The organism is Aquipseudomonas guryensis (assembly GCF_014164785.1).
Classification (GTDB): Bacteria; Pseudomonadota; Gammaproteobacteria; order Pseudomonadales; family Pseudomonadaceae; genus Aquipseudomonas; species Aquipseudomonas guryensis.
Genome location: NZ_JACJFN010000004.1, coordinates 1 through 112,079, shown reverse-complemented (window position 1 = coordinate 112,079; position 112,079 = coordinate 1). Strand labels below are relative to the sequence as shown.

The 112,079-nt window shown below is 63.9% G+C and carries 107 protein-coding genes and 2 riboswitches (1 of these 109 running past the window's edge); of the genes, 64 read left to right on the top strand and 43 right to left on the bottom strand.

Annotated features, from left to right (window positions below; translation table 11 throughout):
* The 4 genes from ccoG to H3H45_RS15675 form a co-directional block, all read left to right on the top strand.
* Nucleotides 1–212, top strand: the final stretch of a protein-coding gene (gene ccoG / locus H3H45_RS15690) for a cytochrome c oxidase accessory protein CcoG (RefSeq protein ID WP_182834659.1). The gene continues 1,204 nt to the left of window position 1, outside the view; the window shows 212 of its 1,416 coding nt (coding positions 1,205–1,416); its start codon lies off the left edge, out of view; its stop codon occupies nt 210–212.
* Nucleotides 213–274: 62 nt separating this feature from the next.
* Nucleotides 275–1,684: a GntR family transcriptional regulator MpaR gene (gene mapR / locus H3H45_RS15685; protein ID WP_182835001.1), complete on the top strand. Its 1,410-nt coding sequence runs from the start codon at nt 275–277 to the stop codon at nt 1,682–1,684.
* A gap of 120 nt (nt 1,685–1,804) precedes the next feature.
* Entirely contained in the window at nt 1,805–2,431 is a 627-nt protein-coding gene (locus H3H45_RS15680; RefSeq protein WP_182834658.1) for a hypothetical protein, read from the top strand.
* A 7-nt stretch (nt 2,432–2,438) separates the two neighbouring features.
* Nucleotides 2,439–3,068 (top strand): LysE family translocator, encoded by a 630-nt coding sequence (locus H3H45_RS15675; RefSeq protein ID WP_182834657.1) that lies wholly within the window; start codon nt 2,439–2,441, stop codon nt 3,066–3,068.
* Nucleotides 3,069–3,125: 57 nt separating this feature from the next.
* On the opposite strand, the gene H3H45_RS15670 is transcribed toward H3H45_RS15675, so the two are convergent.
* The 6 genes from H3H45_RS15670 to H3H45_RS15645 form a co-directional block, all read right to left on the bottom strand.
* On the bottom strand, nt 3,126–3,620 hold the full coding sequence (locus tag H3H45_RS15670; RefSeq protein WP_182834656.1) for a hypothetical protein: 495 nt from the start codon (nt 3,618–3,620) through the stop codon (nt 3,126–3,128).
* Between the two features lie 101 nt (nt 3,621–3,721).
* On the bottom strand, nt 3,722–5,500 hold the full coding sequence (locus H3H45_RS15665) for an ABC transporter ATP-binding protein (RefSeq protein WP_328822379.1): 1,779 nt from the start codon (nt 5,498–5,500) through the stop codon (nt 3,722–3,724).
* Nucleotides 5,493–6,101, bottom strand: a complete 609-nt coding sequence (locus H3H45_RS15660; RefSeq protein WP_182835000.1) for a DsbA family protein — start codon at nt 6,099–6,101, stop codon at nt 5,493–5,495. Before H3H45_RS15660 ends, H3H45_RS15665 begins: the two co-directional genes overlap by 8 nt.
* A gap of 180 nt (nt 6,102–6,281) precedes the next feature.
* On the bottom strand, nt 6,282–7,217 hold the full coding sequence (gene trhO / locus H3H45_RS15655) for an oxygen-dependent tRNA uridine(34) hydroxylase TrhO (protein WP_182834654.1): 936 nt from the start codon (nt 7,215–7,217) through the stop codon (nt 6,282–6,284).
* Nucleotides 7,218–7,588: 371 nt separating this feature from the next.
* Nucleotides 7,589–7,894, bottom strand: a complete 306-nt coding sequence (locus H3H45_RS15650) for a BolA family protein (protein ID WP_182834653.1) — start codon at nt 7,892–7,894, stop codon at nt 7,589–7,591.
* A gap of 10 nt (nt 7,895–7,904) precedes the next feature.
* Entirely contained in the window at nt 7,905–8,402 is a 498-nt protein-coding gene (locus H3H45_RS15645) for a DUF2059 domain-containing protein (RefSeq protein WP_182834652.1), read from the bottom strand.
* Between the two features lie 219 nt (nt 8,403–8,621).
* Here H3H45_RS15645 and H3H45_RS15640 point away from each other — a divergent pair, with 219 nt between their 5' ends.
* The 4 genes from H3H45_RS15640 to H3H45_RS15625 all read left to right on the top strand — a co-directional run bounded on the left by H3H45_RS15640 (nt 8,622) and on the right by H3H45_RS15625 (nt 12,266).
* Nucleotides 8,622–9,635 (top strand): DUF2804 domain-containing protein, encoded by a 1,014-nt coding sequence (locus tag H3H45_RS15640; protein WP_182834651.1) that lies wholly within the window; start codon nt 8,622–8,624, stop codon nt 9,633–9,635.
* Between the two features lie 219 nt (nt 9,636–9,854).
* Nucleotides 9,855–11,249, top strand: coding sequence for a class II fumarate hydratase (locus H3H45_RS15635; RefSeq protein WP_182834650.1), 1,395 nt, complete (start codon nt 9,855–9,857; stop codon nt 11,247–11,249).
* Nucleotides 11,242–11,862, top strand: a complete 621-nt coding sequence (locus tag H3H45_RS15630) for an NAD(P)H-dependent oxidoreductase (protein WP_182834649.1) — start codon at nt 11,242–11,244, stop codon at nt 11,860–11,862. The genes H3H45_RS15635 and H3H45_RS15630 overlap by 8 nt, the downstream gene beginning before the upstream one ends.
* A 194-nt stretch (nt 11,863–12,056) precedes the next feature.
* Nucleotides 12,057–12,266: a DUF6316 family protein gene (locus H3H45_RS15625; protein ID WP_182834648.1), complete on the top strand. Its 210-nt coding sequence runs from the start codon at nt 12,057–12,059 to the stop codon at nt 12,264–12,266.
* A gap of 18 nt (nt 12,267–12,284) precedes the next feature.
* On the opposite strand, the gene pap is transcribed toward H3H45_RS15625, so the two are convergent.
* A complete protein-coding gene (gene pap / locus H3H45_RS15620) occupies nt 12,285–13,772 on the bottom strand; it encodes a polyphosphate:AMP phosphotransferase (protein WP_182834647.1) in 1,488 nt (495 codons plus the stop codon).
* An 85-nt stretch (nt 13,773–13,857) separates the two neighbouring features.
* Here pap and mnmC point away from each other — a divergent pair, with 85 nt between their 5' ends.
* The 7 genes from mnmC to H3H45_RS15585 all read left to right on the top strand — a co-directional run bounded on the left by mnmC (nt 13,858) and on the right by H3H45_RS15585 (nt 21,509).
* Nucleotides 13,858–15,822: a bifunctional tRNA (5-methylaminomethyl-2-thiouridine)(34)-methyltransferase MnmD/FAD-dependent 5-carboxymethylaminomethyl-2-thiouridine(34) oxidoreductase MnmC gene (gene mnmC, locus H3H45_RS15615; protein WP_182834646.1), complete on the top strand. Its 1,965-nt coding sequence runs from the start codon at nt 13,858–13,860 to the stop codon at nt 15,820–15,822.
* 223 nt (nt 15,823–16,045) lie between these two features.
* On the top strand, nt 16,046–16,312 hold the full coding sequence (locus H3H45_RS15610) for a metal-sensing transcriptional repressor (protein ID WP_173204804.1): 267 nt from the start codon (nt 16,046–16,048) through the stop codon (nt 16,310–16,312).
* Nucleotides 16,313–16,331: 19 nt separating this feature from the next.
* Complete coding sequence (locus H3H45_RS15605) at nt 16,332–16,874, top strand: rhodanese-like domain-containing protein (RefSeq protein WP_182834645.1); 543 nt, start codon at nt 16,332–16,334, stop codon at nt 16,872–16,874.
* Nucleotides 16,874–17,629 (top strand): sulfite exporter TauE/SafE family protein, encoded by a 756-nt coding sequence (locus H3H45_RS15600; RefSeq protein ID WP_182834644.1) that lies wholly within the window; start codon nt 16,874–16,876, stop codon nt 17,627–17,629. Before H3H45_RS15605 ends, H3H45_RS15600 begins: the two co-directional genes overlap by 1 nt.
* A 1-nt stretch (nt 17,630) precedes the next feature.
* Nucleotides 17,631–18,323, top strand: coding sequence for an MBL fold metallo-hydrolase (locus H3H45_RS15595; RefSeq protein WP_182834643.1), 693 nt, complete (start codon nt 17,631–17,633; stop codon nt 18,321–18,323).
* A gap of 109 nt (nt 18,324–18,432) precedes the next feature.
* Nucleotides 18,433–21,186, top strand: coding sequence for a hybrid sensor histidine kinase/response regulator (locus H3H45_RS15590; RefSeq protein ID WP_182834642.1), 2,754 nt, complete (start codon nt 18,433–18,435; stop codon nt 21,184–21,186).
* A gap of 86 nt (nt 21,187–21,272) precedes the next feature.
* Nucleotides 21,273–21,509, top strand: coding sequence for a YheU family protein (locus H3H45_RS15585; RefSeq protein ID WP_182834641.1), 237 nt, complete (start codon nt 21,273–21,275; stop codon nt 21,507–21,509).
* A 79-nt stretch (nt 21,510–21,588) separates the two neighbouring features.
* Here the strand turns inward: H3H45_RS15585 and H3H45_RS15580 are convergent, their stop codons facing one another.
* From H3H45_RS15580 to H3H45_RS15570, 3 genes are all read right to left on the bottom strand, one after another.
* Nucleotides 21,589–21,921, bottom strand: coding sequence for a YnfA family protein (locus H3H45_RS15580; protein ID WP_182834640.1), 333 nt, complete (start codon nt 21,919–21,921; stop codon nt 21,589–21,591).
* A gap of 52 nt (nt 21,922–21,973) precedes the next feature.
* Nucleotides 21,974–22,402: a hypothetical protein gene (locus tag H3H45_RS15575; protein ID WP_182834639.1), complete on the bottom strand. Its 429-nt coding sequence runs from the start codon at nt 22,400–22,402 to the stop codon at nt 21,974–21,976.
* Between the two features lie 267 nt (nt 22,403–22,669).
* Nucleotides 22,670–23,803 carry an MFS transporter gene (locus tag H3H45_RS15570; protein WP_220494317.1) on the bottom strand — a complete coding sequence of 378 codons (1,134 nt, stop codon included), beginning with the start codon at nt 23,801–23,803 and terminating at the stop codon, nt 22,670–22,672.
* A 245-nt stretch (nt 23,804–24,048) separates the two neighbouring features.
* On the opposite strand from H3H45_RS15570, the gene H3H45_RS15565 reads away from it, so the two are divergent.
* Nucleotides 24,049–25,695 (top strand): GGDEF domain-containing protein, encoded by a 1,647-nt coding sequence (locus H3H45_RS15565; protein WP_220494316.1) that lies wholly within the window; start codon nt 24,049–24,051, stop codon nt 25,693–25,695.
* A gap of 269 nt (nt 25,696–25,964) precedes the next feature.
* Nucleotides 25,965–28,016, top strand: a complete 2,052-nt coding sequence (locus tag H3H45_RS15560; RefSeq protein WP_407926703.1) for a hypothetical protein — start codon at nt 25,965–25,967, stop codon at nt 28,014–28,016.
* Nucleotides 28,017–28,097: 81 nt separating this feature from the next.
* Here the strand turns inward: H3H45_RS15560 and H3H45_RS15555 are convergent, their stop codons facing one another.
* The 4 genes from H3H45_RS15555 to H3H45_RS15540 form a co-directional block, all read right to left on the bottom strand.
* Nucleotides 28,098–30,110, bottom strand: a complete 2,013-nt coding sequence (locus tag H3H45_RS15555) for a polysaccharide biosynthesis protein (protein ID WP_328822377.1) — start codon at nt 30,108–30,110, stop codon at nt 28,098–28,100.
* A 98-nt stretch (nt 30,111–30,208) separates the two neighbouring features.
* A complete protein-coding gene (locus tag H3H45_RS15550; RefSeq protein WP_182834636.1) occupies nt 30,209–30,997 on the bottom strand; it encodes a hydroxypyruvate isomerase family protein in 789 nt (262 codons plus the stop codon).
* On the bottom strand, nt 30,994–31,884 hold the full coding sequence (locus H3H45_RS15545) for an NAD(P)-dependent oxidoreductase (RefSeq protein WP_182834635.1): 891 nt from the start codon (nt 31,882–31,884) through the stop codon (nt 30,994–30,996). The genes H3H45_RS15550 and H3H45_RS15545 overlap by 4 nt, the downstream gene beginning before the upstream one ends.
* 143 nt (nt 31,885–32,027) lie before the next feature.
* Nucleotides 32,028–32,345, bottom strand: coding sequence for a DUF2288 domain-containing protein (locus H3H45_RS15540; RefSeq protein ID WP_182834634.1), 318 nt, complete (start codon nt 32,343–32,345; stop codon nt 32,028–32,030).
* A gap of 323 nt (nt 32,346–32,668) precedes the next feature.
* On the opposite strand from H3H45_RS15540, the gene H3H45_RS15535 reads away from it, so the two are divergent.
* The 7 genes from H3H45_RS15535 (at nt 32,669) to H3H45_RS15505 (ending at nt 39,511) form a co-directional block, all read left to right on the top strand.
* On the top strand, nt 32,669–33,790 hold the full coding sequence (locus H3H45_RS15535) for a branched-chain amino acid ABC transporter substrate-binding protein (protein ID WP_182834633.1): 1,122 nt from the start codon (nt 32,669–32,671) through the stop codon (nt 33,788–33,790).
* A gap of 117 nt (nt 33,791–33,907) precedes the next feature.
* The gene (gene livH / locus H3H45_RS15530) at nt 33,908–34,831 is read left to right on the top strand and encodes a high-affinity branched-chain amino acid ABC transporter permease LivH (protein ID WP_182834632.1); all 924 of its coding nucleotides are present in this window, start codon (nt 33,908–33,910) and stop codon (nt 34,829–34,831) included.
* Nucleotides 34,831–36,087 (top strand): high-affinity branched-chain amino acid ABC transporter permease LivM, encoded by a 1,257-nt coding sequence (locus H3H45_RS15525; RefSeq protein WP_182834997.1) that lies wholly within the window; start codon nt 34,831–34,833, stop codon nt 36,085–36,087. The genes livH and H3H45_RS15525 overlap by 1 nt, the downstream gene beginning before the upstream one ends.
* Nucleotides 36,084–36,851, top strand: a complete 768-nt coding sequence (gene livG, locus H3H45_RS15520; RefSeq protein ID WP_182834631.1) for a high-affinity branched-chain amino acid ABC transporter ATP-binding protein LivG — start codon at nt 36,084–36,086, stop codon at nt 36,849–36,851. Before H3H45_RS15525 ends, livG begins: the two co-directional genes overlap by 4 nt.
* Complete coding sequence (locus H3H45_RS15515) at nt 36,851–37,552, top strand: ABC transporter ATP-binding protein (protein ID WP_182834630.1); 702 nt, start codon at nt 36,851–36,853, stop codon at nt 37,550–37,552. The genes livG and H3H45_RS15515 overlap by 1 nt, the downstream gene beginning before the upstream one ends.
* A gap of 260 nt (nt 37,553–37,812) precedes the next feature.
* Entirely contained in the window at nt 37,813–39,033 is a 1,221-nt protein-coding gene (gene sstT, locus H3H45_RS15510; protein ID WP_182834629.1) for a serine/threonine transporter SstT, read from the top strand.
* A 130-nt stretch (nt 39,034–39,163) separates the two neighbouring features.
* On the top strand, nt 39,164–39,511 hold the full coding sequence (locus H3H45_RS15505) for a hypothetical protein (RefSeq protein WP_182834628.1): 348 nt from the start codon (nt 39,164–39,166) through the stop codon (nt 39,509–39,511).
* 145 nt (nt 39,512–39,656) lie between these two features.
* Here the strand turns inward: H3H45_RS15505 and H3H45_RS15500 are convergent, their stop codons facing one another.
* The 10 genes from H3H45_RS15500 to H3H45_RS15455 form a co-directional block, all read right to left on the bottom strand.
* Complete coding sequence (locus H3H45_RS15500) at nt 39,657–40,016, bottom strand: DUF5629 family protein (RefSeq protein WP_235983758.1); 360 nt, start codon at nt 40,014–40,016, stop codon at nt 39,657–39,659.
* Between the two features lie 17 nt (nt 40,017–40,033).
* Complete coding sequence (locus H3H45_RS15495; protein ID WP_182834627.1) at nt 40,034–41,407, bottom strand: sensor histidine kinase; 1,374 nt, start codon at nt 41,405–41,407, stop codon at nt 40,034–40,036.
* Nucleotides 41,404–42,066: a response regulator gene (locus tag H3H45_RS15490; RefSeq protein WP_182834626.1), complete on the bottom strand. Its 663-nt coding sequence runs from the start codon at nt 42,064–42,066 to the stop codon at nt 41,404–41,406. The genes H3H45_RS15495 and H3H45_RS15490 overlap by 4 nt, the downstream gene beginning before the upstream one ends.
* A 9-nt stretch (nt 42,067–42,075) precedes the next feature.
* Entirely contained in the window at nt 42,076–42,720 is a 645-nt protein-coding gene (locus H3H45_RS15485) for a tetratricopeptide repeat protein (RefSeq protein ID WP_182834625.1), read from the bottom strand.
* Complete coding sequence (locus H3H45_RS15480) at nt 42,717–43,514, bottom strand: SDR family oxidoreductase (RefSeq protein ID WP_182834624.1); 798 nt, start codon at nt 43,512–43,514, stop codon at nt 42,717–42,719. Before H3H45_RS15480 ends, H3H45_RS15485 begins: the two co-directional genes overlap by 4 nt.
* Nucleotides 43,501–44,175 (bottom strand): TenA family transcriptional regulator, encoded by a 675-nt coding sequence (locus H3H45_RS15475; protein ID WP_182834623.1) that lies wholly within the window; start codon nt 44,173–44,175, stop codon nt 43,501–43,503. Before H3H45_RS15475 ends, H3H45_RS15480 begins: the two co-directional genes overlap by 14 nt.
* A gap of 8 nt (nt 44,176–44,183) precedes the next feature.
* The gene (locus tag H3H45_RS15470; RefSeq protein ID WP_182834622.1) at nt 44,184–45,653 is read right to left on the bottom strand and encodes an AMP-binding protein; all 1,470 of its coding nucleotides are present in this window, start codon (nt 45,651–45,653) and stop codon (nt 44,184–44,186) included.
* Entirely contained in the window at nt 45,643–46,317 is a 675-nt protein-coding gene (locus H3H45_RS15465) for a thermostable hemolysin (RefSeq protein WP_182834621.1), read from the bottom strand. Before H3H45_RS15465 ends, H3H45_RS15470 begins: the two co-directional genes overlap by 11 nt.
* 151 nt (nt 46,318–46,468) lie before the next feature.
* Complete coding sequence (locus H3H45_RS15460; protein WP_182834620.1) at nt 46,469–47,119, bottom strand: YceH family protein; 651 nt, start codon at nt 47,117–47,119, stop codon at nt 46,469–46,471.
* Nucleotides 47,120–47,185: 66 nt separating this feature from the next.
* On the bottom strand, nt 47,186–48,256 hold the full coding sequence (locus H3H45_RS15455) for a diguanylate cyclase (protein ID WP_182834619.1): 1,071 nt from the start codon (nt 48,254–48,256) through the stop codon (nt 47,186–47,188).
* A 135-nt stretch (nt 48,257–48,391) separates the two neighbouring features.
* Here H3H45_RS15455 and H3H45_RS15450 point away from each other — a divergent pair, with 135 nt between their 5' ends.
* Nucleotides 48,392–49,057, top strand: coding sequence for a COG3650 family protein (locus H3H45_RS15450; protein ID WP_182834618.1), 666 nt, complete (start codon nt 48,392–48,394; stop codon nt 49,055–49,057).
* A gap of 71 nt (nt 49,058–49,128) precedes the next feature.
* Here H3H45_RS15450 and H3H45_RS15445 read toward each other — a convergent pair whose 3' ends face one another.
* A complete protein-coding gene (locus tag H3H45_RS15445) occupies nt 49,129–50,259 on the bottom strand; it encodes a PQQ-dependent sugar dehydrogenase (RefSeq protein WP_182834617.1) in 1,131 nt (376 codons plus the stop codon).
* Between the two features lie 101 nt (nt 50,260–50,360).
* On the opposite strand from H3H45_RS15445, the gene H3H45_RS15440 reads away from it, so the two are divergent.
* Nucleotides 50,361–51,083 (top strand): rRNA pseudouridine synthase, encoded by a 723-nt coding sequence (locus tag H3H45_RS15440; RefSeq protein WP_182834616.1) that lies wholly within the window; start codon nt 50,361–50,363, stop codon nt 51,081–51,083.
* Nucleotides 51,084–51,101: 18 nt separating this feature from the next.
* Here the strand turns inward: H3H45_RS15440 and H3H45_RS15435 are convergent, their stop codons facing one another.
* The gene (locus H3H45_RS15435) at nt 51,102–51,827 is read right to left on the bottom strand and encodes a substrate-binding periplasmic protein (RefSeq protein WP_235983755.1); all 726 of its coding nucleotides are present in this window, start codon (nt 51,825–51,827) and stop codon (nt 51,102–51,104) included.
* A 149-nt stretch (nt 51,828–51,976) separates the two neighbouring features.
* Here H3H45_RS15435 and H3H45_RS15430 point away from each other — a divergent pair, with 149 nt between their 5' ends.
* A complete protein-coding gene (locus H3H45_RS15430) occupies nt 51,977–52,954 on the top strand; it encodes a zinc-dependent alcohol dehydrogenase family protein (protein ID WP_182834615.1) in 978 nt (325 codons plus the stop codon).
* Between the two features lie 46 nt (nt 52,955–53,000).
* Here the strand turns inward: H3H45_RS15430 and H3H45_RS15425 are convergent, their stop codons facing one another.
* Complete coding sequence (locus tag H3H45_RS15425) at nt 53,001–54,338, bottom strand: DEAD/DEAH box helicase (RefSeq protein WP_182834614.1); 1,338 nt, start codon at nt 54,336–54,338, stop codon at nt 53,001–53,003.
* A gap of 243 nt (nt 54,339–54,581) precedes the next feature.
* Here H3H45_RS15425 and H3H45_RS15420 point away from each other — a divergent pair, with 243 nt between their 5' ends.
* The 3 genes from H3H45_RS15420 (at nt 54,582) to H3H45_RS15410 (ending at nt 56,411) form a co-directional block, all read left to right on the top strand.
* Nucleotides 54,582–55,235 carry a 7-cyano-7-deazaguanine/7-aminomethyl-7-deazaguanine transporter gene (locus tag H3H45_RS15420; protein WP_182834613.1) on the top strand — a complete coding sequence of 218 codons (654 nt, stop codon included), beginning with the start codon at nt 54,582–54,584 and terminating at the stop codon, nt 55,233–55,235.
* Between the two features lie 114 nt (nt 55,236–55,349).
* Complete coding sequence (locus H3H45_RS15415) at nt 55,350–55,763, top strand: anti-virulence regulator CigR family protein (protein ID WP_182834612.1); 414 nt, start codon at nt 55,350–55,352, stop codon at nt 55,761–55,763.
* 84 nt (nt 55,764–55,847) lie between these two features.
* Nucleotides 55,848–56,411 carry a dihydrofolate reductase family protein gene (locus H3H45_RS15410; RefSeq protein ID WP_182834611.1) on the top strand — a complete coding sequence of 188 codons (564 nt, stop codon included), beginning with the start codon at nt 55,848–55,850 and terminating at the stop codon, nt 56,409–56,411.
* 316 nt (nt 56,412–56,727) lie between these two features.
* Here H3H45_RS15410 and rarD read toward each other — a convergent pair whose 3' ends face one another.
* The 3 genes from rarD to H3H45_RS15395 all read right to left on the bottom strand — a co-directional run bounded on the left by rarD (nt 56,728) and on the right by H3H45_RS15395 (nt 58,879).
* A complete protein-coding gene (gene rarD / locus H3H45_RS15405; RefSeq protein ID WP_182834610.1) occupies nt 56,728–57,624 on the bottom strand; it encodes an EamA family transporter RarD in 897 nt (298 codons plus the stop codon).
* A 187-nt stretch (nt 57,625–57,811) separates the two neighbouring features.
* A complete protein-coding gene (locus H3H45_RS15400) occupies nt 57,812–58,411 on the bottom strand; it encodes an FMN-dependent NADH-azoreductase (protein ID WP_182834609.1) in 600 nt (199 codons plus the stop codon).
* Between the two features lie 153 nt (nt 58,412–58,564).
* A complete protein-coding gene (locus tag H3H45_RS15395) occupies nt 58,565–58,879 on the bottom strand; it encodes a 3-phosphoglycerate kinase (protein ID WP_182834608.1) in 315 nt (104 codons plus the stop codon).
* Nucleotides 58,880–58,927: 48 nt separating this feature from the next.
* Between H3H45_RS15395 and H3H45_RS15390 the strand changes: the two genes are divergently transcribed.
* The 3 genes from H3H45_RS15390 to H3H45_RS15380 are packed head-to-tail and all read left to right on the top strand — an operon-like array spanning nt 58,928 to nt 61,239.
* On the top strand, nt 58,928–59,854 hold the full coding sequence (locus H3H45_RS15390; protein ID WP_182834607.1) for a LysR family transcriptional regulator: 927 nt from the start codon (nt 58,928–58,930) through the stop codon (nt 59,852–59,854).
* A gap of 10 nt (nt 59,855–59,864) precedes the next feature.
* Nucleotides 59,865–60,656, top strand: a complete 792-nt coding sequence (locus H3H45_RS15385) for an alpha/beta fold hydrolase (protein WP_182834606.1) — start codon at nt 59,865–59,867, stop codon at nt 60,654–60,656.
* Nucleotides 60,657–60,672: 16 nt separating this feature from the next.
* The gene (locus tag H3H45_RS15380; protein WP_182834605.1) at nt 60,673–61,239 is read left to right on the top strand and encodes a peptidylprolyl isomerase; all 567 of its coding nucleotides are present in this window, start codon (nt 60,673–60,675) and stop codon (nt 61,237–61,239) included.
* A gap of 270 nt (nt 61,240–61,509) precedes the next feature.
* Here the strand turns inward: H3H45_RS15380 and fadD1 are convergent, their stop codons facing one another.
* Together fadD1 and fadD2 are read right to left on the bottom strand one after the other, a co-directional pair.
* On the bottom strand, nt 61,510–63,201 hold the full coding sequence (fadD1, locus tag H3H45_RS15375) for a long-chain-fatty-acid--CoA ligase FadD1 (protein WP_182834604.1): 1,692 nt from the start codon (nt 63,199–63,201) through the stop codon (nt 61,510–61,512).
* Between the two features lie 239 nt (nt 63,202–63,440).
* Nucleotides 63,441–65,129, bottom strand: a complete 1,689-nt coding sequence (gene fadD2 / locus H3H45_RS15370) for a long-chain-fatty-acid--CoA ligase FadD2 (RefSeq protein ID WP_182834603.1) — start codon at nt 65,127–65,129, stop codon at nt 63,441–63,443.
* A 250-nt stretch (nt 65,130–65,379) separates the two neighbouring features.
* Here fadD2 and H3H45_RS15365 point away from each other — a divergent pair, with 250 nt between their 5' ends.
* The 3 genes from H3H45_RS15365 to H3H45_RS15355 all read left to right on the top strand — a co-directional run bounded on the left by H3H45_RS15365 (nt 65,380) and on the right by H3H45_RS15355 (nt 67,605).
* Nucleotides 65,380–66,111, top strand: a complete 732-nt coding sequence (locus tag H3H45_RS15365; protein ID WP_182834602.1) for a substrate-binding periplasmic protein — start codon at nt 65,380–65,382, stop codon at nt 66,109–66,111.
* Between the two features lie 67 nt (nt 66,112–66,178).
* On the top strand, nt 66,179–67,138 hold the full coding sequence (locus H3H45_RS15360; RefSeq protein ID WP_182834601.1) for an alpha/beta hydrolase: 960 nt from the start codon (nt 66,179–66,181) through the stop codon (nt 67,136–67,138).
* The gene (locus tag H3H45_RS15355; protein ID WP_182834600.1) at nt 67,135–67,605 is read left to right on the top strand and encodes a MaoC family dehydratase; all 471 of its coding nucleotides are present in this window, start codon (nt 67,135–67,137) and stop codon (nt 67,603–67,605) included. The genes H3H45_RS15360 and H3H45_RS15355 overlap by 4 nt, the downstream gene beginning before the upstream one ends.
* A gap of 72 nt (nt 67,606–67,677) precedes the next feature.
* On the opposite strand, the gene H3H45_RS15350 is transcribed toward H3H45_RS15355, so the two are convergent.
* Complete coding sequence (locus H3H45_RS15350; RefSeq protein ID WP_182834599.1) at nt 67,678–68,679, bottom strand: AraC family transcriptional regulator; 1,002 nt, start codon at nt 68,677–68,679, stop codon at nt 67,678–67,680.
* Nucleotides 68,680–68,804: 125 nt separating this feature from the next.
* Here H3H45_RS15350 and H3H45_RS15345 point away from each other — a divergent pair, with 125 nt between their 5' ends.
* Both H3H45_RS15345 and H3H45_RS15340 read left to right on the top strand, forming a co-directional pair.
* Complete coding sequence (locus tag H3H45_RS15345; protein WP_182834598.1) at nt 68,805–69,122, top strand: Mpo1-like protein; 318 nt, start codon at nt 68,805–68,807, stop codon at nt 69,120–69,122.
* Nucleotides 69,123–69,370: 248 nt separating this feature from the next.
* Complete coding sequence (locus tag H3H45_RS15340; protein WP_182834597.1) at nt 69,371–70,747, top strand: adenylate/guanylate cyclase domain-containing protein; 1,377 nt, start codon at nt 69,371–69,373, stop codon at nt 70,745–70,747.
* A gap of 111 nt (nt 70,748–70,858) precedes the next feature.
* On the opposite strand, the gene H3H45_RS15335 is transcribed toward H3H45_RS15340, so the two are convergent.
* Complete coding sequence (locus H3H45_RS15335) at nt 70,859–71,365, bottom strand: hypothetical protein (RefSeq protein WP_182834596.1); 507 nt, start codon at nt 71,363–71,365, stop codon at nt 70,859–70,861.
* 315 nt (nt 71,366–71,680) lie between these two features.
* A riboswitch (guanidine-I (ykkC/yxkD leader) is annotated at nt 71,681–71,792 on the top strand.
* Between the two features lie 60 nt (nt 71,793–71,852).
* Between H3H45_RS15335 and H3H45_RS15330 the strand changes: the two genes are divergently transcribed.
* The 8 genes from H3H45_RS15330 to atzF all read left to right on the top strand — a co-directional run bounded on the left by H3H45_RS15330 (nt 71,853) and on the right by atzF (nt 83,298).
* Entirely contained in the window at nt 71,853–72,914 is a 1,062-nt protein-coding gene (locus H3H45_RS15330; RefSeq protein ID WP_182834595.1) for a putative urea ABC transporter substrate-binding protein, read from the top strand.
* Between the two features lie 223 nt (nt 72,915–73,137).
* Nucleotides 73,138–73,239, top strand: a riboswitch (guanidine-I (ykkC/yxkD leader).
* A gap of 71 nt (nt 73,240–73,310) precedes the next feature.
* Nucleotides 73,311–74,378, top strand: coding sequence for a putative urea ABC transporter substrate-binding protein (locus tag H3H45_RS15325; RefSeq protein ID WP_182834594.1), 1,068 nt, complete (start codon nt 73,311–73,313; stop codon nt 74,376–74,378).
* 160 nt (nt 74,379–74,538) lie between these two features.
* Nucleotides 74,539–75,354: an ABC transporter permease gene (locus H3H45_RS15320; RefSeq protein WP_182834593.1), complete on the top strand. Its 816-nt coding sequence runs from the start codon at nt 74,539–74,541 to the stop codon at nt 75,352–75,354.
* On the top strand, nt 75,351–76,145 hold the full coding sequence (locus tag H3H45_RS15315) for an ABC transporter ATP-binding protein (RefSeq protein ID WP_182834592.1): 795 nt from the start codon (nt 75,351–75,353) through the stop codon (nt 76,143–76,145). Before H3H45_RS15320 ends, H3H45_RS15315 begins: the two co-directional genes overlap by 4 nt.
* Before the next feature lie 10 nt (nt 76,146–76,155).
* Complete coding sequence (locus H3H45_RS15310) at nt 76,156–76,884, top strand: urea amidolyase associated protein UAAP1 (protein ID WP_182834591.1); 729 nt, start codon at nt 76,156–76,158, stop codon at nt 76,882–76,884.
* Nucleotides 76,885–76,895: 11 nt separating this feature from the next.
* Nucleotides 76,896–77,531: an urea amidolyase associated protein UAAP2 gene (locus tag H3H45_RS15305; protein ID WP_182834590.1), complete on the top strand. Its 636-nt coding sequence runs from the start codon at nt 76,896–76,898 to the stop codon at nt 77,529–77,531.
* Nucleotides 77,532–77,761: 230 nt separating this feature from the next.
* Nucleotides 77,762–81,403, top strand: coding sequence for an urea carboxylase (gene uca, locus H3H45_RS15300; RefSeq protein WP_182834589.1), 3,642 nt, complete (start codon nt 77,762–77,764; stop codon nt 81,401–81,403).
* Between the two features lie 89 nt (nt 81,404–81,492).
* Nucleotides 81,493–83,298, top strand: coding sequence for an allophanate hydrolase (atzF, locus tag H3H45_RS15295; RefSeq protein WP_182834588.1), 1,806 nt, complete (start codon nt 81,493–81,495; stop codon nt 83,296–83,298).
* A gap of 192 nt (nt 83,299–83,490) precedes the next feature.
* On the opposite strand, the gene H3H45_RS15290 is transcribed toward atzF, so the two are convergent.
* Nucleotides 83,491–84,051, bottom strand: a complete 561-nt coding sequence (locus tag H3H45_RS15290; protein ID WP_182834587.1) for a nitroreductase family protein — start codon at nt 84,049–84,051, stop codon at nt 83,491–83,493.
* A gap of 206 nt (nt 84,052–84,257) precedes the next feature.
* On the opposite strand from H3H45_RS15290, the gene H3H45_RS15285 reads away from it, so the two are divergent.
* On the top strand, nt 84,258–85,712 hold the full coding sequence (locus tag H3H45_RS15285) for a TrkH family potassium uptake protein (RefSeq protein WP_182834586.1): 1,455 nt from the start codon (nt 84,258–84,260) through the stop codon (nt 85,710–85,712).
* A 46-nt stretch (nt 85,713–85,758) separates the two neighbouring features.
* The gene (locus tag H3H45_RS15280) at nt 85,759–87,213 is read left to right on the top strand and encodes a TrkH family potassium uptake protein (RefSeq protein WP_182834585.1); all 1,455 of its coding nucleotides are present in this window, start codon (nt 85,759–85,761) and stop codon (nt 87,211–87,213) included.
* 177 nt (nt 87,214–87,390) lie between these two features.
* On the opposite strand, the gene H3H45_RS15275 is transcribed toward H3H45_RS15280, so the two are convergent.
* From H3H45_RS15275 to H3H45_RS15265, 3 genes are read right to left on the bottom strand one after another with little or no spacing between them, the layout of a single operon-like run.
* Nucleotides 87,391–88,251 carry an efflux RND transporter periplasmic adaptor subunit gene (locus H3H45_RS15275; RefSeq protein ID WP_182834584.1) on the bottom strand — a complete coding sequence of 287 codons (861 nt, stop codon included), beginning with the start codon at nt 88,249–88,251 and terminating at the stop codon, nt 87,391–87,393.
* Between the two features lie 10 nt (nt 88,252–88,261).
* The gene (locus tag H3H45_RS15270) at nt 88,262–88,468 is read right to left on the bottom strand and encodes a DUF1656 domain-containing protein (protein ID WP_182834583.1); all 207 of its coding nucleotides are present in this window, start codon (nt 88,466–88,468) and stop codon (nt 88,262–88,264) included.
* Nucleotides 88,455–90,416, bottom strand: coding sequence for an FUSC family protein (locus H3H45_RS15265; protein WP_407926702.1), 1,962 nt, complete (start codon nt 90,414–90,416; stop codon nt 88,455–88,457). Before H3H45_RS15265 ends, H3H45_RS15270 begins: the two co-directional genes overlap by 14 nt.
* Before the next feature lie 184 nt (nt 90,417–90,600).
* Here H3H45_RS15265 and H3H45_RS15260 point away from each other — a divergent pair, with 184 nt between their 5' ends.
* From H3H45_RS15260 to H3H45_RS15240, 5 genes are all read left to right on the top strand, one after another.
* Nucleotides 90,601–91,254 carry a TetR/AcrR family transcriptional regulator gene (locus H3H45_RS15260; RefSeq protein ID WP_182834581.1) on the top strand — a complete coding sequence of 218 codons (654 nt, stop codon included), beginning with the start codon at nt 90,601–90,603 and terminating at the stop codon, nt 91,252–91,254.
* Between the two features lies 1 nt (nt 91,255).
* The gene (locus H3H45_RS15255; protein ID WP_182834580.1) at nt 91,256–92,218 is read left to right on the top strand and encodes an HlyD family secretion protein; all 963 of its coding nucleotides are present in this window, start codon (nt 91,256–91,258) and stop codon (nt 92,216–92,218) included.
* Nucleotides 92,205–93,143 carry an ABC transporter ATP-binding protein gene (locus tag H3H45_RS15250; protein ID WP_220494315.1) on the top strand — a complete coding sequence of 313 codons (939 nt, stop codon included), beginning with the start codon at nt 92,205–92,207 and terminating at the stop codon, nt 93,141–93,143. The genes H3H45_RS15255 and H3H45_RS15250 overlap by 14 nt, the downstream gene beginning before the upstream one ends.
* Nucleotides 93,140–94,219, top strand: a complete 1,080-nt coding sequence (locus H3H45_RS15245; RefSeq protein WP_182834579.1) for an ABC transporter permease — start codon at nt 93,140–93,142, stop codon at nt 94,217–94,219. Before H3H45_RS15250 ends, H3H45_RS15245 begins: the two co-directional genes overlap by 4 nt.
* Before the next feature lie 76 nt (nt 94,220–94,295).
* Nucleotides 94,296–95,183, top strand: a complete 888-nt coding sequence (locus H3H45_RS15240; RefSeq protein ID WP_235983754.1) for a DUF6279 family lipoprotein — start codon at nt 94,296–94,298, stop codon at nt 95,181–95,183.
* Here H3H45_RS15240 and ung read toward each other — a convergent pair.
* On the bottom strand, nt 95,149–95,841 hold the full coding sequence (ung, locus tag H3H45_RS15235) for a uracil-DNA glycosylase (protein WP_182834578.1): 693 nt from the start codon (nt 95,839–95,841) through the stop codon (nt 95,149–95,151). The two genes, H3H45_RS15240 and ung, sit on opposite strands and share 35 nt — an antisense overlap.
* A gap of 225 nt (nt 95,842–96,066) precedes the next feature.
* Between ung and H3H45_RS15230 the strand changes: the two genes are divergently transcribed.
* Nucleotides 96,067–96,480 carry a PaaI family thioesterase gene (locus H3H45_RS15230; RefSeq protein ID WP_182834577.1) on the top strand — a complete coding sequence of 138 codons (414 nt, stop codon included), beginning with the start codon at nt 96,067–96,069 and terminating at the stop codon, nt 96,478–96,480.
* 7 nt (nt 96,481–96,487) lie between these two features.
* On the opposite strand, the gene H3H45_RS15225 is transcribed toward H3H45_RS15230, so the two are convergent.
* Complete coding sequence (locus H3H45_RS15225) at nt 96,488–97,051, bottom strand: MarR family winged helix-turn-helix transcriptional regulator (RefSeq protein WP_182834576.1); 564 nt, start codon at nt 97,049–97,051, stop codon at nt 96,488–96,490.
* A gap of 117 nt (nt 97,052–97,168) precedes the next feature.
* Here H3H45_RS15225 and H3H45_RS15220 point away from each other — a divergent pair, with 117 nt between their 5' ends.
* The 4 genes from H3H45_RS15220 to H3H45_RS20230 are packed head-to-tail and all read left to right on the top strand — an operon-like array spanning nt 97,169 to nt 98,692.
* Nucleotides 97,169–97,399 carry a glutaredoxin domain-containing protein gene (locus H3H45_RS15220; RefSeq protein WP_182834575.1) on the top strand — a complete coding sequence of 77 codons (231 nt, stop codon included), beginning with the start codon at nt 97,169–97,171 and terminating at the stop codon, nt 97,397–97,399.
* Nucleotides 97,400–97,409: 10 nt separating this feature from the next.
* The gene (locus H3H45_RS15215) at nt 97,410–98,147 is read left to right on the top strand and encodes a hypothetical protein (protein WP_182834574.1); all 738 of its coding nucleotides are present in this window, start codon (nt 97,410–97,412) and stop codon (nt 98,145–98,147) included.
* A gap of 1 nt (nt 98,148) precedes the next feature.
* Nucleotides 98,149–98,403 (top strand): DUF2024 family protein, encoded by a 255-nt coding sequence (locus tag H3H45_RS15210; protein ID WP_182834573.1) that lies wholly within the window; start codon nt 98,149–98,151, stop codon nt 98,401–98,403.
* A 10-nt stretch (nt 98,404–98,413) separates the two neighbouring features.
* Complete coding sequence (locus H3H45_RS20230; RefSeq protein ID WP_182834572.1) at nt 98,414–98,692, top strand: Rho-binding antiterminator; 279 nt, start codon at nt 98,414–98,416, stop codon at nt 98,690–98,692.
* Nucleotides 98,693–98,736: 44 nt separating this feature from the next.
* On the opposite strand, the gene H3H45_RS15200 is transcribed toward H3H45_RS20230, so the two are convergent.
* Nucleotides 98,737–99,618, bottom strand: a complete 882-nt coding sequence (locus tag H3H45_RS15200) for an AraC family transcriptional regulator (protein ID WP_182834571.1) — start codon at nt 99,616–99,618, stop codon at nt 98,737–98,739.
* 226 nt (nt 99,619–99,844) lie between these two features.
* Between H3H45_RS15200 and H3H45_RS15195 the strand changes: the two genes are divergently transcribed.
* The 5 genes from H3H45_RS15195 (at nt 99,845) to mmsB (ending at nt 105,722) form a co-directional block, all read left to right on the top strand.
* A complete protein-coding gene (locus tag H3H45_RS15195; protein ID WP_182834570.1) occupies nt 99,845–101,338 on the top strand; it encodes a CoA-acylating methylmalonate-semialdehyde dehydrogenase in 1,494 nt (497 codons plus the stop codon).
* A 75-nt stretch (nt 101,339–101,413) separates the two neighbouring features.
* Entirely contained in the window at nt 101,414–102,577 is a 1,164-nt protein-coding gene (locus tag H3H45_RS15190; RefSeq protein ID WP_182834569.1) for an acyl-CoA dehydrogenase family protein, read from the top strand.
* Nucleotides 102,578–102,745: 168 nt separating this feature from the next.
* Nucleotides 102,746–103,564, top strand: a complete 819-nt coding sequence (locus tag H3H45_RS15185) for an enoyl-CoA hydratase (RefSeq protein WP_182834568.1) — start codon at nt 102,746–102,748, stop codon at nt 103,562–103,564.
* Nucleotides 103,565–103,627: 63 nt separating this feature from the next.
* On the top strand, nt 103,628–104,731 hold the full coding sequence (locus H3H45_RS15180) for an enoyl-CoA hydratase/isomerase family protein (RefSeq protein ID WP_182834567.1): 1,104 nt from the start codon (nt 103,628–103,630) through the stop codon (nt 104,729–104,731).
* A gap of 106 nt (nt 104,732–104,837) precedes the next feature.
* Nucleotides 104,838–105,722 (top strand): 3-hydroxyisobutyrate dehydrogenase, encoded by an 885-nt coding sequence (gene mmsB, locus H3H45_RS15175; protein ID WP_182834566.1) that lies wholly within the window; start codon nt 104,838–104,840, stop codon nt 105,720–105,722.
* A 264-nt stretch (nt 105,723–105,986) separates the two neighbouring features.
* On the opposite strand, the gene H3H45_RS15170 is transcribed toward mmsB, so the two are convergent.
* Nucleotides 105,987–107,348, bottom strand: coding sequence for an HlyD family type I secretion periplasmic adaptor subunit (locus H3H45_RS15170; RefSeq protein WP_182834565.1), 1,362 nt, complete (start codon nt 107,346–107,348; stop codon nt 105,987–105,989).
* A complete protein-coding gene (locus tag H3H45_RS15165) occupies nt 107,338–109,491 on the bottom strand; it encodes a type I secretion system permease/ATPase (protein ID WP_182834564.1) in 2,154 nt (717 codons plus the stop codon). Before H3H45_RS15165 ends, H3H45_RS15170 begins: the two co-directional genes overlap by 11 nt.
* A 617-nt stretch (nt 109,492–110,108) precedes the next feature.
* Between H3H45_RS15165 and H3H45_RS15160 the strand changes: the two genes are divergently transcribed.
* A partial coding sequence (locus H3H45_RS15160; protein ID WP_182834563.1) for a retention module-containing protein occupies nt 110,109–112,079 on the top strand: 1,971 nt, incomplete at its 3' end.

Here is a 112,079-nt window from a genome sequence, read left to right as displayed (position 1 = left end):
CCCTGGTCGACAGCCCCGGCCTGCGCCTGGATGCCCCCCGGCAATTGCTACTGGCCCCGGGGGAAATCCTCGACGTACCGGTGACTCTGGTGCAGCTCGCCGAGCAGGCTAGTGCGACGACCCTGCCGATCCGCTTCGAGGTCAGCAACCTGGCCGACGCCCGTGAAAGCGCGCAGACCCAGAGCATGTTTATCGCCCCGGCCAGGCGTTGACGAGCATGCGCCGGCAACTCGCCGTAGACTGTGGCCCACCACTGGCCGCAGTCACGGACACGATGAAGCGCTACGAGAAATTCGCCGACCAGATAGCCGAGCTGATCCGTTCCGGGATGCTCGCGCCTGGCGAGAAGGTGCCCTCTGTGCGCCACGCCAGCCGCACCTATGGGGTCAGCCCGTCCACCGTGTTCCAGGCTTATTACCTGCTGGAAGACCGCGGGCTGATCCAGGCGCGAGCGCGCTCCGGCTATTTCGTCCGTGAACTGGCGCGGCATTCCCTGGCCGAGCCGGAGACCAGCGCGCAGGCGGCGCAGACCACCGAGGTCGATGTCAGCGAGCTGGTGTTCTCCGTGCTCGGCTCGCTGAAAGACCCGCACACCGTGCCCTTCGGCTCGGCCTTCCCCAGCCCGCAGCTGTTCCCCCTGCAACGCCTGGCGCGCTCCATGGCCCACGCCCTGCGCGACATGCCAGCGCATGCGGTGATCTCCGACATGACCAGCGGCAACCCCGACCTGCGCCGACAGATCGCCTTGCGCTACATGGTCGCCGGCGTGCGCCTGCCACTCGACGAACTGGTGATCACTAACGGCGCCCTGGAAGCGCTCAACCTGTGCCTGCAGACGGTAACCAGCCCCGGCGATCTGGTGGCTATCGAGGCGCCGGCCTTCTACGCCACCCTGCAGGTGCTGGAACGGCTCAAGCTCAAGGCCGTGGAGATCCCGGTCAACCCGCGCGAAGGCATCGACCTGGAGGTGCTGGCCGAGCGCTTGACTGATCTGCCGATCAAGGCCTGCTGGTTCATGAGCAGCCTGCAGAACCCGCTGGGCGCGAGCATGAGTGATGGCAAGAAGCAGGCGCTGTATGCACTGTTGCAGCAGCATCAGCTGCCGCTGATCGAGGACGACGTGTACGCCGAGCTGTACTACGGCGCGCAGCCGCCCAAGCCGGTGAAGAGTTTCGACACGGACGGCCTGGTGATGCACTGCGGCTCGTTCTCCAAGAGCCTGGCGCCGGGCTACCGGGTCGGCTGGGTGGCCGGCGGCCGTTATGCCGAGCAGATCAGCCGGCTCAAGCTGATGACCACCATCTCGCCTTCGGTGCCGGCCCAGGCGGCGATTGCCGACTACCTGCAACACGGCGGCTACGACCGCCACCTGCGCAAGCTGCGCCATGCCCTGGAAACCCAGCAAGGGGCGATGCTCGCCTCTGCTGCCCGGCACTTCCCGGCCGGTACGCGGGTAACGCGACCCAGCGGCGGCTACTTCCTCTGGTTCGAATTTCCCGAATCGGTCGATTCGCTGCAGCTGTTCCAGCTCGCCCTGGCCCAGGGCATCAGCCTGGCACCGGGGCCGATCTTTTCCGCCACCCGGCGTTTTCGCAACTGCGCGCGGCTCAACCACGGCCATCCCTGGGATGCGCAGAGCGAGCAGGCAATGGAACTCCTCGGACGAATTCTGGCCTCATTTTGAGCGCGCGAACTGATCAGCGCAGCAAGTGTGCCGATACGTGGTAAAGCTGACGTCGAAATAGTGGCACACTGACACTTGTTCAGCCGATACCACGACAAGAACCACAATAGAGTGAGCGCCATGAGCACTGACAGCGATACCAGCACCAACGAAATGCTCAGCGACCTGCAGCGTATCGAGCTGCTGGAGAAAACCGGCAAACTCAACCGCCTGCTGATCTACGGCTTGAGCGGCGGACTGGTGTTGGCACTGCTGGCCATCTTGCTGGTCGGTCTGCTCGGGGGCGGTAGCGAAGCGGAAGAAGCGGAAAAAGGCCCGACGCTGGCCAGCGTCAAGGCGCTGGAGGAGCGGCTGGCCAGCCTGGAACAGCAGGTCGCCCCGCTCAAGCAGCAAGTGCAGAACCAGCAAGCCCTGTTCAATCTGCTCAAAGGTGGGCTGCCGGCACCCACTGCCACGCCAGCGCCAGCTGCGACTGGGGCTGCGCCTGCCAGTACGGAGTCTGACAAGTCCGCTCAGGAAACCAAGCTGATGGTAGCCAGAACCCTGATCGGTCAGGAGCAGAGCTACCAGAAGACCATCACCGCCCTGAAAAGCGGTATGCGCGACCTGGCCGGGATGATTGCCGGCTCGCGCAGCTGGCTGGAAGACTATGAGTCAGACCTGAACAAGCCGCTGGCCGAAAGCCAGGCGCGGGCCAAGGCGCTGCAACAGTGGGCAAACGGCAAGCCTGCTTCCGCAACCGAATAAGGATGCCATGAGCCTTACTGCCGCCCTGCTCGCCTATCTGCTGGCCGCCAGCCTGCTGACCGTCACCCCGGGCGTAGATACCGCGCTGATCCTGCGCACCGCCGCGTTGGAAGGGCCGAAGCGTGCGGCCATGGCAGCGCTAGGCATCAACGCCGGCTGCCTACTCTGGGGCGCCGGTGTGGCGCTCGGCCTCGGCGCACTGCTGGCGGCCTCGGAGCTGGCCTTCAACATTCTAAAGTGGAGCGGTGCCGCCTACTTGCTGTGGCTGGGCCTGCAGATGCTGCTCAAACCGCGCAGCGAATTCCGCCTGGCCAGCAGCGCCGCGGAGGAGCGCCACGGCCAGCTCGGTTGGTTCATCAAGGGCCTGCTGGGTAACCTGCTGAATCCCAAGGTCGGCGTGTTCTACGTATCCTTCCTGCCGCAGTTCGTGCCGGCCGGCTACCCGGTGGGTAGTTTCAGCTTTGCGCTGGCCTGCATCCACGTGCTGCTCGGCCTGCTCTGGGCCGCCGCACTGATCCTCGCTACCCGACCGCTAGCCGCCTTTCTGCGCCGTGGCGGCCTGATTCAATGGCTGGATCGCGCCACCGGCTCGGTGCTGCTGGTGTTCGCTGCGGGCCTGGCGCTGGCCAAACGCTGAGCACACGCCCATCCGACCGGGTCTGGCCTGGCGGGGAAAGGCTCAAGCGGGCTCAGGCTAATGTTCGTGATCCGGACCACGCCCGATCCCCGGATCAACATCCACATCGAGGTCGTCATCGTGCCTGGTGCTGGCAGAGAAGGCATTGTTCAATCCCAGCGCAGCGGCAATAGCAGCGGGCGTACTGGCCACCACCGACATGGCCTTGGCCAGACCGCTGGTTAGATCAGAGCGCGCCGCAGCCGAAGTCGCCGCGCCATGCCCTTGGCCTTGACCTTTCCCCTGCCCCAGACCGCTGCCCGCACCCACGCCGCGGCCGACACCGTGATCCGCGCCAGCCAGGCCGTGCCCGGCCCCACTGTGCCCGCCACCCGCACCAGCACCGTGACCACCGCCAGGACCACCACCGTGACCGCCGCCGTTGCCACCACCACGACCGCCACCGTCACGGGCATACACCGAGTCGATCAATGGATTGGTTGCGGGTGGTGCAACCATCGAGAACGCCAGAGCACACGCCGAAAGCGCCAGAATCTTGTTCAGCTTCAACATGGCCGATCCTCCGCGAGTTCATTCATCGCCTGCCGGCAATAGTCTATTGCCAGTTACCCGGTTGACCCCGGCAAGCAGATGAACGTTCAACGGCAATCAGGTTAGTGCTGCAGATGCCCATAGAGCTTGGCATACAGCCCACCCTCGGCAATCAACTGCTGGTGGTCGCCGTCCTCGGCGATGCGACCGCCATCGAACACCAGCACCCGATCAGCCTGTTTAACCGCACTCAGGCGGTGGGCAATGATCAGCGTGGTGCGACCACTGAGGAAGCTGGTCAGGGCCTGATGCAGGGCATATTCGGTGGCCGCATCCAGAGCCGAAGTGGCTTCGTCGAGGATCACCACCTTGGGCTCGGCCAGCACCATGCGCGCCACAGCCAGGCGCTGGCGCTGGCCACCGGACAGGCGCACCCCGGAGCGGCCGACCATGCTGTCCAGACCCAGCGGCAGCGCGCGAATGGTCGCCGCCAGCTGGGCGATTTCCAGGGCCTGCCAGCAGGCTGCGTCGTCACGCTCGCGCCCCATACACAGGTTGGCGCGCACCGTGTCGTTGAACAAGGCCGGATGCTGCAGCACCACGGCGACGTTCTCGCGTACGGTTTCCAGGCCGATTTCCTCGAGACTGGCGCCACCGAAGCGGATGCTACCCGCCTGGGCCGAATAAAGACCCAGGAGCAATTGCACCAGGGTGCTCTTGCCACCACCACTGGCGCCGACAATCGCGACCTTTTCACCGGGCGCGATGCTCAGGTTGAGGTCATCCAGCACCGGCTCCTCGCGGTAGGCGAAACTCAGCCCGCGGACCTCGATACCCACCGTGTCGCGGCCCTTGAACGGATCGAAACGACCGGGATATTGCGGCTCGTCGGCACGCGCCAGCAGCTCGTTGATCCGCTGCAGCGCACCGCCGGCCGCGTAGTAGGCGTACTGCAGGCTGAGCAACTGCTCCACCGGGCCGATCATGAACCACAGGTAGCTGAACACGGCGAGCATCTGCCCGATCGACAGGTCGGACAGCAGCACGGTGAGCATGGCTGCGGCCCGGAACAGGTCGATGCCGAACTGGAACAACAGGCCGCTGCTGCGGCTGGCCGCATCGCTTTTCCACTGCGAGGCCACGGCGTAGTCGCGAACCTCTTTGGCGCGCAGGCCAAGACGGCCGAGGAAGAAACCCTGGCGATTGCCGGCACGCACTTCCTGGATGGCTTCGAGGGTTTCGCTGAGCGCCTGGGTGAAGCGCGATGTGCTGTCGTTCTCCAGCTTCTTCAGGTGCTTGACCTGTTTGCCCAGCTGCACCGTGGCGAAGATCACCAGCGGGTTGAACAGCAGGATCAGCAGCGCCAGTTGCCAGTGCATCCACAGCAGGATCGCAGCTGTGCCGGTTAGGGTCAGCAGCGCGACCAAGACGCGGCTGAGGGTTTCACCGATGAACTTGTCGAGGGTGTCCAGATCGGTCACCAGGTGCGCGCTGACCGTACCACCACCGAGGTTTTCGTACTCGCCGAGAGCGATGCGCTTGAGTCGCTCGATCAGGCGAATGCGCAGGCGATAGATCACATCCTTGGACAGCCGCGCGAACAGGCGCGCCTGCAGCACGTTGCTGGCCAGGGCGCCGAGGCGCAGCAACAGAGTCAGGCCGAGCATCAGGCCGATATAGCCGGCGGCGTTTTCCCAGGAGACCGGGAGGAACTGATCCATCACCTTGAGCGCGGCATCGCCATCGCCGAGCAGCACTTCATCGACCAGCAACGGCAGCAACAGGGGGATCGGTACGCTGCACAGGGTGGCGAAGACGGCGATCAGGTTGGCCAACAGCAAGCCCTTGCGATGGCGCAAGGCCAGTTGGCGGATCTCCGCCCAGGTCAGCCGATCAGCCACGCGCACCTCGTAGAAGCCAGCGTTCGAGCATGGGCGCCAGTTCGTCCAGCGGCTGATAGCCATTGGTCAGCAGCGCCAGTTGGCCGTCGCGCTCGGCCAGCAAGGTGGGGAAACCGGCAATGCCAAGGTCCTGCACCCAGGAAAAATCGGCAGCAGTCGCCGCGTACATCTGCTCGCTGTCAAACAGCTCGGCGAATTCGATGCGCGGGATACCGGCCTGTTCGGCCAGCTCCACCAGCAGCTGAGGGCGCGTCACATCGCGGCCTTCGGCGTAGAAGGCCTCCTGGATCAGCTGCAGCAGCGGCCACACGCTCTGCTCGTCCAGGCTGCGCGCCGCCACCAGGGCACGGCAGGGCGGCTCGGTGTTGTAGACCAGGCCATCGGGCAAGGCGTCATGGAAGTTGAACAGCTGGCCGGTACGCGCGTTGACTGCCTGCCAGTGCGCGAGGATGCGCACCTTGCTCACCGGGTCGAGCGCGGCGCGCTCCTGACGCAAGCCGCCCACCACAACATGCAGCGGCACTCCGCCGGCCGCCGCCTGCTGCGCCAACGCCGCAACCACCGGAGCGAAGCCCCAGCACCAGGAGCACAGGGGGTCCATCACGTAGAGCAGGCGGGGTGGGCGCACAGGCGGATCCTTAAGAATCAGTTTACGGGTTCTGGATTAGAGCCAGACAAGGCAAAAGTGGCCGAGAAAGCGCAGTTTACGCAGTGTAAATGAGCATTATGAGGCCACTTTTAACGCCGTATGGCCGACAGCCAGAAGATCGTAAGCTGATTCTTACTGGTCGAGGGCCTTGTAGTTGTAACCGATCGGGTGCGGCAGATTGCGCGCCTTGGCGATTTCGATCTGCTTCTGCCGTTCGCGGGCGCTGGTGCGGGTCTTCTCCGACAGCGTATCCCAGCAGTGCGGACAGCTGATGCCGGGGGCATAGTGCTCGGACTGGCGATCTTCCACGGAAATCGGCGTACGGCAGGCATGGCACTGGTCGTAATCGCCTTCGGACAGATCGTGGCGCACGGTAACCCGGTTGTCGAACACGAAACAGTCACCGCGCCATTTGGTCGCGTCCTGCGGCACTTCTTCGAGGTATTTGAGGATGCCGCCCTTGAGGTGGTAAACCTCCTCGAAACCTTCGCCAAGCATGTAGCTGGAAGCCTTCTCGCAGCGGATGCCGCCGGTGCAGAACATCGCCACTTTCTTGTGCTTGGTCGGATCGAAGTGCGCCTTGATGTACTCGGGAAACTCGCGGAACGACTTGGTCTTGGGGTCAATGGCGCCCTCGAAGGTGCCGATGGCCACTTCGTAGTCGTTGCGGGTGTCGATCAGCAGCACTTCGGGATCGCTGATCAGGGCATTCCAGTCCTGCGGCTCGACATAGGTACCGACCTTGCTGTTCGGATCCACGCCCGGCACGCCGAGGGTGACGATTTCCTTCTTCAGCTTGACCTTGGTGCGGTAGAACGGCTGTTCGTCGCAATAGGACTCTTTATGGTCGATATCGGCCAGGCGCGCATCCTGGGCGAACCAGGCGAGCAGGCCATCGACGCCTTCGCGGCTGCCGGACACGGTGCCATTGATGCCCTCTTCGGCCAGCAACAGGGTGCCTTTGATGCCGTTGTCGAGCAGGGTTTGCAGCAGGGGTTCGCGCAGCGCTTCGTAGTCCGGCAGGGAGACGAACTTGTACAGCGCCGCGACGACGATCTTTGCAGTCATCGGGACTTCTCTCCAGTGGTCGTCCTCGCAAAGGACGGACCGGGGTTTAAACGACTGCGCCGGCAAGGGCCGGCGCGGGGGCGATTCTAACGCAGGGCAAGGCCGCGGTGCAGCCTGGCTGGATCAACGGAAACAGAGCCAGACCTAAGAGCCTGTTTCGGGTCTTTTGAGCTAGAGCCAGGCAAGGCGCAACGACCAATGGTAGTAACAGCCGCAGGCTGGCCCGAAGGGTAAGCGCCAGCGAATCAATTGGGCGAGGGTGCGGAGTTTACGAGCTGTACATGAGCAACCCGAGCCCAATTGACCAGCCTGAGGCTGTTACTGCGTTGCAACGCAGCATGGCCGACGATCAAGAGATCCGAGACAGGTTCTCAATGGTCGTGCTGACTGCCGCCCTTACAGGTCGGCGATGCCGGGGCCACGCCCTGCGCCGCCCACTCCTCGGGGGTATAGGTGTGCAGGGCCAGGGCATGGAACTGGCCCATCAGCTCGCCCAGGCCGGCATACACCTTCTGGTGCCGCTTGACTGCGTTGAGACCAGCGAACAGCGGGCTGACGATGATTGCCTTGTAGTGGGTCTGCTGGCCACGGCTGTGCATGTGGCTCTCGTCCAGCACCTCGAGGTGTTCGGGTTGCAAGGCATCCAGGGCCTGCAGAATCTGCTCGCGCATGTTCATGGATCTGTCCTCAGGGCTTCTGGTCGCTCAGTTCAGCGCTCATTTCTTCCAGCAGCCGGTTCACTTCCGGCACTGCGGCCTGCAGGCGCGACTGGGAAATCTGTACTGACTGGGCCGCCAGCACCGGCATCTTTTCCAGCACCTTGCGCCCGATCGGGCTCTGGTAGAAAGCCATCAGTTCCTGCAACTCGGCTTCGCTGAAGGTGCTGGTGTAGAGCTTGATCATGTCCGGTTCCAGCTTGTCCCAGCCGATGGCACGGTTCAGCGCCGCATCGGCCTTGACCTGATAGCTCTCCAGCAGGGCCTTCTTTTCAGCCGGGGCCTGGGCCTGGGCAAAACGCTGGGCAAACATCTGCTGCACCTGGGCATACACGGGCACGGCCAACTTGTCGGCACGGGTCAGTTCAAGAAAGCGTTCGGCCTGGGCAGCATGGCTGGTGGCATCGGCGAATACCGGACCACTGACGGCCAGCAGCAAAGCAGAACATAGAAGGCGCAGACGTCTCATGGCATTTCCTGAATTGATAAAGGCAAAAAAGTGCGGGCGCACATTCTGCGCCCACCGCCTGCTCTGCTCAAGCCAGCGGCACCGTCCAGCGGTTGTCAAAAGGCCAGCACTTGCCCATCCTTGAGCCTTAGAGGCATGCTGCGCGGCACTTGCGCACCTGCCCCACTCTATATACGTCGCCGACACAGCCCGGCTACGACCTGCACATGGACGTGTCTGATGAACAGCTTCATCAATAGCATCACTTCCCCACCCTTACAGCCGCTGTGCGACAGCCAGGGCCGACTCAACCCACAGGCCGTGGGCTGGTCGTCACGCCCCGTGGTGCATTGCGCCCTGCCTGGCAACATTGGCCGGCGCAAGCGCTGGAACCACTGGTGCATCACCACCCCGCACTGGATGCTGGCGATGACCTTCGCCGACCTCGATTACCTGGGTTATGGCGCGGCCTACTTCCTCGACCTCGACAGCGGCAAGCTGGTCAGCCACACCCAGCTGCGCCTGCTCGGACGGGGCTGCACGCTCCCCGATACGCCACTGGAGAGCCATGAGTTCTGCGCCAACCGCCTGCACCTGCGCGCCGATGACCGTGGCTCGGCGGTACGCCTGACGGCCATGGCCGCGAATATCGGCGGCCAGCCCCTGCAGGCGGCTCTGGACATCCTGCGGCCCGCGCACCTGGACTCGGTCAACCTGATCTGCCCCATGGGCGGCCGCGCGTTCCACGCCACCTGCCGTCAACTGGGCCTGCCGGTCAGCGGTAGCGTCCAGCTGGGCGGGCGCCAGTATCACTGCGTACCGGGACAGAGCTTTGCCTCGCTGGATTTCGCCCGCGGCGTCTGGCCCCTGCGCAGCCACTGGACGCGCGCCGCCTTTGCCAGTGCCGGCGGCATCGCCGGCAACTTCGGCGCTGGCTGGAGCGACTACAGCGGGCTCTCGGAAAACGCCCTGTGGTTCGGTGGTGAGCTGCTGCACCTGGAGGAGCCGGTGCAGATCGAACAGAGCCCGCAAGGCCCGTTGGCGCCGTGGCGGCTGAGCAGTGCCAGTGACCAGGTCGAGCTGACCTTCAGCCCACGTCAGCAGCATCTGGCCTATCCGAAGATCGGCCCGTTCTACGCCGATACGCGCCAGTGGTTCGGTTGTTTCGATGGCGTCCTGCGCGGCCCGCGCGGTGAGAAGGTGCCGGTGGCGAATGCCTATGGCTGGGTCGGAGCAACCCACGCGCGCTGGTAATCGCTTCGATAGAAATAGCCGGGAACCGCTCCAGCCTGGCGCGGCCTAAGAGTCTGTTTACGATCTCGCGAGCTAGAGTCAGACAAGGCAAAACTGATTGAGGGAGCGGAATTTACAATTGTAAATGAGCATCCCGAGGTCAGTTTTAACGCAGTATGACCGACGCGCAGCAGATCGTAGACAGGCTCTAAACTGCCGGAAGCCCATCAGGAGAACACCATGAGCCGCATCGAAACCGACAGTATCGGCGCCATCGAAGTCCCCAGCGAGGCTTACTGGGGCGCGCAGACCCAACGCTCGCTGCTCAACTTCGCCATCGGCGAGCAGCGCATGCCGCTGGCGGTGGTGCATGCCCTGGCACTGATCAAGAAAGCCGCGGCGCGGGTCAATGACCGCATCGGCGAGCTGCCTCCGGAGATCTCCCGACTGATCGAACAGGCCGCCGACGAGGTGCTGGCCGGCCAGCATGACGCGCAGTTCCCGCTGGTGGTGTGGCAGACCGGCAGTGGCACGCAGAGCAACATGAACGTCAACGAGGTGATCGCCGGACGCGCCAATGAACTGGCCGGCAACGCACGGGGCGGCAAGAGCCCGGTGCATCCCAACGACCACGTCAACCGCGCTCAGAGTTCCAACGACAGCTTCCCCACCGCCATGCACATCGCCGCCCTGCAGGCCGTGCAGCACGACCTGCTACCGGCCATCGCCGAACTGTCCGGCGGCCTGGCCGAACAGGCGGCGCGGCACATGGACCTGGTCAAGACCGGGCGCACCCACCTGATGGACGCCACGCCCATCACCTTCGGCCAGGAGCTGTCGGCCTTCGTCGCCCAGCTCGACTACGCCGAGCGGGCGATTCGCGCCACCCTGCCGGCCGTTTGCGAGCTGGCCCAGGGCGGCACCGCCGTAGGCACCGGGCTGAATGCCCCGCATGGCTTTGCCGAAGCCATGGCGGCCGAACTGGCAGCACTGGCCGGCCTACCCTTCGTCCCGGCGCCGAACAAGTTCGCTGCCCTCTCCGGCCACGAGCCGCTGACCAGCCTGTCCGGTGCGCTGAAGACCCTGGCCGTGGCACTGATGAAGATCGCCAACGACCTGCGCTTGCTCGGCTCCGGGCCGCGCGCCGGCTTCGCCGAGGTGCGCCTGCCGGCCAACGAGCCGGGCAGCTCGATCATGCCCGGCAAGGTCAATCCGACCCAGTGCGAGGCGCTGTCCATGCTCGCCTGCCAGGTGCTGGGGAACGACGCCACCATCGCCTTCGCCGCCAGCCAGGGGCACCTGCAGCTCAACGTGTTCAAGCCGGTGATCATCCACAACCTGCTGCAATCGATCCGCCTGCTCGCCGATGGCTGTCGCAACTTCAACCAGCACTGCATCGCCGGGATGGAGCCGGATGCCCGGCAGATGGCTGCGCACCTGGAGCGCGGACTGATGTTGGTCACCGCGTTGAACCGCCATATCGGCTACGACAAGGCCGCCGAGATCGCCAAGAAGGCCTACGCCGAGGACCTCAGCCTGCGCGAAGCGGCCTTGCAGCTGGGCTACCTGAACAACGAACAATTCGACGCCTGGGTGCGTCCGCAAGACATGCTGGAGTCCGGTCAACATGGTTGATGAAGTGAAAAGCGGCGCCACCCCGCTGGAAGGTGACGGCAAACGTATCCTGCTGATCCTCGGTACGCCCAAGACCGACAGCTTCTGCCATGCCCTCGCCGAGGCCTACTGCCAGGGCGCACGCGGCGAAGGCCACGTGGTGCGCCAGCTCAAATTGGGGGAAATCCACTTCGACCCGATCCTGCGCGACGGCTACAGCCAGAGCCAGACCCTGGAACCGGACCTGCTCGAAGCGCAGCGGCAGATCCACTGGGCCGAACATCTGGTGTTCGTCTACCCAGTCTGGTGGGGTGGCGTGCCGGCCCTGCTCAAGGGCTTCTTCGACCGGGTGTTCCTGCCTGGCTTCGCCTTCAAGTACCGCAACCGTTCGCAACTGTGGGACAAACTGCTCAGCGGCCGCACCGCCGATCTGCTGGTGACTCTGGACACGCCACCCTGGTACTTCCGCTGGATCTACGGCGCGCCGGCGCACCGCCAGATGACCCGTACCATTCTCGGCTTCAGCGGCATCAAGACCCGTCGCCTGGCCGAATTCGCCCCCGTGCGCCCGTCCACCGAGGAACAGCGCCAGGGCTGGCTGCGCCGTGCCGAACGTCTGGGCGTGCGCGCCTGAATCGCTCTTGGCCGACAACCTGATGCAACTTGTCCGCCATCCAACAGGTCAGCCCCGAGCAGACTAAAGCGGGAGTCGGTGCTCGGCTCTGCGGATGCAACTGAACAAAAATTGACCATTTGTCGCCCACGCCTGCTCGGCGCACTGCAGCCGCTAGACTAAAACCAGTGCAGCTTCGAGCAGGAGATCCCACTATGTTCGGTCAGCGTCGCGTCGACCCGACCCCCGGCACCCATTACCGCAGCGAGCGGGTCAGTGCAGTCAACGGCCAGTACTTCTTTTCCACCCGCGAAGGCACCCTGGAAGGCCCCTATTTCACCCGCGTCGATGCCGAACGTGAGATCGGCTCTTATATTCGGCGCATGATGCAGGCCAACCAGCTCGCCGCTAGCAGGGTGTATTAGGGTACCCGTCGGTATCGCTCAATCCTTGGCAAAAGCCTTCTCCAGCGCCTCGTTGATGGTGCGTAGCACCTTGACCCGGGCAAAGCGCTTGTCATTGGCCTCGACCAGGGTCCAGGGCGCAATCGCCGTACTGGTGCGGTCAACCATGTCGCCTACCGCATCGCAGTAATCCTGCCACTTGTCACGGTTGCGCCAGTCTTCCTCGGTGATCTTGAAGCGCTTGAAGGCAATCTGCTCGCGCTCCTTGAAACGCTGGTACTGGGTGTCTTCGTCGATGGCCAGCCAGAACTTCACCACCACCACGCCAGCCTCGCTGAGCTGCTCCTCGAAATCGTTGATCTCGCTGTAGGCGCGCAGCCAGTCAGCCGGTTCACAGAAACCCTCGACGCGCTCCACCAGCACCCGGCCATACCAGGAACGATCGAACACGGTGAAGTTGCCGCGCGCCGGCACATGCCGCCAGAAGCGCCACAGATACGGCTGAGCACGCTCCTCCTCGGTGGGAGCGGCAATCGGCACGATGCGGTACTGGCGCGGATCCAATGCTGCCGCCACGCGGCGAATGGCGCCGCCCTTGCCTGCCGCATCATTACCCTCAAACACCGCCACCAGGGCATGCCGGCGCATGCGTTTGTCACGCATCAACCCGGCCAGACGCGCCTGCTCGGTGGTCAGCTGCTCCTGATAATCCTCTTTCTCCAGCGCCTGGGTCATGTCCAGGCTGTCGAGCAGGCCGCGGTTATCCAGGCTGGCGGTCAGCGGTGCCACATGCGGTTGCACCGGCCGCCGTGCCTTGGACTTAAGCGCCGCCTGCAAGCCGTCGAGCAGGATGCGTCCGACCATCAGGCTGCGGTAATACTCGTCGGCGCCCTCGACCACGTACCAGGGCGCGAAATCGCGACTGGTACGCCGCAGCACCCGCTCGCCGTAGCGCACGAAGCGGTCGTAGGTCTCCGATTGCTGCCAGTCCAGCGGGCTGATGCGCCAGCTGTGCAGTGGATCGTCGCGCAGCGATTTGAGGCGCGCCTTCATCTGCTTCTTGGACAGGTGGAACCAGAATTTGAAGATCAGTGCCCCCTCGTCGCAGAGCATCTGCTCCAGGTTGAGCGCGCCATCGATGGCCTGATCCAGCACCGCGTTCTTGAAGTGGCCATGCACCCGCCCCTGCAGCATCTGGCTGTACCAGTTGCCAAAGAAGATGCCGATCCGTCCCTTGGGTGGCAGCTGCCGCCAGAAGCGCCAGGCCGGTGGCCGCGAACGCTCCTCATCGGTCTGCTGGTCGAAGGTGCTGACCTGGATCAGGCGGGGGTCCATCCACTCGTTGAGCAGCTTGACCGTCTCGCCCTTGCCGGCGCCCTCGACCCCGTTGATCAGGATGATCACCGGGAAACGCCCCTGCTGCTTGAGCTCGTACTGGGCCTCCAGCAGCGCTTCGCGCAGCGCCGGCGCTTCCCTGTCAAAGGTTTCCTCGTCGATGGCGTGGCCCAACTCGGCAGATTCGAACATGTTCAGCTCCCTGATGTAATCCGCACAGCCTAGCCCGTCGGCGCGCGCCTGGCATTACAATGCGCGCCTCTGCACAGGTGTCCGCATGTCCGACTCTCCCTATGCCCAGCTCGACTGGGATGCCCAAGGCCAACCGCTGTCACGTCAGTTCGACGACGTGTACTTCGCCCGCGAAGATGGTCTGGGCGAAACCCGCCATGTGTTTCTCGCCGGCAATCAGCTGGCCGCACGCTGTGCCGCACTGCCGGCCGGCGGGCGCCTGTGCATCGGCGAAACCGGTTTCGGCACCGGCACCAACTTCCTCTGTGCCTGGCAGCTGTTCGAGCAGAGCGCGCCGGTCGATGCCCAACTGCATTTCGTCAGCGTGGAAAAGTACCCGTTGAGCCCCGCCGACCTGCAACGCGCACTGGCCCTGTGGCCGGAACTGGCACCCTGGTCCAGCCAGTTGCTGGAGCAGTATGTGGCCATCCACGCCGGCTTCCAGCGCTTGCTGCTGGCCGGCGGCCGGGTGGTGCTGACCCTGCTGATCGGCGATGCCCTGGAGCTGTTGCCGCAGCTCGATGGGCAGATCGACGTGTGGTTCCTCGACGGTTTCGCCCCGGCGAAGAACCCGGACATGTGGGGCTTGCCGCTGTTCCAGCAACTGGCCCGGCTGTCCGCTCCCGGCGCCAGCCTGGCGACCTTCGCCAGCAGCGGTTTCGTCCGGCGTGCGCTGATCGAAGCCGGCTTCGCCATGCGCCGCGTGCCGGGCTATGGGACCAAATGGGAGAACCTCAACGGTCATTACGCCGGACCCGCCGCTGCGGCGGAGAAACCCTGGTTTGCCCGCCCGCAATACCGTCCGCAGCAACGCACGGCGCTGGTGATCGGTGCCGGTCTGGCCGGCTGCGCCACGGCCGCCAGCCTGGCCGCACGGGGCTGGCAGGTGAGCCTGCTGGAACGCCACGCCGACGTGGCCCAGGAAGCCTCGGGCAACCCCCAGGGCGTGCTCTACCTCAAGCTCTCCGCCCACGGCACGGCGCTGTCGCAGCTGATCGTCAGCGGCTTCGGCCATACCCGCCGCCTGCTGCAGCGCTTGCAGTCTGGCAGCGACTGGGCGCCTTGCGGCGTGCTGCAACTGGTCTTCGACGCCAAGGAAGCAGAACGTCAGGCACGCCTGGCCGCCGCCTTCCCCAGTCAGCTACTGCACAGCCTTGACCAGGCCCAGGCCGAAGAGCGCGCCGGTATCCAGCTGCCGGCCGGCGGCTTGTTCTATCCCGAAGCCGGCTGGGTGCACCCACCGGCACTCTGCCAGTTGCTGGCCGCGCACCCGCAGATCCGCCTGTTGCCGCATAGCGAAGCCCTGCAACTGCGCCGGGTCGATGGCCAGTGGCAGGCTCTGGACGGCGAGCACCTGCTGGCCAGTGCGGCGGTCGCCGTGCTGGCCGGCGCCGCCGAGGTCAAGCGCTTCGCCGCTGCCGCCGAACTACCGCTCAAGCGTATTCGCGGGCAGATCAGCCGCCTGCCACAGACCACCGCCAGCGCCGAGCTGGCCTGCGTGGTCTGCGCCGAAGGCTATGTCGCCCCGGCGCGCCACGGCGAGCACACCCTGGGCGCCAGCTTCGACTTCCACAGCGATGACCTCACGCCGACCGCCGCCGAACATGCCGGCAACCTGCAACTGCTGCAGGAAATTTCCAGCGACCTGAGCACCCGCCTGCAGGCCGACCTGCTCGACCCGGCGCAGCTCGAAGGCCGCGCCGCCTTCCGCTGCACCAGCCCGGACTACCTGCCAATCGTCGGCCCACTGGCCGACAGCGCCGCCTTCGCCACCATCTATGCCGTACTTAGCAAGGATGCCCGCCAGGTGCCGGACAGCCCCTGTCCCTGGCTCGACGGCCTTTACGTCAACAGCGGCCACGGTTCGCGCGGACTGATAACCGCCCCGCTGTCTGGCGAACTGCTGGCCGCCTGGCTGAATGACGAGCCGCTGCCCATACCGCGCAGCGTGGCCGAAGCCTGCCACCCCAATCGCTTTGCCTTGCGCAGGCTGATCCGCAACACCAAATAGCCCTTCGTCGCTCCGCAGGGTCCGCCATGCACCCTCAGCGCAGAGCAGCACCGCGAAATAGTGCCCTGCACCAAGCAGCAGCTGACGCTACCTCACGCCCATCCCTCAGCATGCAGGCTTAGCAGAATCGCCCTTAGCGACAGACGGGCTTGCCTGTCGAGCCACCCCATTACATACTCCCCCCAGTAACTTTATACCCCCACGGGTATACCAGGAGAGACAGATGACCGCCCCCAACCTGCAGCAACAGGACGCCATGCTCAAGCGGCTGGCCCGCGTCGAAGGCCAGATCCGCGGCATCCAGGCGATGATCCGCCGCGGCGAAGAATGCGAGGCCATCGCCCAGCAGTTCGCCGCAGCACGCAAGGCCCTGGATAAGGCCTACCAGGAAATGCTCGCCTGTCTGCTGGAAGAAACCATGCTCGACCCCGAGCGCGACGATGCCGAGACCCTGGCCCGGGTCCGCGCCATTTTCACCAAATACACCTGATACCCCCCGGGAGTACCCAATGAACCAGCCAATCTGCCTGATCGACGCCCCACGCTTCGCCGCCGCCCAGCATCAGGGCCAGGTGCGTTTCCTCATCGACGTACGCAGCCCGGCGGAATTTCGCGCCCAGCATGTGGCCGGCGCACGCAACGTACCGCTGGACCAGTTGCAACCCGAGCAACTGGTCGCTCAGCTCAAGCAAGAAGGCCTGCGCAGCGGCGATGAACTGTTCCTGCTGTGCCAGCGCGGACAACGGGCACAACGCGCCGCCGAGCAGCTGCAGCATCTGCTGCCCGGCGTGCAGGTGATCGACGGCGGCACCGAGGCCTGCGTGGCCTGCGGCATGGCTACCAATCAGGGTTCCAGTGGCGTGATCAGCCTGCAGCGGCAGGTGCAGATCAGCGCCGGCAGCCTGGTACTGCTCGGCTGCGCGCTCGGCACCTGGCTGCATCCGGGCTGGTACGGCCTGGCGGCCTTCGTCGGCGCCGGGCTGACCTTTGCCGGTCTTAGCAATACCTGCGCCATGGCCCTGCTGCTGGCGCGCATGCCCTGGAATCGCTGATGGATCTATTGCTCCTCGAAGCCCTCGGGGTCGGTGCGATCCTTGGTCTGCTGCTGGGTCTGACCGGTGCCGGCGGCTCACTGGTGGCCCTGCCCCTGCTACTCAGCCTGCATCTACCGCTGCGCGACGCGATCGGCGTGAGCCTCGGTGCCGTGGCACTGACCGCCCTGGTTGGCGCCACCCCCCGCGCCTTCCAGGGGTTGGTGGCCTGGCGCCCGGTGCTGCTGCTGAGCCTCTGCGGTTTACCGGGTAACGCCCTGGGCCAATGGCTGGGGCAGTTCATTGCGGAAAGCCTGCTGATCATCGCTTTCTGCCTGCTGGTGCTGTGGTCGGCCTGGCGCATGTGGCGCGGCGCCAAACTGCCGCGCAGCAACCAGCAGCACACTCGTAATTTGCCGCTACTCGGCATCGGCCTGGGAGTCGGCCTGCTGTCGGGACTGATGGGGGTCGGCGGCGGCTTCCTGGTGGTGCCGGCACTGCTCTGGCTCACCCCGCTGTCGATGCTGGCGGCCACCGCCACCTCGATGACCTTGATCGCCATCGTTTCCGGCGGCGGCTTCCTGCTCTACCTGAGCGAGGCCGATCCCTCGCCACTCTTGTTACTCGGTCTGGCCGCTGGCGGCGCCCTTGGCGTGCTGGCGGGCAACTACTGGGCCCAGCGCCTCGGCGGGCAACTGCTGCAACGTCTGTTCGCCCTGATGCTCGTCGTGGTCAGCCTGTCGCTGGCCGCGCAGAAACTTCTTGGAGGAGCCTGACATGTTGCTGCGCCAATTATTCGATAGCACCAGCTCGACCTACAGCTATCTGCTGGCCGACCAGGGCGAAGCCGTCTTGATCGACCCGGTGAAGGACAAACTGGACGACTACCTGCGCCTGCTGCGCGAGCTGGATCTCAAGCTGATCCTGGCCATCGATACCCATACCCATGCCGACCATATCACCGCCCTCGGCGAGCTGCGCAGCGCCACCGCCTGCCGTAGCGGCTTCGGCACGCAGAGCGGCAGCCAGTGCGCCAGCTTCACCTTTACCGACGGCCAGGCGCTGACCTTCGGCCAGCGCCAGCTGATCGCCTGGCATACACCGGGGCATACCGATGACTCTTACTGTTTCCTGCTGCCCGCAGCCGGCAACGAAGCGGCCCAGCTGTTCAGCGGCGATACCCTGCTGATCCGCGGCAGCGGCCGCACCGACTTCCAGAACGGCGACTCGCGCGCCCAATGGGCTAGCCTGCAGCGTCTGTTGGCCCTGCCCGGCAACACCGTGGTCTGGCCGGGCCACGACTACCGCGGCTGGACCCGCTCCAGCATCGCCGAGGAAGCCGCGCACAACCCGCGCCTGCAGGTGGCCGATGTCGAGGCCTATGTGCAGCTGATGGACAACCTCAAGCTACCCAACCCCAAGCTGATGGACGTGGCCGTGCCGGCCAACCGCGCCTGCGGCCAGGGCTGAGCCGGGCCACAGTTCGGCCCCACAGCAATCGAGTGAGGGCTGCGCTTGAAGCCCTGCCCACATCCGGGCAAAGTGCGGTGACAGGCGTACAAAAATAATGAGGTTGCGGATGCCTCGCTGCTGTCTGGGTTTCCTTCTGCTGTGCCTCAGCTTTCCACTCTGGGCGCTTTCCCCCGCCCCTCTGGATCAGGACGAACTGCGCCTGTCGCTAGCGCCCTATATGGGCTACTACGAGGATCGGGCTGGCAACCTCAGCGCCGATCAGGTCCAGCAGCTGCCCGACAGCGCCTTTACCGGCGTCAGCGGCGACCACGCCAACCTGGGCAAGAATGATTCGGTGTGGTGGTTCAAGGTACGCCTGGTCAACAGCCGCCCGCAGCCGCTGAACGGCTACCTGGAAGTCAACTACGCCCTGCTCGACCAAATCGATGTCTACCTGGTGGGTGCCGGTGGCCAGTTGCAAGCCCAGCAGGGCGGCGACCGCTTCGCCTTCGTGCAGCGCCCGGTGCAGGTCCGTCACTTCTGGTTCCCGCTGCAACTGCCGCACGGCAGCAACGAGCTGCTGCTGCGCGTGGAAACCAGCAGCACGGTATTCGTGCCACTGTTTTTCAGCACCTACGGTGCCAGCGCGGCGGCCCAGGAAAACCTGATGGGCATCAACGGCGCCTTCTATGGCGTGTTGTTCGCCATGTTCATCTACAACCTGTTCCTATTCATTTCGCTGCGCGAGCGCGCCTACTTCTGGTACCTGCTCTACAACATCAACGTCGGCCTGTTCGCCGCCTGCTTCGACGGCATGCTGTTCAAGCTGCTGCCCGAACACGTGGCCCTGCAGTCGGTGAGCATCTACATCCTGATGTTCCTGCACTGCCTGACCGCCACCCAGTTCAGTCGCCACTTTCTACACACGCGCCAGCACTTCCCGCGCCTGGACCGCAGCCTGCGCCTGCTGATGCTGGCGATCTTCGGCTGCCTGCTGTCGGTACCGCTGATCGGCCTGCAGGCGTGGAACATCCTGGCCAGCCTGACGGTACTGGTGGTCTCGCTGCTGCTGTTGCTGACCGGTATCTACGTCTGGCGCCAGGGTATTCGTCACGGCTCCTACTATGTGCTGGCCTGGAGCGTGCTGTTGGTGGCCTTCATGCTCGTCACCAGCGGCTCGCTGGGTGTCGAGATTTTCGGTATCTACGGCTCGGCGGTGGTCAAGATGGGCGTCACGGTCGAGCTGCTGACCCTGTCCATCGGCCTGGCCGACCGCATCAACCTGCTCAAGGAAGAAGGTTTCCGCTCGCGCCAGGCGGCCGAACAGGCGGCCTTCGAGAACCAGGCCAAGAGCCGTTTCCTGGCCAAGATGAGCCACGAGATCCGTACTCCGTTGAATGGCGTGCTGGGCATGCTGCAGCTGTTACGCGACACCCCGCTGGATCGCAACCAACGCTTCTATGTGGACACCATCAGCAGTTCCGGCAGCTCGCTGATGGCGGTGATCAACGACATCCTCGACTACGCGCGCATCGAGTCCGGCAAGCTCAGCCTGGAAGAGATCGAATTCGACCTGGAGCAACTGGTCTCCGACACTCTCAGTCTGTTCACCGGCCAGGCCCTGGAAAAACGCCTGCGCCTCTATGTAAGTCTGGAAGGCGGTGTGCCGCGGCGCATCCAGGGCGATCCGACCCGCCTCAAGCAGGTGCTGATGAACCTGCTGAGCAATGCCCTGAAATTCACCCAGGAAGGCCATGTCACGTTGCAGGTGGGCAAACGCAGTGACAGCCAGGGTCGCGAGCATCTGCTCTTCGCCATCCGCGACAGTGGCATTGGCATGCGCAGCGAAACACTTAGCCAGCTGTTCAAGTCCTTCTCCCAGGGCGACTCCAGCACCACCCGCCGTTACGGCGGCAGCGGCCTGGGCCTGGCCATCAGCAAGGAGCTGGTGGAGATGATGGGCGGCCATATCGAAGTACAGAGCAGTCAGGGCCAGGGCTCGCGCTTTGCCTTCGATATCCCGCTGCAAGCCGCCAGCGCCGAGGCAGATGAACTGGCACAGTTGCTCAACAGTCGTACCGCCCTGCTCTGCTCGCTGGACAGCCTGGGCCTGGATGCTCTCAGCCACCTGCTCGGCCGCTGGGGCATGCGTACTGAACGCTGCCAGGACCCAGAGCGCCTGCGCGACTGCCTGGAAGATTTCAGCAACCCGCCGCTGCTGGTGTTGATGGCGCCCTGGCCGGGCAGCATCGGCCATTGGCTGGACAGTCTCAGTCCGCTGCTGGAGCGCGGCCAGCGGGTGCTGTTGCTGCACCCGCCCCAGCATAGCCAATCAATCCCCGATACCCGCGGCCTGCGCCTGCTCAACCTGGCCCTGCCAGTAGCCATCACCAGCCTGCGCGAAGCCCTGCAGGAGCTATACAGCGAGCGCCGGGTCGAGCCGCGCGCCGCGGTTAGCGAGTTGCGCAGCGATGGCAGCGCCACCCCGTGCATCCTGGTCGCCGAAGACAATGCGGTGAACCAGTTGGTGGTACAAGGCTTCCTCAAGAAACGTGGCTATTGCGTGCGCCTGGTCACTACCGGCCTGGCCGCCGTTGCCGAGTACAACCGCGATCCAGCCTCGATCCAGTTGATCCTGATGGATTGCGAAATGCCGGAGATGGACGGTTTTGAAGCCACCCGGCAAATCCGCAAGCTGGAGCACAGCAAGCGCCTACCGGCAGTGCCGATCGTCGCCCTCACCGCGCATATCCTCGAGGAACACCGCGAGCATGGCGCCCAGGCCGGCATGGATGACTTCCTCGGCAAACCGCTGGATTGCCAGCTGCTCTATGCCACCCTGGATCGCTACCTGCTGGCTCAGTCACTGGATAACGACTAGGTAGACGGCCAGCAAACCCTGCAACCACCAACCCCTGCAACAGCGCCACATGCTCTAAGATGGCCGCCCGCCGACAAGGACCCGCCATGCTGATCCCCTACCAGATGCTCGAAGCCGATACCCTCACCCGCCTGTTGGAGGATTTCGTCAGCCGCGACGGCACCGACAATGGCGACGAAACCCCGCTGGTCACCCGCGTCGAGCGGGCACGCAAGGCACTGCTCAAGGGCCAGGCGCTGATCGTCTTCGATCCGGAAAGCCAGCAATGCCAGTTGCTGTTGAAAGAGGAAGTGCCACGCGAGTGGCTGCAGGAGCAGGACTGAGCAGTCCTGCTCCCTAGGTGCGCTGATCACCTACAGCGCCCCGTTGCGCGCGGCGCACCCTACGCGAGGAGGACGCCCCTCAGCGCCAACCGAGGCGCGGCCCGAACAGGATGATCGCCGCACCCAGCAGACAGATAGCCGCCCCCAGCCAGTCGCTGAGCATCGGCCGAGTACGTTCGACGGCTGCCAGCCAGAGCAGCGAGGCGACGATATAGACCCCGCCATAGGCGGCATAGGCGCGCCCGGCGTAGGCCGCCTCGACACGGGTCAGTAGCAGGGCAAACAGGCTCAGGCTAAGCAGACCGGGCACCACCCACCAGGCACTCTTGCCCAGGCGCAACCACATCCAGAAGGCATAGCAGCCGGCAATCTCGAAGAGTGCAGCGAGAAAGAACCACAAGTAGTTGAGCATGCAAACATCCCTTCAGCGGTTATGCCGGTAGATAGCGCCGACCTGCAAGAACTTAACCACGCAGGCTGCCTTCGCGCTCCCATACGCAGCGCATGCGCAGATCGCCTTCCTGCGGGCTGTGGAAACCGCTCTCGGACTCCCAGCGAAAGGTATGCACGCCATTCAGCTCGGTCTCCAGGTGCACCACCGCACTGGCCCAGTACAGGCGCTTGAGCAGGGCCTCGAACTCCTGCACCCAGAGTGCCCATTCGTATTCCACCGCGCGGTAACTGGCCCCGAAGTGAATCACCTGGGTCTGATACAGCCCCTCATCTTCGCGGGCACAGAAGGAAAACATCTCGCGACCGAGGAAGGACCAGCCTTCGCCCTGTGGCAACTGGTCGAGCACACGGTGATTGGTGCTACGGCGCAACATGCGCTGCTCACGCTCACCCGAAGGCCAGTCGCGGATGCAGCCGTAGACGATGGATTCAGGCTCCACGCGGGTACTCCAGAAAATGCAGGCTGCCTTCTATCACAGGGCCTTGCCGCTGCAAAGGAACCACTGCCTAAGAACCTGCTTTGAGTCTCTTGATCGTCGGCCATTCAGCGTTGAGATAGGGCTCGGCCTGCTCATTTACCCCTCGTAAACTCCCCGTCCTCGCCCATTTTATGCGCTCGCGCTCATCCTTCGGGCCAGCCAACGGCTGTTACTCCCGCTGGTCGTTGCGCCTTGCCTGGCTCTAGCTCAAAAGATCCAAAACAGGCTCTAACTCTGCCGATTGGGCGTGCGCAGGCACCAGGCAATCAGCGTCATCAGCACGCCCAGGCCGGCCAGCACCATGAACGGTACCTGATAGTTGCCGGCCAGGTCGCGTGCCAAACCGGCAAGAACGGGCGCCAGGCAGGCCATGCCATAACCGGCGCAGAGCATCATCGCCGTCCAGCGACTGACCGCCAGCGGCGTATGCACCTCGTACAACGGCAGCACCAGCGACAGGGCGAACGAACCACTGAGGGCCAGGCCCATGAGCAGCGCCCAGACTTCCGGTAGCCATTGCGGGACAACACTGATCATGCCCAGGCACAGGGTCATCGTCAGGCCACAGAACACCAGCAGCGGCTGACGGATATCGAAGCGCTGGGCCAGCCAGGGCAGCAGCCAGGCGCTGGGTAAGCCGACCAGCATGAAACTGCCAAACAAGCCGTTGCTGTACAGCAGGCTGAAACCGGCTTCGTGGTAACGCGCTACCAGCCAGGTGGCCAAGGTGTAGAACATACCCGCCTGAATGGCGAAGAAACCGGTCACCAGCCAGGCCCGTGGCTCACGCCAGGGCAAACCCTGACCATCGTTCTCAGCGGGAATCTCCTTGCGGTTCGGCAAGCAGGCCCACAAAGCCGCAGCGATCAATGCCGGCAGCGCCCAGCCAGCCAAGCCGAAGTTCCAGTTATCGCCCAGCGCGCGCGTGACGGGAATGGTCAGCACTGCCCCGGCCGCCCCACCGATCGCCATACCGAACGAATACCAGCCCACCACCCGGCCGATATGGCCGACGAAATGGCGTTTGATGTAGGCCGACAGCAGTGGCCCGGCCACGGCGATGGCGCAACCCAGCAGCACGGCGCTGCCGATCAGCAAACCACTGGCCTGGCTGCCCAAACGCAGCAGCAGGGCCAGGCCGATCAGCAGCAGGCAGCCGGTAATCGTACGTTCCAGGCCGAAACGTACCGCACAACGGGGCGCCAGCAGGGCCAGCAGGCCCATGCACAACACGGGCAAGGCCGTGGTCAGGCTGATCAGGCCACGGCTCAGCGCGAGCTCACTGGCAATTCGCTCGATCAAGGGAGCAAGGGAAGTGATACCGGGGCGCAAATTGATCGCCGCCAGCAACAGAGCCAGCATCAGCAAGGCTCGAGAAGCAGATTTCACAGCACATTCACACGCAGAACGGCCGCCTGGGCCGGGCCCGCCACCCTACCCCGCAGGCTGCGCGCCGGGCAAGCCTACACAGGAAAATACTGACCAGACAGACAAGTAGAAATCACCTCAGCACATTCATCCAAGGCTCTGATCAGGCAATCTGCGGATATCCAGAAAGCGCCAGAAACCGCTACAGTGAAAGCAAAGTGCCACACCCTGAGTATCCCGTGCCGTCCAGCCAGCCACTCATCTCGCGCCGCCATGCCAGCCGGAAGCTCATCTGCCTGTGCCTGTTGGCCCTGTTCGCTCTGTGCTCACTGCCTGCGGGTAAGGCCCTGGCCGCCGACCAATTGCGCCTGCAACTGCGCTGGCTGCACCAGTTCCAGTTCGCCGGTTACTACATGGCCCTGGAAAAAGGCTATTACCGCGACGCCGGGCTGAACGTGGAAATCCTCGAAGGCGGCCCCAGCGCGCTCAAGCCGGTGGATGCCCTGTTGGCAGGCGACAGTGACTTCGCCATCAGCAACAGCGGCATGGTCATCGAACGCATGGCCGGCAAGCCGGTGGTGGCGCTGGCGGCGATCATGCAGACCTCGCCCATTGTATGGATCGTGCGCGCCGACTCGGGCATCCGCACCCCGATGGACCTGGCCGGCAAGCGCCTGATGCTGATGCCGGCACCAGAAAGCGCCGAGCTGCTGATCACTCTGCGCCGTGAAGGCATCGACATCAACCAGCTGACCATCCAGCCCACCAGCTTCAACCTGCAGGACCTGCTCGACGGTAAGACTGACGCCTACGATGGCTATATCTCCAACGAACCCTACTGGCTCAGTCAGCATGGCGCCGACTACCGCCTGATCAACCCGCGCGAGTACGGCGTCAACTTCTACAACGATGTGCTGTATACCCGCGAGCAACTGCTGGAGGAAAAACCCGCTCAGGTTGCCGCCTTCGTCGAAGCCAGCCTCAAAGGCTGGCAGTACGCTCTGGCACATCAGGAAGAAACCATTCGCCTGATCCAGCAGCGCTATGCGCCCGAAAAAACCCTGGAACACCTGCGTTTCGAGGCCGAGGCCCTGCAGAAGCTGATCATGCCGGAACTGGTGCAGCTCGGGCACATGAACCCCGGGCGCTGGGAATACATCGCCAACAGCTATGTACAACTGGGCATGGCGCCTGGACCGGTCGACCTGCAGGGGTTTCTCTACAGCGAACAGGTCGAGCAGGATTACCGCATGGTCTACCTGGGCGGCGTGCTCGCCCTGCTGGCCATCGTCCTGGTCGGTGCCATTGCCTTGCGCTTCGCCACGCTGTCACGCGCCCTGCAACGCGAAGTCAACCGCCGGCAGACTACCGAACAGCAGCTGCTCACCAGCAACTGCACACTGGAACGCCTGGCCAATACTGACCGTCTGACCGGCCTGTGGAATCGCCTGAAGTTCGAGGAAGTGGCCCAGCAGGAGGTCAGTCGCGCCGAGCGCTATGGTTATCCCCTGTCGCTGGTGTTCTTCGACCTCGACCATTTCAAAGACATCAACGACCAACATGGCCACGAGGTGGGCGACCAGGTGCTATGCCGCCTGGCGCAACTGGTCAGCGGGCACCTGCGGGAATCCGACAGCCTCTGCCGCTGGGGCGGCGAGGAATTCCTCATCCTCATGCCCCATACAGACAAGCAGCAAGCCGAGCAGTTGGCGGAAAAGCTGCGCGAACTGGTAGCCAAAGCAGCATTGCTGGAGCAGCAGTCCATCAGTGCCAGTTTCGGCATTGCCCAACTGGCGCCCGGAGAATTACTGCGCGACTTGGTACGCAATGCCGATGCCGCGCTCTACCGAGCCAAACAATTGGGCCGTAATCGGGTCGAGGCATAAAAAAGGCCAATAAAAAGCCGCCAGCAATCCGGCACCTACCTCGAACAATGCAAATTCGCTGTATATAGTGCTCATTCATGTAACAAGAATGTATTTAGTTGAATACCAACCCCTGATACGCCGCACACATCCACGGAATGTCGATGATGAAAACAACAAAAGACGCAGATTCCACCGTTTCCGAAGCGCGCCAAGTTGTCACCGAGGTCGCTGAAGTACTCGCGCCGCCCCGTGTCACCATCAGCCCAGCCGGCAATGGTGAGCAGTACATGTATTTCACCGAGCGCGACATCGACCGCATCCTGGAAAATCTCGACGGTCTGCGTGAGCGGGTATTCCCCAAGGTACTGGGCGACGATGGCAGCGACGTACGCTCCAGCCAGCACTTCCCGTCCGTGTGCCTGATCGGCCTGGGTCGCTGCGGCTCCAATATCGCCCTGGATGTTGCCTCGCTGGTGTACAACGCCCGCAAGTTCTACCTCAACGAGTTCAGCAGCCAGGATAAACCGGCCAACGAGCAGCGCCCGACCAGCTGGATCCGCAGCAACCTGCGCCTGGCCCCCAGCCGTGCCGCCAAGCCGGTGTTCCTGATCGAGCCGCTGGTGATGCTCGGCGACCTGGACAAGGACATCGAGGGCCGCATCCGCTTCTCGCGCAAGACCGAGAAAAGCGGCTTCCTCAGCGACTACAGCAAGATGAAGATCATGGACCTGTCTGAGGTGCATGCCGGTGGCGCCGGTAACGCGCCGATCCTCGGCCAGTACCTGGCCAAGATCATCCTCAACAAGGACACCCAGCGCTTCACCAATGCCGACTGGAAATTCATCCACAGTTATCTGATCGACTCCTGCGGGATCAAGGCCAACCAGTCGCGCCTGTACTTCTACATCTTCAGCGCTGGCGGCGGCACCGGCTCGGGCATGGCCTCGGAATTCGGCCTGGCCCAGCAGTTCGCCTACATGAGCAAGACCTTCGAGACCAAGACCGAAGAAAGCAACGACGATAACCGCGATCACTCCTTCGTCTTCGAGCCGATCTTCACCAGCGGCATCTGCATCCTGCCGAACATCTCCGACCAGCGCATCGAGATGTCCGAGGCTCTGCATATCAATGCCGGCCGCCTGCTGTGCAAGTACCTCGCCGAGGAATGGGACTTCTCCTACAACTTCGACAACGAGGAAACCGGCGAAGAAAGCGTGATGCGCCGCATCCGCCCGTGGAACGCGATGATGCTGATCTCCAACGACATCATGCGTTACGCCGAGGAAAGCGACGGCGGCAATATCCAGAACATCGACGTGAACGCCATGGAGCGCCACGCCAACCAGTACATCTCGCAGCAGATCTTCAACATCCTCACCGCCCAGGCAGTGACCACCGACTACGACCAGAACTACTTCCGTCGCGCAGGCATCGACATCGGCGAGACCATCCGCCTGGATGCCAACGACTTGTTCATGAGCCTGGCCGGCCCGGTGGCCGTGGCCTATGCCGAATCGGTGGTGGCCGAACAGGCACCGCCGACCACCACGGACAAGTTCAAGGTATTCGAGAAGGAACAACCCAAGCTCAATATCGACGACCTGTTCTTCCGCTCCATCGACCTGCCGCACTTCAACAAGGCGACCCAGGCCATCGAAGGCATCAGCCTGCTGCCGATTGAATCCAAGCGCTACCGTGCGGCGCTGGAGCAATACAAGAAGTCCAACTTCGACGCCAGCGAGCTGAGCGATCTGCACTTCTTCAAGAACTGCTCCTCGGTGGTGTCCATCGTCTCGTTGCCGAAGGACTACAAGCTGTCCTACATGGATCTCAACCGCCTGAAGAGCCACCTCAACAGCCTGTTCCCCAACACCACTTTGAAGCGCTACGCCCTGGTGATCGGCGCCTCGGCCAACCTGTCGCTGACCACCCTGATCGTCAAGAGCCCGTGCCTGTCGGACGACTTCCTGACCCTGATCGTGGCCTTTATCAAGCGCTGCTTCGCCCGCGACCAGTACCGCTACGACGACAGTCTGGACAACGCCATGCTCGACTTCATCGTCTCCGAGGAGTTCGACGAGGAACTGATCGAAGCCATGCTCAACGAGCACGAGAACCCGGCGAAGATCCTCGACACCAACTGGTATGCGATCAAGCCGATGTACGAGAAGAAGTACCGCGAGTTGATCAACGACAAGGACAAGTTCGTCTCGATCAACGACATCCGCCTGTCCCGCGAGAGCGTTAAGAAAGCCATCAAGTACCTGCGCGAGATCTACCGCCACCGTGTCGGCAAGACCCGGGTCATCTCGCTCAATGACTACAGCGGCAAGGACTGAACCGACGGTTGCGGCAACAAAAAAGGGCCTGCATATGCAGGCCCTTTTTATTGGATCGATACAGGCAGTATCAGCCTGAGTTCAAATGCTGCGCCCCGGTCCCTGCTGCTGCAGATACATCAGATCGACGATGTCATCACTCGGCGCATAACCATTGACAGTCTGGCGCAGCAACTGGCGTACCCGAGAGAAGTCTCCCGCATCTACCGCCTCAAGCAGCTCCGTCAGACGCTGTTTGAAATCTTCCCATGGCAAATGCTCTTCACTGGCACAGAGAATCATCGGGTGCTCGGTAGGCCTTACATTTTCCCCAATCAACAACTCTTCGTAGAGTTTTTCGCCAGGACGCAGTCCGCTGTACTCGATGGCAATATCGCCATGGGTATTTTTTTCATTGCGCACGGTCAAGCCAGACAGGTGAATCATCTTGACCGCCAGATCCACGATCTTGACCGGCTGCCCCATGTTCAACACAAACACATCGCCGCCCTGGCCCATGGCGCCGGCCTGGATAACCAGTTGGGCAGCTTCCGGGATGGTCATGAAGTAACGGGTAATATTCGGGTGCGTCACCGTCACCGGGCCACCGCAACGAATCTGCTCACGAAAGCGCGGAATAACCGAGCCCGAAGAGCCCAGCACGTTACCGAAGCGAACCATGGTAAAGCGCGTCTTGTTGATCTGACGCACGCCATCCTTGTCACCCAAGAGTACCGGGGCAGTCTCGCGACTAAGCGCCTGAAGCACCATTTCGGCCAAGCGCTTGGTGCTGCCCATGACATTGGTCGGACGCACCGCTTTATCGGTAGAAATCAGAACGAAGTGATCAACGCCAGCCCTGACGGCTGCTTGTGCGGCATTGATGGTACCCAGCACATTGTTGAGCACGCCCTCGGCGATATTGTGCTCAACAATCGGCACATGCTTATAGGCCGCGGCATGGTAGAGCGTGTTCACCTTCCAGCAGCGCATGACATCCAGCAAACGGGAAGCGCTACCGATCGACCCCAGAATCGGCACCAGCTTGATGGATAGTGCCTCTCTCTCGATACGCTCTTCCAGCTCACCGTGGATCGCATACAGATTGTATTCAGCGTGATCAAACAATATTAAAGCCGCAGGCTCCACACTGATGATCTGCCGGCACAGTTCAGCACCAATAGATCCACCGGCGCCTGTCACCAGGACAACCTGTCCACGAATGCAGCGCTCGAACAACGCCTTCATGGGTGGCACTGCATCACGCCCCAATACATCGGCAATATCAACCTCCTGGAGTGCATCAACCTGCACGCGGCCGCTGGCCAGGTCCATGAAGTCCGGCACACTGCGCACATGCAGAGGGAACTGCTCCAGATACTCGAGAATTTCCCGTCGACGCATGCGCGACACCGATGGCATGGCCAACAAAATCTCCTGCACGCCGGTATCTTCAATCAGCTGGGTAATGCTGCCCGGCTTATATACTTTGAGCCCGGCGATGACTTGACTGACGATACCCTTGTCATCGTCGATGAAGGCTACGGGGTTCATCGATCGCCCCATGCGCAGCGCAGCAACCAGCTGATTACCTGCCGTACCGGCGCCATAAATGGCTACTTTCGGGGCTCTGCCATCGTTCTGAGAAAGCCTGGCACTGCGACCGCTGCTGTACCAGTCGCCCATAAAGTAATGGCGCATGAGCAAACGCAACCCGCCAATCAGGGTCAGGCTCAGCCACCAGTAATTGAATACCAGCGAACGCGGAACAACGGCAGGCGCATCGCGGTACCAGTAAACGATCAAGGCCAGAAGCAGTGCAGATACCGAAACCGCCTTGGCAATGGTCAATAACGCATCATTACCCAAGTAACGTAATACCGCACGGTACATACCCAAGCGGATAAACAAGGGGATAGCGATAACCGGGGCAACAATAAACAGCCAACCATATTTGCTGAAGACATTAATGGAGTTGTCAAAACCCAGCCGAACAACAAATGCCAGCCAGAGTGCCAACCAAACCAGAACCACATCGGCAGCGACCTGCAACAAACGTTTATGGCGGCGACGCAGCCCCAACAAGCGCTCACGCAATACAGTAGGCTTGATCACGCGCTATTCCATCCTGATAAATAAAAATCTCAACACCACAACTTACCCACAGTAACTCATGCGTCAGTCGGCAGTTGGCTCATACACCATCTGAGCAATCATACCCCAAGGATGTCCTGCCATAGTTTGAGCCAGGCGAACGACCCGACGCGCAGTCTACCGCCCTTGTACTCAGCGCCCAACCAACCGCTATATCCACGCGCCTGCAATACCCTGATCAAGGCCAGAAAATCCAACTCGCCACTCCCCGGTTCTCCTCGGCCTGGACAGTCCGCGAACTGCACATGACCGATGCGCCTCGCCAGCAAGCCAATACCCGCTTCGATATCCAGGCCCTGCCGGGCCATGTGATAGAGGTCGAACTGTGCCAGGCAGTTGGGGTGATCAACTGCTCGCAGCAACTCATCCAGCTGCTCAGGGGTGTTGATCAGAAAGTCCGGCATATCGAGGGGATTGATCGCTTCGCACAGCACACGAATCCCTAGACACTGAAAAGCCTCGGCCGCCTTGCGCAAATTGGCCACCAGAACTGCCAGGGCCTCTTCGCGCGTCACGCCCTCTGCCAGTCGCCCCGGCAGTACGTTGACACAACTCGGCCGGGCCATAGCGGCATAGGTCAATGCTTCCTGCAGTGCCGCATCGAATTCGGCCTGGCGCGCAGGTACGGCCGCCAGCCCCGGACCACCGGTCATCAGATCAGCGGCAGGCAGGTTGATCAGCACCAGCGGCATACCGGCACGCTCAAGCGCCTCCTTAAGACGAATGGCCGGCACTTCATAAGGGAACTGGATTTCCACGCCATCGAAGCCAGCAGCTGCGGCCGCCTGGACGCGCTCGAGCAGCGGCAGTTCGGTGAACAGCATGGAAAGATTGGCGGCGATCCTCATGCGTCCGTCTCGCGATAGAGCTGCACCAGCGTGGCGGGATCATGTCCCAGATGCCCCTGGCTGCCATGCAAACGCATCAACTGCGCCGCCAAGCCACTCATGGGTGTAGCGCTGCCCTGCTCGCGGGACAGCTTATTGGCCGTATCGAGATCCTTGAGCAGGGTACGCACATGCCACTTGATCGGCTCGAACTGGCTGTCCGCCATCTGCGGTGCCAAGATCTGCAGCGGCCTGGAATCGGCAAAACCACCCGCCAGAGCCTGAGCCAGCAGACGAGCGTCGACCCCAGCTTGCTCGGCCAGGGCCACCACCTCGGCGATCACCAAGGCATTGCAGGCGACGATCATCTGATTGCAGACCTTGGTCACCTGCCCGGCGCCAACCTCGCCCATGCGCGTGAGGCGCTGCCCTAAATGGGCGAGGATCGGTCGAATCCGCTCAATGTCTTCGACCCGTCCGCCCGCCATGATCGCCAAGCTGCCGGCTTCTGCGCCGATCGTGCCACCCGACACCGGCGCATCGACCCAGCGCATGCCAGTACGCTGTTCCAACTCCGCAGCCATTGCCCGCGTGGCAGCAGGTTCAAGACTGGAGAAGTCGACCAACAGCTGGCCAGGACGCGCACCCTCGACAATGCCGCCAGGACCAAACACCACTTCGCGCACCGCCGCGGTATCGGCCAGGCAGAGCATGACGATCTCCGCCTCGGCGCACAGCTGTGCCGGCGCAGCGGCCGCCTGCGCGCCTTGCGCCAATAAGTCCTGCAGTTTTTCTGGCGAACGGTTCCACAGCCGCAGCGGATACCCCGCCGCCAGCAGGCGACGACTCATGGGCAGTCCCATCAGGCCAATGCCGGCGAAGGCCAAAACGGGCGGGGATACGGGCATGCAGGTCTCCAATAGTTAGAGGGGCGGCTTTCACCAACCGCTGGCGGATTTATCTGCGCTAAAACGTCGGTGCGAAAGCTCTTTAGCAGCAAGCTGCTGCCACGAAAAGCCGCGGGCCCTGGCCCAACCCAGGCCACCCGGTTTCAGTGCACTGTGGGCGCTTCTGCACGCTCCTGAATCAGCACCCAGGGCGCCACCACCACGGCCCAGAGCTGGGGATCACGGGCCAGCAGGTCTTCGGCACGCGTTTCCTCGACCTTGGCCACCTGCCCGGCCTGCAACCAGCCAGCCACCCTGGCCTGATCGTCTTCGGCAACGGCCAGCGCAACCTCTACCAGATCCAATGCACCATCGACCCAGAGCAAGGCGCCACGGGCAAAGAAAGGTTGCAGCTCCTGCCAAGTGATCGGCGCAGTTTCGCCAAGCAGCTTGGCATAGAGGGTGCTAGGTTGTTCTGTCATGACGGGCCTGTTTACAAGCAGCTGGTTGAGGGTGCGGCGCGCATGATAGCGTCGGACGCTCGACAGGCAAGTCAGTTGAGCGGTCAGCCCTTCACCAACGACTGACCAGTCAGCAAAAGCCGCGCCGTTATTCTGTACGTTTGTTTCAATTAAGCGACACACCCCCTCTTCGCTCCAGACTGCCCGCTTTTCAAGGCAGGAAACGGAGTTCTACACTGTCCCGGTACAGTTGCCGGGGGTGTGGCCGGGGAAACTGAACCGGTCCTGCAGCTCTGGCCGCATGGATTACAAAAACGAAAAACACCAATAAAGAGTGGAGCACTATGAATAAGGCTAGCAAGCAAGTATCCAAGCTGTTCGCCGCCATGGCTCTGGCTGGCATGACCAGCTATTCGATGGCCGCTGATACCATCAAAATCGCTCTGGCAGGCCCGGTTACCGGTGCTGTTGCCCAGTACGGCGAGATGCAGTTCATCGGTGCCGAAATGGCCATCGAGCAGATCAACAAGGCCGGCGGGGTAAACGGTGCGATGCTCGAAGGCGTCAAGTACGACGATGCCTGCGACCCGAAACAAGCCGTTGCCGTAGCCAACAAGATCGTCAACGACGAAGTCAAATTCGTGGTTGGCCACCTCTGCTCCAGCTCCACTCAGCCAGCGTCCGACATTTACGAAGACGAAGGCATCCTGATGGTGACCGCGGCTTCCACCAGCCCGGACATCACCGCTCGCGGTTACCAGCTGGTGTTCCGCACCATCGGTCTGGACAGCCTGCAAGGCCCGACCGCCGGCAACTTCATTGCCGACCACGTCAAGCCAAAAACCGTTGCCGTGATCCACGACAAGCAGCAATACGGTGAAGGCATCGCCACCGCGGTCAAGCAGACCCTGGAAGGCAAAGGCACCAAGGTTGCCCTGTTCGAAGGCATCAACGCCGGTGACAAGGACTTCTCGGCCCTGATCGCCAAGCTCAAGCAAGCCGGTGTCGACTTCGTCTACTACGGCGGCTACCACCCGGAACTGGGTCTGCTGCTGCGCCAGACCAAAGAGAAAGGCCTGAACGTCAAGTTCATGGGTCCGGAAGGCGTGGGTAACAAGGAAATCTCGGCCATCGCTGGCCCGGCTTCCGAAGGCATGTTGGTGACCCTGCCGAAATCCTTCGACCAGGATCCGAAGAACCAGGCGCTGGTAGAAGGCTTCAAGGCCAAGAACCAGGACCCGAGCGGCCCGTTCGTGTTCCCGGCCTACGCTGCCGTGCAAGTGATTGCCGAAGGCATCAAGAAGGCGGGCGATACCGATACCGCCAAAGTCGCCGAGGCACTGCGTGCCAACAGCTTCGACACCCCCACCGGAACCCTGGCCTTCGACGAGAAGGGCGATTTGAAGGACTTCAGCTTCGTGGTTTACGAGTGGCACCAGGACGGCACCAAAACCGAAGCTAAATAAGCTTCCCGCCTGAACCCAGAGCCCACTGCCAATGCAGTGGGCTTTGTTTATTCGAAGAATCCCGGTCTTACGCTGCGCCACAAGCGCCGCCTTGCGTAGCGACCCAGGAGTTAGGCAATGCCTGATCTTTATCACTACCTGCAGCAGCTGATCAACGGCCTCACCGTTGGCAGTACCTATGCCCTGATCGCCATCGGCTACACCATGGTCTATGGCATCATCGGCATGATCAACTTCGCCCACGGCGAGGTTCTGATGATTGGCTCGTATGTGGCCTTCATCGCCATCGCCGGCCTGACCCTGATGGGTCTGGACAGCCTACCTATCCTGATGATTGGCGCTTTTTCCGCCAGCATCATTGTCGCCAGCGCCTATGGCTACAGCATCGAACGGGTGGCCTATCGCCCCTTGCGCGGCAGCAACCGCCTGATCCCGTTGATCTCCGCCATCGGCATGTCGATTTTCCTGCAGAACGAAGTACTGCTGGCCCAGGACTCCAAGGACAAGGCCATCCCCAACCTGCTGCCGGGCAACTTCGTGTTCGGTGAGAGCGCCATGCACAGCGTGACGATCTCCTACATGCAGGTGCTGATCTTCGTCGTCACCTTCATCGTGATGTACGGCCTGACCCTGTTCATCTCCCGCTCGCGCCTGGGTCGCGCCTGCCGCGCCTGCGCCGAAGACATCAAGATGGCCAACCTGCTGGGCATCAACACCAACAACATCATCGCCCTGACCTTCGTCATCGGCGCCACCCTGGCCGCCGTGGCGGCGGTGCTGCTGGGTATGCAGTACGGGGTGATCAACCCGCACATCGGCTTCCTCTACGGCATCAAGGCGTTCACCGCCGCGGTGCTGGGCGGCATCGGCAGCATCCCCGGCGCCATGCTCGGTGGCCTGGTGCTTGGTGTTTCCGAAGCCTTTGGCGCCGATATCTTCGGCGATCAGTACAAGGACGTGGTGGCCTTCGGCCTGCTGGTCCTGGTGCTGCTGTTCCGCCCGACCGGCATCCTCGGCCGCCCGGAGGTCGAGAAAGTATGATGACCAAGAATCTCAAGACCGCCTTCTTCAGCGCCCTGCTGGTGCTAGCCGTGGCCTACCCGGTACTGGGCCTGAAGCTGACCACCGTCGGCATCCAGCTGGAAGTGCATGGCGCCAGCCCTGCCGTGCTGTGGACCATCGCGGCCTGCGCCATCGCCATGTTCTTCTGGCAGCTGTTTCGCGATCAGCTCGGCGCCGCCTGGGCCAATGCGCCCAAGCTGCCGGTGGTGCCGGACAAGGCCAGCAACTTCCTGACCCTACCCTCGACCCAGCGCTGGATCATTCTTGGCCTGATCGTCGTCGCCCTGGCCTGGCCGTTCTTCGGCAGCCGCGGCGCGGTGGACATCGCCACGCTGATCCTGATCTACGTGATGCTCGGCCTCGGCCTGAACATCGTGGTCGGCCTGGCTGGCCTGCTCGACCTCGGTTACGTCGGCTTCTATGCCGTCGGCGCCTACAGCTATGCGCTGCTGTCGCACTACTACGGCCTGGGTTTCTGGATCTGCCTGCCGATTGCCGGCCTGATGGCGGCCTTTTTCGGCTTCATCCTCGGCTTCCCGGTGCTGCGCCTGCGTGGTGACTACCTGGCCATCGTCACCCTCGGTTTCGGCGAGATCATCCGCATCCTGCTGCGCAACATGACCGAGATCACCGGCGGCCCCAACGGCATCAGCAACATCGAGAAGCCGAGCCTGTTCGGCCTATCCTTCGAGCGCCGCGCCGCCGAGGGCATGCAGACCTTCCACGAGTACTTCGGGATTGCCTACAACGGCATCAACAAGGTGATCTTCCTCTACCTGATCGCCCTGCTGCTGGTACTGCTGACCCTGTTCGTGATCAACCGCCTGCTGCGCATGCCGATTGGCCGGGCCTGGGAAGCCCTGCGTGAAGACGAGATCGCCTGCCGCGCCCTGGGCATGAACCCGACCGTGATCAAGCTTTCCGCCTTCACCCTCGGCGCCTGCTTCGCTGGTTTCGCCGGCAGCTTCTTCGCCGCGCGCCAGGGCCTGGTCACACCGGAGTCGTTCACCTTCATCGAGTCCGCGATCATCCTCGCCATCGTCGTACTGGGTGGCATGGGCTCGCAGCTCGGCATCATCCTCGCCGCCGTGGTGATGATCCTGCTGCCGGAACTGGCTCGCGAGTTCAACGAGTACCGCATGCTGATGTTCGGTGCCCTGATGGTACTGATGATGATCTGGCGTCCGCAGGGCCTGCTGCCCATGCAACGCCCGCACCTGGAGTTGAAATCATGAGCCGCCCGATTCTTGAAGTCAGCGGGCTGACCATGCGCTTCGGCGGCCTGCTGGCCGTCAACAATGTCGCCCTCTCCGTTCAGCCCAAGCAGGTGGTGTCGATGATCGGCCCCAACGGCGCCGGCAAGACCACCGTGTTCAACTGCCTGACCGGTTTCTACCAGCCCACCGGCGGGGTGATCCTGCTCGACGACGAGCCGGTGCAACACCTGCCCGGCCACAAGATCGCCCGCAAAGGCGTGGTACGTACCTTCCAGAACGTTCGCCTGTTCAAGGAAATGACGGCGGTGGAGAACCTGCTGGTCGCCCAGCATCGCCACCTCAACACCAACTTCCTCGCCGGTCTGCTGAAGACCCCGGGCTTTCGCCGCAGCGAAAAAGCGGCGATGGAATACGCCGCGCACTGGCTGGAACAGGTCAACCTGACCGACGTCGCCAACCGTCCGGCCGGCACCCTGGCCTACGGCCAGCAGCGCCGTCTGGAAATTGCCCGCTGCATGATGACGCGCCCGCGCATCCTCATGCTCGACGAGCCGGCCGCCGGCCTCAACCCGCGCGAAACCGAAGACCTCAAGGCGCTGATCGGCATGCTGCGCCATGACCACGATGTCACCGTGCTGCTGATCGAGCACGACATGAAGCTGGTCATGAGCATTTCCGACCACATCTACGTGATCAACCAGGGCACCCCCCTGGCGGACGGCACGCCGGAGCAGATCCGCAACAATCCGGACGTGATCAAAGCCTACCTGGGGGAAGCCTAATGCTGCGTTTTGAAAACGTCTCCACCTTCTACGGCAAAATCCAGGCCCTGCACGATGTCAGCATCGAAGTGCAGCAAGGCGAGATCGTCACCCTGATCGGCGCCAACGGTGCCGGCAAGTCGACCCTGCTGATGACCCTGTGCGGTAACCCGCGTGCGGCCAGCGGCAGCATCCGCTACATGGGCGAGGAACTGGTCGGTCAGGACTCCTGCGACATCATGCGCAAGAGCATCGCGGTAGTGCCGGAAGGCCGCCGCGTGTTCGCCCGCCTGACCGTGGAAGAAAACCTGGCCATGGGCGGCTTCTTCGGCAGCAAGGCCGATAACCAGGAGCAACTGGACAAGGTCCTGCACCTGTTCCCGCGGCTCAAGGAACGCTTCGAGCAGCGTGCCGGCACCATGTCTGGTGGCGAACAGCAGATGCTCGCCATCGGCCGTGCGCTGATGAGCAAGCCCCAGCTGCTGCTGCTCGACGAGCCGTCGCTGGGCCTGGCGCCGATCATCATCCAGCAGATCTTCGACATCATCGAACAGCTGCGCAAGGATGGCGTGACCGTGTTCCTGGTCGAGCAGAACGCCAACCAGGCGCTCAAGCTGGCCGATCGCGCCTACGTGCTGGAGAACGGCCGCATCGTCATGCAAGGCAGCGGCGCCGACCTGCTGGTCGACCCGAAAGTGCGCGACGCCTACCTCGGCGGTTGATGCTTGCAAGGTCAATGGCAACGGCCCTCACGGGCCGTTTTCATTTGTCCGCCATTTCGCAGCGGCCTGACGGAAGGCCCGCACAAAAACGTGTAGGTCTTTAGAATCGCCGCCTTGTTTTCTGCGTCTGCCGTCATCCGGCAGGCACCCGGAATTCGACCGCCCAGCCAGCACGGGTCACCACCCCTGCCCGACTGGACTGTCGCCCCGCATGCAGTGCGTCCACCGACGCGGCATGCCGAACCTCAGGAACATCGACCATGATCCATCGTCCCATCCTGCAACTGCTGACCCGCACCAGCCTGGTCACCCAGATCATCATCGGCCTGGTTGCCGGCATCCTGCTGGCCCTGCTGTGGCCGCAAGCCACCGATGAAGTCGGCTTCCTCGGCAGCCTGTTCATCTCCGCCCTGAAAGCCGTGGCGCCGATCCTGGTGTTCATCCTGGTGGCCTCGGCGATTGCCAACCACAAGCCCGGCCAACCCACGCACATTCGCCCGATCCTGCTGCTGTACCTGATCGGCACCCTGTCCGCTGCCATCGTCGCGGTAATCGCCAGCAGCCTGTGGCCATCGACCCTGGTGCTCAGCAATGTAGCCACGGGCAGCACGCCACCCGGCGGCATCGCCGAAGTACTCAAGACCCTGGCCATGAGCGCCGTGGATAACCCGGTCAATGCCCTGCTCAAGGGCAACTTCATCGGCATCCTGGCCTGGGCCATCGGCCTGGGTATCGCCATTCGCCACGGCAGCGAAACCACCCGCAGCGTGTTCGGCGACCTGGCCGAAGGCGTTTCGCTGATCGTCAAAGTGGTGATCCGCTTCGCCCCGCTCGGGGTGTTCGGCCTGGTCGCTACCACCTTTGCCGACGCCGGTCTCAAGGCCCTGCTCGGCTATGCCCAACTGCTGGCGGTACTGGTCGGCTGCATGCTCTTCGTCGCCCTGGTGGTCAACCCGCTGATCGTGTTCAGCCAGATCCGTCGCAACCCCTACCCGCTGGTATTCACTTGCCTGCGTGAAAGCGGCATCACCGCCTTCTTCACCCGCAGCTCGGCTGCCAACGTGCCGGTCAATCTGCAACTGGCCGAACGCCTGGGCCTGCACGAAGACACCTACTCGGTATCCATCCCGCTGGGCGCCACCATCAACATGGCCGGCGCCGCCATCACCATCAGCGTGCTGACCCTGGCCGCTGCACACACGCTCGGTATCGTCGTCGACATGCCCACCGCCATTCTGCTCTGCGTGGTCGCTGCCGTCTGCGCCTGCGGCGCCTCGGGCGTGGCCGGTGGTTCGCTGCTGCTGATTCCGCTGGCCTGCAGCCTGTTCGGCATCCCCAGCGAAACCGCCATGCAGGTGGTGGCCATCGGCTTCATCATCGGCATCCTGCAGGACAGCGCGGAAACCGCACTGAACTCCTCCACCGACGTGCTGTTCACTGCTGCAGCCTGCATGGCCAAGGAAGAGCGCTCGGCGAGCTGATAGCTCACGCCGAGTGCAACACGAGAAACCGCCCTTCGGGGCGGTTTTCTTTTACAGTCTGCCCAGCGCGGGCCTGCATCGGGCCTTTGCTGTACATAATCGCAACGTTCATTGATAAGGATATCGTCCCATGCACAAGCCCCTCCTCTTTCTGCTCGGCCTCGCCCTGGCCGGCAATGCCACAGCCGGCTGCGGCGAAGGCAATGGCACCTGTTACTACTACAAAAAGGGCGAGCTGAAAGGCCAGGACAAGTGTGCCGTGACCACCTGCGCGGCCACCGACCAGTACTTCTTCAGTACCTGGGCCTGGGGCAACGGCAACGAGGTTGCAATCACCCTCAGCGAAGACAAGCAAGGCACACTGGTCAATGGCAAGCCGGGTTATATGTTGCAACTGCCATTCAAGGACGAGCGAATGCTCTGTTATGCGGTCGAGGCTGGCGACGAGCTGCTGTGCAACGATTCGGGCGTTTACTGACGACGAGGGAAACACACTCGCACGCTGGACAGCACGCAGCGCTTCAGTTGTTTATCGAGGAATTCGGGTAGCGCCCGGAGATCATCTGCGGGGACAACCGACGCATACACCCACGTGCACTGAATCATCTGGGCCTGGTGCGCAGTCAGTCGACGACAACCTCGTCGTTGGCTGCCTCGTCGTCATCGTCATTGCTGGCATTGACGCCACTAAGAATGATCAGCTCATGGCTCAACTCGCCAGCCGCGAGCTGCCAGCTGTCAGCCGTAGTTCCCTGGCTGGCGGCAGCGATGGCAGCGGCGCTGAAATTCCATACGCGGCGCTCGCGGCCATCCATGCACTCCACACGCAGCTGCACCTGCTCGCCAGAAGCCGCTTCGATCAGTTCGAATTGCCAGGCATGCAGGCCATCGATCAGCAGCATATCGGCGTGTTGCAGGGCATTCAGCAGAGTAGTGGTCATGGCATTCAGTCGCGCAGGGAAGGAAGCGCCATGATAAGCCATGCCGCTCCCTGCGTGAGCTACGCCGTGGGATGACGCGGCAACTCCAAACTGGCCTGCAAGCCGCCCTGGGGCAGATTGCTCAGGTGGATACGCCCGCCCAGGCGTGAGGCGATCATCTCGACGATGGCCAGGCCGAGGCCGGCACCCTGACTGTTGTCACGGCTGTAGAAGCGCTCGAAGACCCGCTCCAGCTCTTGCGGATCGATGCCCGGGCCCTGGTCTTCGACGCTCAGGCGCAATGACTCGGCATCACCACTGAGTAGCACTTTCAGCTGGCCGTGGGCCGGCGAGAAATTCGCCGCGTTGGTCAGCAAGTTTTGCAGGGCAATGCCGATGGAGCCGGGATCCGCCGCCAGGTGATAGTCGCCCTCGGCCACGTCCAGCGACAGCTCCAGGCCCTGCTTGAGCACCCAGGGGGTCAGCTCGGCGAGGGTTTCGCGGGTCAGCGCCTGCAGGTCGATGATCGGCCAGTTGCCCTTGGCCAGCGTCGGTTCGACCCGAGCCATGGTCAGCAACTGGTTGACCACCCGGGTAGCGCGGTCGATACCGCCGATCAAAAAGCCCAGCGACTCGTTGCGCTGCGCCTCATCGCCGGCCTGGATGGCGTTCTGCACATGCACGCGCAGCACCGCCAGCGGCGTGCGCATCTCGTGGGCAGCATCGGCGATAAAGCGCCGTTCGCGCTCCAGTACCTGGTCGATCTGCGCCAGCAGGCGATTAAGCGCCGCCTGCATCGGCTCCAGTTCGCTGGGCAAGGGTTGCAACTGCAGCGGCTCCAGCGAGTCGGCATGCCGCGCACGAATCACCGCGGCCATGTTGCCCAGGGGTTGCAGCCCCCAGCCAATAGCCCACCAGATCAGCGCTGCTAGCGCGAGGCTGCCGATCAGATTGGGCAGCAAGGTATGGCGCACGATGCTGGCCACCAGTTCCTGGCGCACATCGTCGCGCTCGCCGATCCAGATGCGCACGCCCTGCTGCTCGTCGACCAACAGGAAGCCACGCCACTGGTGCGGGCCCAGGTCGATATCGGCAAACCCGGCTTTGTGCGGCGGCTCGTCCAGCTGTGGGGCACTGGCGGTACGCACCAGTACCTCGCCCGCCGGCCCCCAGACCTGGAAGGCCAGCTTGCTCTCGTAGGGGTGCCCCGGCTTGCGCTGGCCGGCCTGGCCGAGCGCCGAGTTGAAGGCGGCATACAGCTCACTACGCTGCGCGCTGGGCAAGGGCATGTGCATCACCCCCTGCAACAGGCGCGCGGTATTTGCCAGCTGGGCGTCGTAGACCTCCTCTACCTCGTGGGAACTGTCGAGGTAGTTGAACAGCGAGATCAGCGCCGTGCCCAGCAACAGCAGACTGAGTACCAGGGCCAGGATGCGCCGGCGAATCGAGGTCATGGCTGCTCTTCCACCAGGTAGCCGACCCCACGCACGGTGCGGATCAGGTTATTGAACAGCTTCTTGCGCAGGTGATGGATGTGCACTTCCAGGGTGTTGCTCTCGGCTTCCTCGTCCCAGCCGTAGAGTGACTGGGCCAGGCGCTCGCGGGTCAGCACCTTGCCCGGCTGCGACAGCAGCTCGTGCAGCAGCAGGTATTCCTTGGGCGTCATCGGCACGGCCTTGCCCAGGTAGGTGACCTGCTGCGAAGACGGATCGAGGCTGACCCCGGCATGCTCGATCCGCACCTCGGCGCGCCCGGCACTGCGGCGCAGCAAGGCGCGCAGGCGGGCCTTGAGCTCATCGAGATCGAAAGGTTTGATCAGGTAGTCGTCGGCACCGGCATCCAGTCCGGCGATACGGTCTTCGGTGGCGTCACGCGCCGTGAGGATCAGCACCGGCAGCGCCGAGCCGCTCTTGCGCAGCTGCTGCAGCACCTGGATACCACTCAGGCGCGGCAGGCCGAGGTCAAGCACCACAAGGTCGAAGGTTTCGCTGAGCAGGGCATGCAACGCACTGGCGCCGTCCTGCAGCCAATCCACCGTGTAGCCTTCCTGGCGCAAACCCAGACGTAGGCCTTCGCCCAGCGCCTTGTCATCCTCGACCAACAGTAAACGCATGCTGTGCCCTTATTTCAGTTCTTCTTCCACAGCCTTGAGCAGGCGGTCGATCTCGCCTTGCCGGCCCTGATCGGCCAACTCGCGACCCGGTCGTGCCGGCGCCTGCTTGGCCTTGAGCAAGGCCTCCCGAGCTTCGGCGAATTTGTCCTGGCGGTAAAGGTAGTCGCCCCAGAAATACAGACTGTCGATGCCCGTGGGGTTGAGCTTTAGCGCCTGCTGCAGCAGTTGCTCAGCTTTTTCCTCGTCGCCGAAGCCGACCGGCCAGCCCGGCACCTGCGCATACAGGGTGCCCAGGCTGGTATAGGCCGAGCCTTGCAGCGCAGCCGGATCGAGCTGGATGGATTTTTCCAGCGAGTCGCGCGCGCTTTTGGCCTTGCTCAATGCCCCGAGGCCGCCCTGGGCGCCGGCCCAGCTGCTGGTGACGATACCGTGCCAGATCCAGGCCTCGGCCGCTTGCGGCTGCTCGCGGGTAAACGCAGCGCTGTCGGCAGCCAGTTGCTCGAAGGCTTTTTCCTTCTGCGCCGCGTCGGTCTGGTACTGAATCTGCGCCCAGCGCGTCTGCACCTGCTTGAGGCGTTGCGTGCCGGCTTCGTCCAGGGCCCAGGCGGGCAGGCTGAGGCTCAGGGCCAGCAGCAGGGAAATAAACTTACTCATCGCGGGGACTCCTTGTGACTGAATTGACGAATCAGCGGCAGCTGCTTGCGCAGGGCCTTGTCGACCACACCGGGCCATAGGCCGTTGAGGCGCACGAAGAACTTTTCCGGCCAGCCGAGATACAGCTCGCTGCGGTCGGCGACTATGGCTTTCAACACTTCGGCAGCGACCTGCTCCGGTGCATCCATGCTCACCTTGAGCGCCGAGTTGAGCGCCACCGCGGCGGCGCTGTTCATGCTGGTGCGGGTGGCACGCGGGGCGACGTAAAGCACGCCCACGCCGGTGTCCGCCACTTCGCGGCGCAGCGCCTCGGAGAAGCCGCGCAGGGCGAACTTGCTGGCGCAGTAGGTGGCATAGCCGGCATAGCCGATCGAGCCGTAGATCGAACCGACGTTGACCAGTAGGGCCTGGCGCTGCTGACGCAGTAGCGGCAACAGGGCACGGGTCAGCTGCACGGTGGCGACCAGGTTGAGGCCGAGCATCTCGGCGATTTCCTGGTCATCCAGCTGCTCGAGCATGGCGAAGCGATTGACCCCGGCGGCATTGATCACCAGGTTGAGGCCGCCCAGGCAGCGCGCTGCCTCGACCACCGCCTGGCGCCCAGTCAGGCTGGTCAGGTCGGCTTCGATCCGCCGCAGCTGCTTGGGGTAGCGCTGCGCCAGTGCATCCAGCGCCTGCCCCTGACGGGAGACGGCGAGCACCTGGGCGCCGCCGGCGCAGAGCTGCTCGGCCAGCGCCAGGCCAATACCGCCACTGGCGCCGGTAAGCAGCGCGCGACATTCAGGCAGCCGCATGCTGCACCTCGGTGTTGCGCGGCAGACCGCGGAACATGTCGCTATACAGGCGATAGACCATCTGGCTGGCGTGGATCACTGCGGCCTTATCTTCCGCACAGTCCAGCCGGTCCATCAGGCCGCGATAGGTTTCCATGTGGCCGATGTCCAGGGCGCCATGGGAGAACAGGTAGCTGAAGGCTTCCTTGGGCAACCCGAGGCGGCTCTGGATGGTGCCGGCGGCCTGGCTGGCCAGGGCGATGCTGGTGCCCTCCAGCACGTTGACCATGCCGAACAAGGCGACCGGGTTGCCGCGAGCAATGGTGTCGTAGAGGAAGCTGACCATCAGCTCGATGGCTGCCGACGGCTGGCCGTTGCGCACCGCTTCGGCGTCGCCACCGCAGGCGGCGATGTCGTTGAGGATCCACTGCTCATGGCCGTACTCCTCCTCGATGTATTCGCACACGGCCTGGCGCAGCCATTCCAGGCGTGCCGGCAGACGCGCGCCGCAGGCCATCATCAGTGGCACGGTGTGGCGCACGTGGTAATAGGCCTGGGTCAGGAAGGCGATATAGCTGTCCAAGCTGACCTGGCCGGCCAGGGCATCCTGGATCACCGGCAGACTGAACAGGGTCTGGCGCTCTTGGGCGGTGGCGGCTTGCAGTTCGTCGAAGAATTTCATGGTTGACCTCATGCGGTTAAGAATTCGGAAAAGAGTTCGCCGTAGTGCGCCAGGATGGCGTCGCGGCGGGGCCGGCCATTGGCCGTGAGCAGGCCATTGGCGGGGCTAAAGGGTTGTTCCAGACGCCGCCAGTGGCCGACCCGGGCGTAGTCCGGCAAGCCGGCATTGGCCGCCTGCACGGCGGTTTCCAGCACGCTGTCCGGGCAACTCGGGTCGAAGGGCCAGAGCAGCGCGACATTGCGCGGCAGGCTCTCGCCATGCACGAAGGCCTGGGCGATGACGCCACGCTGGGTCAGCTCGGCTTCCACCCACTCCGGGTTGACGTTGCGGCCGAAGCTGGTGGTGAACTGGTGCTTCTTGCGCCCGCGCAGGTAGAGGTAGCCATCGGCATCGAATTCGCCAATATCGCCGGTGGGCCACCACTCGCCGCTGAAGGCCTGCTCACCGAGGTAACCGAGCAGGGTCGAGCCACTGACCAGCACTTCGCCATCTTCGGCCAGGCGTACCTGCACATGGCTAAGCGGCTTGCCGACGCTGCCGGGTCGATTGGCCTCGGGGCGATTGAGGCAGACCACCGAGGCGCACTCGGACAGGCCGTAGCCTTCATACACCGGCAGACCGACGCGGGCAGCGCGCTGCAGCAGGTCCGGCGAGACCTTGGCGCCGCCCACCGCAATAAAACGGAAACCACTGGCCGGCACCGCGCCGCGCTCGATGGCGGTAACCAGGCCGAGCAGCAGTTGCGGCACCAGGATCAGGCTTTGCGCGCCCCGCACCATCAACAGGCCGAGCAGGCGCGACCAGTCGACGCCGCTGGCGCCCTGAATGCCCAGCTGGCGCTGCGACGGCACGCTGAGGGTGGCACCGGCCAGCAAGGCGGCGTAGAGGCCGAGGTTTTCCAGCAACACGGCCAGGGGCAGCACCGCCAGGTAATGCTGCGGTGCACTGCTGCGACTGACATCCTCCAGCTCGCGGGCCACGCGCAGCATGGCCTCGGCACTCAGGCACACGCCCTTGGGCGTGCCGGTGGTGCCGGAGGTATAGGTGATCTTGGCCGTACCGGCGGGCAGATGGCTGCTGTCTGCGTCTGCCGACAGGCGCCAGAACAAGTCATCGTGCTGATAACCGCAGTTCTGCAACTCCTCGGCCATGCTGTCTTCGGCAATCACCAGAGTCGCCCGACTCTGCTGCAGGCAGTGGGCGCGCTGGGCCGGGCTGAAGAACGGCGGCAGGATCACGCAGGCAATGCCGGCAAACAATCCGGCCAGGTCCCAGAGCACGGCCTCGGTGCCGTTTTCCAGGGCCAGGGCGAACACCTTGGCGCCCTGCATGCGCAGCAAGGCTTCACGGCGCTGCACTTCCTGCAGCAGGCTCTGGTAATCCACGCGCACACTGTCGCCCCACAAGGCCAGGCGCTGGGGTTGTGTCTCAGCATGGCGCTGCAGAGCGTTGCGCAAGGACTGCAATTCAGGCTGCATGGGAGGCATCCTCACAGAGGAAAAAACCCAGGCGCTGCAGCACGCCCTGCTCGCACAGCTGTCGATAGCCAAGCTGGATATTGCCGGCGAACACCTGGGGCCGCTGCGCGTAGTACTGGCCCCAGTCATGCTGCTGTTCGCCGAGGCGCTGCGGGTCGGCCTCGCACAGGCGCAGGGGCTCCAGGCCCAGGCGACGGAAGCTGTTGATCAGGGTCGCGGCACCGGTGAACACCACCCATTGCAGGCCGCGGCGGGCCAGCAGGCAGGTCATGGCGATGATGATCAAGCGTGCATTGCCGGGACTGATCGCGGCCAGGTTGCCGACTTCGACGATCTCACTGCGACTGACCGGGCGTTCGGCCAGACGGGCAATCACGCTCTCCACCGGCGCCTGCAGGTACTGCTCGAGAAACAGCTCTTCACTGCGCGCCAGGCGCGCCCCACAGACGGCGGTCAGCTCTGCCTGGGGCGTGCGCAAGCCGAGCAGTTCGGGCATGAAGTGGCTGACCCGGGCGCCATGGGCTTCGTTGAAACGCTGGTGAATGAAGTGCTGGTAAGCCGCACGCTGCTGATCCTGCTCACCCACCAGGCAAAGGCTGGATTGGCTCTGCGGATCGGCACCGAAGTGCAGCGGGAAGACAGTATTCCACTCGGGATGATGCATCGGGCTCCCTCCACGGGACAGTTCGTGGAGGTGAGTATCTGCAGCGAGTCTTAATGAATCCTGAAGCTAGCGAGAAGCGCTTGGCGATCTTTCCAGGCCGCTCAGCCGGTAGCTTCATCCAGGGTGCGCAAAGCGCACCCTGGAACCTGGTTCAGCCTTCCAGACGCGTCAGACGCTCTTCCAGCGCCGCCACCCGGGCTTCCAGTTCTGCGATGCGGCTGTCGTCCGCGCCACTGCTGCGCGGCGCGCTGTCGGCCTGGCTACGGGCGGCCAGCAGGGCTTCCAGATCGGCCGGTTCGCCAAGCAGGTGCATGTAACGATCCTCGCGCTGGCCGGACTGACGCGGCAGCAGAAATGCCAGGCCACGGCCAGCCAGGCGTTCCAGCTGGTGCTGCACTTCGGCGACATCATCGAACTGGAACAGGCGGTTGCTGCGCGTAAGCAGTTCGTTGAGGGTCTGCGGGCCGCGCAACAGCAGCAGGCCGATCAGCGCCACTTGCGGCTTGACCAGTTCCAGGGTCTTGTCTGCCCGCTGTTCCCAGCGGTCGGCACGGCCGCCCATCACCAAGCGAGTCAGACCTCGCCCTTCGAGGCTGCGCAGGCCCTGGCCGACCTGGCCTTCGGTGAGACTCATCAACGGTTCGCGGCTGGTCTTCTGGTTGCAGGCCAGAACCACGGCATTCACGGTAAGCGGGTAGGTTTCCGGCGTGGTTGCCTGCTTCTCGATCAGGCAACCGAGGATGCGCGCTTCGATGGCGCTGAGCGGGTCAATGCCCGGGGTGGTATCGGCTTCGCTGGACATGCGGGTATCCGTGCTGTGACAAAGGTCGCTAGCCTGACACGTGCGCGGCCAGCTGGGAATCTTGGCTTACTCGCTAGCGGGCAGTGCATCCCTGGGGCCATCGGTGGCTATCACCGTACGGTTGCGTCCCTCACTTTTCGCCTGGTACAGCGCCCGATCGGCATCCTCCAGCCAGTCGCTGGCATTGCCCTGAAACGGGCTATAACCGGCCAGGCCAATGCTCAAACTCACATGCAGCCCCGGCGCCAGCTGGCTGCGCACTTCAGCAAAACTGCGCCGCAGGCGCTCCATCACCTCGCTGGCCATGACCGGCGGGGTGTTCGGCAGAATCACGCAGAACTCATCGCCACCATAGCGCCCGGCCAGGTCCTCGTTGCGCAGGCTTGCGACCAGCGTTTCACTGAGCTGGCGCAACACGCTGTCGCCCACCAGGTGGCCATGGTTGTCATTGATCGTCTTGAAGTGATCGATATCGATCAGCGCCAGGGTGGCTCGCTGCTGGCCATGGCGGCACTTGTCGAACTCGATCTGCAGCAGGTCTTTCCAGTGCCCGTGGTTGAACAGACTGGTCAGGCTGTCGGTGCGACTGACGGCGCGCAAGGCCTGCTTGTGTTCGGCCAGGCGGATGGTCAGTTGGTAGCAGACCATGCCCAGCGCCAGCGGATAGAGCACCAGCATCGGCAGGCAGGCATACAGCTCGCGCATGCTGGTGTGCGGGTCGAATACCGCGCCGAACAGCAGCATGGCCAGCAGCGCGCCGCCCACTTGCGCCAGGCTGCCGAGGAGAAACAGCCGCCCACCGCCGGCAGCAATGTTGTTCATCGCCATCATCGCCAGGATGGTCACCGTCGGCAGCGCGCTGAACTGCATGACACCGGCCCAGAAGCCACCGAACAGCGAATCGATCAGCAGGTTGCGCCGCTCGGTGCGGTAGGGCTGCGCGGACAGGCGTGCCCACTGGTAGGCCAGGTGTGGCCAGAGGTAGCCATTGAACAGCAGCAGTGCCCAGACCCCGGGCGCCAGCTGCATCTCCCACAGCGCGGCGGCCACGCAGAAGAAGCCGATGCCCAGGCCGATACAGCGCGGTAGATAGAGGCGTTTGGCGAACGACAGGCCCGAGCCGGTGTTTCTATCCATGATCACACTCAACAGCAGGTAAGAAAGGAGCACATTGAGGATGGTTCGCCGGCGGCGAATATACAACCACAGGCCGCCCTTGAGATCGGAGCAGGCTCTGGGTAACGTGGCCGCACTTTGCCCGGAGAGCCTGTCATGTCCCCTGCCCGTTCCCTGTTGTTCGTCCTCGTGCCGCTGTTCGCCGGTTGCCAGGTATTCCAGCAGCCTGAGCCACCGCTGCCCATGCAGCGCCTGCAGGGCGAGCTGAGCGCCGGCAGCAGTGGCCTGCAGTTCCGCCCCTGCGGCGAACAACGCCAGTTCAGCATCAGCAACGACGGCAGTACCGATATCGTGCGCGAAGCGGCAGAACTGCTCGCCGACGGCCCGGGCCCGCTGTTCGCCGATGTCAGTGGCCAGCTCGGCGCCAGTTCGGTAGAGGGTGCCGATGGTCAGCTGCAGCTCAACGAGGTGTATCGCATCCAGCGCGAAGGCCCGGCCTGCAACGAAGCCGGCTTCCAGCGCCTGCTCCTGCGTGCCAATGGCCATGAGCCTGACTGGAGCATCAACGTCACTGGCAAGGGCCTGGCACTGCTGCGCCCAGGCCAGCCGGCGCTCGCCCTGCCCTATCTGGAAGAAGCCCTGCCGGACGGTCGCTTCAGCCTGAGCAGCGAAGCCAACGGCCAGCGCCTGGACCTGTGGGTAGCCCCGCAACGCTGCACCGACAGCATGAGCGGTACGGTGCAGCACCTGAGCGCCGAGCTGCGTTTGGACGGGCAGATCTACCGCGGCTGCGGCTCGTTCGGCGGCGCGCGTAACCGCTAGAACAGCTCAAAATCTCAAGCCAGGCGAGCACAGTGCAGGGGCAATGCTCGCCTTGGCTCAGTTCAAATCCGCTAGGGCTGCAACCCAAGGCGTAGCAGCTTGCCGTCTGCCTCATCGGTCAGCACATAGAGATAGCCGTCCGGCCCCTGGCGCACGTCGCGGATGCGCCAGCCGCGCTCCGTCAGCAAGCGCTCCTCATGCACGACCTTGTCGCCCTCAAGCTGCAGGCGGATCAGCGCCTGCCCGGCCAACGCGCCAATGAACAGGTTGTGCTGCCAGGCCGGATAACGCTCCGCCGAGTAGAACGCCATACCGCTCAGTGCTGGCGACTTCTCCCAGACATGATGGGGCTCTTCGGTGCCGGCCACCCGCTCGCCTTCGGCTTCCGGGATCGGCAGGAAGCTGTAGTTGATGCCGTGGGTCGCCAACGGCCAGCCGTAGTTCTTGCCGGCCTGGGGAATATTGATCTCGTCACCGCCGCGTGGGCCGTGCTCATGCAGCCAGAGCTGGCCCGTCCAGGGATTGAGCGCAGCACCTTGAGGGTTGCGGTGGCCGTAGGACCAGATTTCCGCCCGCGCCCCGGCCCGCTCGGCAAAGGGGTTGTCGGCCGGCACCCGGCCATCCGCCTGGATGCGCACCAGCTTGCCCTGCAACTTGTCGAGATCCTGGGCGGTGGCGCGCTGATTGTTCTCGCCCAGAGTGATGAACAGCAGCCCCTGGCGATCGAACACCAGGCGCGAGCCAAAGTGAATGCCACTGGACAGTTTGGGCTCCTGGCGAAAAATCACCTGGAACTGCTCCAGGCTGCGCCCATCGTCCGCCAGGCGCGCGCGCCCCACCGCCGTGCCGGCCAAGTCGCCACTGGCAGCGGCCTCGGCATAGCTGAGATAGACCAGCCGATCACGGGCAAAGTCTGGCGACAACACGACATCCAGCAAGCCACCCTGACCAACGGCGAAGACCGGCGGCACCCCCGCCAGCGGCGTCGACAGCCGTCCCTGCGCATCCAGCCAGCGCAGGCGTCCCGGCCGCTCGGTGATCAGGCTGCCCTGACCATCCGGCAGAAAAGCCACGCTCCAAGGGTGCTCCAGGCCACGCACCACTTCGTGCAGCTGCAGCGTACCCAGCTCACTCTGCTCCACCTCCGCCAACGTCAGTAGCGGCAGGCCCAGGAGCAGGCTGAGCAGGAAATTTCTGACCATGTTGATACCTCCATCCAGACAGCATTCTTGTAGCCCAATCCCGGTAGAGGCTCCCAGCCGGTTACAATCACCTTTCATTTCCTTTTGTGACTGCTACCACCATGAGCGAACCCGAGCGCCTGTCCAAACGCCTGACCCAACAGCTGCCCTGCTCACGCCGCGAGGCGGAGCTGTATATCGAGAACGGTTGGGTCACCGTCGACGGCCGCGTGGTGGAAGAGCCGCAGTTCAAGGTGCGCGACGAGCAGATCGCCCTGCTCCCCGGCGCCGTGGCGGAAACCCTGCCGCCGGTGACCATCATCCTGCACAAGCCGGCAGGCCTGGGCTGTGGCATGGGGGCCAATTCCGTACAGCAACTGCTGACCCTGGCCAACCAGATGGAAAACGATGCCAGCGGCATTCGCCCGCTGCAGCGCCACTTCACCCGCCTGGACATGCTCACCCCGCTGGAAACCGACGCCAGCGGCCTGCTGGTGTTCAGCCAGAACCGCTCGGTGATCCGCCTGCTCAAGGACGATGCCGACCAGCTGGAGCACGAGTACGTGGTCGAAGTCAGCGGCGAGATGGTTGGTAACGGCCTCAAGCGCCTGGCCTTCGGCCTCAGCTACAAGGGCGTGACACTGGCGCCGTGCAAGGTCAGCTGGCAGAGCGAAAACCGCCTGCGCTTCGCCATCAAGGCGACCCAGCCGGGGCAGATCCGCTTCATGTGCGAAAGCGTCGGCCTGCAGGTCGTGGGCATCCGCCGCCTGCGGATCGGCCGCACCGGCATGGCCAAGCTGCCGGTTGGCCAGTGGCGCTATCTGGGACCGAACGAGAAGTTCTGAACCACGCGCCGGCGACATTCAGTAGTCGGCGTAACGCTGCTCTATCCGCAGGTATTCGCCGCTGGCCCGTATCGTCGACAAACCACGATCAAAGCGTTCGCGCTGCTCGTCCAGACGAAAGCCAACACTGTAGGGTGTAGCCGGCAGCAGCATGTACCAGGTCAGCGGCTGGCTGGTATCGACCTGCTTGGCCACCTCGTGATTGAAATAGCGCAGGATGCGCGAATCCCCCACCACCACATCGACGCGGCCACTGTAGAGCAGGCGATTGCGGTTGATCTGCTGAGCCTCCTCGCGGTAGCGCGGATTGGCCTCCGCCATGGCCTGAAACTCTGGCCCCAACAGAAAACGGGCACGCTGGAAGGTGCTGATAGAGTAATTCGCCAACTCGGCGATACTGCTGATGCGATAGCCCCGCGCGGACAAAGCCACCGCTGCGTTGTGATAGTGGATATAGGGCGTCGAGTAGAACGCCTGGATACCACTTTGCGGATTGGTCGTGGCGATACCGTCCAGCTCACCACGGCGCAGCGCCAGGTGCAGGCGCTCCATCGGCGCGTAGTACGCCTCCAGGGTAAAACCGGCCGCGCTCACGGCTGCGGCGACGATGTCGTACTCCAGGCCGCGTGCTTCATTCTCGAAAATGTAAGGCGGTTTGTGCGTGCCGAAACCGATTCGCAGCGGCTCGGCCATTACGCTGGATGCCAGCAGCATCAACCCCCACAGCCAACAGCGACACGGCATGCCTGCACCCCCGAAGAATCTGTCTAGGATAGGCTCAGCAACAGGTGCCGCGCCATCACCATGGCGTATGTCCGAGGATTCATCCACGGCCGGTAACTAGGGGCTAGACTCTTGCCCTTACTGCCCCATGGTTCGTTTGGAGAAACCCCATGCTCAAAGCCGAATACCAGCACCGCGGCAAGGTGCCTCAGGATGTTATCGAAGCGGTCGAACTGACCCTGCCCGCACTGCCGGCCGGCCAGGTGCTGGTCAAGGTCCTGGCGGCGCCGATCAACCCGTCCGACGTGCTCACCCTGACCGGCGAATACGGCATGCTGCCGCCGCTGCCTGCAATTGGCGGTAACGAAGGTGTCGGCCGCGTCGAGCAGCTGGGTGAAGGCGTGAGTAACCTCAAGGTCGGCCAGACCGTGCTGCTGCCAGTCGGCTGCGGTACCTGGGTGACCCACCTGCATGCTCCGGCCAACAAGCTGATTCCGCTACCCGACGCCGATCCGCAGCAACTGGCGATGATGACCATCAACCCACCGACCGCCTCCTTGCTGCTCAGCGAGTTCGTCGACCTCAAGCCAGGCGACTGGGTGATCCAGAATGCGGCCAACTCGGGCGTCGGCGGTTATCTGATCCAGCTGGCCAAGCTGCGCGGCTTCAAGACCATCAACGTGGTGCGCCGTGAGTCGGCCATTGCCGAGGTCAAGGCGGAAGGCGGTGACGTGGTGCTGGTGGATGGCCCGGACCTGCACAAGCGCGTACGCGAAGCCACTGGCGGCGCGCCAGTGATGCTGGGTATCGATGCCATCGGCGGTACGGCCACCGACCACCTGGCCGCATCCCTGGGCGAAGGCGGCACTCTGGTGAACTACGGTTTGATGAGCGGCCAGCCGTGCCAGGTATCGGCGGCCTCGTTCGTGTTCCGCGACGTCACCCTGCGCGGCTTCTGGCTGGCCAAGTGGTTCCAGAAAGCCACCCCGGCCGAGCAGTTCAAGGTGTTCGGCGAACTGACCCAGCTGATCGCCGCCGGCAAGCTCAAGGCACGCGTCGCCGCCACCTTCAATATCAGCCAGATCAAGCAGGCCATCGCCGCAGCCGCCAGTGGCGAGCGTGGCGGCAAAGTCCTGATCGTTCCCTGATAGAACCAGCCAGGCAATAAAAAAGGGGGCCATCTGGCCCCCTTTTTTATTCCGCCGCCGGCTTCTTGCGCTTGAGCGGTGCCAGGCCGTCCTGGCTGACCACCGCGGATGGTGCATTGTTCGGTCGCGCAGTCGGCTTGCGCTTGGGTGCGGCGGCCTTGGCACCCGGCTTCTTGGCGTCCTTCTTGTCGACCTTTTTCTTCTTCGGCCCGACCGGCTTGCCGGAAGCCTTGAGATTCTTCGGCCCCTGGTAGATGCCCTTCAGCTCCTTGATATTGCGCCGTTCGAAACGCTGCTTGAGGTAGCGCTCGATGCTCGACATAAGGCTCCAGTCACTGTGGGTGATCAGCGAGATGGCCAGGCCCTCGCCACCGGCACGCCCGGTGCGGCCGATGCGGTGCACGTAGTCGTCGCCGGAGCGCGGCATGTCGAAGTTGATCACCAGGTCCATGCCGTCGACATCCAGGCCGCGGGCGGCCACGTCGGTGGCAACCAGCACCTTGGCCCCGCCCTGCTTGATGCGGTCGATGGCCAGCTTGCGGTCCTTCTGGTCCTTCTCGCCGTGCAGCACATACACCTTATGCTCGGCGGCCACCAGCTTGCCCCACAGGCGGTCGGCCTGGACACGGGTGTTGGTGAAGATGATTGCCTTCTGGTAGGTCTCGTTGGCCAGCAGCCACTCGACCAGCTGTTCCTTGTGGTAGTTGTGGTCGGCGGTGATGATCTGCTGGCGGGTACCCTCGTTCAGCTCGCTGACACTGTTGAGCTTGAGGTGCACCGGCTCACGCAGCACGCTGGCAACCATCTCGCGCAGGCCGTTGCCGCCGCTGGTGGCGGAGAACAGCATGGTCTGCTGGCGGTTCGCACACTCTTTGCCCAGGCGCTGCACATCTTCGGAGAAGCCCATGTCGAGCATGCGGTCGGCTTCGTCGAGGATCAGCACTTCCACGTCGTTGAGCTTGAGGGTGCCGGCGTTGAGGTGTTCGAGCAGGCGCCCCGGAGTGCCGATAAGGATGTCCGGCACCTTGCGCAGCATGGCGGCCTGCACCTTGAAGTCCTCACCGCCGGTGATCATCCCCGACTTGATGAAGGTGAACTGGGAGAAGCGCTCGACTTCCTTGAGCGTCTGCTGGGCCAGTTCACGGGTCGGCAGCAGGATCAGCGCGCGAATGGTCACCCGTGGCAGGGCATCGCCCATCAGGCGGTTGAGCAGCGGCAGGACGAAAGCCGCGGTCTTGCCGCTGCCGGTCTGCGCCGTCACCCGCAGGTCGCGCCCTTCCAGTGCCGGCGGAATCGCCGCTTGCTGCACCGGCGTCGGCTCGGTGAAGTTGAGCTCGGCGACGGCCTTGAGCAGGCGTTCATGCAGGGCGAATTGGGCGAACACGGGGCATACCTCGACAAAAAATCAGCAAAACAGCCGTATAGATTACCGGTTGTCAGGAGAAATGACCGCCTCTGTTATGCAAAAAGCCACTCGGCACCGGCTGAACGGCAGTTTTCCACTCATCCAATCCGCGCCGAAAACTGTTTGTTTTTTGTACAAAGATGAGCAAGCAGATAGAATGCGCGCCGCTTTCAATCCCGAAAGCATGGGTTCCCTAACCCCATTCATTAAAAAGGTTCTGCCATGTCCCTGCTTCCTGAGCAGCGTCGGCGCTCTGCGCTGGCGCTGCTGATCGCCTTCCACATCCTCATCATCATCGCCAGCAACTACCTGGTGCAGCTGCCGATCACCCTGTTCGGCTGGCATACCACCTGGGGCGCGTTCAGCTTTCCGTTCATCTTCCTCGCCACCGACCTGACCGTGCGCCTGCTCGGCAAAGGCCCGGCGCGCCAGGTCATCGCCCGGGTCATGCTGCCGGCGCTGCTGGCGTCCTACGTGGTCTCGGTGCTGTTCCAGGAAGGCGCCTTCCATGGCATTGCCGCGCTGGGTCAATTCAACGAATTCGTCCTGCGCATTTCCGTGGCCAGCTTCCTTGCCTACGTGCTCGGGCAGTTCCTCGATATCCAGGTGTTCGACCGCCTGCGTCGCCTGCCGCAGTGGTGGATCGCCCCTACCCTGTCGACCATCGTCGGCAACCTGCTGGACACCTTCGCCTTCTTCTCCGTGGCCTTCTGGCGCAGCAGCAATGCCTTCATGGCCGAGCACTGGGTGGAAATCGCCACGGTGGACTATGGCGTCAAGCTGGCCGTCAGCCTGATGCTATTCGTGCCACTCTATGGCCTGCTACTCAACGCCATCCTGCGCCTACTGGCCGGGCGCGCGCGCGTGGCAGCCTGAAGTTTGCACGGGAAGCGGAGACGGCCTTGGCATTTCCCCTGAGCCCGACAACACTCTGGGAACACCCAGCGTCCACCGGGCTCCAATGCCCTGTCACCACACGGAGTAGTCAGCATGTCGCGCTCATCTTTTCTCGTACTCACCGGCCTGGCCCTGGCCATCAGCCTTAATGGCGCCAGTGCCGCACCCAAGCATGACAAACACAGCAATGAGGGCAAACACGGTGGTGGCGAGGATGTTCAGGTCGACCTGCGCGGACCGACCATCGACATCGGCCAGGTGCGCATCACCCTGGGCAACAACCGCGAGCTGATCGGCCCAACGCAAGCGCTGCCACCGGGTATCCGCAAGAACCTGGCGCGCGGCAAACCGCTGCCGCCCGGTATCGCCAAGCGCTTCGACAGTCGCCTGCAGGGACAGCTGCCGCACTACGATGGCTACGAGTGGCAGCAGGTCGGTACCGATGTGGTACTGGTCGCCATTGCCACCGGCATCATCTATGAAGTGCTGCAGAACGTACTGGACTGAGTTGCAGGAAACTTTGCCGACCGTGCGCGGCTCCAAGCTCTAGCGGCCTGCCCAGGGTCGCCTGGGTTTATGAGGGCCACGCATTTGAAACCAGCATTGATCTATTACGTGGCCGCCAGCCTGGATGGCTATATCGCCCGTCCGGATGGCCGGGTGGACTGGCTGCAGCCAATCGAAGCCTCTGGCGACGACCACGGCTACCAGGCTTTCTATGCCAGCATCGATGGCCTGCTGATGGGCCGCGGCACCTATGACACGGTCTTGGGCTTCGCCGGCGACTGGCCCTACCCCGACAAGCCCTGCAGAGTCCTGACCCGCCATTCCATGGAGCAGACACCAGCAGGCGTGATCGCCCGGCATGCCAGCCCCGCAGAAGCCCTCAGCGAACTCGAAGCGCTGGGCTGTCAGCGTATCTGGCTGGTCGGCGGCGGCGCCCTGGCCGGCACCTGCTTTGCGGCAGGCCTGCTCGACGAACTGGTGGTCAGCCTGGTGCCTTACCTGCTCGGTGCCGGCATCCCGCTTTTTGCCACCGGCCTGGAACGCCACCTCAAGCTGCATGAGCAACGCAGTTTCAGCAGTGGTGTGGTGCAACTGCATTATCAGGTCCTGCCAGAGAACGCCGTACCAGAGAGTTTTCAGCAGACGTAGGGTCTGTTCCCGTTTCGTTCGCGGCCGCGACGGAGCCTGTTTTTGCGCGGAGCTAGGCAGCGCCCGCTCCCGGCGGGCTTGCTGCATTCACCACAGCCATGTGGATCGCGCGAGACGCGAGGTTTGGTCGTCCAAATGAGCCGTCGAGTAACGACGTCCCACGCAAAAACAGGCCCGTCCCTTCGGGTTGCTGCGCAAAATCGCGCCACGCGTCGTTGCGGGACTTGCCAAGGGAATGACCATTGCCTGCGTCCCGCGCCTAGCCTGGCGCGATTTTGCGCAGCAACGCGGTTCGCGAACGAAGCGGGAACACACCCTAAAGCCCCTGCCGCGCCTGCTTGCGCAGCAAGCGCGCGCTGTCCCAACCGGTCAGCAATACAGCCAGCCAGATCGGCGCGTAGGTCCACAACTGCAGAGGGTCGAAGGTCTCGCCGAGAAACAAGACCGCCAGAGCAAACAACAGCACCGGCTCGACATAGCTGAGGATGCCGAACAAGCCCAACGGCAGCAGGCGACTGGCTGCCATCATCGCGCCGAAGGCCAGGGCGCTGAGCAACCCCAGCCCCGGTAGCAACCACCAGAGCTGCGGTACCTGATCGAACACCCCGAGCGGACCATGGGCATAGATCAGCCAGATCGCCAACGGCGCCAGCACCAGCATCTCCAGGATGAAACCGGACAGCGCATCCAGGCGCATCCAGCGGCGCAGCATGAAATAGGGCGGATAACCCAGCGCTGCCACCAGCGTTACCCAGGAAAATGCCTGGGTTAGCCACAACTCATGGGCCACGCCGAGCAGCGCACAGACCACCGCCAGGCGCTGCAGCGGGCGCAGACGTTCGCCGTAGAACAGCCGGCCAACCAGAACCATGGCCAGCGGCAGGAGAAAATAGCCGAGCGACACTTCGAGCATGCGCCCGGCCAGCGGCGCCCAGACGAATAGCAACCACTGCACGCCCATCAGCGCCGCAGCCAGCACCAAGGCAGGCAACAGCAGCGGCTCGCGGCGCAGGCGATTAAAGGCTGCGGCCAATACCGTCCACTGGCGCGCCAGGGCGACCAGCAGCAGGACGGCAGGAATCGACCAGAGAATACGCTGGGCGAACACCTGCACGCCATCCAGGGGTGCCAGCTCGCGCACATAGCCGGGAATCAGCACGAACAGCACCGACGCAGCCACCGACAGCGCCACACCACGACCAGACAAGTGCACGAGAGCCTCCGGCCCTAATTAAGTGGCGACTATCCCAACATAGGCCGTTCAATATTTCAAACACAGTTGAACAGAAAAGCGGGCATACAGCCGGATAAAAAATGACCCGCCAAACGCGGGGCTTGGCGGGTCAAACGTCGGGCCGAGGAGCACGGCCCGGAGGGAAGAGCGGTGGATCAGTGGGAGTTTAGGCAACCTTGGCCAGCTGCTCGCGAGCCTGGGCCAGGCCCTTCTCGAGGAACTCGGCGCCCATGTTCAGGCCTTCGGCATGGATGAAGGTCACGTCATGGATACCGACAAAGGCCAGTGCCTGGCGCAGGTAGGGCTCCTGGTGATCCATCGCGCTACCACTGTAGACGCCGCCACGGGCGGTCAGCACATAGGCGCGCTTGCCGGTCAGAAGGCCTTGCGGGCCGGTTTCGGTGTATTTGAAGGTGACGCCGGCACGCAGCACATGGTCAAGCCAGGATTTCAGGGTGCTGGGGATGGCGAAGTTGTACATCGGCGCCGCCAGCACCAGCACATCAGCGGCCAGCAGTTCGTCGGTGAGCAGGTTGGAACGGGCTGCAGCAGCCTTCTCCGCGTCGTTCTGCTGCTCGGCCGGCTTCATCCAGCCGCTGAGCAGATCGATATCCAGGTGCGGCACCTGCTCCACGGCCAGATCGCGAACCTGAATCTGATCCTGCGGATTGGCGGCTTGCCACTGACCGATGAAGTCGGCGGTCAGCTGACGGGATACGGAACCTTCTTTGCGGGCGCTGCTTTCGATAACCAGGACACGGGACATTGGGCTTACCTCCATCGGGGTTGTTGTGCGTCGATGGGGGCAGATTAGGCAGATACAGATCGATTAAAAAGCGCAAAAAACCGCTATTAACTATCGATTAAGTTGATTTGTAGGCAGCTCCGCACTAGGCTGCCTACAGCTCTTCTTAACACCTCAGATGGGCTTACAGGTCAGGTCGACGCGCAGCTTGATCACCTTACGGGCGAACTTCACCGTCAGGTTGCTGTTCTGCCCCGGTGCCAGATCGATCTTGCGCGTACGCGGCGCATCCGGGCCATTGCGGAACGTCGCCTTGCACTGGGCAGCGCGCTGACCGTAGTTGTAGAGCATCACCGAGCCGATATCGCTGTCGATATCCTCGGCCTTCGCCGACACTTCGGCGCCATTCATCTGCTTGTTCATTTCTACCGGATAAGCCACGGCGGTGAGCGGCAACAGAGTGACCAGAGCCAGGCAAAGCTTTTTCATGCAGCGTCTCCTTCAGGGGACACCAAGAGTAGAGAAGAGGAAGCAACGATGAAAGCGCCCCGTGTCACCCTTGATCAATGGCGCACGCTGCAGGCGGTGGTCGACCACAACGGCTTCGCCCAGGCCGCCGACGTGCTGCATCGCTCGCAATCCTCGGTGAGCTACACGGTGGCGCGCATGCAGGAACAGCTCGGCGTGCCGCTGCTGCGCATTGACGGGCGCAAGGCGGTGCTGACCGAGGCTGGCGAAGTGTTGCTGCGCCGCTCGCGGCAGCTGGTCAAACAGGCCAGCCAGCTGGAAGACCTGGCCCACTACATGGAACAGGGCTGGGAAGCAGAAGTGCGCCTGGTGGTCGACGCCGCCTACCCCAACGCCCGTCTGGTCCGCGCCCTCTCCGCGTTCATCCCGCAGAGCCGCGGTTGCCGCGTGCGCCTGCGCGAGGAAGTGCTGTCGGGAGTCGAGGAAGTGTTGCTGGAAGGCACCGCTGATCTAGCTGTCACCAGCCTAAATATCTCCGGCTACCTAGGCACAGAGCTGTGCAGCGTCGAGTTCGTCGCCGTCGCCCATCCTGATCATGCGCTGCACCGCCTGCAGCGCGAACTGACCTTCCAGGACCTGGAAAGCCAGATGCAGGTGGTGATCCGCGACTCCGGCCGCACCCAGCCGCGCGATGTCGGCTGGCTCGGCGCCGAACAGCGCTGGACGGTCGGCAGCCTGCCCACCGCCGCCTCCTTCGTCAGCAGCGGCCTGGGCTTTGCCTGGTTGCCGCGCCACCTGATCGAGCGCGAGCTACGCGAAGGACTGCTCAAGCCCCTGCCATTGGCCCAGGGCGGCACGCGCAACCCTTCCTTCTCGCTGTATGCCAACAAGGAAAAACCCCTGGGCCCGGCCACACAGATCCTCGTCGAACTGATCAAGACCTTCGATGCCGCCCCACTCGATGCGCAGTTCGCCGCGCCCCTGCCCGCCAACTGAGGGCCCAGCCATGTCCTATTTCGAACACGCCGGCTGCCAGTTGCACTTCGAAGACCATGGTCAGGGCAGCCCACTGCTACTGATACACGGTCTCGGCTCGAGCACCTGTGACTGGGAATACCAGGTGCCGTTGCTCAGCCGCAGCCACCGGGTGATCGCCCTTGACGTGCGTGGCCACGGCCGCTCCGGCAAGCCGCGCGAGGCCTACAGCATTGCGCAGTTTGCCGACGACGTGGCCGCCCTGATCGAGCACCTAAACCTCGGCAAGGTGCACCTGGTCGGCATCTCCATGGGCGGCATGATTGCCTTCCAGCTTGGCGTCGAGCGCCCTGAACTGCTGCACAGCCTGACCATCGTCAACAGCACCCCGGAAGTCCGCGCCAAGAGCTTCGGCGACTGGTGGCAGCTGGGCAAGCGCTGGACACTCTCGCGCCTGCTTAGCCTGGAGACCATCGGCAAGGGCCTCGGGCGCATCCTCTTCCCGCGTCCGGAACAAGCCGAGCTCCGGCAGAAGATCGAGCAACGCTGGCCGCAGAACGACAAGCGCGCCTACCTTGCCAGCCTCGACGCCATCATCGGCTGGAGTGTCCGGGAACACCTGGGCAACATCACCTGTCCTACCTTGGTGATCAGCGGTGACCGCGACTACACCCCGGTGGCGCACAAGCAAAGCTATGTCGAGCTGCTGCCCGACGCGCGCCTGGTGGTCATCCAGCAGTCGCGTCACGCCACGCCGATGGATCAGCCCGATCAGTTCAACACGACCCTGCTGAGTTTTATTGGCTCAGTTGAAAAAACCTGAAAACAAGGACCTACCCATGCTGAACAAACTTGCCCTCGCCGCCTGCAGCCTGCTGCTCAGCCTCAACCTGATGGCCGCCGAGACTGTCACCGACAACCCCCATGTGCTGCTGACCACCAGCCTCGGCGAAGTCGAGATCGAGCTGGCCGCCGACAAGGCGCCGATCAGCACCAAGAACTTCCTCGCCTATGTGGAGTCCGGCTTCTACGACGGCACCCAGTTCCACCGGGTGATCCCCGGCTTCATGATCCAGGGCGGCGGTTTCGATGCCGACATGGGCGAGAAAGACACCCAGGACCCGATCAAGAACGAAGCCGACAACGGCCTGCGCAACCTGCGCGGCACCCTGGCCATGGCTCGCACTCAGGTAGTCGACTCGGCCACCAGCCAGTTCTTCATCAACCACAAGGACAACGCCTTCCTCGACCACGGCGGCCGCGACTTCGGCTATGCGGTGTTCGGCAAGGTCGTGCGCGGCATGGAAGTGGTCGACAAGATCGCCCAGGTTCCGACCGGCAACCGCGGCATGCACCAGAACGTACCGCGCCAGCCGGTGCTGATCATCTCTGCCAAGAAGCTCTGAGAACCTATCTACGATCTGCTGCATGCCGGCCATTCGGCACAACACAGCCTTGGAGCGCGGCTTGTTTAGCGCGCTCCGAAGGGTGGGAAGGAATTACCGCTGGTGAACTTCGCTTCCTCGCCTGTTCTTTCCTATCTGAGCCTGGCTCGCGAGATCGTAATAAGCCCCTGAGTGTGCGGTTTGTGGTGTGCGCGCCCCTCCCTGGAGTCAGCACCCCACAGAAACGACAAAGCCCCGCCGAAGCGGGGCTTTGTCATTGCAGCGCAGGCATCAGGCCTTGGCGGCGATCTTCTTCAGCTCTTCGTCACGCAGCTCGCGACGCAGGATCTTGCCGACGTTGGTGGTCGGCAAGCTGTCGCGGAACTCCACAGAGCGCGGCACCTTGTAGCCGGTGAGGTTGGCACGCATGTGCTCCATCACCTGCTCCTTGGTCAGGCTTTCACCTGGTTTGACCACCACGAAGACCTTGATCGCCTCGCCAGACTTCTCGTCCGGCACGCCGATGGCCGCGCACAGCAGCACGCCCGGCAGGGTCACCAGCACATCTTCCAGCTCGTTCGGGTAGACGTTGAAGCCGGACACCAGAATCATGTCCTTCTTACGGTCGACGATGCGCATGAAACCGTCATCCTGGATCACGGCGATGTCGCCGGTCTTCAGCCAGCCGTCCTTGTCGAGCATCTCGTCGGTAGCTTCCTGGCGCTGCCAGTAGCCTTTCATCACCTGTGGGCCCTTGACGCACAGTTCGCCACGCTCGCCCATCGGCAGGTCATTGCCGGCATCGTCGATGACCTTGCACAGGGTCGACGGTACCGGGATGCCGATGGTGCCAATCTGGATGTTCTGGAACGGGTTCACCGATACCACAGGGCTGGTTTCGGTCATGCCGTAACCTTCGCAGATGGCGCAACCAGTCACGGCTTTCCAGCGCTCGGCGGCAGCCAACTGCAGGGCCATGCCACCGGACAGGGTCAGCTTCAGCGCGGAGAAGTCCAGCTTGCGAAAGTCTTCGCTGTTGCACAGGGCGACGAACAGGGTGTTGAGGCCAACGAAGGCGCTGAACTTCCAGTTGCCCAGTTCCTTCACGGTGCCCGGCAGGTCGCGCGGGTTGGTAATGAGAATGTTGTGGTTGCCGGTGAGCATCATCGCCATGCAATGAAAGGTGAAGGCGTAGATGTGGTACAGCGGCAGCGGACAGATGACGATCTCGCAACCCTCGTTGAGGTTGGAGCCCATCAGTTCCTTGGATTGCAGCATGTTGGCGATCAGGTTGCGGTGGGTCAGCATCGCGCCCTTGGCCACACCGGTGGTGCCGCCGGTGTACTGCAGCACGGCGACGTCACCGTTGTGCGGGCTGGCTTCTTTTACCGGCTTGCCACGGCCCTTAGCCAGAGCCTGGTTGATCGTAACGGCCTGCGGCAGGTTGTAGGCCGGGACCATTTTCTTCACATGCTTGACGACGAAGTTGACCAGGGTGCGCTTGAGCAGCGGCAGCATGTCGGCGACTTCGGTGACCACCACGTGCTTGATGCCGGTCTTGGGCAGCACTTCCTCGGCCAGGTGGGCCATGTTGGCCAGGCAGACCAGGGCCTTAGCGCCGGAGTCGTTGAACTGGTGTTCCATCTCCCGCGCGGTGTACAGCGGGTTGGTGTTGACCACTACCAGACCGGCACGCATGGCGCCGAATACCACCACCGGGTATTGCAGGACGTTGGGCAGTTGTACGGCGATGCGGTCGCCGGGCTGGAGGTCGGTGTGATTCTGCAGATAGGCGGCAAAAGCGCCGGACAACTCGTACAACTCACCGTAGGTGAGTGTCTTGCCCAGGTTGCTGAACGCAGGCTTGTCGGCAAAGCGTTGGCAGGACTGTTTCAGTACGGTCTGAATATTGGGGTACTGGTCGGCATCGATCTCGGCAGCGATCCCGACAGGGTACTTGTCCTTCCAGAAGTTTTCGGTCATGAAAAGCCTACTCCTGAGCAACAGCTTATTAACACCGCGCATTGGCGGTTATTTTTTGTGATTGGTGTGCATTTTCGCCGACGGGTCGGCAAAAAATCGGGCCGAGAGTAGCAGCTTTGCCAAACACCGACTAGCACCAAACCTGCCCCGAACGGTCATAAAAATGACCACCCAACCTTGAGTGGTCATTTTCTTGACTGTCCGGAAAACTTCTCCGGACAGCAGGCAGCATAGGGCTTTTAAGCGATATCGCGCAGTTCGCGACGAAGAATCTTGCCGACCGGCGTCATCGGCAAGGCGTCTTTGAAGACGATGTGCTTGGGCACCTTGTAACCGGTGAAGTTCTCCCGGCAAAAGGCCTTCAGCTCTTCCACGCTGACCCCGCCCTCGCGCGGTACAACGAACAGCTTGACCGCTTCGCCGGATTTTTCGTCCGGCACACCGATGGCTGCGCAGCTGGCGACCTTCGGATGAGCCATGACCACATCCTCGATCTCGTTGGGGTACACGTTGAAGCCGGAGACGATGATCATGTCCTTCTTGCGGTCGACGATGCGCACATAACCATCCGGGTCGATCACCGCCACGTCGCCGGTCTTGAACCAGCCGTCGGCGTCCAGTACCTCGGCGGTGGCTTCCGGACGCTGCCAGTAGCCTTTCATCACTTGCGGGCCTTTGATGCACAGCTCGCCACGCTCGCCAATTGGTTGCTCGACGCCGTCGTCATCGATCACTTTGAGTGCAGTTCCGGCCACCGGAATGCCTACGGTACCCAGGCGCGCCAGCTTGCCGTAGCAGTTGGTGGTGGCGACCGGCGCGGTTTCAGTAAGGCCGTAGCCTTCAACGATCGCGCAACCAGTCATCTGCTGCCAGCGCTCGGCCGTGGCCTTGACCAGCGCGGTACCGCCAGAGTTGGTCAGCTTCAGACGAGAAAAATCGAGGTTCTTGAACTCGGGATTGTCCATCAGCGCCACGAACAGGGTGTTGAGCCCCAGAAACGCGGAGAACTGCCACTTGCCGAGTTCCTTGACGAAGCCCGGAATGTCGCGCGGATTGGTAATCAGCACGTTGTGGTTGCCGCTGACCATCATGCACATGCAGTTCGCGGTGAAGGCATAGATATGGTAGAGCGGCAGCGGCGCGATCATGATCTCGCCGCCCTCCTTCATCAGCGGCTGGCCATCCTCGCCCGTCTGCTGCAAACAGTTATGCACCTGCTGCATGTTAGCGATCAGGTTGCCGTGGGTCAGCATGGCGCCCTTAGCCACGCCCGTGGTGCCGCCGGTGTACTGCAGCACGGCGACATCATCGAAAGCGACCTTGACCGGCTTCAGTGCATGACCGCGACCGTTACGCAGCACGTCCTTGAACGACAGCGCCTGCGGCAGGCTGTAGTCCGGCACCAGCTTCTTGACCTTCTTCACCAGGGTATTGACCAGCCAGCCCTTGAGGCTGGGCATCATATCGCCCATGCGCGCTTCGATCAGGTACTCGATCGGGGTATCGGGCAGCACTTCCTGCACCGACTTGCCGAAGGTATTGAGGTAAACCAGGGCACGCACACCGGCGTCATTGAACTGGTGGCGCATCTCGCGCACGGTGTAAAGCGGGTTGGTGTTGACCACGATCAGGCCGGCGCGCATGGCGCCGAACACGGCAATCGGGTACTGCAGGATATTGGGCATCTGCACGGCGATACGGTCGCCGGGCTTTAGATCGGTGTTTTTCTGCAACCAGCCGGCGAACGCCGCTGAATGGCGCTCCAGCTCGGCATAGGTCAGCGTGACACCGAGGTTGCTGAACGCCGGGCGGTCAGCGAATTTCTTGCAGGAACGCTCGAACACTTCGACTACCGAACGGTAGGTGGAGAGATCGAGTTGATTGGAGACCCCAGCCGGGCGCTTGTCGTCCCAAAAGTCAGGTTGCATTGTTGTTATTCCCCTTGACCTGAAAATCCTAACCGGCCGTAAAGACAACAGCCGGGCTGCTCCGGAACTTAACAGCTCCAGGGGCGCAGGCAAATACCCACGACCGACTCATTGACCGTATGAATTTTGCCAATGATTGCAGGGCGATCCCTGGGGTCTACTCCCGTTTCCTTCACGGCCGCGAGCGAAACGGAAACAGACCCTCCTCTATTGAGCTATAGCTAATAGCCTGTCATCCCGACCCGCTCCTATGCGCCTGAGTCTGTACTCCCTAGCGTTCACCCTGTGCCTAAGCCTGCCGGTGGCGGCAGAGATGCGCCTGGCTACTCTGGAATACCCGCCATACTGCTCGCAGGTGTTGCCAGCCGGCGGCAGCATCGTCGAGCTGACCGTGCGCGCATTCGCCACCCAGGGTCATGTCGCGCAAATAGACTTCCTGCCCTGGGCACGGGTACGCGCAGAGCTACGCAGCGGCAATTACCAGGGCGCGCTGGCCCTGTGGCCGCAGGAGATCATCGAGGAACAGCTGATCGCCTCGCGCCCGCTGTTCTACAGCCAACTGGGCTTTTTCGTGCGTAAGAGCAAACCGGTGGCCTACCAGAGCCTGAGTGAACTGCGCGGCCAGCGCGTCGGCATCGTGCGCGGCTATGGCTACCCACCCAACCTGCTGCGCTCGGGCTTCAGCCCTGAAGAAGCGGTGGACGACATCAGTAATCTGCGCAAGCTGGCGGCACGGCGTTTCGACCTGGTGCTGCTGGAGCGTACCGTCGGCGATTACCTGATCAATCAGGACGACGCCTTGCGCAATCGCCTGCGCTGGCAGGAGCCGGCCCTGGAGCGCATTCCGCTATTTGTCGGTTTTACCCCGCAGAAACCCGGCCAACCGGACTGGGCAGCCATCTTCGCCCGCGGCCTGACCGAACTGCACAGCAGCGGCGAGTACACCCGCATTCTCCAGCGCCACACCACTCCAGTGCGCTGAACAGTACTTGGCCTGCCCCGCCCGGCCCATGCACAATGCCGCGACATCCTGGGCACAAGGACCCGCCATGCAGCACCAAGACTTCTGGCTCAACGCCACGGACGGCAGCGCCCTGCTGGTCAACCACTGGCATGGCGAGAGCCTGCCCAAGGCCGTGGTGATGATCGCCCATGGCATGGCCGAGCACAGCGCCCGCTATGCGCGCCTGGCGGAGAGCCTGGTCGCCGACGGCTTTGCCGTGTATGCCCTCGACCAACGCGGCCACGGCCGCACCGCTGCACGCGGCGTACTCGGTCATTACGCCGATAGCGACGGCTGGAGCAAGGTGGTCGGCGACCTCGCCAGCCTCAATCACCATATCCGCCAGCAGCACCCGCAAGCGCCGATCTTCCTGCTGGCGCATAGCATGGGCAGCTACATCGGCCAGGCCTACCTGATGCAGCACAGTTGCAGCCTGCAGGGCGCCATCCTGTCCGGCTCCAACTATCAGTCGCCGGGGCTATACAAGCTGGCCGGTCTGATCGCCCGTGCCGAACGCTGGCGTCAGGGGCCGGGTGGCCACAGCAAGCTGATCGATTTCCTCTCCTTCGGCTCGTTCAACAAGGCCTTCAAGCCCAACCGCACGGCCTTCGACTGGCTCAGCCGCGACCCGGCAGAAGTCGATAAGTACATCCATGATCCACTCTGCGGCCACCCCTGCAGCAACCAGCTGTGGATCGACTTGCTCGGTGGCATGCAGTACATCAGCCAGGTCGACAACCTGGCGCAGATCGACAGCGACCTGCCGCTGCTGGTGACCGGCGGCTCGCGTGACCCGGTCAGCCAGGGCAAGCGTCTTGCCGATCTGGCCGGTGCCCTGCGCACGGCCGGCATTAAAGATGTGCAATTGCAGATTTATCCCGACGCACGCCACGAAGTGCTCAACGAGAGCAATCGCGACGAAGTGACCCGCCACCTGCACGACTGGCTGAACGCGGCCCTGGCCCGCAGCCGAACGTGCCCCACGCCTACCCAGGAGATCCCATGACCCAGGTAACCAACATCCCCTACGAAGCCCTCGAAGTCGGTCAGCAGGCCAGCTTCGACAAGACAGTTTCAGAACGTGATATCCAGCTGTTCGCCGCCGTATCCGGCGACAACAACCCGGTCCATCTGGACGCCGCCTTTGCCGCTGAGACGATGTTCAAGGAACGTATCGCCCACGGCATGTTCAGCGGCGCCCTGATCAGCGCTGCCATCGCCTGCCGCCTGCCGGGGCCGGGCACCATATACCTCGGCCAGCAACTCAAGTTCACCCGCCCGGTGAAGCTGGGCGACACCCTGACGGTAAAACTGGAAGTGCTGGAAAAGCTGCCCAAAGGCCGCGTACGCCTAGCTACCCGAGTGTTCAACCAGAACGCTGAACAAGTGGTCGATGGCGAAGCCGAAGTGCTCGCCCCGCGCGCCGAGCAGACCGTGACCATGCCGACCATGCCGCAGGTGACCGTCGGCTGAATGGATAGCCCTCTGCGTCTGGCGCAGAGGGCTGACAGCCGATCAGCGCAATGCTGCCGGCTGGATCAAACCCTACAACCGCGCGCGGTATTCGCCTGGCGTGAGGTCAAACCAGCGGCGAAATGCGCGGAAGAAATTACTCGGGTCGGCGAAGCCGAGCAGATAGGAAATCTCCAACAGCGTCAGGTTGGGCTGGGCCAGGTACTGGCCGGCCAGCTCGCGGCGCGTATCGTCGAGCAATTGCTGATAGCTGGTGCCTTCATCCTGCAAGCGGCGCTGCAAGGTGCGCTCGGACAGCAGCAACGCCTGCGCCACGGTCTCGCGCTTGGGCTCCCCCTGCGGCAGCAGACGACACAATACTTGACGCACCTGATGGGTGACCCGACTCTCCGAAAACCGCGCTAGGTATTCGCCGGCGAAGCGGTCATGCAATTGCGCCAGCGCCTCGTTGGCCGAAGGTAGCGGCGCATCCAGGTCGGCCCGTTCGAACAACAGCGCATAGCGTTCGGCATTGAACTTCAGCGGGCACTGGAATACTTCACGGTAGGGTTGCATATCCGCTGGCGGCGGGCCCATGAAGCTGGCCAGACGCGGACTCAGTGGCTTGCCGGTCAGCCAGCGACAGAACGCCAGGGAATACGCCAGCGAGGCTTCGGCACTCTGGCTTGCGGAAGGCAGGCGATCACCGTGGATGGCCAGAACGATCTCGTAGCCTTCTGGCGTGGGGTGGAAGCTGAGATCGGCACCCTCGCCAATGATCCGCTGATAGCGCACCAGACGGGTGAAGCCCTCCTGCAGGTTGCGGCTGGACATCACCGCATAGCCGACCACGTTGAACGATGACGGACGCAGGGTCTTCGCCATGTTCAGGCCGATCGCCGGATTGCCGGAAGCCTCCACAGCCAGGTGCCACAGGCGGGTCATGCCATCCTGCGGGAAGCGCGCATCGGCATCGCTGAGTGCCGCGTAATCCAGGCCCAGGCGGGCAAACAGGCTGCGGCAGTCGACGCCGCCCAGCTCCAGCGCCGCAACGATGCCGGAAGCCCAACTGGATGAAGTGGTACGTTCGCTCATAGGCTGATTCTTGTTCTGTTCAAGCGCTGGCTGGCGGCGCAAGGATACTAAACTGGCACTGTATGTCACTGGCCGCAGAAGACAGCCACCCTACACTGTCTGTCGACAATGACAGGAGGTACGCCATGAGCGCCGCACCCACCGAACGCTACCAGAGCTTTGCCGAGTTCTATCCCTACTACCTGCAGGAACACAGCAACGATATCTGCCGGCGCCTGCACTATGTCGGCAGCCTGCTGGTTCTGGGCATCCTCGGCTACAGCCTGCTGACTCAGCAATGGCTCTGGCTGCTGGCCCTGCCTTTCGCCGGTTACGGTTTCGCCTGGGTTGGCCACTTCGTCTTCGAGAAGAACAAGCCCGCTACCTTCCAGTACCCGCTGTACAGCCTGATGGGCGACTGGGTGATGCTCAAGGACGCCTTCACCGGGCGTATCCGCTTCTGACTGCAGGCCCGCACGGCCTTCCGGCTGGAGCTGCTGCGCTGTCATCCGGGCGTGTGGGCGCGTGCCTTGCTCAGTGCCGCGCCTGAACCGGACAGGCCCTGAAAAATCACCACTCGGCAGTCGCACTTGGCCGCCGAGCATACGCTTGGTTATGATCCCCCACCTGCCATACCACTGGCTCAGGTTTTGCAAACCCTCTGAACGTTCGCCTAGAAGCGTCAGAAAAACATCGGGGATCGTTTCACTTCATGAAGTTACCTGCCCAGGTTCAGTCCGCCCCGCTGCTGCGCGAATACTACTCACGCGTGCTGGCCTACATCGCCACCGCCGCCAGCATCGCCGCCGGCACCTACACCCAGCATTTCGCCTACGACATCCTGTGGATGGTGCCCTACGCCCTGCTCTATCCGCACCTGGCCCATCACCTGGGTAACCGTTTCAAGCAGGACTATCCGCAGCAGACGCGCCTCAGCTTGCTGTTCATCGACTCCGCCCATGCAGGCGCTGCCGCCGTGCTGATGGGGTTCTCGGTGGTACCGGGGCTGATGATCCTGCTGACCCTCAGTTTCAGTGCGCTGATCTCCGGTGGCCTGCGCTACATGGGCCTGGCCCTGCTGATCGCCGCTGGCAGCATGGCCTTGAACACCGCCCTGTTGCAGCCGAAAATCAATGCGACCACGCCGATCCTGGTGGCCATGGTCAGCATCCTGCTGGCCACCCTGTATATCTGTATCACCGCCTTCTTCGTACATGCCCAGGGTCAACGCCTGACCCTGGTGCGCAGCGAGATCAAGAAGGAGCAGGAAAAAGCCGCTCGCCTGGCGCGCAACCTGGCCAAGTACCTGTCGCCCCAAGTCTGGGAAATGATCTTCAGCGGCAAGAAGCACGTGCGCCTGGAGACCCAGCGCAAGAAACTCACCGTATTCTTCTCCGACATCAAAGGCTTCACCGAGCTGTCCGAGGAACTGGAAGCCGAACAGCTCACCGACTTGCTCAACACCTACCTCAACGAAATGTCGAAAATCGCCCTGAAATACGGCGGCACCATCGACAAGTTCGTCGGCGACAGCGTCCTGGTGTTCTTCGGCGACCCCAAGACCCAGGGCGCCAAGCAGGACGCCGTCAACGCCGTGTCCATGGCCATCGCCATGCGCAAGCACATGAAAGTGTTGCGCCAGCAGTGGCGTGCCCAGGGCATCACCAAGCCGCTGGAAATCCGCATGGGCCTCAACACCGGCTACTGCACGGTGGGCAACTTCGGCGCCGACACGCGCATGGACTACACCATCATCGGTCGTGAAGTGAACTTGGCCAGCCGCCTGGAAAGCTCGGCCGAAGCCGGCGAGATCCTGATCTCCCACGAGGCCTACTCACTGATCAAGGACGTGATCATGTGCCGCGACAAGGGCCAGATCACGGTCAAGGGTTTCAGTCGCCCGGTGCAGATCTACGAAGTGGTGGACTTCCGCCGCGACCTGGGCGCCAAGTCCAGCTATGTCGAGCACGAATTGCCCGGTTTCTCCATGTACCTGGATACCAACGGCATCCAGAACTACGACAAGGAGAAAGTCATCCAGGCGCTCAACCACGCCGCCGAGAAGCTGCGCGACAAAGTCATCCTCTAGGGTCTGTTGCCGTTTCCTTCGAGGCCGCGACGGAGCCCGCGCAAGGTGGCCAAAACCGAGCCGGCCTGCCATTTGGCAGGCCGGCTTTTTCATGCTCAGCCACTGACCAGGCTAATTGCGTTCTCGACGCACCTCCCTCTCGTCATACCGCTGCTTATGGCGCGACCGATCCTCACGCGGGATCTGGTAATGCTTGCCGGGCTTAGGAAGCGAGAGCGCCTGATTACGTCCGTACTCACGCTGCTGGTAGCGGTTGTCATCGTGACGCGATGGCTTGTAGCCGTGGACATTGGGTATCGGCCGCGCATGCTCATGGCCGCGGTGTTCATCCCGGCGATCATGCCGACGATCATGTCCCTGCCAGCCATAGCGCCCGTCGTAACCCGGCGTATAGTGATGGTGGCGCCGCTCCTGATAGCGATCGTGGTGCCAGTTGTAACGGCGGTCATCCTCATAGCGGTAAACCCGATACGTGGGGTATGTCGGATACACCTCATAACGCTGCACGTTATAGCTACTACCGCCGTAATAGCCGCCGTAGTAATGACCATCATCAGAAACGGCACAACCACTCAAGGTCAGGCCCAATACTGCAAACAGGATTGATCGACTGGACATGGCGGCCTCCTTCGACCGCTGGGACGGCGCCGACGAATGTCGGCACCTGGGATTGCTCCCACTGTGTTTGACCACGCCCCCAGCTCTGAAGTGCAGCGACCTCAGGTTCGATAAGTTGTATCCATGCATTTCCATGCCCGGCGCACTGAAATGACCCGCCAACCGCTCTATTACGGTGCTCACCGCTGCAACTCGATGTGTCATAACGAGACCCCGCTCACATCCATACGGCTATTTCACAGGTTGGCACGCCATTCGCTATGCAGCCGCTGCACAGGATTGCCGCGGCACATGGAGTCGCCTCAATAGCGCAACACAATGGTCGACTAGGGTTCCGGCTCGCCGTTCTGCACAGAACGGCAAGTGACTGGTCCGAGAGTCGGCGACCTCAGTCGGGGTTACACGGCGGGACAAAAGCCCGGGAGAACGCGCAGCACATGACTGCCGCGATCCCGTGCGCCTTTCGTTAATCCGCCTGAGGTTACCCATGTCACTACGCGCCCTGCTTCCCTGCCTGCTCGCCCTGCTACTCCTGCAACCACTCAGTGCCAGCGCGGAACCCCCCAAGTTCAAGGTCTGCTGGTCGATCTACGCCGGCTGGATGCTCTGGGGGCAGATGGCCGAGCAGGGCATCATCGACAAATGGGCGAAGAAGTACGGCATCCAGATCGAGGTCGAGCAGGTGCCGGACTACGTCGCCTCCATCGAGCAGTACACCGCAGGCGACTACGCCGCCTGCGCCATGACCAACATGGACGCCCTGACCATTCCGGCGGCGGCCGGGGTCGATTCCACCGCGCTGATCGTCGGCGACTTCTCCGCCGGCGCCGACGGCATCCTGGTGCGTGGCGGCAATCGCGACATCAAAGACCTCAAGGGCAAGACCATCCTGCTGGTGGAAAACTCGGTCTCCCACTACCTGCTCGGCCGCGCCCTGGAATGGGCGCACCTGCAGGAAAGCGACGTGATCATCGAGAACGTCTCGGACAAAGATCTGGCCCAGGTCTGGCGCAGCGGCAAGGGCGATGCGGTGGTGACCTGGAACCCGATCCTCTCCGACCTGCGCCAGGACGGCGACACCACCCAGGTGTTCAGCTCGCACCATATCCCTGGCGAAATCCTTGACCTGCTGGTGATCAACAGCGCCACCCTGAGCCAGTACCCGCAACTGGGCAAAGCGCTGACCGGTGCCTGGTTCGAAGGCATGCGCCTGATGGGCATGCCGACCGCCGAGGGCAAGGCCGCACGCACGCAAATGGCAAGCGCCGCCGGCACCACCCTGGAAGACTTCGATCTGCAGCTGAAGACCATCCGTTCCTTCTACTCGCCACGCTCGGCGCACGCCTTCGCCAGCAGCGACAAGATGCCGGCGCTGATGGAGCGGGTCGCCCAGTTCGCCGACGCCCATCATCTGCTCGGCAACCAGGGCAACGGCCTGGACTTGCTCGGCATCAGCTTCAGCGGCAACCGCATACTGGGCAACCCGGCGCAGATCAAGCTGCGCTTCGACCCCAGCTATATGCAGCAGGCCGCCGAAGCCAAGCTTTAACAGGCTGTTGTGGCTGCGACTTTATCCGCGATTGGCGCAACCAAGGTCGCACCTTGGCACCAACAACGAACATCGCGCACCAGGATGGCGCAACCAGCCATCCCTTCCATCACCACGCTCGCCACGCAAAGCGCCAGGCCAAAGGCTTTGCGCCAGCTGGCACGATGTTCGCTTTAGCTAAAACATGCAGAAGCACCCCGCAAGGGGCGCGGCACGACAATTTGCAATGGCTGACTAGGGTTCCGGCTCGCCGCACGGCAAGTGACTGGTCCGAGAGTTGGCGACCTCGTTCGGGGTTACACGGCGGGATAAAAGCCCGGGAGAACGCGCCACCTGGCTAGCCAGGCTCGTGCCGCGCTGCTCCTGCCCGTATTCCCTAGAACTGGAGGTCTACCCATGCGCAAGTCTCTGCTGTCCTCGCTGATCGCTACCGGCCTGTGTGCCGCTGTGAGCTTCCCCGCCCTCGCTGCCCCGAAGACCGACTTCAGCGTCTGCTGGACCATTTATGCCGGCTGGATGCCGTGGGAATACGGCCAGGCCGAAGGCATCGTCGACAAATGGGCGAAAAAGTACGACATCAACATCGATGTGGTGCAGCTCAATGACTACGTCGAGTCGATCAACCAGTACACCGCCGGCCAGTTCGACGGCTGCACCATGACCAACATGGACGCCCTGACCATTCCGGCCGCCGGTGGCGTCGACTCCACCGCGCTGATCATCGGCGACTTCTCCAACGGCAACGATGGTGTGGTGCTCAAGGGCGAGAAGAAGACCCTCGGCGACCTCAAGGGCCAGAACGTCAACCTGGTCGAGCTGTCCGTCTCCCACTACCTGCTGGCGCGCGGCCTGGAAAAGGCCAACCTCAGCGAAAAAGACCTCAAGGTGGTCAACACCTCCGACGCCGACATGGTCGCCGCCTTCGCCACCGATGACGTCACCGCGGTCGCCACCTGGAACCCGCTGCTGGCCGAAATCGAAGCCACGCCGGGCGTGACCAAGGTGTTCGATTCCAGCCAGATCCCTGGTGAGATCATCGACCTGATGGTGGTCAACAGCGACACCCTGAAAGACAACCCCGCCCTGGGCAAAGCCCTGACCGGCGCCTGGTACGAAATCATGGCGACCATGAGTGCCGACACCGCCGAGGGCAAGGCCGCCCGCGAGCACATGGCCAAGGCCTCCGGCACCGACCTGGCCGGCTACGAAGCGCAACTGGCAGCGACCAAGATGTTCTACAACGCCAAGGATGCCGTGGCCTTCGCCAACAGCCCGAAACTGCCAGCAACCATGACCAAGGTGGCCGAGTTCTCCTTCAGCCACGGTCTGCTCGGTGAAGGCGCGAAGAGTGCCGACGCCATCGGCATGGGCTTCGCCAAGAACGTGACCACCGGCGACCAGGGCAACCTCAAGCTGCGCTTCGATCCGGCCTACATGCAGATGGCAGCCGACGGCACGCTCTGACCGCACGTCGTAGGGTCGATCGTTCCCACGTCGAGGCGTCGAACCGTCCGCGTGGGAATGCAGCCCGAGACACTCCGCGTCTCAGCCTTGTGGACGCGGAGCGTCCAGCTCCGGGTTCCCACGCAGAGCGTGGGAACCATCGGCAACCTTGAGGAGCACCATGCGCCTGATCAACCGACACCCGGACCGCGGCGGCCGCCTGCTGCTGATCCTGTTGCCCTTCGCCCTGCTGCTGTTCGCCTACTTCACGGGCTCGGCGGCGCGGCTGACGGACAACCCCAACGACAAGCTGCTGCCCAGCGCCAGCCAGATGGCCGACGCCATCGACCGCCTAGCCTTTACCGAGGACAAGCGCAGCGGCAAGTACCTGTTCTGGCAGGACAGCGCCGCCAGCCTGGCCCGCCTCGGCATGGGCATCGGCATCGCCGCCCTGGTCGGCCTGTGCCTGGGTATCGCCGCCGGCATCCTGCCACTGTTTCGTGCGCCGCTGTCGCCACTGCTGACCGTGCTGTCGATGGTGCCGCCGCTGGCGATCCTGCCGATCCTGTTTATCGTTTTCGGCCTCGGCGAACTCTCCAAGGTGATGCTGATCGTGATCGGCATTACCCCCGTGCTGGCCCGCGATCTGGAACAGCGCGCCCGTGAAATCCCCCAGGAAATCCTGATCAAGGCGCAGACCCTCGGCGCCAGCACCTGGACCCTGATCCTGCGCGTGGTGCTGCCGCAGCTGCTGCCGCGCCTGCTGATCGCCTTGCGCCTGGTACTCGGCTCGGCCTGGCTGTTCCTCATCGCCGCCGAAGCCATCGCCGCCACCGACGGCCTGGGTTACCGCATCTTCCTCGTACGTCGCTACATGGCGATGGACGTGATCCTGCCGTACGTGGTGTGGATCACCCTGCTTGCCTGGCTGATGGACCTGGGCCTGCGCCAGACCACCCGCCTGCTATTCCCCTGGTATGAAGGAGCGAAAGCATGAGCGCCTTCATCGAAGTCAAAAACGTCTGGCAGGAATATGGCGATCAGGTCGTACTTGAGCGTTTGAATCTGAGCATCAACGAGGGTGAGTTTTGTACGCTTGTAGGTGCATCCGGCTGCGGCAAGTCGACCTTCCTGCGCCTGTTGCTGGGCCAGGAACGGCCGAGCAAGGGTGAAATCCTGTTGGCCGGCCAACCACTGGCTGGCGAGCCGGATAGCAGCCGTGGCGTGGTATTCCAGCGTTACTCGGTGTTCCCCCACCTGTCCGTGCTGGACAACGTGGCCATCGGCCTGGAGCTGCCCCGTTCACCGCTGCTCGGTCGCCTGTTCGGCGGCGCCAAGCGCGAAGCCCGCGAACAGGCGGCCGTTATCCTCAAGAAAGTCGGCCTCGGCCACGCCCTGGACAAATACCCCAGCCAGCTCTCCGGCGGCATGCAGCAACGCCTGGCCATCGCCCAGGCGCTGATCATGAAGCCGCGCGTGCTGCTGCTCGACGAACCCTTCGGCGCCCTCGACCCCGGCATCCGCAAGGACATGCACGCCCTGCTGCTTGAGCTGTGGAACGAGACCAAGCTGACCGTATTTATGGTCACGCACGATCTGAGTGAGGGCTTCAGCCTCGGCACCCGCCTGCTGGTGTTCGACAAGACCCGCATCGACCCACACGCGCCGAACGCCTTCGGCGCGCGCATTACCTACGACATCCCCCTGAACAGCGACCGCCGCGCCACCCGCGCCGCCGTCGAGGCGCTGCCGGCGCATGTCACCGGCACCCCGCAACCGGCCCTGTAAGGAGTTAGCCATGACTGCTGCACTCACCCTGCGCCCCAGCCTGTACGAAGAGTTCGTACCCGGCGGCGGCCACACCTCCTTCGTCCTCAAGCGCGGCCAGCTGCTGCGCATCACCGACCTCGAAGGCGACGCCAACGTCAGCCTGCTGCTGCTCAGCGCCGCCGAGAAAAGCGAACGCCTCAACCTGCCGGACACCCTCAAGTGCCAGCACACCGCCAAGCTCACAGCCGGCCACTGCTTGTATTCGGACATGGGCCGCGTCCTGGCCGCCATCACCGCCGACACCTGCGGCTGGCATGACAGCTTCGGCGGTGTGCTCAACGCCGAGGAAGTCGCCGAGAAGTACGGCGCTGGGCGCTATCAGGAGCTGCGCAACGGCTTCTTTCGCAACGGCATGGACAACCTGCTGGTGGAAATGGGCAAGTGGAACCTCAACCTGCAGGACCTGCTGATGGCGCTCAACCTGTTCAGCAAGGTCAGCGTCGATGGCGACGGCCGCTTCCATTTCGAACCGGGCAACTCCAAGGCCGGCGACTACATCGAGCTGTACGCACCGATGGACACCTTGGTGGTACTCACCGCCCTGCAACATCCCATGGACCCGAACCCCGAGTACGCACCCAAGCCGGTGCAACTGAGCTGGAGCGCGGTGGCGAGCGACGGCATCAGCGTGCTCTGCCGCACCTCGCGCCCGGAAAACGGCCGAGGCTTCCACAACACCGAACGTCTGTATATCTAAGGGCTGCCAGCATGACTCTTACCCATAGCGACAAGCACCCCGAAGCCGCCGTCTACCGCCATGAGATCCCGGCCGGCGAGCCATTCCTCTGCGAAGTCAAAGCCGGGCAGACCGTGCGCCTGCTCGACCTCGAAGGCAACCAGGCGGTCGACACGCTGTTCTTCAGCGCCAAGAACCCGCGCGAGCGCTACGACCCGCAACGCACCCTGCGCAAGCAGAACAGCGTGTACCTGACCACCGGCACCGTCCTCTACTCCAACCTGGGCAACCCGCTGCTGACCATCAGTGCCGACACCTGCGGCCGCCACGACACCCTCGGCGGTGCCTGCGCCCAGGAGAGCAACACGGTCCGCTACGCCCTCGACAAGCGCTACATGCACAGCTGCCGCGACAACTTCCTGCGCGCCAGCCTGCACGACGGCCGCCTGGAGAAGCGCGACATCGGCGCCAACATCAACTTCTTCATGAACGTGCCCGTCACCCCGGATGGCGGCCTGACCTTCGCGGACGGCATCTCCGCGCCGGGCAAATACGTCGAGCTGGTCGCACACATGGACGTCATCGTGCTGATCTCCAACTGCCCGCAACTGAACAACCCCTGCAACGGCTGGAACCCAACCCCGGCCGAGGTGCTGGTATGGGACTGAAGCAGCTTCGCGAATGGCTGTTCCGCCTGTGCCAGAGCCGTTCGGGGCAGTGCCTGGAGCAACAACCCAAGCCACCACAGAACCCGTAGGAGCGAGCTTGCTCGCGATCAACCCGACAGACCGCTGATCGCCAACAAGCTGGCTCCTACAAAAGCAACAATGCCCACCTCGGACGACCGAGGTGCAGACCGAATACTGCGGGACGGCCCGCCCCTTCGAGGACGCCTCGAATGTTCGACAAACTCCTGATCGCCAACCGCGGCGCCATTGCCTGCCGCATCCTGCGCACCCTGCGTCAACTCGACGTCAAAGGCGTAGCCGTGTACTCCGAGGCCGACGCCGCCAGCCTGCATATCCAGCAGGCCGATGAGGCCTTCAGCCTCGGCGAAGGCCCGGCCGCCGGCACTTATCTGGTGGTCGACAAGATCCTCGCCGTCGCCAAGCAGACCGGTGCCAAGGCAATCCACCCCGGCTACGGCTTCCTCTCCGAGAACGCCGCCTTCGCCGAGGCTTGCGAAGCCGCCGGCATCGCCTTTGTCGGCCCGACACCCGAGCAACTGCGCGTATTCGGCCTCAAGCACACTGCCCGCGCCCTGGCCAAACAGCACGGCGTGCCGATGCTGGAAGGCACCGAGCTGCTGGAAAACCTCGACGCCGCGCTGGTTGCAGGTGAAGAAGTCGGCTACCCGGTGATGTTGAAAAGCACCGCCGGTGGCGGCGGTATCGGCATGCGCGTGTGCAACAGCGCCACCGAGTTAAACGAGGCGTTCGACACGGTCAAACGCCTGGGGCAGAACAACTTCAGCGACAGCGGCGTATTTATCGAGAAGTACATCCAGCGCGCCCGCCACCTGGAGGTGCAAGTGTTCGGCGACGGCCAGGGTGACGTGCTGGCCCTCGGCGTGCGTGACTGCTCGGTGCAGCGGCGTAACCAGAAGGTGCTGGAAGAAACCCCGGCACCGAACCTGCCGGCCGGCATGGCCGAGGAACTGTGCGCGGCGGCGATCAAGCTGGCCAAGGCAGTCAGCTACCGCAGTGCCGGCACCGTCGAATTCGTCTACGACAGCGAGGCCGAGCGTTTCTACTTCCTCGAAGTGAACACCCGCCTGCAGGTCGAACACGGCGTCACCGAACAGGTGTGGGGCGTCGACCTGGTGCGCTGGATGATCGAACTGGCGGCCGGCGACCTGGCTCCACTAAGCGAGCTGGCCAAAGACCTGAAACCCAGCGGCCATGCCATCCAGGCGCGCCTGTATGCCGAAGATCCGGGCCGCGACTTCCAGCCCAGCCCCGGCCTGCTCACCGCCGTGGACTTCCCCAAGGCGGATGGCAAGACGCTGCGCATCGACACCTGGGTCGAAGCCGGCTGCGAGATTCCGCCCTACTTCGATCCGATGATCGCCAAGATCATCACCTGGGCGCCGACCCGCGATGCGGCCAGCGCCGCGCTGAACCAGGCCTTGGCCGACTCGGTGCTGTACGGCGTGGAATCCAACCGCGACTACCTGCGCCAGATCCTGGTCGACGCCCCCTTCGCCAGTGGCTCGCCGTGGACCCGCTGCCTGGAAGGTCTGGTCTACCAGGCACACACTTTCGAAGTGCTGTCCGCCGGCACCCAGACCACCGTGCAGGACTTCCCCGGCCGCCTCGGCTACTGGGCAGTCGGTGTGCCGCCGTCGGGGCCGATGGACGACCGTGCGCTGCGCCTGGGCAACCGCCTGCTCGGCAACGACGAAGGTGCCGCCGGCCTGGAAATCACCATGAGCGGCCCGCTGCTGCGCTTCAACACCGATGCGGTGGTGGCAGTAACCGGCGCGGCGATTCCGCTGAGCGTGGATGGCGTCGAGCAACCGATGAACACCGCGCTACTGGTCAAAGCCGGTAGCACCCTGAGCCTAGGCACCATCGCCGGTTCAGGCGCTCGCTCGTATCTGACTCTGCGCGGCGGCCTGCAGGTGCCCGAATACCTGGGCAGCAAAAGCACCTTCACCCTCGGCCAGTTCGGCGGCCACGGCGGCCGCGCCCTGCGCGCCGGCGATGTGCTGCATATCCCGGCATTGAGCGATGCGGAGTGCGGCGCGCAACTGCCCGCCGCGCTGTGCACCGCCCTGCCCGCCGTGCGCGAGATCCGCGTGATCTACGGCCCGCATGGTGCGCCGGAATACTTCACCGAGGGTTACATCGATACTTTCCTCGCCACCGACTGGGAAGTGCACTTCAACTCCAGCCGCACCGGCGTGCGCCTGATCGGCCCGAAACCGGAGTGGGTGCGCGACAGCGGCGGCGAGGCCGGCCTGCACCCGTCGAATATCCACGATAACCCCTACGCCATCGGTGCGGTGGACTTCACCGGCGACATGCCGGTGATCCTCGGCCCGGACGGCCCGAGCCTGGGCGGCTTCGTCTGCCCGGTGACCATCATCGAGGCCGACCTGTGGCAGCTGGGGCAGCTCAAGGCTGGGGACAAGGTACGCTTTGTGCCGGTCAGCATTGAAAATGCGCGGCAATTGGCCAAAGCGAAAAACCTCGAATGCGCGAGCCTTTGTAGGAGCCAGCTTGCTGGCGATCCAGCGGCATCCCTGATCGCGAGCAAGCTCGCTCCTACACAAGCAAGTGCGCTCACCTCCCCCATCGTGCTGGACATCGGCGCAGCCGACAAACGCCTGGTCGCCCGCCTCTCCGGCGATACCCACCTGCTGCTGGAAATCGGCGCACCAGAGCTGGACCTGGTGCTGCGCTTCCGCGGCCATGCGCTGATGCAGGCGCTGGAAGCCAAGCAACTTAACGGCGTGATCGACCTGACGCCGGGCATCCGCTCGCTGCAAGTGCACTACCAGCCGGAAACTCTGCCGCTACAGCAACTGCTCGACAGCGTCGCCGGCGAGTGGGACGCGGTGTGCAACGCCCAGGACCTCAAGGTGCCGTCGCGCATCGTGCATCTGCCGCTGTCCTGGGACGACCCGGCCTGCCAGCTGGCTATCGACAAGTACATGACCACGGTGCGCAAGGACGCGCCCTGGTGCCCGAGCAACCTGGAGTTCATCCGCCGCATCAACGACCTGCCCAACCTCGACGAGGTGTACCGCACCGTATTCGATGCCAGCTACCTGGTGATGGGCCTGGGCGATGTCTACCTCGGCGCGCCGGTGGCCACGCCGCTGGACCCACGCCATCGCCTGGTCACCACCAAGTACAACCCGGCGCGCACCTGGACCGCCGAGAACTCGGTGGGTATCGGCGGCGCCTACATGTGCGTGTACGGCATGGAAGGCCCCGGCGGTTACCAGTTCGTCGGCCGCACCCTGCAGATGTGGAACCGCTACCGCGAAGTCGCCGCCTTCCAAGGCAAGCCCTGGCTGCTGCGCTTCTTCGACCAGATCCGCTTCTACCCGGTGAGCGCCGAGGAACTGCTGCAGATCCGCCGCGACTTCCCGCTCGGCCGTTATGACCTGCGCATCGAGGACAGCGAGCTGGCCCTGGCCGACTACCAGGACTTCCTCACCGAGGAAGCCGAGGGCATCGACGCCTTCCGCAGCCAGCAACGCGCCGCCTTCGACGCCGAACGCCAGCGCTGGATCGCCTCCGGCCAGGCCCACTACGAGAGCGAGGAAGTGCTCGCCGAGCTGGGTGACGACGCGCCGCTCGGTGTCGGCCAGCACAGCATCGACAGCCATATCGCCGGCAACCTCTGGCAGGTTTCGGTGAACGAAGGCGACACGGTCAAGGCCGGCGACGTGCTGGTGATCCTCGAGTCGATGAAGATGGAAATCCCCCTGCTCGCCCCGCGTGACGGCGTAGTGCGCGAGGTGCGTGTGCAACCCGGCTCGCCTGTGCGCGCCGGCCAGCGCGTGGTGGTGCTGGAAGAGGCCTGAGCGGCTTTGCCCCCCTCTCCCTAACCCTCTCCCGTCAATGGGAGAGGGAACTGATTGTGCAAGCCCGAATATCCGAGAAGGAACCGAGCATGACCCACGAATTCGACCTGCGCCTCGGCGCCCTGAAAGCAGCCTACACAAACGGCAACCTGCCACCGCGCCAGCTGATCGCCGCCCTGCATGAGCGGGCCACCGCGCTAAACCCCGAGTTCAAGCTGTTCATCCACCTGCTCAGCCTGGAAGAGCTGGAACCCTACCTGGCCGCGCTGGACGGCAAGTCAGCCGCCGAGCTGCCACTGTTCGGCGTGCCCTTCGCCATCAAGGACAATATCGACCTGGCCGGCGTGCCGACCACCGCCGCCTGCCCGGCCTTCGCCCATGTGCCGGAGCAGAGCGCGACCATCGTCCAGCAGCTGATAGCCCTGGGGGCCGTGCCCATGGGCAAGACCAACCTCGACCAGTTCGCCACCGGCCTCAACGGCACCCGCTCGCCCTACGGTGAATGCCGCAACAGCCTGCACCCGGCCTACCCGTCCGGCGGCTCCAGCGCTGGTTCGGCCCTGGCCGTGGCGCTTGGCGTGGCCAGCTTCGCCCTCGGCACCGATACTGCAGGCAGCGGCCGCGTGCCGGCCGCGCTGAACAACCTGGTCGGCCTGAAAGCCACCAAGGGCCTGATCTCCACCGCCGGCGTGGTGCCCGCCTGCCGCACACTGGACTGCGTCACCTACTTCACCGCCACAGCGGCCGAGGCCAGCCAGTTGCTGGCGCTGACCGCCAAGCTGGATGCGCGTGACGAATACAGCCGCGCAAACCCGCTGTGGAACGATGCCAGCGCCTTCGGCAAACCGCGCACCGGCTTCCGCTTCGGCGTGCCGATGCAGCTGGAGTTTCTCGGCTGCACGGAAAGCCCGGCGCTATTCGCGCAGGCCATCGAAGAACTGAAAGCCCTTGGCGGCGAAGCGGTGGAAATCGACTTCGCGCCCTTCCTCGAAGCCGCGCGCCTGCTCTATGAAGGCCCATGGGTCGCCGAGCGCTACAGCGTCGCCGGCGCACTGATCGAGCAGCAGCCGGACGCCGTGCTGCCGGTGATCAAGGCCGTGCTGGAGAAAGCGCCGAGCGTCAGCGGCATCGACACCTTCCGCGCCCAGTACCGCCTGCAGGCGCTCAAGGCGATCTGCGACCGCATCCTGGCCGAGGTCGACTGCGTGCTGACGCCAGCCTACCCGCGCCCGGTGACCCTGGACGAGCTGCACTCCGAGCCAGTCAAGCGCAACTCGGACCTGGGCTACTACACCAACTTCATGAACATGCTGGATTACGCCGCCGTGGCTGTTCCCGCAGGCTTCATGGCCAATGGCTTGCCCTGGGGCGTGACCCTGTTCAGCCGCGCCTTCACCGACCAGTACCTGCTGAGCCTGGCCGACGCCCTGCAGCGCCAGCACGACCTGCCGCTGGCCGGCGCGCGCACGCTGGATACGCAGGCCCCGGCGACCCTCGCCCGCAACGACCGCGCCCGCGTCGTGGTGTGCGGCGCGCATCTGGACGGCCTGCCGCTGAACTGGCAGCTCAAGCAACGTGGCGGCCGTCTGCTGCAGGCCACCCAGAGTTCGCCGGACTACCAGCTGTACGCCCTGGCTGGCGGCCCGCCGTTCCGCCCGGGCATGGTTCGTGTCGCCGAAGGCGGCGTGTCCATCGCCGTGGAAGTCTGGGAACTGCCGAGCGCCGAACTGGGTTCGTTCCTCACCGGCATCCCCGCGCCGCTAGGCCTGGGCAAGGTGCAGCTTGCAAGCGGGGAATGGGAAACCGGTTTTATCTGCGAGCTTTACGGCCTGGCGGGCGCCGTGGACATCACCCACTTCGGTGGCTGGAAGGCCTACATGCAAAGTAAAAACTGAGGCTGCCACAACCTAGGAAGCGCCGTGCGCGCCGGGATCAAACACTATCCGTTCGGTGCGTACAACGCACCTCATGGCAGACGTGGCGATTGCGGCTCGCTGCCTGGCCGGGAGGCGCGCATTACCGTAGTCCGGATGTAATCCGGGGAACAGCTAACTCCGCCCCCGGACTACATCCGGGCTACGACTGCATCAGCCCTGCCAACTGCCGACGAAATCGGCCGGGGCCAACGCCGGCGGCGTGCGCCGCTCGCCTTCGACGCTGCCGAGGTAGAGGAAGCCAACAATCCGCTCATTGGCCGCCAGGCCCAGGCCGGCCATCACCTGGGCGTTGTAGCACAGCTCACCGGTGCGCCACATGGCGCCCAGACCTTGCGCATGGGCTGCCAGCAACATGCCGTGGGCGGCACACCCGGCAGACAGCAGTTGCTCCTGCTCCGGCACCTTGTGCGGGGCCGTCAGACGGGCAATCACCGCCACCAGCAGGGGCGCACGCAACGGCATGGCGCGGGCCTTGTCCAGCGCCTCGCTCTTGACCTCTGGATTGCCCGCCTGCAGCGCGCTGGCGAACAGCTCGCCAAGCCTGGCGCGGGCCGCACCTTCGACAGTGAGAAAGCGCCAGGGCCGCAGCTGACCATGATCCGGCGCACGCAGAGCGGCGCGAAACAGCAGTTCACGTTGCGCAGCATCCGGCGCCGGCTCCAGCAGACGGCCGACGGAAACGCGGTTGAGCAATAGATCGAGAGCTTGCATCGGTCATCTCCAGACAGGTCAGGATGCATTTTAGGGGCTATTGCGGTTTAGGCGCGACCGCGACGCCGCTTGGGGCACCTTGTGCCCAGCCCTGCTATGGTCAAAGCAACCCCTAACCGGACAGCCTGCCGGTGTCGCGTGCCCGCGCTTCTAGCGCACGGCGCCTGCAGGTAGAATGCCGCCTTCTTCGCCCACCGAGCTGCTTCATGGCTTTCTCGACGCTGCGCATCATCGGTTTCATCATCGGCATTTTCCTTATCACCCTGGCCGTGAGCATGGCCATACCCATGCTCACCCTGCTGGCGTACGAGCGCACCGATGACCTGACCGAGTTTTTCTGGTCGAGCCTGATCACCTTTGGCGCCGGCCTGGCGCTGGTGATTCGCGGCCGGCCGCAGCACATGCACCTGCGTCCGCGTGACATGTACCTGCTGACCACCGCCAGCTGGGTGGTGGTGTGCGCCTTCGCCGCCCTGCCGATGGTGCTGATCGCCCACATCAGCTACACCGACGCCTTTTTCGAGACCATGTCGGGCATCACCACCACCGGTTCCACCATCTTTGTCGGCCTGGACAGCATGTCGCCGGGCATCCTGATCTGGCGCTCGATGCTGCACTGGCTCGGCGGTATTGGTTTCATCGGCATGGCGGTGGCGATCCTGCCGCTGCTGCGCGTGGGGGGCATGCGCCTGTTCCAGACGGAATCCTCGGACTGGGGCGAGAAGGTCATGCCGCGCTCGCACATGGCCGCCAAGTACATTCTGCTGGTCTACCTGGCGCTGACCTTGCTCGGTTTCCTGGCCTTCTGGGCCGCCGGCATGACCCCCTTCGAGGCGATCAACCACTCGATGTCGATGATTTCCACCGGCGGCTTCTCCACCTCCGACCTGTCCCTGGCCAACTGGCAGCAGCCGGCGGTGCACTGGGTCGCGGTGCTGTTCATGATCCTCGGCGGCCTGCCCTTCACCCTCTATGTCGCCACCCTGCGCGGCCATCGCCGGGCGCTGCTGCGCGATCATCAAGTACGCGGCTTCATCGGTTTCCTGGTGCTGACCTGGCTGGTGTTCGGCACCTGGCTGTGGGCCAACTCGGAACACGCCTGGCTGGACGCCTTCCGCATCGTCGCGGTCAATGTCACCTCGGTGGTCACCACCACCGGTGTCGCCCTGGGTGACTACACCCTGTGGGGCAGCTTTTCGGTGCTGCTGTTCTTCTACTTGACCTTTATCGGCGGCTGCTCAGGGTCCACCGCCGGTGGCCTGAAGATCTTCCGCTTCCAGGTCGCCTTCGTCCTGCTCAAGGCCAACCTGCAGCAGTTGGTGCACCCGCGTGCGGTGATCAAGCAGCAGTACAACAACCATAACCTCGACGAAGACATCGTCCGCTCGCTGATCACTTTTTCCTTTTTCTTCACCATCACCATCGGCGTGATCGCCCTCGGCCTGACTCTGGTCGGCCTCGACTGGGTCACCGCCCTGACCGGCGCGGCCACGGCGGTGTGCAACGTCGGCCCGGGCCTCGGCCCGATCATCGGCCCGGCCGGCAACTTCGCCACCCTGCCGGATACGGCCAAGTGGCTGCTGACCCTCGGCATGCTGCTCGGCCGTCTGGAAATTCTCACCGTGCTGGTGCTGTTCACTCGCGCCTTCTGGAAACACTGATGCGCCAGCCCATTAGCACCCTGCCCCTCTGCGCCAAAGGCCAGCCATGACCCTGCCGACCCTGCGCACCCTGGCGTTCATCAACGGCATCTTCCTGGTCACCCTCGCCATCGCCATGCTGGTGCCAGTCGCCACCTTGCTGGTCTACCAGCAGCCGCAGGGGATCAACGCCTTCCTCTGGTCGAGCCTGCTGACTTTCATCGCCGGCATCAGCATGGTCGCCCAGGGGCGGCCGCAGAACACGCAACTGCGCCCGCGCGACATGTACATGCTGACGGTCTCCAGCTGGGTGTTGGTGTCGATCTTCGCCGCCCTGCCGTTTGTCTTCACCCAGCATGTCAGCTTCACCGATGCCTACTTCGAAAGCATGTCGGGCATCACCGCCACCGGCGCCACCATCTTCACCGGCCTGGACAGCATGTCGCGCGGCGTGCTGATCTGGCGCTCGCTGCTGCACTGGCTCGGTGGTATCGGCTTCATCGCCATGGCCGTGGCCATCCTGCCGATGCTGCGGATCGGCGGCATGCGCCTGTTCCAGACCGAATCCTCGGATCGCTCGGACAAGGTCATGCCGCGCTCGCACATGGTTGCCAAGTACATGGTGCTGGCCTATGTCGGCCTCAGCAGCCTGTCGGTGCTGGCCTTCTGGCTGGCCGGGATGAACCTGTTCGACGCGATCAACCACGCCATGTCGGCCATCGCTACCGGCGGCTTCTCCACCTCTGACGCGTCCCTGGCGAAATGGCAGGAGCCGGCCGTGCATTGGGTGGCCGTGGTGGTGATGATCCTCGGCAGCCTGCCTTTCGTACTCTACGTTTCCACCATGCGTGGCAATTACAAGGCGCTACTGCGCGACCAGCAGGTGCACGGCTTTTTCATCCTGCTGCTGAGCAGTTGGCTGATCCTGGCCTGCTGGAAGTGGAGTACCAGCGACCTGCACTGGCTAGAGACCCTGCGCCATGTAGCGGTCAACATCACCTCGGTGATGACCACCACCGGCTTCGCCCTCGGCGACTACCACCTCTGGGGCCCCTTCGCCAGCATGATGTTCTTTTACCTGGGCTTCGTCGGCGGGTGCTCCGGCTCCACCGCCGGCGGCCTCAAGGTGTTCCGCTTCCAGGTTGCCTACATTCTGCTCAAGGCCAACCTGATGCAACTGGTGCATCCGCGCGCGGTGATCAAGCAGCAGTACAACCGCCACCGCCTGGATGAAGACATCGCCCGCTCGATTCTCGCCTTCGCCTTCTTCTACACCATAACCATTGCCAGCCTGGCGCTGATCGTGGCGATGACCGGCATGGACTGGATCACCTCGCTGTCGGGTGCCGCCGCCATGGTTTCCGGGGTAGGCCCCGGCATGGGTGAAATCATCGGACCGGCCGGCACCTATGCCGCCATGCCCGACGTGGCCAAATGGGCGCTGACCCTGGGCATGCTGATCGGCCGCCTGGAAATCCTCACCGTGCTGGTTCTGCTGATGCCGTCCTTCTGGCGGCACTAAGCACCTGTTTACGATCTTTTGGACTAGAGCCAGACAAGGCGCTACGCCAGTAACAGCCTTCGGCTGGTCAAAACAGTCGAGGAAGCGGAATTTACGAGCTGTAAATGAGCATCCGAGGCTGTTTTTAACGCCGTATGGCCGACGGCCAGGAGATCGTAAACAGGTTCTAAGCACCGCTTAGTCAGCCTCCTCCACCCATACGCTGGCGGTCATGCCGGCGCTCAGGGCAAGCTCCGCCGGCAGCTGTTCCAGCTCGATGCGCACCGGGATGCGCTGGGCCAGGCGCACCCAGTTGAAGGTCGGTTCGACATTGGCCAGCAGCTGGCTGTCGGCAATCGCATTGCGATCGGTAATGCCGCGGCTGATGCTCTGCACCCGCCCGCTGAGCGGCTCGTCGCTGCTCATCAGGTGGATGCGCGCCGCAGCGCCGACCTGGATGCCAGGTAGCTTGGTTTCCTCGAAGTAGGCTTGGACATAGAAGGAACCATCAGCCACCAGCGCCATCACCGGCTGACCGGCCTGCACGTAGTTGCCCTGGGCCAGGTGCAGGTTGGTGACCTGCCCGTCACGCGGCGCACGCACTTCGCTGCGCTGCAGGTTAAGCTCGGCCAGCTGCACTTCGGCCAGGGTTTCCTGGTACTCGGCGCGAGCGATTTCGGCATTGATCTGCGCGTTTTCACGCAGCTCCGCACTGATCGCTTGCGGCCCCATGCGCGTGCGGCGCGCCGCCTCGTGTTCGCGCAGGCGCAGTTGCTGCTGGCGGGTTTCGGCGACGGCCTTGGCCTTGGCCAGAGCCGCCTCGTAGCGCTCGCGGTCGATGCTCATCAATAGCTCGCCGGCCTTGACCTGCTGGTTGTCGCGCACCTTGAGCTCAACCACCCAACCGGACACGTCCGGGGCGATGGTCACCACATCGGCGCGCACCCGCGCGTCACGGGTCCAGGGCGACAGCATGTAGTGCCGCCACAACCAGACGGCCGCCAGCAGGGCCACGCCGACCACCAGCACGGTGACAAGCATTCGTGGTAGGGATTTCATCGTTCTCTCCTCAAACACGGCTCAGCGTTGCCACCAGCGCCGCCAATACGCAGACATACAGGGCACAGTCGAACAGCGCCTCGTGCCAGATCCAGCGCGCCAGGCCAGCCCGCTGCAGGCCCAGGCGCAACAGCCCGGTCAGCAGCAGCGCCAGCAGCGCGTACCACAACAGGGGGCTGAGTAGCACGCCGCCCAGTGCCCACTCACGCAATTCCATGGAGTTCTCCTTGGCGCTCACACCACTGCTGCCAACTGTGGTTCAACTGCTGCAACGCCGCCTGGGCCAGGCGCAGGGCATCCTCGTCAGGCTGTTCATAAAGCGCCTGGGCCAGTGCCTGAGTCGGCCGCTGCAGGGCTTGCGCCCGTGCAGGTGCCGGCCCCTGGGCCAGCACTTGTCCGAGTTCAGCGAAGAACTGCTGCTCGGCCTGATGCGGTACCTGGCGTGCGGCTGCCAGGCAGGCGCGCAGGTGCAGCAGCTCATCACCCATGTCCAGGCTGGCCACGCCATCATCCCAGCGACTGCGGCTGGCATCCGGCAGCGCCGGGTAGTAGCGCGCCAGCTGCAGCAGGCGATCGGCCATGCGCCCGCCAAACCAGTTCTCCGCGCCCTGCAAGGCCTGGCTGCTAAGCCGGGAAAGATCGTCCAGGCTGGCCTGCAGCAGGCGCCGCCCCAGCCAGACTGGATTGCGTAGCACGATCAGGCGCAGTGCCAGCACCGCACAGCCGACGCCGATCAGCATGGCCAAGGCCTCGTTGAGGAAGAAAGCGACGTCGTAAACCATGTCGTTACGCGGGGCGCAGAGCACGATGAAGTGCATGCAGAACGAGGTAGCCGCGCCGGCCAATGCCGGCCTGGCCATGCCCAGCAGACCAAAGAACAACGGCACACCAAGGCCCAGGCAAAGCAGCGGAAAACCGTTCCACTGCGGCAGCAGTAACTGTCCCACCAGAAAAGCCACCGGCAGGGCGTAGAAGATCCCGCGCAGAAAGGCCATGCCGATCAGATCGGCATTCTCACGGCTGGCGAACAGGCTACACACCACGCTGGCCAGCAGCAGGGCGCCACTGGCGGCGGGCCAGGCGGTGAGCAGCCAGAAGGCCGAGAGCAGCAGCAGGGTCAGGCAGCTACGCAGGCCATACACGGCTGCAGTCTGCACATCGCGGTGCCAGGACAGCGCCGGCGGCGCATCCTTCGGCGCCACACCCTGCTCCACCGCGACCAGAGCCAGTTGCGCACGCTGCAGCTGACGAATCAGCAAACCCAGACGCGCCAGGCAGTACTGCCGCGCCAGGGGCTGACGCTCGTCGTGGGAAGCATCCTCCAGGCGCTGTTGCAGAGCGGCCAGATCAACGCTCTCGGGGGCCTGCAGCGCCGCCTGTACTTCGCTCAGCCAGGGCGCCAGGCCCAACGCCTCCACCCCATCCAGCTGTTGCCACTGGCGCGCCACGCCGCGAGCCAGGCGCAGCAGGCCGAGCAGGTCGCGGGTCAGCACGCGCAAGGCGCGCGCACGCTGGCGACCGCGTACACCTTCGAACCAGGCATGTTCGCGCTGGGCATCCACCGCAACGATGCGCCCGAGCACTTCCAGCAAGCCCTGACGCCCCTCGCCTCGGCCACGCAATGCCGCAGCCGCGGCCTGCACCCCGGCCTGCCAGGTAGCACGTGCCTGCGGCACCAGCTGGCGCTCGACCCGCTGCGGCCAGAACAGCGCGCTGACGACCATCGAGCAGAGAATGCCCAGGCAGATCTCGGTACAGCGCGCCACCGCCTCGTCGAACACCAGCAGCGGCTTGCCGATGATCGGCAGGCAGATGATCGCCACCGTGTAACCGGCCAACACGAAGGCGTAGGCCCAGGCGCTGCGCAGCAGGGTCGAGGCCATGGTGCACAGGCCCAGCCATAGCGCCATCACCAGCAGGAACAGCCAGGGTGCCTGGGCGAACAGGGCCATGAACATCACCGCCATGCTGGTGCCGACCAAAGTGCCAAGCAGGCGTGCCAGGCCCTTCTGCACCACCATGCCAGACAGCGGCTGGGCGACGATAAAGGCGGTCATCAGCGCCCACTGTGGCTGGTCCAGATCGAAGCGGAATGCGCACCACAGCGCCAGCCCCCCGCTCAGCAGGGTTTTGCCGGCGAACTGCAGCGCTGCGCCGCTAGGCATGAGGAAGGCGGATAGGGCATCACGCAAGGCGCTTACCTGTGGGGATTTTCAGTCAAAGGTAGATGGTTGTAGCCAGCACGGCTAACAACCAAGCTAATTATTAGTTAACTATCTATATCACTCAAGCCTCCAGCCGGATCAACGGTGCTTGTAATTAATTAAACAAGTATTTAATTATTAACCCATGACTAAGACCACTCACCCCAAGCAACCACCGCGCGCACCGGGACGTCCCGCTGGCGATGCCCAGCTGCAGCGCGAGCGCCTGCTCGATGCCGCCGCCCAGGCCTTCGCCCATACCGGCATCCAGGCCTCCAGCCTGCGCAGCATCGCCCAGCAGGCCGGGGTCACCCCGGCCCTGGTCAACTACTACTTCGGCAGCAAGCAGCGCCTGGTCGATGCCTTGGTCGAGGAGCGCTTCTTGCCGCTGATCCGCAGCGTGGCCGAGGGCCTGCAGGCCGCCGGCGACGACCCGCGCGAGCTGGTCGAGTGCTTCGTGCGCGGCATGAGCGCAATGGTCGCGAGCCACCCGTGGATTCCGCCGCTGTGGGTACGCGAAATCCTCTGTGAAGGCGGCCAGCTGCGTGAGCAACTGACCGCGCGCATCGCCCCGCTGATTCCCCTGCTGCTGGCCCAGCGCTTCGCCGCTGCCCAGGCCCGTGGCGCCCTCAATCCGGCCCTGGAACCACGCCTGCTGGTGGTCTCGCTGATCGGCGTGACCATGCTGCCCTACGCCGCCGCGCCGCTCTGGCGCGGCATTTTTGCCAACCCGCAGATCGGTGACGAAGCGCTGATCGCCCACACCCTGGCCCTGTTGCACAACGGGATGGAGACCTGAAATGAGCAGACTGCTGCTCTGCCTGCTGCCCCTCGCCCTGCTCGCCGGCTGCGACCCGTCCGCCGACGAGGTGCTGCTCGGCACCCTGGAATGGGATCGCATCGGCCTGCCCGCCGAAGCCTCGGAAAGTATCCTGCACTGGCATGTCGCCGAAGGTGACCGCGTCGCCGCCGGGCAGTTGCTGCTGGAGCTCGACCCGCGCCGCCAGGACGCCCGTATCGCCCAAGCCCAAGGCGAAGTGGCGCAGGCCGAGGCTCACCTGAGCGAACTGCGCAACGGCGCGCGCGCGGAAAGCATCGAGGCGGCCCAGGCCAGCCTGGCACGCAGCCGCGCCGAACAGCTAGATAGCGAGCGCAACTTCCAGCGCATCGCCGCCCTCTACCAGCGCAAGCAGGTGGCCATCGCCGAGCTGGATCGCGCCCGCGCCGCCCGCGACCAGGCCAGCGCAGCCACACGCAATACCGATGCCCAGCTGCGCGAGCTGACCAATGGCACCCGCCCCGAGCAGCTCGACCAAGCCAGCGCCGCCCTGGACGCCGCCCGTGGCAACCTGGCCCAGCTGCAGGTCGGCCGTGAACACCTGAGCGTGCGCGCGCCGCGGGCCGGGCGCGTCGATGCCCTGCCCTTCAAGCCCGGCGACCAGCCGCCAGCAGGCGCCGAGGTAGCCAGCCTGCTGGTCGGCGAGCAGCCCTACGCGCGGGTCTTCGTGCCAGCCAAACAGCGTGCCGGCTTCCAGGTCGGCGACAGCATGCGCGTGTTCGTCGAGGGCATCGAGCAGCCTTTTGCCGCGACCCTTAGCGCGATTCGCAGCGAAGCCAGCTTCACCCCCTACTACGCCCTCACCGGCGACGATGCCAGCCGCCTGGTCTATCGCGCCGAACTGCGCCTGCAAGGCGCCGCCGCGCAGCAGCTGCCGGCCGGTCTGCCACTGCGCGCCGAGCGAGCGGACCATGCACAGCAATGACCTGGTGATCCAGGCGCGCGGCCTGAGCAAGCGCTTCAGCGAGCTCACTGCGGTCGACCAGCTCGACCTCAGCGTGCGCCGCGCCGAAGTGTTCGGCTTCCTCGGCCCCAACGGCAGCGGCAAGTCCACCACCATCCGCATGCTCTGCGGCCTGCTGCTGCCCAGCGCCGGCGAGATCGAGGTGCTCGGTTGCCAGATCCCGCGCGATGCCGAAGAGCTGAAGCGGCGTATTGGCTACATGACCCAGCGTTTCTCCCTCTACGAAGACCTCACGGTGGCCGAGAACCTCGACTTCCTCGCCGCCGTGCATGGCCTGCCCCGGCGCAGCAGTCGCCAGCGCATCGACGAAGTACTGGAGCGTTACTGGCTGGCCGACCGGCGCAAGCAACTGGCCGGCACCCTCAGCGGCGGGCAGAAGCAGCGCCTGGCCCTGGCCGGCGCGGTCTTGCACAAACCCGACCTGCTGTTGCTCGACGAGCCGACCAGCGCGGTCGACCCGCAGTCGCGCCGCGAGTTCTGGGACTCGCTGTTCGAACTGGCCGACGCCGGCACCACCCTGCTGGTGTCTACCCACTACATGGACGAAGCCGAACGCTGCACGCGCCTGGGCATTCTCGACGCCGGCCGCCTGGTGGCCGACGGCAGCCCGCGCGAGCTGATGGACGCCCTGCCCGGCCATCCACTACTGATCGAACACCCCCAGCCGCGCCTGGTCCAGCGCACGCTGCAAGGCAGCCCGGACGTGCTGGCCATGGCGCAGATCGGCACCGTGCTGCGCGTACTTGTGGCCAACCCCGATGCCCGCCAGCACATCGAGCAGCGCCTGCGCAGCGCCGGCATCAGCGCGCAGATCGAGGACGGCGAAGCCAACCTGGAAGACGTCTTCGTCAGCGTCACCCGCAAGCCCGTGCAGGCCCAGCCATGAACCTGCGCCGCCTGAGCGCCATCGTGATCAAGGAGCTGCGCCAGTTGCGCCGCGACAAGCTGACCTTCGCCATGATCGCCGGCATCCCGCTGCTGCAGCTGGTGCTGTTCGGCTACGCCATCAACATGGACGTGCGCGGCATCGAGGCCGCCGTGCTGGATCAGGCCAACACGGCCAGCTCGCGCGAAGCGGTGGCGGAAATCGCCTCCAGCCAGGTGCTCGACCTGCGCTATCGCCTCAGTTCGCCGCAGCAGATCGACCAGTTGCTGCGCCAGGGCAAGATCAGCGCCGCACTGGTAGTGCCGGCCGATTTCGACGCCCGCCTGCAACGCCAGGACCGCCCACCGCTGCAGCTGATCGTGGATGGCTCGGACCAGAGCGTGCAGGCCTCGGCGCGCCAGCTGGCGGCCTATCCGCTGCCCGGCTGGGAGAGTCGCCAGGGCGTCGAGGTGGTCAACTTCTACAACCCCGAGCGCCTGGCGCCGCTGAACACGGTGCCGGGGCTGCTCGGGGTGATCCTGACCATGACCATGGTGCTGTTCACCGCCGTGGCCCTGGTCCGCGAGCGCGAGCACGGCAACCTGGAAATGCTCATCGCCACGCCGGTATCGCCCTGGGAACTGACCATCGGCAAGCTGCTGCCCTTCGTCGGCATCGGCCTGGTACAGATCACGGTGATCCTGGTGGTCGGCTACTGGCTGTTCGGCGTACCGGTGCGCGGCTCGCTGCTGGAGCTGTACGCCGCCTCGCTGCTGTTCATCGTCGCCAGCCTGGCGCTCGGCGTGTACCTCTCGACCCTGTCGCAGACCCAGTTCCAGGCCATGCAGATGGCCTTCTTCACCTTCCTGCCGCAGATCCTGCTGTCCGGCTTCATGTTCCCCTTCGCCGGCATGCCCAAGGCGGCGCAGTGGATCGCCGAACTGATGCCACTCACCCACTACCTGCGCCTGGCCCGCGGCATCATGCTGCGCGAGGCAACCCTGCTCGAGCTGTGGCCACCGGTGCTGGTTCTGTTGCTGTTCTCGGCCCTGCTGCTGGCCCTGGCGGTGACCCGCATCAGCAAGCGCCTCGACTAGCGGGGCGCCACGCAGGGAACTGCAACGGCGCTCGACTGCTCTATTCTGGGTTCAGAATTCTCGGACGGGTCTCGCCATGCATCTGCACCGCCGTGTCATAGCCCTGCTTTGCGCCACCCTGCTGCTGAGCGCCTGCAGCCGGATCGACCTGGCCTATCGCAACCTCGACTGGCTGATCAGCTGGTCGCTCGACGACTACCTGCAACTCGACAGCGCCCAGAAGGACTGGCTCAAGCCGCGCCTGCGCGAGCATCTGGACTGGCATTGCAGTACCCAACTGCCGGCCTACTCGGCCTGGCTGCAACGCAGCGAAGCCCTGGTCGAGCAGCCACAGCTGCAACCCGAGCAGCTGCGGGCGCAGTTCAGCGAGTTCCGCCAGGCGCTGGATGCCATCGCCGTGGAGATCACCCCCACCGGCACCGAGCTGCTGCGCGGGCTCAACCCGCTGCAGGTACAGGAGCTGGAGGCGGCCATGGCCAAGGAGGATGCCGAGCTGCGCGCCGAGTACCTGGAGCCCGCGATGGAGGAGCAGATCGCCCGCCGCCGCGAACGCATGGAGGAACGCCTGCAGCCCTGGTTTGGCGATCTGAACGACGCGCAGCGCGGGCACGTGGCCACTTGGGCCAATCAGCTCGGCGAGCAGAACCGGCTGTGGCTGGACAACCGCGCGCACTGGCAGGCCAAACTGCGCGCCGCCCTGGAGAGCCGCCGCGGCGCCGAGTTTGATGCGCGCCTGCAAAGCCTGCTGCAGCAACGGGCGCAACACTGGACGCCGGCCTATCGTGAGCAGTTCGAACGCTCGCAACAGCTGCTCGCCGAGCTGTTCAGCAACCTGCTGAATGCCGCCGACAGCCCCCAGCGCCAACACCTGCAACAACGCCTGGCGGCGCTGCGCCAGGACCTCGACAGCCTGGCCTGCCAGCCGCCGACTACAGCGCCGGCAGTCGCCAATCGATCGGAGTGAGGCCGCACTGCTCCAAGTACTTGTTGGTGCGGCTGAAGTGGCCATTGCCGAGGAAGCCGCGGTAGGCCGACAGCGGTGACGGATGCGCCGATTTCAGCACCAGGTGACGGGTGGCATCGATCAGCTTCTGCTTGCCCTGCGCATGCGCGCCCCAGAGCAGAAACACCAGGTTGCCCGGCCGCGCATTGACCACTTCGATCACCTTGTCGGTGAACGGCTGCCAGCCCTTGTCGGCATGCGATCCGGCGTTGGCCTGTTCCACCGTCAGCGAGGTGTTGAGCAGCAGCACGCCCTGCTCGGCCCAGCTCTGCAGGCAGCCGTGCTTGGGGATGTCGATGTTCAGGTCGCGCTGCAATTCCTTGAAGATATTCACCAGCGACGGCGGAGCAGGCACCCCCGGCTGCACCGAGAAGCACAGGCCATGGGCCTGGCCGGGGCCGTGGTAAGGGTCCTGACCGAGGATCACCACTTTGACCTGCTCCAGCGGCGTGGAATTCAGCGCATTGAAGATCAGCGCCCCCGGCGGAAACACCACCTTGCCCGCCGCCTTCTCCGCCCGCAGGAATTCACTGAGCTGCGCCATGTAAGGCTTGTCGAACTCCTCGCGCAGGGCCTCTTTCCAGCCCGGTTCGAGTTTGATGCGATCGTCGACGCTCATGGGTAGTCCTGCACGGCAAAAAACGGAACCGGCACGCTAAGGAAGGCACCGGGGCAAGTCAAGGCGGCCAGACCGTAGGGCGGGTGAAACCCGCGCCTGAGTACAACGCGGGTAGCACCCGCCCTACCCGACAACCTGATGCACCACCATCACGCCTTTGTATGCAGATTGCCGGTGGCTACAGGCGGGCCAAGACTGCAGGTATCACCCCACGGAGCCATCCGCATGAGCACAACCACCGGTATCAGCCGCGAACGCCTGGAGCAGGCCCTGCAGCACTCCACCTTCGCCCAGTTGCTCGGCGCCGAACTGCTCGACTTCGCGCCTGGCAAGGTCAGCCTGCAAGTGCGCAGCCGCCCCGACCTGTGCCAGCACCATGGCTATATGCATGGTGCTGTGGTCGGCTTCATGGTCGACAGCGGCTGCGCCTGGGCCGCGGCCTCGATGGTTGGCGATGTGGTCACCAGCGAGTACAAGCTCAACCTGCTCGCCCCGGCACTGGGCGAGCGCCTGATCTGCCGCAGCGAGGTGCTCAAGGCCGGCCAGCGCCAGGCGGTGTGCCGTGCGGACGTGTTCGCCGTCAAGGATGGGGCGGAGAAGCTGATCGCCACCGGCCTGGCGACCATCGCCCGGGTGTAATACCCCGTCAGGCCGCCTGCGGCTGGTGCTCGCGGCAGATCAGCTCGGCATCGGGCACCGTCAGCGGCTCCTGGGTCAGGCCGCAGAACGGCGCGCCATCGCGCTGCTGATGGAAGCGGCAGGTGCGGCACAGACCGAAGCCCGGCACGTCCTCGCTGCGCTGGATCTGTCGTAGCAGGTCGCCGAACAGCCCCTCCAGCGCCTGCGCGCGCTCGCCCATCTGCTCCAGCGCCGCCACCAGGAACTGCGGCGGCGCGACGGCTGCCACCAGCTCGCGGGCCGGCGCGGTCAGCTGCAAATGCACGCTGCGGCGGTCGCGCGGATCCTGGCTCTTCTCGATCAGGCCCTTGGCCTCCAGCGCCTTCAGCGATTGCGACACCGTGCCCTTGGTCAGTCCCAGGTACTCGGTCACTGCCAGCGGCGTATTGGAGTAGCGGTTGCAGCGCGCCAGGTAGACCAACGCACTGACCTGGATCGGCTGCAGCTCCACCAGCAGCGGGTGCTGGCGATTCCACATGCGCATCAGGCTGGTCAGCCGCTCGAGCAGATCGAAGAGAGTTGTGCCGGTCATATATCACTCCTGTCGAAACATAGTATCGACTAAATACCATATTGACAAAGAGCGCAGCGGGAGTAGCCTTCGCATCAGTATCGAATCGATACCAAATTAACTTGAAGGAGACCCGAAATGACCAACGCATGCTTCTACCACGCCGGCTGCCCCGTTTGCGTCTCGGCCGAACAGACCCTGCTCAACCTGCTGGCACCACACGTGAAAGTCGAGGTCGTCCACCTCGGCGACCAGAAACAGCGCGTCGTCGAGGCCGAGCAGGCCGGCGTCAAATCGGTGCCCGCGCTGGTGGTCGATGGCCAGGTGCTGCACCTGAACTTCGGCGCCTCCATCGACGACCTCAAGTAAGGAGCCGACCATGAAAGCCCCCTTCACTTTCGCGCTCATCGCGCTCCTCGCCAGCCAGGCCTGGGCCCACGGCCCGGGCGGCATTCACAGCGAGAAAACCTCCAAGGTCGACGCCGCCTTCGACCTGGTACACACCCGCGTTTTCAAGGACGGCAGCGACCTGGTGTTCGAACAGCTGGTCGACGGCAAGGCCGGTAGCCGCATGCCCTCCGCCAAGGGCAGCTTCGCCGCCGCCGAGGTGTACAGCTACGTGTGGCCGACCAGCCTGGACGCCGGCAGTGTCGGTTTCGAGCAGGGCTCGGACATCCTCGCCCTGGCGCTGACCTCGCACCCGGACTTCGACGACACCCCGCAGCTGGATGAAAACCGTGACGGCAAGCAGGACAACGACGGCGGTCTCTGGCACTCGCACTGGGTGGTGCTGACCAAGGACGCCAGCTGCGGTCCGTCCGGCCTCAAGGTGCGCGACATTCCCGAGGGCACCAAGCCCAAGCTGCCGGCCACCTGGCCCGGCGCGCCGATTTACATCGACTCGCCCGGCTATGACCTGAGCGCGCAGGGCGACGCCGCGCGCATCCGCGTACCACTGGCCGCCGTCGGCTTCCCGCAGAGCTTCAACTACGACGGCGTGACCGCCGCCCTGCAGGTCAACGCCGACCTGCACAACCCGCTGCTGTGCGTCTCCAGCGTATGGGACGTGGCCTCCGGCGACCTGTCGCTGCCGGCCACTTGGAAAGAGGAGAAATGACATGAACGTGAAAGTGTTCGACACCCACGTGCGCACGCTCGACGGTGGCTACCTACACTTCGACGTGCTCATCGAAGGCAACGACCAGACACTCGCCACCCGCCATGCCCGCGAATGGCTCGCCAGCCGCGGCGTGGCGGATGCGGACGTATCGCAGAGTCGCTGCCAGTTCTGCCACAGCGAGCCGGCCCACCCCGATGTCGCCGCCGCCATCGCCCAGCAGGGCTACTTCATCATCCCGCTACAGGGTTGCTAAGGAGACCAAGGTGAACACGTATCAGCCCCTGAACTGCGATCTGCACGATTTTCTCGAGATCGCTTGCATGCATGGCTACCGCCTGCAGGTCGAGCTGGTCGAGGGTCCGAGCTTCGTGGCCAGGGCGCTGGATACGCGCACGGCCCCAAGCAAGGAAGAGTTCCTCGTGCTGCAGACCGACGAAGGCAAGCAGGAGGTGCGCCTCGACCAACTGCTGGCTATCACCCCGCTCGACCCCGGCGCCAGTTTCGGCCGGGTGGAGCTGGCGGGGATGATCTGCTCGATCTGACCCCGACAGAAAAGGCCGTGGCTCATAGCCACGGCCTTGTTCTTCTACCCCTGATGCAACGCCCGGTAATGGCTGGGCGCCATGCCCACCACCTTTCTGAACAGCCGCGAGAAGTAATAGGGATCGTCGTAGCCCAGTTGCTCGCCGACCTGGCGGACTTCCAGGCTGCCCTGGTCGAGCAGGCGGCAGGCGTGGGCCATTTTCAGGTTGATGAAGTCCTGGATCGGCGCATGGCCGGTCAGGGCGCGGTAGGTCTTGGCGAAGTGGAAGCGCGACAGCTTGAACTGCGCCGCCAGTTCGTCGAGGTTGAGGCTGTCGTGCAGGTGGGCGCGCATCACCGCCTGTACCGCGTCCACGTCGAGCACCCGGCCGGACTTGAGGTTGGCCCGCGCCGGCAGCACAGCCAGGGAACTGAGCAGCGCCTGCAGCTGATGGGCGGCGTGGATGAAGTGCGGCAGGTTGAGGCCCTGGCGGTGCAAGCCGAGCAGCGCATCGAAGTCCGCCAGCAGGCGCGGCTGCACGCCGATGCGGCGCAAGCGCGTCGGGCCGAGCAGGCGCAGGAAATCCTCGCAGGCGCTGCCGTCGAAGTGCACCCAGTACAGGGTCCAGGGCCGCTCGGCATCGGCGCCATAGGCATGCGCCTGGCCCTTGGGCAGCAGCAGCAAATCGCCACCACCAACTTCTAATCGTCCATCCTCGCTGTCCAGCCAGCCACGCCCAGCACGGCAGTAGATCAGTAGATGGTCGTCCGGCTGCGGGCGCTGCATACGGTGCCCGGCCGCTTCCGGGTAGAAGCCCAGGGCCAGCGGGTAGCAGCCGCCAGACAACGCATGGCGCGCCAGCACCCGGCGCAGGCGCGGCGGGGTGATGAAGCGCAGGCCGTTGGCGGGCAGCGGCCAGTTGGAGGTTTCTACATGAACAGTCATAACGTGCCTTGGTAGCCCGGATACAATCCGGGGGCGCCCGTCCCGGAGTGCACCCGGGCTACGGACTGGTCGTCCTACAATCTCGGTGGACAGACGCTTCACGCTAGGTGAATGGGTCAACACTCAATCACAAGATCGTCCATCCAATCGGCAAGATCGTCAATCCACAAGCGCGCAGGCAGTGGCTATAACAAGGGCACACAAGAACAAGCTCAGGAGACACCTGATGGCCCGCGTAATCCCCCAGCTGATTGATGGCGAGTGGCAAACCAGCCATTCGCGCGAACTGATCGAAGTGACCGACCCGGCCACCCAGGAAGTCCTGGCCCTGGCGCCGAAGGCCACGGCGGATGAAATCGAAGCGGCCATCGCCAGTGCCAAGCGCGCCTTCCTCGCCTGGCGTGAAGTGCCGGTGCCCGAGCGCGCGCGGCTGATGCTGCGCTACCAGCACCTGCTCAAGGAACACCACGACGAGCTGGCCGAGATCCTCGCCGGCGAGACCGGCAAGACCTTCGCCGATGCCAAGGGCGATGTCTGGCGCGGCATCGAAGTGGCCGAGCACGCCGCCAACATCTGCAGCCTGATGATGGGCGAGACGGTAGAGAACGTCGCCCGCGAGATCGACACCGCCAGCTATATCCAGCCGCTCGGCGTGTGCGTCGGCATCACCCCGTTCAACTTCCCGGCGATGATCCCGCTGTGGATGTTTCCGCTGGCCATCGCCTGCGGCAACAGCTTCATCCTCAAGCCGTCCGAGCAGGACCCGCTGACCCCCAACCGCCTGGCCGAGCTGTTCCTCGAGGCCGGTGCGCCCAAGGGCGTGCTGCAGGTGCTGCATGGCGGCCGCGAGGTGGTCGATGCCCTGCTGGTGCATGAGGATATCCGCGCCATTTCCTTCGTCGGCTCAGTGCCAGTCGGCCAGCACATCTACCGTACCGGCACCCAGCACCTGAAGCGCGTGCAGGCCTTCGCCGGGGCGAAGAACCACATGGTGATCATGCCCGACGCGCCCAAGGATCAGGTGATCAGCAACCTGCTCGGCGCCAGCTGCGGCGCGGCCGGGCAGCGCTGCATGGCGATCAGCGTGGCGGTGTTCGTCGGCGAATCGAAGGCCTGGATCGACGAGCTGGCGGCGCAGATCGCCGAGCTGAAACCCGGTTACTGGAACGATGCGAGCGCCGCCTACGGCCCGCTGATCAGCCAACAGGCCAAACAGCGTGTGCTGCGCCTGATCGCTGAGGGCAAGGCCGAGGGAGCCGAGTGCCTGGTCGATGGTTCGCAGTGCACGGTGCCGGGCTACCCGAATGGCAACTGGCTGGGCCCGACTCTGTTCCGCGGGGTGACCACCAAGATGGGCCTGTACCGCGAGGAAATCTTCGGCCCGGTACTGGTGTGCATGGAGGTCGACACCCTGGAAGAAGCCATCGAGCTGGTCAACGCCAGCCCCTACGGCAACGGCACCTCGATCTTCACCCGCTCCGGCGGCGCCGCACGGCACTACCAGCACGCGGTGGAAGTCGGCCAGGTGGGCATCAACGTACCGATCCCGGTGCCGCTGCCGTTCTTCTCCTTCACCGGCTGGAAAGGCTCGTTCTATGGCGACCTGCACGCCTATGGCAAACAGGCCGTACGCTTCTATACCGAGACCAAGACGGTGACCAGCCGCTGGTTCGATGACACGCCCGTGAGCGGGCCGAATATGACCATCCAGTTGAAATGAACCCGCGCCAGGCTGGCTACCCGCCGGCCTGACTGCTTTTGCCAGGGAACACCCCTTCCCCGCTGAGGATTGGCTATGGATTTTGAACTGAACGAAGAGCAACGCCTGCTGGTCGATAGCGCCCGCGCCTTTGCCACGCGCGAACTGGCGCCGCATGCTGCCGACTGGGATCGCGACCACCACTTCCCGGTCGACGTGATCAAACGCGCCGCCGAACAGGGCTACCTGGCCCTGTATATCAAGGAAGAGGACGGCGGCCTGGGCCTGTCGCGCCTGTCCAGCTCGCTGATCTTCGAACAGCTGTCCGCTGGTTGCGTGGCCACCACGGCCTTTCTGACCATTCACAACATGGCTTCCTGGATGCTCGCTTCGTTCGCCGATGCGGCACTCAAGAAGGCCTGGCTGCCGCGCCTGACCTCCGGCGAGCTGCTGGCCTCCTACTGCCTGACCGAGCCGGACGCCGGCTCCGACGCCGCCCGCCTGCGCACCCGCGCCAAGCGTGACGGCGACGACTACGTGATCGACGGCAGCAAGTGCTTTATCTCCGGCGCCGGCAGCACCGACGTGCTGATTGTCATGGCGCGCACCGGCGAAGACGGCGCCAAGGGCGTGTCGTGCTTCCTGGTGCCGGGCGATGCGCCGGGGGTGAAGTACGGCCGCAACGAACTGAAGATGGGCTGGCGCGCCCAGCCGACCCGCACCATCACCTTCGAGGGCGTGCGCATCCCGGCGGGCAATCGCATCGGCCCGGAAGGCCAGGGCTTCGTCTACGCCATGAAAGGTCTGGACGGCGGCCGCATCAATATCGCCAGTTGCTCGCTGGGTGCGGCGCAGGCGGCGCTGGAGCAGAGTCTGCGCTATGTCGAGGAACGCAAGCAGTTCGGCAAGGCGCTCAGCGAGTTCCAGGCCCTGCAGTTCAAGCTGGCCGACATGCTCACCGACCTCACCGCCAGCCGGCAGATGGTGCGCCTGGCCGCGCACAAACTGGACCACGCCGACGGCGAGGCCAGCCTGTACTGCGCCATGGCCAAGCGTTTTGCCACCGATCACTGCTTCACCCTGTGCAATGAGGCCCTGCAGCTGCATGGCGGCTACGGTTACCTCAACGACTATCCGCTGGAGCGCTGGGTGCGCGACAGCCGCGTGCACCAGATTCTGGAAGGCACCAACGAGATCATGCGGGTGATCATCGCCCGCCGCCTGCTGGACCAGGGCGGCATGCTCGATCGCCTGTTGTAAGAACCTGCATAGGATTTGCTGCGCGTCGGCCCTGCTGCGTTAAAAACAGGCTCGGAATGCTCATGTACAAAAGTACATTCCGCTTCCTCGCCTATTTTTGCCTTGCATGGCTCTAGCTCGCAAAATCCTAAACAGGTTCTAAGCCTATTGCAGAAACGAGGACGTTTTATGAGCAACGCCATCGAAGCCTACAAGCCCGGGGTTTTCGACCTGACCCACAAGATCACCGTGGAAAAGCACGGCCACACCGCGCTGATCACCATCAACCACCCGCCGGCCAACACCTGGGACCGCGACTCGCTGATCGGCCTCAAGCAGCTGGTCGAGCACCTCAACCATGACGACGACATCTACGCCCTGGTGGTGACCGGCCAGGGCAGCAAGTTCTTCAGCGCTGGCGCCGACCTCAACCTGTTCGCCGATGGCGACAAGGCCCGTGCCCGCGAGATGGCCAGGCGCTTCGGCGAGGCCTTCGAGGCGCTACGCGATTTCCGTGGCGTATCGATTGCCGCGATCAACGGCTACGCCATGGGCGGCGGCCTGGAATGCGCCCTGGCCTGCGACATCCGCATCGCCGAGCGCCAGGCGCAGCTGGCCCTGCCGGAAGCCACAGTCGGCCTGCTGCCCTGCGCCGGCGGCACCCAGGCGCTGCCCTGGCTGATCGGCGAAGGCTGGGCCAAACGGATGATCCTCTGCGGCGAACGCATCGACGCGGAAACTGCGCTGCGCATCGGCCTGGTCGAGCAGGTGGTGGACAGCGGCGAAGCCCGTGGCCATGCCTTGCTACTGGCAGCCAAGGTGGCGCGGCAGAGCCCGGTGGCGGTGCGCACCATCAAGCCACTTATCCAGGGTGCCCGCGAGCGTGGCGCGAATACCTGGCTGCCGGAAGAGCGCGAGCGTTTTGTCGACCTGTTTGATGCCGACGACACCCGCGAAGGGGTCAACGCCTTCCTGGAAAAACGCGACCCGCAGTGGCGCAATAAATAAGCTGCAAGCCATCAGCGGCAAGCTTGTAGCTTAAAGCTTGCCGCTCAACCGAAGGTTGTACCCATGAACGTGCATTTCGAAGAACGCCACGGCCAGCACGGCTACCGCATCGGCATCGCTAGCCTGGATGCGGAAAAAAGCCTCAACGCCCTGACCCTGCCGATGATCGAGGCGCTGGATGCCAAGCTGAGCGCCTGGGCGGCTGATCCGAGCATCGCCTGCGTGCTGCTGCGCGGCAACGGGCCCAAGGCCTTCTGCGCCGGCGGCGACGTAGTGCAGCTGGTGCAACAGTGCCGCGAACACCCGGGAGAGATCCCGCCACTGGCTCGACGCTTCTTCGCCGACGAATACCGCCTCGACCACCGCATCCACACCTACCCCAAGCCGCTGATCTGCTGGGCCCACGGCCATGTGCTGGGCGGCGGCATGGGCCTGATGCAGGGCGCCGGGGTGCGCATCGTCACGCCGAGCAGCCGCCTGGCCATGCCGGAGATCAATATCGGCCTGTACCCGGATGTCGGCGGCAGCTGGTTCCTCGCCCGCCTGCCGGGCAAGCTCGGCCTGTTCCTCGGCCTGACCGCCAGCGGCATCAATGCCCGCGACGCCCTGGATCTGAACCTGGCCGACCGCTTCCTGCGTGACGACCAGCAGGACGTGCTGATCGAAGGCCTGGTGCAGATGAACTGGCAGGAACAGGCGCCGGCACAACTCACCAGCCTGCTCCGTGCCCTGGAGCAGGAAGCGCGCGCCGACCTGCCGCAGGCACAGTGGCTGCCGCGCCGCGAGCGCCTCGACGCCCTGCTCGACGTGGCCGACCTACCCAGCGCCTGGCATGCCCTCAGCGCCCTGCAGGGCGACAGCGACCTGCTCCTGGCGCGCGCCGCCAAGACTCTGAGCGAGGGCTGTCCGCTGACTGCGCACCTGGTCTGGCAACAGATCCAGCGCGCCCGCCATCTGTCGCTGGCCGAAGTATTTCGCATGGAATACGCCATGAGCCTGAACTGCTGCCGCCACCCGGAATTCCCCGAAGGCGTGCGCGCCCGCCTGATCGACAAGGACCAGGCGCCGAAGTGGCACTGGGCGGATGTCGCAACTATCCCGGCGGCGGTGATCGAAGCGCACTTCGAACCCGTCTGGGAAGGCGAGCACCCGCTGGCCGATCTGTAAATTTCCTGTAGGAGCCAGCTTGCTGGCGATCGGGCACCCCTGATCGCCAGCAAGCTGGCTCCTACGAACGCGACACCTGGCATTCGCTACGAGGAGAACAATAACAATGACTCAGATCGCCTTTATCGGCCTCGGCCACATGGGCCTGCCCATGGCCCGCAACCTGCTCAAGGCCGGCTTTGCCATCAGCGTCTTCGACCTGGTTCAGGAGAGCATGGCCAGCCTCGCCGCCGAAGGCGCCAAGGCCGCTGCCAGCGCTGCCGATGCAGTGCGCGATGCCGCGGTGGTGGTCAGCATGCTGCCGGCCAGTCGCCATGTGGAAAGCCTGTACCTGGGCGACCAGGGGTTGCTGACGCAGATCACCCCCGGCAGCCTGGTGCTGGAATGCTCGACCATCGCTCCGGACTCGGCGCGCAAGGTGCACGCGGCAGCAGCGGCACGCGGCATCGGCCTGCTCGATGCGCCGGTATCCGGCGGCACCGCCGGTGCGGCAGCCGGCACCTTGACCTTCATGGTCGGCGGCAAGGCCGAGGCCCTGGAAAAGGCCCGTCCGATCCTCGCCGCCATGGGCAAGAATATCTTCCACGCCGGCCCGGATGGCGCCGGCCAGGTGGCCAAGGTGTGCAACAACCAGCTGCTCGCCGTGCAGATGATCGGAACCGCCGAAGCCATGGCCCTGGGCGTGGCCAGCGGCCTGGACCCGGCCGTGCTGGCCGAGATCATGCGGCAGAGTTCGGGCGGCAACTGGACCCTGGAGAAGTACAACCCCTGGCCAGGCGTGATGGAAAACGCGCCGGCCAGCAAGGGTTACAGCGGCGGCTTTATGGCCGAGCTGATGGCCAAGGACCTGGGCCTGGCCCAGGAAGCCGCCCAGGCTACCGCCAGCAGCACGCCGATGGGCGCCCTGGCCCTGCAGCTGTATCGCCTGCTGCTCAAGCAAGGCAACGGCAAGCTGGATTTCTCGGCGGTGCAGAAGCTGTTTGTCGAGTAGCCGAGCGCCTTCACCGACCGTAGCCCGGATGTAATCCGGGGAGGGTTATGTGGTATTCCCCGGATTGCATCCGGGCTACGGCTCTCGACACCGCCCCTCTCCCCAGCCCTCTCCCATGAATGGGAGAGGGGGCAGTCCCGGCAATGCCTGAAGCCTTCTTTGCCGGAACATAGTCAGCGCGCGACAGCGAAAGAGAGGGAGCGCATTAGTCACCCCTCTCCCATTCATGGGAGAGGGGTCGGGGGGAGAGGGAAAACCCGCCACTCAGCGCTCGCGCAACGCCTCGGACTGGGCGCGGATGATCGGTTTGAGCAGGTAGCTGAGCACGCTCTTCTTGCCGGTGATGATGTCCACCGAGGCGACCATGCCGGGGATGATCAGCAGCGGACGCTCCTCAGTGCCCAGGTGGCTTTTGTCGGTGCGCAGCTGGATCAGGTAGAAGCTGTTGCCTTCTTCGTCGGTGATGGTGTCGGCGCCGATCTGCTCCAGCTTGCCCTGCAGGCCGCCGTAGATGGTGTAGTCATAGGCGGTGAACTTGACCACGGCCTTCTGCCCCGGATGCAGGAAGGCGATGTCCTGCGGACGGATGCGCGCTTCGACCAACAGGCTGTCGTCCAACGGCACGATTTCCACCAGATCGCTGCCCGGCTGGATCACCCCGCCGATGGTGTTGACCAGCAACTGCTTAACGATGCCGCGCACTGGCGAAGTGACCAGGGTGCGGTTGACCCGGTCTTCCAGGGCCTTGCCGGTTGCCTGGATCTTGCTCAGCTCGGTACGCGCCTCGTTCAGCTCGGTCAGCGCATCGCTGCGGAAACGCCCACGGGTCTCGTCGATCTTGCGCTGCACTTCTTTGATCGCCGACTCGGCACGCGGAATTGCCAGGCTGGTGGCATCCAGCTGGCCACGGTTCTCCGCCTCAGTGCGGCGCAGGCGCAACAGCTCGACCTGGGACATAGCGCCCTGGGCCACCAGTGGCTCGGACATCTCGATTTCCTGGCGCAGGAAACCCAGGCTGCGACTGTACTGCTCGCGTTTGGAGGCGAACTCGCGCAGTTCTTGCTGGCGCTGGATCAGCTGCTCTTCCAGCCCCGCCACTTCGTCGCGCAGCTGCTGCTGGCGACTCTCGAACAGCGCCTGTTCGCTGGCCGCCAGATGCGGCACGGCCTCTACCGCCTTGGCCGGCATGCTCAGCGGGCGCCCGTCGATCTCGGCACTGAGGCGCTCGATACGCAGCAGCAGGGCAAAGCGATCGGCCTCGGTCTCGCCGACGTTGGAGGCGAAGCGCGTGTCGTCCAGGCGCAGCAGCGGCGCGCCCGCCTCCACCACCTGGCCTTCGCGGACGAACAGTTCGGCGACGATGCCGCCCTCCAGGTTCTGGATCTTCTGCAGCTTGGACGAGGGAATCGCCTTGCCATCGCCGCGAGTGACTTCGTCGACCACGGCAAAGTGCGCCCACAGCAGACCGAACGCGAAGAAGGCGACCAGGCTCCAGATGGTCAGGCGCACCAGGCGCGGTGCATCTTCCACCAGAGCCTTGCGGACTTCGGGCATGGGCTGCCCGTCAAGCGAGGCGCGCCCTTTGAAATAGCTGCTCAATTGCGCCTTGAAGGACTCAAGCGACATTGATCCGCCCTCCACGCAAGGCTTCCATCACCTCGGCTTTCGGCCCGTCGGCGACGATGCGCCCACGGTCGATGATGATCAGCCGCTCCACCAGGCTGAGCAGCGAGGTGCGGTGGGTGACCAGCAGCAGGGTCTTGTCGGCGATCACCGGCAGCAGGCGCTGCTTGAGGCGCTCCTCGCCAGAGTTGTCCATGGCGCTGGTCGGCTCGTCGAGCAGCAGGATCGGCGGGTCGAGCAGCAAGGCCCGGGCCAGGGCCACGTTCTGCCGCTGACCGCCGGACAGCTGTTGGCCGCGCTCGCCGACCGGCAGCTCGTAACCCTGCGGATGAATCCGGGCGAATTCGTGCACGCCGGCCAGTTCGGCGGCATGCAGCACCAGGCTGTCCTCGACGTAGCGCGCGCCGCTGACCAGGTTGTCACGCAGGCTGCCGCTGAACAGCTGGATGTCCTGCGGTACGTAACCGATGTTGTGGCGCAGATCGCTGACATCCAACTGGCGGATATCCACGCCATCCACCAGCAGGCTACCGGAGTCGGCCTGGTACAGGCCGACCAGCAGCTTGGCCAGCGAACTCTTGCCCGAGCCGCTGCGGCCGATGATGCCGACCTTCTCGCCGGGGCGGATCTGCAGGTTGATGTCCTTGAGCGCCGCGCCCTGCTGCTGCGGGTAGTGGAACTCCAGGTCACGGCACTCGATGGCGCCGCGCAGCTGCGGACGCGCAAGGGGCCGCTCGTGTTCCTCGTGCTCCTGCGGCAGCTCCATCATCTGGTCGATATTGAGCATGGTCACCCGCGCCTGCTGGTAGCGGGTGAGCAAGCCAGAAAGCTGGCCGAGCGGACTGAGCGCGCGGCTGTTGAGCATGTAGCAGGCAATCAGGCCACCCATGCTGAGGTCGCCGGCGATGATCAGGTAAACGCCGCAGACGATCATCACCACGCCGGCCAGTTGCTGGATCAGCCCGGTGATGTTCAGCGCCAGGCTGGACAGCATGCGCGCGCGCAATTCCAGGCGGCTGAGGGTGCCGATGGTCTGTTCCCACTGGTATTGGCGCTCGCTTTCGGCGTTGTTGACCTTGACCGCGTCGAGCCCGGCGAGGGTCTCGATCAGGCTCGACTGGCGCTCGGCGGACAGCGCCATGGTGCGTTCCATGGTCTCGGCCAGGGGTTTCTGCAGCAGCCAGCCGATGCCCAGCGCCAGAGGAAAGGCCAGCAGCGGAATCCACACCAGATGGCCACCGAGCACGGCAATCACCAGCAGCACCAGGAGGGTGAACGGCAGGTCGATCAGGGTGGTCAGCGTCAGCGAGGCGAGGAAGTCGCGCAGCACCTGGAACTCGTGAATATTCTGCGCAAAGCTGCCGATCCGCGCCGGGCGGAACTTCATCGCCATGCCGACGATGCGTTCGAACAGCGTGGCGGAAATGATCAGGTCGGTCTTCTTGCCGGCCAAGTCCAGGCACAGGCCGCGCATGGTCTTGAGCAACAGGTCGAACAGGTAGGCGCCGGAGATGCCGATGGCCAGCACCCAGAGGGTCGCCGCCGCCTGGTTGGGCACCACGCGATCGTAGACATTCATCACGAACAGCGGCGCGAACAGGCCGATCAGGTTGATCAGCACGCTGGCCGCCACCGCATCGATATACAGCCAGCGCGAGCGTTTGAGGGTGTCACGGAACCAGGAGCGGGTGCGCGGGATCAGGCTTTCCCGATCCAGGTCGTGCTTGTGCCGCGGCTGGGCGAAGAACACCTCACCGGAGTAATCGGCAAGCAGCCGGTCCAGCTTGACCCGCACTTCCCCACCATCGCTTTCGCTGAGCAGCAGCCGAGCATGCTCGGCATCGCACGCCAGCAGGATGGCACTGCGGCCATCCTTCAACAGCAACAGGGCCGGCAAGGCCATGGCGGGAATCTGCTGCAGCTCACGACGTAACCAGCGGCCCTGCAGACCGGCACGGGCGGCCGCACGCGGCAGCAACTCGGCGCTCAGGCGCTGGGCCGGCAAAGGTAAGCCGGCCGTCAGCATGGCGCGGGTAGCCGGGCGCTGGTGCAGGGCACAGAGCGACAGCAGGCTGTCCAGCAGGGGGTCATCGTAGCGTGCCCGTGGATCACCCACTGGCTTGGTCTGGCTGGTTTCTGCGGTCACGCGGGAACACTCTCGATTCTTATCGCTTACATCCGGCAAGCACTGCATAAGCAACTCGCCGCCTACTTAGCCCGGACACTCCTTTGTGGGGGCCATGCACCTTCCGTGGTACAGACAATCTGAAAAATCCACCTGCGCGCCCACTGCCGAGCCTCTACGAGGCACACATGACAAGTGCCGGTAAACCGACAGTAGAATACCGTCAATCACCTGGCTACCAAGCTTTCGTCTGCTGCCATGCAACCAACAGTGCCACACAGAGTTCGCAGCAGGCTGCCTTTCGGCTCACACGAAAACGCAAAAAATCAAGCATTTGCCAACAGCAGCATGACCTATCAGTCATCCAGAACGCGTGCAGACCGGCGCCATAATGGCAACTGGCCATGACCGTTGATCGGAGACTGATGAAATCACCTGAGATAGCAAAGTGACATAACAAGATTGATTGTTTAGCATGTTTCTTGCTCGGTCAATAAAACGGCATAAAGTCAATAGCGAACAACTATAAAACAATAGTTTGACGCTATTTTTATGTCACACTTCACAAAACTGTCGGTGTAGGCGCCTCGTGGTAGCCGGCCCGGAAGCCTGTTGCAGTTAGACAAAGGAGAGTCCTCATGAGCAATGTCGTTGCGGTCGTCAAAGGCGTTGTCGGTCAGGTCATTGCACTTTCACCAGAAGGCATCCAACGCCTGCTCGTCGAGGGTGATCGCCTGTTCCGTGGCGATCAGGTCATGACCGGACAACAAGGCACGCTCAGTCTGCAACTGCAAGGTGGCCAGGACCTCGAAATCGGCCAGAACAGCCAGTGGCTCGCCAGCACCGAAACCGAAACACAACCCACCCAGGCGACCCAAGCACCTTCCGACGACGAACTCGCGGCAGAAGAGCTGCAACAAGCCATCGCCGCGGGTGTCGACCCTACCGCTGAACTCCCTGCCACGGCGGCCGGTCCGGGTGCCGGTGGTGCCGGCGGGGGTGCTGGCGGAGCCGGTGGCGGCCACAGCTTCGTCCTGCTCAGCGAAACCGCGCAACAGCTAAATCCAACGGTAGGTTTTGCCACCGAAGGCCTGGATAACGCTTTCGCTGCCATTGAAGACGAGACGCCAGCCCCCACGCCTGCCGCGGCAACCACCACAGACGCCACGCAACCAGCTGCTGAGAACACCCCACCGCCCGGTGGCTCGTTCAATTTCGAGACTGCCGAAGACACACCGTTCGAAGGCAGCTTCCAACTCGTGGATGCAGATGGCGACAGCCTGACCTTCAACCTGCTCGACGCACCGGACAATGGCCAGCTGACCCTGAACCCGGATGGTAGCTGGCTGTACACCCCCAACCCCGACTACAACGGCCCGGACAGTTTCCAGGTCCAGGTCAGCGATGGCCGTGGCGGTGTCAACACCCTGGTGGTCAACATCGGCGTCACCCCGGTCAATGACGCCCCGGTCGCCGTGGCCGATGCCGCCAGTGTCGCCGAAGGCGGCAGCGTGCTGATCGACCTGGCCGGTAACGACACCGACAGCGACGACGGCATCGACCCGAGCAGCATCGTCATCACCGGTAACCCGGCCAATGGCACCGTCACCGTCAACGCCGACGGCACCGTCAGCTATCAGCACAACGGTTCCGAAACCACGGGCGACAGCTTCACCTACACCATCAAGGACGCCAGCGGCCAGGTCTCCAACCCGGTCACCGTCACCGTCGGGGTCACCCCGAGCAATGACGCCCCGGTCGCCGTGGCCGATAGCGCCAGCGTTGCCGAAGGCGGCAGCGTGCTGATCGACCTGGCCGGTAACGACACCGACAGCGACGACGGCATCGACCCGAGCAGCATCGTCATCACCGGTAATCCGGCCAATGGCACCGTCACCGTCAACGCCGACGGCACCGTCAGCTACCAGCACAACGGCTCCGAAACCACCGGTGACAGCTTCACCTACACCATCAAGGATGCCAGCGGCCAGGTCTCCAACCCGGTCACCGTCACTGTCGGGGTCACCCCGAGCAACGACGCGCCGGTCGCCGTGGCCGATGCCGCCAGCGTCGCCGAAGGCGGCAGCGTGCTGATCGACCTGGCCGGTAACGATACCGACAGCGATGACGGCCTCGACCTGGGCAGCATCGTCATCACCGGTAACCCGGCCAATGGCACTATCACCGTCAACGCCGATGGCACCGTCAGCTACCAGCACAACGGTTCCGAAACCACCGGCGACAGCTTCACCTACACCATCAAGGACGCCAGCGGCCAGACTTCCAACCCAGTCACCGTCACTGTCGGGGTCACCCCGAGCAACGATGCGCCGGTCGCCGTCGCTGATGCCGCCACCGTTGCCGAAGGCGGCAGCGTGCTGATCGACCTGGCCGGTAACGATACCGACAGCGACGACGGCATCGACCCGAGCAGCATCGTCATCACCGGTAATCCGGCCAATGGCACCGTCACCGTGAATGCCGATGGCACCGTCAGCTACCAGCACAACGGCTCCGAAACCACCGGTGACAGCTTCACCTACACCATCAAGGATGCCAGCGGCCAGGTCTCCAACCCGGTCACCGTCACTGTCGGGGTCACCCCGAGC

What these genes read in the sequence shown, in the direction of transcription:
- mapR (WP_182835001.1), top strand. Translation starts at nt 275, where the DNA reads ATGAAGCGCTACGAGAAATTCGCCGACCAGATAGCCGAGCTGATCCGT.
- H3H45_RS15680 (WP_182834658.1), top strand. Translation starts at nt 1,805, where the DNA reads ATGAGCACTGACAGCGATACCAGCACCAACGAAATGCTCAGCGACCTG.
- H3H45_RS15675 (WP_182834657.1), top strand. Translation starts at nt 2,439, where the DNA reads ATGAGCCTTACTGCCGCCCTGCTCGCCTATCTGCTGGCCGCCAGCCTG.
- H3H45_RS15670 (WP_182834656.1), bottom strand. Translation starts at nt 3,620, where the DNA reads ATGTTGAAGCTGAACAAGATTCTGGCGCTTTCGGCGTGTGCTCTGGCG.
- H3H45_RS15660 (WP_182835000.1), bottom strand. Translation starts at nt 6,101, where the DNA reads ATGGACCCCCTGTGCTCCTGGTGCTGGGGCTTCGCTCCGGTGGTTGCG.
- trhO (WP_182834654.1), bottom strand. Translation starts at nt 7,217, where the DNA reads ATGACTGCAAAGATCGTCGTCGCGGCGCTGTACAAGTTCGTCTCCCTG.
- H3H45_RS15650 (WP_182834653.1), bottom strand. Translation starts at nt 7,894, where the DNA reads ATGAACATGCGCGAGCAGATTCTGCAGGCCCTGGATGCCTTGCAACCC.
- H3H45_RS15645 (WP_182834652.1), bottom strand. Translation starts at nt 8,402, where the DNA reads ATGAGACGTCTGCGCCTTCTATGTTCTGCTTTGCTGCTGGCCGTCAGT.
- H3H45_RS15640 (WP_182834651.1), top strand. Translation starts at nt 8,622, where the DNA reads ATGAACAGCTTCATCAATAGCATCACTTCCCCACCCTTACAGCCGCTG.
- H3H45_RS15635 (WP_182834650.1), top strand. Translation starts at nt 9,855, where the DNA reads ATGAGCCGCATCGAAACCGACAGTATCGGCGCCATCGAAGTCCCCAGC.
- H3H45_RS15630 (WP_182834649.1), top strand. Translation starts at nt 11,242, where the DNA reads ATGGTTGATGAAGTGAAAAGCGGCGCCACCCCGCTGGAAGGTGACGGC.
- H3H45_RS15625 (WP_182834648.1), top strand. Translation starts at nt 12,057, where the DNA reads ATGTTCGGTCAGCGTCGCGTCGACCCGACCCCCGGCACCCATTACCGC.
- pap (WP_182834647.1), bottom strand. Translation starts at nt 13,772, where the DNA reads ATGTTCGAATCTGCCGAGTTGGGCCACGCCATCGACGAGGAAACCTTT.
- mnmC (WP_182834646.1), top strand. Translation starts at nt 13,858, where the DNA reads ATGTCCGACTCTCCCTATGCCCAGCTCGACTGGGATGCCCAAGGCCAA.
- H3H45_RS15610 (WP_173204804.1), top strand. Translation starts at nt 16,046, where the DNA reads ATGACCGCCCCCAACCTGCAGCAACAGGACGCCATGCTCAAGCGGCTG.
- H3H45_RS15605 (WP_182834645.1), top strand. Translation starts at nt 16,332, where the DNA reads ATGAACCAGCCAATCTGCCTGATCGACGCCCCACGCTTCGCCGCCGCC.
- H3H45_RS15600 (WP_182834644.1), top strand. Translation starts at nt 16,874, where the DNA reads ATGGATCTATTGCTCCTCGAAGCCCTCGGGGTCGGTGCGATCCTTGGT.
- H3H45_RS15595 (WP_182834643.1), top strand. Translation starts at nt 17,631, where the DNA reads ATGTTGCTGCGCCAATTATTCGATAGCACCAGCTCGACCTACAGCTAT.
- H3H45_RS15590 (WP_182834642.1), top strand. Translation starts at nt 18,433, where the DNA reads ATGCCTCGCTGCTGTCTGGGTTTCCTTCTGCTGTGCCTCAGCTTTCCA.
- H3H45_RS15585 (WP_182834641.1), top strand. Translation starts at nt 21,273, where the DNA reads ATGCTGATCCCCTACCAGATGCTCGAAGCCGATACCCTCACCCGCCTG.
- H3H45_RS15580 (WP_182834640.1), bottom strand. Translation starts at nt 21,921, where the DNA reads ATGCTCAACTACTTGTGGTTCTTTCTCGCTGCACTCTTCGAGATTGCC.
- H3H45_RS15570 (WP_220494317.1), bottom strand. Translation starts at nt 23,803, where the DNA reads ATGCTGGCTCTGTTGCTGGCGGCGATCAATTTGCGCCCCGGTATCACT.
- H3H45_RS15560 (WP_407926703.1), top strand. Translation starts at nt 25,965, where the DNA reads ATGTATTTCACCGAGCGCGACATCGACCGCATCCTGGAAAATCTCGAC.
- H3H45_RS15550 (WP_182834636.1), bottom strand. Translation starts at nt 30,997, where the DNA reads ATGAGGATCGCCGCCAATCTTTCCATGCTGTTCACCGAACTGCCGCTG.
- H3H45_RS15545 (WP_182834635.1), bottom strand. Translation starts at nt 31,884, where the DNA reads ATGCCCGTATCCCCGCCCGTTTTGGCCTTCGCCGGCATTGGCCTGATG.
- H3H45_RS15540 (WP_182834634.1), bottom strand. Translation starts at nt 32,345, where the DNA reads ATGACAGAACAACCTAGCACCCTCTATGCCAAGCTGCTTGGCGAAACT.
- H3H45_RS15535 (WP_182834633.1), top strand. Translation starts at nt 32,669, where the DNA reads ATGAATAAGGCTAGCAAGCAAGTATCCAAGCTGTTCGCCGCCATGGCT.
- livH (WP_182834632.1), top strand. Translation starts at nt 33,908, where the DNA reads ATGCCTGATCTTTATCACTACCTGCAGCAGCTGATCAACGGCCTCACC.
- H3H45_RS15525 (WP_182834997.1), top strand. Translation starts at nt 34,831, where the DNA reads ATGACCAAGAATCTCAAGACCGCCTTCTTCAGCGCCCTGCTGGTGCTA.
- livG (WP_182834631.1), top strand. Translation starts at nt 36,084, where the DNA reads ATGAGCCGCCCGATTCTTGAAGTCAGCGGGCTGACCATGCGCTTCGGC.
- H3H45_RS15515 (WP_182834630.1), top strand. Translation starts at nt 36,851, where the DNA reads ATGCTGCGTTTTGAAAACGTCTCCACCTTCTACGGCAAAATCCAGGCC.
- sstT (WP_182834629.1), top strand. Translation starts at nt 37,813, where the DNA reads ATGATCCATCGTCCCATCCTGCAACTGCTGACCCGCACCAGCCTGGTC.
- H3H45_RS15505 (WP_182834628.1), top strand. Translation starts at nt 39,164, where the DNA reads ATGCACAAGCCCCTCCTCTTTCTGCTCGGCCTCGCCCTGGCCGGCAAT.
- H3H45_RS15500 (WP_235983758.1), bottom strand. Translation starts at nt 40,016, where the DNA reads ATGGCTTATCATGGCGCTTCCTTCCCTGCGCGACTGAATGCCATGACC.
- H3H45_RS15495 (WP_182834627.1), bottom strand. Translation starts at nt 41,407, where the DNA reads ATGACCTCGATTCGCCGGCGCATCCTGGCCCTGGTACTCAGTCTGCTG.
- H3H45_RS15490 (WP_182834626.1), bottom strand. Translation starts at nt 42,066, where the DNA reads ATGCGTTTACTGTTGGTCGAGGATGACAAGGCGCTGGGCGAAGGCCTA.
- H3H45_RS15485 (WP_182834625.1), bottom strand. Translation starts at nt 42,720, where the DNA reads ATGAGTAAGTTTATTTCCCTGCTGCTGGCCCTGAGCCTCAGCCTGCCC.
- H3H45_RS15480 (WP_182834624.1), bottom strand. Translation starts at nt 43,514, where the DNA reads ATGCGGCTGCCTGAATGTCGCGCGCTGCTTACCGGCGCCAGTGGCGGT.
- H3H45_RS15475 (WP_182834623.1), bottom strand. Translation starts at nt 44,175, where the DNA reads ATGAAATTCTTCGACGAACTGCAAGCCGCCACCGCCCAAGAGCGCCAG.
- H3H45_RS15470 (WP_182834622.1), bottom strand. Translation starts at nt 45,653, where the DNA reads ATGCAGCCTGAATTGCAGTCCTTGCGCAACGCTCTGCAGCGCCATGCT.
- H3H45_RS15465 (WP_182834621.1), bottom strand. Translation starts at nt 46,317, where the DNA reads ATGCATCATCCCGAGTGGAATACTGTCTTCCCGCTGCACTTCGGTGCC.
- H3H45_RS15460 (WP_182834620.1), bottom strand. Translation starts at nt 47,119, where the DNA reads ATGTCCAGCGAAGCCGATACCACCCCGGGCATTGACCCGCTCAGCGCC.
- H3H45_RS15455 (WP_182834619.1), bottom strand. Translation starts at nt 48,256, where the DNA reads ATGGATAGAAACACCGGCTCGGGCCTGTCGTTCGCCAAACGCCTCTAT.
- H3H45_RS15450 (WP_182834618.1), top strand. Translation starts at nt 48,392, where the DNA reads ATGTCCCCTGCCCGTTCCCTGTTGTTCGTCCTCGTGCCGCTGTTCGCC.
- H3H45_RS15445 (WP_182834617.1), bottom strand. Translation starts at nt 50,259, where the DNA reads ATGGTCAGAAATTTCCTGCTCAGCCTGCTCCTGGGCCTGCCGCTACTG.
- H3H45_RS15440 (WP_182834616.1), top strand. Translation starts at nt 50,361, where the DNA reads ATGAGCGAACCCGAGCGCCTGTCCAAACGCCTGACCCAACAGCTGCCC.
- H3H45_RS15435 (WP_235983755.1), bottom strand. Translation starts at nt 51,827, where the DNA reads ATGCCGTGTCGCTGTTGGCTGTGGGGGTTGATGCTGCTGGCATCCAGC.
- H3H45_RS15430 (WP_182834615.1), top strand. Translation starts at nt 51,977, where the DNA reads ATGCTCAAAGCCGAATACCAGCACCGCGGCAAGGTGCCTCAGGATGTT.
- H3H45_RS15420 (WP_182834613.1), top strand. Translation starts at nt 54,582, where the DNA reads ATGTCCCTGCTTCCTGAGCAGCGTCGGCGCTCTGCGCTGGCGCTGCTG.
- H3H45_RS15415 (WP_182834612.1), top strand. Translation starts at nt 55,350, where the DNA reads ATGTCGCGCTCATCTTTTCTCGTACTCACCGGCCTGGCCCTGGCCATC.
- H3H45_RS15400 (WP_182834609.1), bottom strand. Translation starts at nt 58,411, where the DNA reads ATGTCCCGTGTCCTGGTTATCGAAAGCAGCGCCCGCAAAGAAGGTTCC.
- H3H45_RS15395 (WP_182834608.1), bottom strand. Translation starts at nt 58,879, where the DNA reads ATGAAAAAGCTTTGCCTGGCTCTGGTCACTCTGTTGCCGCTCACCGCC.
- H3H45_RS15390 (WP_182834607.1), top strand. Translation starts at nt 58,928, where the DNA reads ATGAAAGCGCCCCGTGTCACCCTTGATCAATGGCGCACGCTGCAGGCG.
- H3H45_RS15385 (WP_182834606.1), top strand. Translation starts at nt 59,865, where the DNA reads ATGTCCTATTTCGAACACGCCGGCTGCCAGTTGCACTTCGAAGACCAT.
- H3H45_RS15380 (WP_182834605.1), top strand. Translation starts at nt 60,673, where the DNA reads ATGCTGAACAAACTTGCCCTCGCCGCCTGCAGCCTGCTGCTCAGCCTC.
- fadD1 (WP_182834604.1), bottom strand. Translation starts at nt 63,201, where the DNA reads ATGACCGAAAACTTCTGGAAGGACAAGTACCCTGTCGGGATCGCTGCC.
- fadD2 (WP_182834603.1), bottom strand. Translation starts at nt 65,129, where the DNA reads ATGCAACCTGACTTTTGGGACGACAAGCGCCCGGCTGGGGTCTCCAAT.
- H3H45_RS15365 (WP_182834602.1), top strand. Translation starts at nt 65,380, where the DNA reads ATGCGCCTGAGTCTGTACTCCCTAGCGTTCACCCTGTGCCTAAGCCTG.
- H3H45_RS15360 (WP_182834601.1), top strand. Translation starts at nt 66,179, where the DNA reads ATGCAGCACCAAGACTTCTGGCTCAACGCCACGGACGGCAGCGCCCTG.
- H3H45_RS15355 (WP_182834600.1), top strand. Translation starts at nt 67,135, where the DNA reads ATGACCCAGGTAACCAACATCCCCTACGAAGCCCTCGAAGTCGGTCAG.
- H3H45_RS15350 (WP_182834599.1), bottom strand. Translation starts at nt 68,679, where the DNA reads ATGAGCGAACGTACCACTTCATCCAGTTGGGCTTCCGGCATCGTTGCG.
- H3H45_RS15345 (WP_182834598.1), top strand. Translation starts at nt 68,805, where the DNA reads ATGAGCGCCGCACCCACCGAACGCTACCAGAGCTTTGCCGAGTTCTAT.
- H3H45_RS15340 (WP_182834597.1), top strand. Translation starts at nt 69,371, where the DNA reads ATGAAGTTACCTGCCCAGGTTCAGTCCGCCCCGCTGCTGCGCGAATAC.
- H3H45_RS15335 (WP_182834596.1), bottom strand. Translation starts at nt 71,365, where the DNA reads ATGTCCAGTCGATCAATCCTGTTTGCAGTATTGGGCCTGACCTTGAGT.
- H3H45_RS15330 (WP_182834595.1), top strand. Translation starts at nt 71,853, where the DNA reads ATGTCACTACGCGCCCTGCTTCCCTGCCTGCTCGCCCTGCTACTCCTG.
- H3H45_RS15325 (WP_182834594.1), top strand. Translation starts at nt 73,311, where the DNA reads ATGCGCAAGTCTCTGCTGTCCTCGCTGATCGCTACCGGCCTGTGTGCC.
- H3H45_RS15320 (WP_182834593.1), top strand. Translation starts at nt 74,539, where the DNA reads ATGCGCCTGATCAACCGACACCCGGACCGCGGCGGCCGCCTGCTGCTG.
- H3H45_RS15315 (WP_182834592.1), top strand. Translation starts at nt 75,351, where the DNA reads ATGAGCGCCTTCATCGAAGTCAAAAACGTCTGGCAGGAATATGGCGAT.
- H3H45_RS15310 (WP_182834591.1), top strand. Translation starts at nt 76,156, where the DNA reads ATGACTGCTGCACTCACCCTGCGCCCCAGCCTGTACGAAGAGTTCGTA.
- H3H45_RS15305 (WP_182834590.1), top strand. Translation starts at nt 76,896, where the DNA reads ATGACTCTTACCCATAGCGACAAGCACCCCGAAGCCGCCGTCTACCGC.
- uca (WP_182834589.1), top strand. Translation starts at nt 77,762, where the DNA reads ATGTTCGACAAACTCCTGATCGCCAACCGCGGCGCCATTGCCTGCCGC.
- atzF (WP_182834588.1), top strand. Translation starts at nt 81,493, where the DNA reads ATGACCCACGAATTCGACCTGCGCCTCGGCGCCCTGAAAGCAGCCTAC.
- H3H45_RS15290 (WP_182834587.1), bottom strand. Translation starts at nt 84,051, where the DNA reads ATGCAAGCTCTCGATCTATTGCTCAACCGCGTTTCCGTCGGCCGTCTG.
- H3H45_RS15285 (WP_182834586.1), top strand. Translation starts at nt 84,258, where the DNA reads ATGGCTTTCTCGACGCTGCGCATCATCGGTTTCATCATCGGCATTTTC.
- H3H45_RS15280 (WP_182834585.1), top strand. Translation starts at nt 85,759, where the DNA reads ATGACCCTGCCGACCCTGCGCACCCTGGCGTTCATCAACGGCATCTTC.
- H3H45_RS15275 (WP_182834584.1), bottom strand. Translation starts at nt 88,251, where the DNA reads ATGAAATCCCTACCACGAATGCTTGTCACCGTGCTGGTGGTCGGCGTG.
- H3H45_RS15270 (WP_182834583.1), bottom strand. Translation starts at nt 88,468, where the DNA reads ATGGAATTGCGTGAGTGGGCACTGGGCGGCGTGCTACTCAGCCCCCTG.
- H3H45_RS15265 (WP_407926702.1), bottom strand. Translation starts at nt 90,416, where the DNA reads ATGCCTAGCGGCGCAGCGCTGCAGTTCGCCGGCAAAACCCTGCTGAGC.
- H3H45_RS15260 (WP_182834581.1), top strand. Translation starts at nt 90,601, where the DNA reads ATGACTAAGACCACTCACCCCAAGCAACCACCGCGCGCACCGGGACGT.
- H3H45_RS15255 (WP_182834580.1), top strand. Translation starts at nt 91,256, where the DNA reads ATGAGCAGACTGCTGCTCTGCCTGCTGCCCCTCGCCCTGCTCGCCGGC.
- H3H45_RS15250 (WP_220494315.1), top strand. Translation starts at nt 92,205, where the DNA reads ATGCACAGCAATGACCTGGTGATCCAGGCGCGCGGCCTGAGCAAGCGC.
- H3H45_RS15245 (WP_182834579.1), top strand. Translation starts at nt 93,140, where the DNA reads ATGAACCTGCGCCGCCTGAGCGCCATCGTGATCAAGGAGCTGCGCCAG.
- H3H45_RS15240 (WP_235983754.1), top strand. Translation starts at nt 94,296, where the DNA reads ATGCATCTGCACCGCCGTGTCATAGCCCTGCTTTGCGCCACCCTGCTG.
- ung (WP_182834578.1), bottom strand. Translation starts at nt 95,841, where the DNA reads ATGAGCGTCGACGATCGCATCAAACTCGAACCGGGCTGGAAAGAGGCC.
- H3H45_RS15230 (WP_182834577.1), top strand. Translation starts at nt 96,067, where the DNA reads ATGAGCACAACCACCGGTATCAGCCGCGAACGCCTGGAGCAGGCCCTG.
- H3H45_RS15225 (WP_182834576.1), bottom strand. Translation starts at nt 97,051, where the DNA reads ATGACCGGCACAACTCTCTTCGATCTGCTCGAGCGGCTGACCAGCCTG.
- H3H45_RS15220 (WP_182834575.1), top strand. Translation starts at nt 97,169, where the DNA reads ATGACCAACGCATGCTTCTACCACGCCGGCTGCCCCGTTTGCGTCTCG.
- H3H45_RS15215 (WP_182834574.1), top strand. Translation starts at nt 97,410, where the DNA reads ATGAAAGCCCCCTTCACTTTCGCGCTCATCGCGCTCCTCGCCAGCCAG.
- H3H45_RS15210 (WP_182834573.1), top strand. Translation starts at nt 98,149, where the DNA reads ATGAACGTGAAAGTGTTCGACACCCACGTGCGCACGCTCGACGGTGGC.
- H3H45_RS15200 (WP_182834571.1), bottom strand. Translation starts at nt 99,618, where the DNA reads ATGACTGTTCATGTAGAAACCTCCAACTGGCCGCTGCCCGCCAACGGC.
- H3H45_RS15195 (WP_182834570.1), top strand. Translation starts at nt 99,845, where the DNA reads ATGGCCCGCGTAATCCCCCAGCTGATTGATGGCGAGTGGCAAACCAGC.
- H3H45_RS15190 (WP_182834569.1), top strand. Translation starts at nt 101,414, where the DNA reads ATGGATTTTGAACTGAACGAAGAGCAACGCCTGCTGGTCGATAGCGCC.
- H3H45_RS15185 (WP_182834568.1), top strand. Translation starts at nt 102,746, where the DNA reads ATGAGCAACGCCATCGAAGCCTACAAGCCCGGGGTTTTCGACCTGACC.
- H3H45_RS15180 (WP_182834567.1), top strand. Translation starts at nt 103,628, where the DNA reads ATGAACGTGCATTTCGAAGAACGCCACGGCCAGCACGGCTACCGCATC.
- mmsB (WP_182834566.1), top strand. Translation starts at nt 104,838, where the DNA reads ATGACTCAGATCGCCTTTATCGGCCTCGGCCACATGGGCCTGCCCATG.
- H3H45_RS15170 (WP_182834565.1), bottom strand. Translation starts at nt 107,348, where the DNA reads ATGTCGCTTGAGTCCTTCAAGGCGCAATTGAGCAGCTATTTCAAAGGG.